The sequence below is a fragment of the Bradyrhizobium elkanii WSM2783 genome, assembly GCF_000472865.1.
GTDB lineage: Bacteria > Pseudomonadota > Alphaproteobacteria > Rhizobiales > Xanthobacteraceae > Bradyrhizobium > Bradyrhizobium elkanii_A.
Map to the genome: position 1 here is coordinate 54,553 of NZ_AXAP01000011.1, position 111,008 is coordinate 165,560.

General features: G+C 63.8%; 109 protein-coding genes and 2 pseudogenes (2 of these 111 only partly in view). 47 read left to right on the forward strand and 64 right to left on the reverse strand.

Annotation, left to right across the window (positions count from 1 at the left end; genetic code table 11):
• The 6 genes from YY7_RS51465 to YY7_RS0112575 form a co-directional block, all read right to left on the reverse strand.
• Positions 1 to 82, reverse strand: partial view of a YbfB/YjiJ family MFS transporter gene (locus YY7_RS51465; RefSeq protein ID WP_155255149.1) — the beginning only. The gene continues 1,154 nt to the left of window position 1, outside the view; the window shows 82 of its 1,236 coding nt (coding positions 1-82); the start codon lies at positions 80 to 82; its stop codon lies off the left edge, out of view.
• A gap of 220 nt (positions 83 to 302) precedes the next feature.
• The gene (locus YY7_RS0112550) at positions 303 to 611 is read right to left on the reverse strand and encodes a hypothetical protein (RefSeq protein ID WP_028163551.1); all 309 of its coding nucleotides are present in this window, start codon (positions 609 to 611) and stop codon (positions 303 to 305) included.
• Positions 612 to 823: 212 nt separating this feature from the next.
• The gene (locus YY7_RS0112555; protein WP_028163552.1) at positions 824 to 1,060 is read right to left on the reverse strand and encodes a hypothetical protein; all 237 of its coding nucleotides are present in this window, start codon (positions 1,058 to 1,060) and stop codon (positions 824 to 826) included.
• Positions 1,061 to 1,329: 269 nt separating this feature from the next.
• Positions 1,330 to 5,109: a tetratricopeptide repeat protein gene (locus tag YY7_RS0112560; protein WP_028163553.1), complete on the reverse strand. Its 3,780-nt coding sequence runs from the start codon at positions 5,107 to 5,109 to the stop codon at positions 1,330 to 1,332.
• A gap of 458 nt (positions 5,110 to 5,567) precedes the next feature.
• Positions 5,568 to 5,861 carry an addiction module antidote protein gene (locus YY7_RS0112570; RefSeq protein ID WP_028163554.1) on the reverse strand — a complete coding sequence of 98 codons (294 nt, stop codon included), beginning with the start codon at positions 5,859 to 5,861 and terminating at the stop codon, positions 5,568 to 5,570.
• A 1-nt stretch (position 5,862) separates the two neighbouring features.
• The gene (locus YY7_RS0112575; protein WP_028163555.1) at positions 5,863 to 6,150 is read right to left on the reverse strand and encodes a type II toxin-antitoxin system RelE/ParE family toxin; all 288 of its coding nucleotides are present in this window, start codon (positions 6,148 to 6,150) and stop codon (positions 5,863 to 5,865) included.
• Positions 6,151 to 6,265: 115 nt separating this feature from the next.
• Between YY7_RS0112575 and YY7_RS0112580 the strand changes: the two genes are divergently transcribed.
• Together YY7_RS0112580 and YY7_RS0112585 are read left to right on the forward strand one after the other, a co-directional pair.
• Positions 6,266 to 6,520 carry a DUF3551 domain-containing protein gene (locus YY7_RS0112580; RefSeq protein ID WP_028163556.1) on the forward strand — a complete coding sequence of 85 codons (255 nt, stop codon included), beginning with the start codon at positions 6,266 to 6,268 and terminating at the stop codon, positions 6,518 to 6,520.
• Between the two features lie 174 nt (positions 6,521 to 6,694).
• Complete coding sequence (locus YY7_RS0112585) at positions 6,695 to 7,225, forward strand: DUF1269 domain-containing protein (protein ID WP_028163557.1); 531 nt, start codon at positions 6,695 to 6,697, stop codon at positions 7,223 to 7,225.
• Positions 7,226 to 7,256: 31 nt separating this feature from the next.
• Here the strand turns inward: YY7_RS0112585 and YY7_RS0112590 are convergent, their stop codons facing one another.
• From YY7_RS0112590 to fliL, 4 genes are read right to left on the reverse strand one after another with little or no spacing between them, the layout of a single operon-like run.
• Positions 7,257 to 8,033, reverse strand: a complete 777-nt coding sequence (locus tag YY7_RS0112590; protein ID WP_028163558.1) for a MotE family protein — start codon at positions 8,031 to 8,033, stop codon at positions 7,257 to 7,259.
• The gene (locus YY7_RS0112595) at positions 8,030 to 8,491 is read right to left on the reverse strand and encodes a DUF6468 domain-containing protein (RefSeq protein WP_028163559.1); all 462 of its coding nucleotides are present in this window, start codon (positions 8,489 to 8,491) and stop codon (positions 8,030 to 8,032) included. Before YY7_RS0112595 ends, YY7_RS0112590 begins: the two co-directional genes overlap by 4 nt.
• Position 8,492: 1 nt before the next feature.
• Positions 8,493 to 9,689, reverse strand: coding sequence for a flagellar motor switch protein FliM (fliM, locus tag YY7_RS0112600; RefSeq protein ID WP_028163560.1), 1,197 nt, complete (start codon positions 9,687 to 9,689; stop codon positions 8,493 to 8,495).
• Between the two features lie 2 nt (positions 9,690 to 9,691).
• Positions 9,692 to 10,183, reverse strand: a complete 492-nt coding sequence (gene fliL / locus YY7_RS0112605) for a flagellar basal body-associated protein FliL (RefSeq protein ID WP_028163561.1) — start codon at positions 10,181 to 10,183, stop codon at positions 9,692 to 9,694.
• 383 nt (positions 10,184 to 10,566) lie between these two features.
• Between fliL and flgF the strand changes: the two genes are divergently transcribed.
• The 7 genes from flgF (at position 10,567) to YY7_RS0112640 (ending at position 16,822) form a co-directional block, all read left to right on the forward strand.
• On the forward strand, positions 10,567 to 11,331 hold the full coding sequence (gene flgF, locus YY7_RS0112610) for a flagellar basal-body rod protein FlgF (protein ID WP_028163562.1): 765 nt from the start codon (positions 10,567 to 10,569) through the stop codon (positions 11,329 to 11,331).
• Positions 11,332 to 11,344: 13 nt separating this feature from the next.
• On the forward strand, positions 11,345 to 12,133 hold the full coding sequence (gene flgG, locus YY7_RS0112615) for a flagellar basal-body rod protein FlgG (RefSeq protein WP_028163563.1): 789 nt from the start codon (positions 11,345 to 11,347) through the stop codon (positions 12,131 to 12,133).
• Positions 12,134 to 12,147: 14 nt separating this feature from the next.
• Positions 12,148 to 13,236: a flagellar basal body P-ring formation chaperone FlgA gene (flgA, locus tag YY7_RS0112620; RefSeq protein ID WP_028163564.1), complete on the forward strand. Its 1,089-nt coding sequence runs from the start codon at positions 12,148 to 12,150 to the stop codon at positions 13,234 to 13,236.
• A 5-nt stretch (positions 13,237 to 13,241) separates the two neighbouring features.
• Positions 13,242 to 13,994, forward strand: a complete 753-nt coding sequence (gene flgH / locus YY7_RS0112625; protein WP_028163565.1) for a flagellar basal body L-ring protein FlgH — start codon at positions 13,242 to 13,244, stop codon at positions 13,992 to 13,994.
• A gap of 249 nt (positions 13,995 to 14,243) precedes the next feature.
• Positions 14,244 to 15,815, forward strand: a complete 1,572-nt coding sequence (locus tag YY7_RS0112630) for a hypothetical protein (protein ID WP_210164694.1) — start codon at positions 14,244 to 14,246, stop codon at positions 15,813 to 15,815.
• 177 nt (positions 15,816 to 15,992) lie between these two features.
• Positions 15,993 to 16,208 carry a hypothetical protein gene (locus tag YY7_RS0112635; protein ID WP_028163567.1) on the forward strand — a complete coding sequence of 72 codons (216 nt, stop codon included), beginning with the start codon at positions 15,993 to 15,995 and terminating at the stop codon, positions 16,206 to 16,208.
• A 191-nt stretch (positions 16,209 to 16,399) separates the two neighbouring features.
• On the forward strand, positions 16,400 to 16,822 hold the full coding sequence (locus YY7_RS0112640; protein ID WP_028163568.1) for a hypothetical protein: 423 nt from the start codon (positions 16,400 to 16,402) through the stop codon (positions 16,820 to 16,822).
• 162 nt (positions 16,823 to 16,984) lie between these two features.
• Here YY7_RS0112640 and YY7_RS0112645 read toward each other — a convergent pair whose 3' ends face one another.
• Positions 16,985 to 17,248: a hypothetical protein gene (locus YY7_RS0112645; protein ID WP_028163569.1), complete on the reverse strand. Its 264-nt coding sequence runs from the start codon at positions 17,246 to 17,248 to the stop codon at positions 16,985 to 16,987.
• A 296-nt stretch (positions 17,249 to 17,544) separates the two neighbouring features.
• Between YY7_RS0112645 and YY7_RS56490 the strand changes: the two genes are divergently transcribed.
• Positions 17,545 to 17,892, forward strand: coding sequence for a hypothetical protein (locus tag YY7_RS56490; RefSeq protein ID WP_155255141.1), 348 nt, complete (start codon positions 17,545 to 17,547; stop codon positions 17,890 to 17,892).
• Between the two features lie 456 nt (positions 17,893 to 18,348).
• Here the strand turns inward: YY7_RS56490 and YY7_RS0112655 are convergent, their stop codons facing one another.
• Both YY7_RS0112655 and YY7_RS0112660 read right to left on the reverse strand, forming a co-directional pair.
• The gene (locus YY7_RS0112655; RefSeq protein WP_028163570.1) at positions 18,349 to 19,134 is read right to left on the reverse strand and encodes a 2-keto-4-pentenoate hydratase; all 786 of its coding nucleotides are present in this window, start codon (positions 19,132 to 19,134) and stop codon (positions 18,349 to 18,351) included.
• Positions 19,135 to 19,212: 78 nt separating this feature from the next.
• Positions 19,213 to 20,241: an SDR family oxidoreductase gene (locus tag YY7_RS0112660; RefSeq protein ID WP_028163571.1), complete on the reverse strand. Its 1,029-nt coding sequence runs from the start codon at positions 20,239 to 20,241 to the stop codon at positions 19,213 to 19,215.
• Between the two features lie 101 nt (positions 20,242 to 20,342).
• Between YY7_RS0112660 and YY7_RS0112665 the strand changes: the two genes are divergently transcribed.
• Positions 20,343 to 20,771 (forward strand): winged helix-turn-helix transcriptional regulator, encoded by a 429-nt coding sequence (locus tag YY7_RS0112665; RefSeq protein ID WP_028163572.1) that lies wholly within the window; start codon positions 20,343 to 20,345, stop codon positions 20,769 to 20,771.
• Positions 20,772 to 20,792: 21 nt separating this feature from the next.
• Here the strand turns inward: YY7_RS0112665 and YY7_RS0112670 are convergent, their stop codons facing one another.
• The 3 genes from YY7_RS0112670 to YY7_RS0112680 form a co-directional block, all read right to left on the reverse strand.
• Positions 20,793 to 21,602 carry a phytanoyl-CoA dioxygenase family protein gene (locus tag YY7_RS0112670; RefSeq protein WP_028163573.1) on the reverse strand — a complete coding sequence of 270 codons (810 nt, stop codon included), beginning with the start codon at positions 21,600 to 21,602 and terminating at the stop codon, positions 20,793 to 20,795.
• Between the two features lie 215 nt (positions 21,603 to 21,817).
• A complete protein-coding gene (dksA, locus tag YY7_RS0112675) occupies positions 21,818 to 22,183 on the reverse strand; it encodes an RNA polymerase-binding protein DksA (protein WP_196237262.1) in 366 nt (121 codons plus the stop codon).
• A gap of 326 nt (positions 22,184 to 22,509) precedes the next feature.
• The gene (locus YY7_RS0112680; RefSeq protein ID WP_028163574.1) at positions 22,510 to 22,923 is read right to left on the reverse strand and encodes a flagellar assembly protein FliX; all 414 of its coding nucleotides are present in this window, start codon (positions 22,921 to 22,923) and stop codon (positions 22,510 to 22,512) included.
• Positions 22,924 to 23,190: 267 nt separating this feature from the next.
• Between YY7_RS0112680 and YY7_RS0112685 the strand changes: the two genes are divergently transcribed.
• The 4 genes from YY7_RS0112685 (at position 23,191) to YY7_RS0112700 (ending at position 25,693) form a co-directional block, all read left to right on the forward strand.
• Positions 23,191 to 24,315 carry a flagellar basal body P-ring protein FlgI gene (locus YY7_RS0112685; RefSeq protein WP_028163575.1) on the forward strand — a complete coding sequence of 375 codons (1,125 nt, stop codon included), beginning with the start codon at positions 23,191 to 23,193 and terminating at the stop codon, positions 24,313 to 24,315.
• Positions 24,315 to 24,671 (forward strand): flagellar assembly peptidoglycan hydrolase FlgJ, encoded by a 357-nt coding sequence (flgJ, locus tag YY7_RS0112690; RefSeq protein ID WP_028163576.1) that lies wholly within the window; start codon positions 24,315 to 24,317, stop codon positions 24,669 to 24,671. Before YY7_RS0112685 ends, flgJ begins: the two co-directional genes overlap by 1 nt.
• Before the next feature lie 15 nt (positions 24,672 to 24,686).
• On the forward strand, positions 24,687 to 25,181 hold the full coding sequence (locus YY7_RS0112695) for a hypothetical protein (protein WP_028163577.1): 495 nt from the start codon (positions 24,687 to 24,689) through the stop codon (positions 25,179 to 25,181).
• Between the two features lie 146 nt (positions 25,182 to 25,327).
• A complete protein-coding gene (locus YY7_RS0112700) occupies positions 25,328 to 25,693 on the forward strand; it encodes a flagellar protein FlaG (protein WP_028163578.1) in 366 nt (121 codons plus the stop codon).
• A 95-nt stretch (positions 25,694 to 25,788) separates the two neighbouring features.
• Here YY7_RS0112700 and YY7_RS0112705 read toward each other — a convergent pair whose 3' ends face one another.
• The 3 genes from YY7_RS0112705 to YY7_RS0112715 form a co-directional block, all read right to left on the reverse strand.
• Positions 25,789 to 26,154, reverse strand: a complete 366-nt coding sequence (locus YY7_RS0112705; protein WP_028163579.1) for a hypothetical protein — start codon at positions 26,152 to 26,154, stop codon at positions 25,789 to 25,791.
• A 19-nt stretch (positions 26,155 to 26,173) separates the two neighbouring features.
• Positions 26,174 to 26,539, reverse strand: coding sequence for a flagellar biosynthesis regulator FlaF (flaF, locus tag YY7_RS0112710; RefSeq protein WP_028163580.1), 366 nt, complete (start codon positions 26,537 to 26,539; stop codon positions 26,174 to 26,176).
• Between the two features lie 206 nt (positions 26,540 to 26,745).
• A complete protein-coding gene (locus YY7_RS0112715) occupies positions 26,746 to 29,208 on the reverse strand; it encodes a flagellin (RefSeq protein ID WP_028163581.1) in 2,463 nt (820 codons plus the stop codon).
• A 364-nt stretch (positions 29,209 to 29,572) separates the two neighbouring features.
• Between YY7_RS0112715 and flbT the strand changes: the two genes are divergently transcribed.
• On the forward strand, positions 29,573 to 30,004 hold the full coding sequence (gene flbT / locus YY7_RS0112720) for a flagellar biosynthesis repressor FlbT (RefSeq protein ID WP_028163582.1): 432 nt from the start codon (positions 29,573 to 29,575) through the stop codon (positions 30,002 to 30,004).
• Positions 30,005 to 30,086: 82 nt separating this feature from the next.
• On the opposite strand, the gene msrB is transcribed toward flbT, so the two are convergent.
• Positions 30,087 to 30,587, reverse strand: coding sequence for a peptide-methionine (R)-S-oxide reductase MsrB (gene msrB / locus YY7_RS0112725; protein WP_028163583.1), 501 nt, complete (start codon positions 30,585 to 30,587; stop codon positions 30,087 to 30,089).
• 73 nt (positions 30,588 to 30,660) lie between these two features.
• Positions 30,661 to 32,136, reverse strand: coding sequence for an NAD(P)/FAD-dependent oxidoreductase (locus YY7_RS0112730; RefSeq protein ID WP_028163584.1), 1,476 nt, complete (start codon positions 32,134 to 32,136; stop codon positions 30,661 to 30,663).
• A gap of 94 nt (positions 32,137 to 32,230) precedes the next feature.
• On the opposite strand from YY7_RS0112730, the gene YY7_RS0112735 reads away from it, so the two are divergent.
• Positions 32,231 to 32,773 (forward strand): SixA phosphatase family protein, encoded by a 543-nt coding sequence (locus YY7_RS0112735; protein WP_028163585.1) that lies wholly within the window; start codon positions 32,231 to 32,233, stop codon positions 32,771 to 32,773.
• A gap of 118 nt (positions 32,774 to 32,891) precedes the next feature.
• A complete protein-coding gene (locus YY7_RS0112740) occupies positions 32,892 to 33,317 on the forward strand; it encodes a universal stress protein (protein WP_028163586.1) in 426 nt (141 codons plus the stop codon).
• An 8-nt stretch (positions 33,318 to 33,325) separates the two neighbouring features.
• On the opposite strand, the gene YY7_RS0112745 is transcribed toward YY7_RS0112740, so the two are convergent.
• The gene (locus tag YY7_RS0112745; protein ID WP_245287265.1) at positions 33,326 to 33,655 is read right to left on the reverse strand and encodes a DUF1127 domain-containing protein; all 330 of its coding nucleotides are present in this window, start codon (positions 33,653 to 33,655) and stop codon (positions 33,326 to 33,328) included.
• Between the two features lie 84 nt (positions 33,656 to 33,739).
• Here YY7_RS0112745 and YY7_RS0112750 point away from each other — a divergent pair, with 84 nt between their 5' ends.
• Complete coding sequence (locus tag YY7_RS0112750) at positions 33,740 to 35,083, forward strand: PLP-dependent aminotransferase family protein (RefSeq protein WP_028163588.1); 1,344 nt, start codon at positions 33,740 to 33,742, stop codon at positions 35,081 to 35,083.
• 6 nt (positions 35,084 to 35,089) lie between these two features.
• Here the strand turns inward: YY7_RS0112750 and YY7_RS0112755 are convergent, their stop codons facing one another.
• Positions 35,090 to 35,695 (reverse strand): hypothetical protein, encoded by a 606-nt coding sequence (locus YY7_RS0112755; RefSeq protein ID WP_035690002.1) that lies wholly within the window; start codon positions 35,693 to 35,695, stop codon positions 35,090 to 35,092.
• A 71-nt stretch (positions 35,696 to 35,766) separates the two neighbouring features.
• On the opposite strand from YY7_RS0112755, the gene YY7_RS0112760 reads away from it, so the two are divergent.
• Entirely contained in the window at positions 35,767 to 36,201 is a 435-nt protein-coding gene (locus tag YY7_RS0112760) for a hypothetical protein (RefSeq protein WP_028163590.1), read from the forward strand.
• On the opposite strand, the gene YY7_RS0112765 is transcribed toward YY7_RS0112760, so the two are convergent.
• The 3 genes from YY7_RS0112765 to YY7_RS0112775 all read right to left on the reverse strand — a co-directional run bounded on the left by YY7_RS0112765 (position 36,198) and on the right by YY7_RS0112775 (position 40,955).
• Complete coding sequence (locus YY7_RS0112765) at positions 36,198 to 38,603, reverse strand: bifunctional diguanylate cyclase/phosphodiesterase (protein ID WP_028163591.1); 2,406 nt, start codon at positions 38,601 to 38,603, stop codon at positions 36,198 to 36,200. The genes YY7_RS0112760 and YY7_RS0112765 overlap by 4 nt on opposite strands.
• Positions 38,604 to 38,750: 147 nt before the next feature.
• Complete coding sequence (locus YY7_RS0112770; protein ID WP_080663682.1) at positions 38,751 to 40,181, reverse strand: MFS transporter; 1,431 nt, start codon at positions 40,179 to 40,181, stop codon at positions 38,751 to 38,753.
• Between the two features lie 267 nt (positions 40,182 to 40,448).
• Positions 40,449 to 40,955: a ferritin-like domain-containing protein gene (locus tag YY7_RS0112775; RefSeq protein WP_028163593.1), complete on the reverse strand. Its 507-nt coding sequence runs from the start codon at positions 40,953 to 40,955 to the stop codon at positions 40,449 to 40,451.
• 393 nt (positions 40,956 to 41,348) lie between these two features.
• Here YY7_RS0112775 and YY7_RS0112780 point away from each other — a divergent pair, with 393 nt between their 5' ends.
• Positions 41,349 to 42,434, forward strand: coding sequence for a lysylphosphatidylglycerol synthase transmembrane domain-containing protein (locus tag YY7_RS0112780; RefSeq protein ID WP_028163594.1), 1,086 nt, complete (start codon positions 41,349 to 41,351; stop codon positions 42,432 to 42,434).
• 209 nt (positions 42,435 to 42,643) lie between these two features.
• Positions 42,644 to 44,584, forward strand: coding sequence for a hypothetical protein (locus YY7_RS0112785; RefSeq protein ID WP_028163595.1), 1,941 nt, complete (start codon positions 42,644 to 42,646; stop codon positions 44,582 to 44,584).
• A 159-nt stretch (positions 44,585 to 44,743) separates the two neighbouring features.
• Here the strand turns inward: YY7_RS0112785 and YY7_RS0112790 are convergent, their stop codons facing one another.
• Together YY7_RS0112790 and YY7_RS0112795 are read right to left on the reverse strand one after the other, a co-directional pair.
• A complete protein-coding gene (locus tag YY7_RS0112790) occupies positions 44,744 to 45,331 on the reverse strand; it encodes a DUF2147 domain-containing protein (RefSeq protein ID WP_028163596.1) in 588 nt (195 codons plus the stop codon).
• Between the two features lie 163 nt (positions 45,332 to 45,494).
• Positions 45,495 to 46,523, reverse strand: coding sequence for an NAD(P)/FAD-dependent oxidoreductase (locus YY7_RS0112795; protein ID WP_028163597.1), 1,029 nt, complete (start codon positions 46,521 to 46,523; stop codon positions 45,495 to 45,497).
• Positions 46,524 to 46,685: 162 nt separating this feature from the next.
• Between YY7_RS0112795 and YY7_RS0112800 the strand changes: the two genes are divergently transcribed.
• Positions 46,686 to 47,141, forward strand: coding sequence for an acyl-CoA thioesterase (locus YY7_RS0112800; protein WP_028163598.1), 456 nt, complete (start codon positions 46,686 to 46,688; stop codon positions 47,139 to 47,141).
• 167 nt (positions 47,142 to 47,308) lie between these two features.
• On the opposite strand, the gene YY7_RS0112805 is transcribed toward YY7_RS0112800, so the two are convergent.
• Both YY7_RS0112805 and YY7_RS0112810 read right to left on the reverse strand, forming a co-directional pair.
• Complete coding sequence (locus tag YY7_RS0112805; protein WP_028163599.1) at positions 47,309 to 47,629, reverse strand: 2Fe-2S iron-sulfur cluster-binding protein; 321 nt, start codon at positions 47,627 to 47,629, stop codon at positions 47,309 to 47,311.
• A gap of 127 nt (positions 47,630 to 47,756) precedes the next feature.
• Positions 47,757 to 48,146: an Hpt domain-containing protein gene (locus YY7_RS0112810; protein WP_028163600.1), complete on the reverse strand. Its 390-nt coding sequence runs from the start codon at positions 48,144 to 48,146 to the stop codon at positions 47,757 to 47,759.
• 393 nt (positions 48,147 to 48,539) lie between these two features.
• Here YY7_RS0112810 and YY7_RS0112820 point away from each other — a divergent pair, with 393 nt between their 5' ends.
• The 3 genes and pseudogenes from YY7_RS0112820 (at position 48,540) to YY7_RS51475 (ending at position 55,254) form a co-directional block, all read left to right on the forward strand.
• The gene (locus tag YY7_RS0112820; RefSeq protein WP_028163601.1) at positions 48,540 to 54,410 is read left to right on the forward strand and encodes a negative regulator of septation ring formation; all 5,871 of its coding nucleotides are present in this window, start codon (positions 48,540 to 48,542) and stop codon (positions 54,408 to 54,410) included.
• A gap of 129 nt (positions 54,411 to 54,539) precedes the next feature.
• Positions 54,540 to 54,842 carry a hypothetical protein gene (locus tag YY7_RS0112825; protein ID WP_028163602.1) on the forward strand — a complete coding sequence of 101 codons (303 nt, stop codon included), beginning with the start codon at positions 54,540 to 54,542 and terminating at the stop codon, positions 54,840 to 54,842.
• Positions 54,839 to 55,254 (forward strand): annotated as a pseudogene (locus YY7_RS51475) (PIN domain-containing protein). Before YY7_RS0112825 ends, YY7_RS51475 begins: the two are co-directional and overlap by 4 nt.
• A gap of 6 nt (positions 55,255 to 55,260) precedes the next feature.
• Here YY7_RS51475 and YY7_RS0112835 read toward each other — a convergent pair.
• The 3 genes from YY7_RS0112835 to YY7_RS0112845 all read right to left on the reverse strand — a co-directional run bounded on the left by YY7_RS0112835 (position 55,261) and on the right by YY7_RS0112845 (position 58,172).
• Positions 55,261 to 56,145: an MlaD family protein gene (locus YY7_RS0112835; RefSeq protein ID WP_028163603.1), complete on the reverse strand. Its 885-nt coding sequence runs from the start codon at positions 56,143 to 56,145 to the stop codon at positions 55,261 to 55,263.
• 117 nt (positions 56,146 to 56,262) lie between these two features.
• The gene (locus YY7_RS0112840) at positions 56,263 to 57,036 is read right to left on the reverse strand and encodes an ABC transporter ATP-binding protein (protein WP_028163604.1); all 774 of its coding nucleotides are present in this window, start codon (positions 57,034 to 57,036) and stop codon (positions 56,263 to 56,265) included.
• A 2-nt stretch (positions 57,037 to 57,038) separates the two neighbouring features.
• Complete coding sequence (locus YY7_RS0112845) at positions 57,039 to 58,172, reverse strand: ABC transporter permease (RefSeq protein WP_028163605.1); 1,134 nt, start codon at positions 58,170 to 58,172, stop codon at positions 57,039 to 57,041.
• Between the two features lie 137 nt (positions 58,173 to 58,309).
• Between YY7_RS0112845 and dgcA the strand changes: the two genes are divergently transcribed.
• Positions 58,310 to 59,317, forward strand: coding sequence for an N-acetyl-D-Glu racemase DgcA (dgcA, locus tag YY7_RS0112850; protein ID WP_028163606.1), 1,008 nt, complete (start codon positions 58,310 to 58,312; stop codon positions 59,315 to 59,317).
• Here the strand turns inward: dgcA and YY7_RS0112855 are convergent.
• Complete coding sequence (locus tag YY7_RS0112855) at positions 59,287 to 60,483, reverse strand: MFS transporter (RefSeq protein WP_028163607.1); 1,197 nt, start codon at positions 60,481 to 60,483, stop codon at positions 59,287 to 59,289. The genes dgcA and YY7_RS0112855 overlap by 31 nt on opposite strands.
• A gap of 75 nt (positions 60,484 to 60,558) precedes the next feature.
• Here YY7_RS0112855 and YY7_RS0112860 point away from each other — a divergent pair, with 75 nt between their 5' ends.
• Positions 60,559 to 61,761: a hypothetical protein gene (locus tag YY7_RS0112860; RefSeq protein ID WP_028163608.1), complete on the forward strand. Its 1,203-nt coding sequence runs from the start codon at positions 60,559 to 60,561 to the stop codon at positions 61,759 to 61,761.
• Positions 61,762 to 61,907: 146 nt separating this feature from the next.
• Entirely contained in the window at positions 61,908 to 63,677 is a 1,770-nt protein-coding gene (locus tag YY7_RS0112865) for a metallophosphoesterase family protein (protein ID WP_051396685.1), read from the forward strand.
• Here the strand turns inward: YY7_RS0112865 and YY7_RS0112870 are convergent.
• The 5 genes from YY7_RS0112870 to thiD all read right to left on the reverse strand — a co-directional run bounded on the left by YY7_RS0112870 (position 63,674) and on the right by thiD (position 68,953).
• Entirely contained in the window at positions 63,674 to 64,714 is a 1,041-nt protein-coding gene (locus YY7_RS0112870; RefSeq protein WP_028163610.1) for an AI-2E family transporter, read from the reverse strand. The genes YY7_RS0112865 and YY7_RS0112870 overlap by 4 nt on opposite strands.
• A gap of 243 nt (positions 64,715 to 64,957) precedes the next feature.
• Entirely contained in the window at positions 64,958 to 65,947 is a 990-nt protein-coding gene (locus tag YY7_RS0112875) for a threonine/serine dehydratase (protein ID WP_028163611.1), read from the reverse strand.
• 159 nt (positions 65,948 to 66,106) lie between these two features.
• Entirely contained in the window at positions 66,107 to 67,171 is a 1,065-nt protein-coding gene (locus tag YY7_RS0112880; RefSeq protein ID WP_028163612.1) for a glycosyltransferase family 4 protein, read from the reverse strand.
• Positions 67,168 to 67,980, reverse strand: a complete 813-nt coding sequence (locus YY7_RS0112885) for a UDP-2,3-diacylglucosamine diphosphatase (protein ID WP_028163613.1) — start codon at positions 67,978 to 67,980, stop codon at positions 67,168 to 67,170. Before YY7_RS0112885 ends, YY7_RS0112880 begins: the two co-directional genes overlap by 4 nt.
• A 172-nt stretch (positions 67,981 to 68,152) precedes the next feature.
• Positions 68,153 to 68,953, reverse strand: coding sequence for a bifunctional hydroxymethylpyrimidine kinase/phosphomethylpyrimidine kinase (gene thiD / locus YY7_RS0112890; protein ID WP_028163614.1), 801 nt, complete (start codon positions 68,951 to 68,953; stop codon positions 68,153 to 68,155).
• 138 nt (positions 68,954 to 69,091) lie between these two features.
• Between thiD and YY7_RS0112895 the strand changes: the two genes are divergently transcribed.
• On the forward strand, positions 69,092 to 69,337 hold the full coding sequence (locus YY7_RS0112895; protein ID WP_027579940.1) for an Lrp/AsnC ligand binding domain-containing protein: 246 nt from the start codon (positions 69,092 to 69,094) through the stop codon (positions 69,335 to 69,337).
• Here YY7_RS0112895 and YY7_RS0112900 read toward each other — a convergent pair.
• Entirely contained in the window at positions 69,334 to 70,266 is a 933-nt protein-coding gene (locus YY7_RS0112900; RefSeq protein ID WP_028163615.1) for a c-type cytochrome, read from the reverse strand. The genes YY7_RS0112895 and YY7_RS0112900 overlap by 4 nt on opposite strands.
• Positions 70,267 to 70,550: 284 nt before the next feature.
• On the opposite strand from YY7_RS0112900, the gene YY7_RS0112905 reads away from it, so the two are divergent.
• On the forward strand, positions 70,551 to 70,973 hold the full coding sequence (locus tag YY7_RS0112905) for a CHRD domain-containing protein (protein ID WP_028163616.1): 423 nt from the start codon (positions 70,551 to 70,553) through the stop codon (positions 70,971 to 70,973).
• Positions 70,974 to 71,211: 238 nt separating this feature from the next.
• On the opposite strand, the gene YY7_RS0112915 is transcribed toward YY7_RS0112905, so the two are convergent.
• From YY7_RS0112915 to YY7_RS0112945, 6 genes are all read right to left on the reverse strand, one after another.
• Positions 71,212 to 71,661, reverse strand: coding sequence for a c-type cytochrome (locus tag YY7_RS0112915; RefSeq protein ID WP_028163618.1), 450 nt, complete (start codon positions 71,659 to 71,661; stop codon positions 71,212 to 71,214).
• Positions 71,662 to 71,850: 189 nt separating this feature from the next.
• Positions 71,851 to 74,160, reverse strand: a complete 2,310-nt coding sequence (locus tag YY7_RS0112920; protein ID WP_028163619.1) for a xanthine dehydrogenase family protein molybdopterin-binding subunit — start codon at positions 74,158 to 74,160, stop codon at positions 71,851 to 71,853.
• Between the two features lie 133 nt (positions 74,161 to 74,293).
• The gene (gene murJ, locus YY7_RS0112925; protein ID WP_028163620.1) at positions 74,294 to 75,823 is read right to left on the reverse strand and encodes a murein biosynthesis integral membrane protein MurJ; all 1,530 of its coding nucleotides are present in this window, start codon (positions 75,821 to 75,823) and stop codon (positions 74,294 to 74,296) included.
• A gap of 43 nt (positions 75,824 to 75,866) precedes the next feature.
• A complete protein-coding gene (locus YY7_RS0112930; RefSeq protein WP_028163621.1) occupies positions 75,867 to 77,018 on the reverse strand; it encodes a DegT/DnrJ/EryC1/StrS family aminotransferase in 1,152 nt (383 codons plus the stop codon).
• Positions 77,019 to 77,048: 30 nt separating this feature from the next.
• Positions 77,049 to 78,065 (reverse strand): Gfo/Idh/MocA family protein, encoded by a 1,017-nt coding sequence (locus YY7_RS0112935; protein ID WP_028163622.1) that lies wholly within the window; start codon positions 78,063 to 78,065, stop codon positions 77,049 to 77,051.
• Positions 78,066 to 78,325: 260 nt separating this feature from the next.
• A complete protein-coding gene (locus YY7_RS0112945; RefSeq protein ID WP_028163623.1) occupies positions 78,326 to 79,735 on the reverse strand; it encodes a mannose-1-phosphate guanylyltransferase/mannose-6-phosphate isomerase in 1,410 nt (469 codons plus the stop codon).
• Between the two features lie 436 nt (positions 79,736 to 80,171).
• Between YY7_RS0112945 and YY7_RS0112950 the strand changes: the two genes are divergently transcribed.
• The 4 genes from YY7_RS0112950 to YY7_RS64370 all read left to right on the forward strand — a co-directional run bounded on the left by YY7_RS0112950 (position 80,172) and on the right by YY7_RS64370 (position 83,874).
• Positions 80,172 to 81,152, forward strand: coding sequence for a lysylphosphatidylglycerol synthase transmembrane domain-containing protein (locus tag YY7_RS0112950; RefSeq protein ID WP_028163624.1), 981 nt, complete (start codon positions 80,172 to 80,174; stop codon positions 81,150 to 81,152).
• Complete coding sequence (locus tag YY7_RS0112955) at positions 81,149 to 82,165, forward strand: MraY family glycosyltransferase (RefSeq protein ID WP_028163625.1); 1,017 nt, start codon at positions 81,149 to 81,151, stop codon at positions 82,163 to 82,165. Before YY7_RS0112950 ends, YY7_RS0112955 begins: the two co-directional genes overlap by 4 nt.
• Positions 82,166 to 82,369: 204 nt before the next feature.
• On the forward strand, positions 82,370 to 82,777 hold the full coding sequence (locus YY7_RS64365; protein WP_080663683.1) for an AMP-binding protein: 408 nt from the start codon (positions 82,370 to 82,372) through the stop codon (positions 82,775 to 82,777).
• Complete coding sequence (locus YY7_RS64370) at positions 82,729 to 83,874, forward strand: class I adenylate-forming enzyme family protein (RefSeq protein WP_283807000.1); 1,146 nt, start codon at positions 82,729 to 82,731, stop codon at positions 83,872 to 83,874. The genes YY7_RS64365 and YY7_RS64370 overlap by 49 nt, the downstream gene beginning before the upstream one ends.
• Before the next feature lie 65 nt (positions 83,875 to 83,939).
• Here YY7_RS64370 and YY7_RS51485 read toward each other — a convergent pair whose 3' ends face one another.
• From YY7_RS51485 to rfaD, 7 genes are all read right to left on the reverse strand, one after another.
• On the reverse strand, positions 83,940 to 85,280 hold the full coding sequence (locus YY7_RS51485; RefSeq protein ID WP_210164695.1) for an MFS transporter: 1,341 nt from the start codon (positions 85,278 to 85,280) through the stop codon (positions 83,940 to 83,942).
• A 369-nt stretch (positions 85,281 to 85,649) separates the two neighbouring features.
• Positions 85,650 to 86,600, reverse strand: a complete 951-nt coding sequence (locus tag YY7_RS0112970) for an NAD-dependent epimerase/dehydratase family protein (protein ID WP_028163627.1) — start codon at positions 86,598 to 86,600, stop codon at positions 85,650 to 85,652.
• Positions 86,597 to 87,817: a glycosyltransferase family 4 protein gene (locus YY7_RS0112975; protein WP_028163628.1), complete on the reverse strand. Its 1,221-nt coding sequence runs from the start codon at positions 87,815 to 87,817 to the stop codon at positions 86,597 to 86,599. The genes YY7_RS0112970 and YY7_RS0112975 overlap by 4 nt, the downstream gene beginning before the upstream one ends.
• A 26-nt stretch (positions 87,818 to 87,843) precedes the next feature.
• Positions 87,844 to 89,757 (reverse strand): polysaccharide biosynthesis protein, encoded by a 1,914-nt coding sequence (locus tag YY7_RS0112980; protein ID WP_028163629.1) that lies wholly within the window; start codon positions 89,755 to 89,757, stop codon positions 87,844 to 87,846.
• An 82-nt stretch (positions 89,758 to 89,839) separates the two neighbouring features.
• A complete protein-coding gene (locus YY7_RS51490; protein WP_051396686.1) occupies positions 89,840 to 91,144 on the reverse strand; it encodes an O-antigen ligase family protein in 1,305 nt (434 codons plus the stop codon).
• Positions 91,141 to 92,613 (reverse strand): D-glycero-beta-D-manno-heptose-7-phosphate kinase, encoded by a 1,473-nt coding sequence (gene rfaE1 / locus YY7_RS0112990; RefSeq protein ID WP_028163630.1) that lies wholly within the window; start codon positions 92,611 to 92,613, stop codon positions 91,141 to 91,143. Before rfaE1 ends, YY7_RS51490 begins: the two co-directional genes overlap by 4 nt.
• A gap of 16 nt (positions 92,614 to 92,629) precedes the next feature.
• Positions 92,630 to 93,610 (reverse strand): ADP-glyceromanno-heptose 6-epimerase, encoded by a 981-nt coding sequence (rfaD, locus tag YY7_RS0112995; protein ID WP_028163631.1) that lies wholly within the window; start codon positions 93,608 to 93,610, stop codon positions 92,630 to 92,632.
• A gap of 154 nt (positions 93,611 to 93,764) precedes the next feature.
• Here rfaD and waaF point away from each other — a divergent pair, with 154 nt between their 5' ends.
• Complete coding sequence (waaF, locus tag YY7_RS0113000) at positions 93,765 to 94,826, forward strand: lipopolysaccharide heptosyltransferase II (RefSeq protein WP_028163632.1); 1,062 nt, start codon at positions 93,765 to 93,767, stop codon at positions 94,824 to 94,826.
• Here waaF and YY7_RS0113005 read toward each other — a convergent pair.
• Entirely contained in the window at positions 94,808 to 95,854 is a 1,047-nt protein-coding gene (locus YY7_RS0113005) for a glycosyltransferase family 4 protein (protein WP_433994498.1), read from the reverse strand. The genes waaF and YY7_RS0113005 overlap by 19 nt on opposite strands.
• Positions 95,855 to 95,982: 128 nt before the next feature.
• On the opposite strand from YY7_RS0113005, the gene galE reads away from it, so the two are divergent.
• From galE to YY7_RS0113020, 3 genes are all read left to right on the forward strand, one after another.
• On the forward strand, positions 95,983 to 96,996 hold the full coding sequence (galE, locus tag YY7_RS0113010; protein ID WP_028163634.1) for a UDP-glucose 4-epimerase GalE: 1,014 nt from the start codon (positions 95,983 to 95,985) through the stop codon (positions 96,994 to 96,996).
• Positions 96,997 to 97,117: 121 nt separating this feature from the next.
• Positions 97,118 to 98,926: an ABC transporter ATP-binding protein gene (locus YY7_RS0113015; protein ID WP_028163635.1), complete on the forward strand. Its 1,809-nt coding sequence runs from the start codon at positions 97,118 to 97,120 to the stop codon at positions 98,924 to 98,926.
• Positions 98,927 to 98,956: 30 nt separating this feature from the next.
• Positions 98,957 to 99,658: a fumarylacetoacetate hydrolase family protein gene (locus YY7_RS0113020; protein WP_028163636.1), complete on the forward strand. Its 702-nt coding sequence runs from the start codon at positions 98,957 to 98,959 to the stop codon at positions 99,656 to 99,658.
• A gap of 285 nt (positions 99,659 to 99,943) precedes the next feature.
• On the opposite strand, the gene YY7_RS51495 is transcribed toward YY7_RS0113020, so the two are convergent.
• A complete protein-coding gene (locus YY7_RS51495; RefSeq protein ID WP_051396687.1) occupies positions 99,944 to 100,330 on the reverse strand; it encodes an SPW repeat protein in 387 nt (128 codons plus the stop codon).
• Between the two features lie 22 nt (positions 100,331 to 100,352).
• Complete coding sequence (locus tag YY7_RS0113030; protein WP_028163637.1) at positions 100,353 to 101,693, reverse strand: MFS transporter; 1,341 nt, start codon at positions 101,691 to 101,693, stop codon at positions 100,353 to 100,355.
• 346 nt (positions 101,694 to 102,039) lie between these two features.
• Between YY7_RS0113030 and YY7_RS63040 the strand changes: the two are divergent.
• A pseudogene (locus tag YY7_RS63040) lies at positions 102,040 to 102,306 on the forward strand (Arm DNA-binding domain-containing protein); the annotation flags it as partial.
• 191 nt (positions 102,307 to 102,497) lie between these two features.
• Positions 102,498 to 103,283 carry a tyrosine-type recombinase/integrase gene (locus YY7_RS0113035; RefSeq protein WP_028163638.1) on the forward strand — a complete coding sequence of 262 codons (786 nt, stop codon included), beginning with the start codon at positions 102,498 to 102,500 and terminating at the stop codon, positions 103,281 to 103,283.
• Between the two features lie 91 nt (positions 103,284 to 103,374).
• Here the strand turns inward: YY7_RS0113035 and YY7_RS0113040 are convergent, their stop codons facing one another.
• On the reverse strand, positions 103,375 to 103,722 hold the full coding sequence (locus YY7_RS0113040; RefSeq protein ID WP_155255142.1) for a hypothetical protein: 348 nt from the start codon (positions 103,720 to 103,722) through the stop codon (positions 103,375 to 103,377).
• A gap of 458 nt (positions 103,723 to 104,180) precedes the next feature.
• Between YY7_RS0113040 and YY7_RS0113050 the strand changes: the two genes are divergently transcribed.
• Entirely contained in the window at positions 104,181 to 104,363 is a 183-nt protein-coding gene (locus YY7_RS0113050) for a hypothetical protein (RefSeq protein ID WP_028163640.1), read from the forward strand.
• Positions 104,360 to 104,587: a hypothetical protein gene (locus tag YY7_RS0113055; protein ID WP_028163641.1), complete on the forward strand. Its 228-nt coding sequence runs from the start codon at positions 104,360 to 104,362 to the stop codon at positions 104,585 to 104,587. Before YY7_RS0113050 ends, YY7_RS0113055 begins: the two co-directional genes overlap by 4 nt.
• A 309-nt stretch (positions 104,588 to 104,896) precedes the next feature.
• Here the strand turns inward: YY7_RS0113055 and YY7_RS0113065 are convergent, their stop codons facing one another.
• From YY7_RS0113065 to YY7_RS58005, 3 genes are all read right to left on the reverse strand, one after another.
• A complete protein-coding gene (locus YY7_RS0113065) occupies positions 104,897 to 105,397 on the reverse strand; it encodes a hypothetical protein (protein WP_155255143.1) in 501 nt (166 codons plus the stop codon).
• 655 nt (positions 105,398 to 106,052) lie between these two features.
• Positions 106,053 to 106,262 (reverse strand): hypothetical protein, encoded by a 210-nt coding sequence (locus YY7_RS0113070; protein WP_028163644.1) that lies wholly within the window; start codon positions 106,260 to 106,262, stop codon positions 106,053 to 106,055.
• Positions 106,263 to 106,933: 671 nt separating this feature from the next.
• Positions 106,934 to 107,185, reverse strand: coding sequence for a DUF3551 domain-containing protein (locus YY7_RS58005; protein WP_028163645.1), 252 nt, complete (start codon positions 107,183 to 107,185; stop codon positions 106,934 to 106,936).
• 684 nt (positions 107,186 to 107,869) lie between these two features.
• Here YY7_RS58005 and YY7_RS60260 point away from each other — a divergent pair.
• Positions 107,870 to 108,064 carry a hypothetical protein gene (locus tag YY7_RS60260; RefSeq protein WP_155255144.1) on the forward strand — a complete coding sequence of 65 codons (195 nt, stop codon included), beginning with the start codon at positions 107,870 to 107,872 and terminating at the stop codon, positions 108,062 to 108,064.
• A 31-nt stretch (positions 108,065 to 108,095) separates the two neighbouring features.
• On the opposite strand, the gene YY7_RS0113090 is transcribed toward YY7_RS60260, so the two are convergent.
• The 4 genes from YY7_RS0113090 to YY7_RS60265 all read right to left on the reverse strand — a co-directional run bounded on the left by YY7_RS0113090 (position 108,096) and on the right by YY7_RS60265 (position 109,505).
• Positions 108,096 to 108,398: a hypothetical protein gene (locus YY7_RS0113090; RefSeq protein ID WP_035689993.1), complete on the reverse strand. Its 303-nt coding sequence runs from the start codon at positions 108,396 to 108,398 to the stop codon at positions 108,096 to 108,098.
• Complete coding sequence (locus YY7_RS61850) at positions 108,382 to 108,597, reverse strand: hypothetical protein (protein ID WP_196237263.1); 216 nt, start codon at positions 108,595 to 108,597, stop codon at positions 108,382 to 108,384. Before YY7_RS61850 ends, YY7_RS0113090 begins: the two co-directional genes overlap by 17 nt.
• Before the next feature lie 189 nt (positions 108,598 to 108,786).
• The gene (locus tag YY7_RS51500; RefSeq protein WP_155255145.1) at positions 108,787 to 109,251 is read right to left on the reverse strand and encodes a hypothetical protein; all 465 of its coding nucleotides are present in this window, start codon (positions 109,249 to 109,251) and stop codon (positions 108,787 to 108,789) included.
• An 86-nt stretch (positions 109,252 to 109,337) separates the two neighbouring features.
• Complete coding sequence (locus YY7_RS60265; protein WP_155255146.1) at positions 109,338 to 109,505, reverse strand: hypothetical protein; 168 nt, start codon at positions 109,503 to 109,505, stop codon at positions 109,338 to 109,340.
• A 242-nt stretch (positions 109,506 to 109,747) separates the two neighbouring features.
• Between YY7_RS60265 and YY7_RS0113110 the strand changes: the two genes are divergently transcribed.
• The 3 genes in view from YY7_RS0113110 to YY7_RS0113120 are tightly spaced (at most 21 nt apart) and all read left to right on the forward strand, a layout consistent with a single transcriptional unit that may run on beyond the window.
• Positions 109,748 to 110,161: a hypothetical protein gene (locus YY7_RS0113110; protein WP_028163648.1), complete on the forward strand. Its 414-nt coding sequence runs from the start codon at positions 109,748 to 109,750 to the stop codon at positions 110,159 to 110,161.
• Position 110,162: 1 nt separating this feature from the next.
• Complete coding sequence (locus YY7_RS0113115; protein ID WP_028163649.1) at positions 110,163 to 110,684, forward strand: hypothetical protein; 522 nt, start codon at positions 110,163 to 110,165, stop codon at positions 110,682 to 110,684.
• Positions 110,685 to 110,705: 21 nt separating this feature from the next.
• Positions 110,706 to 111,008 carry the beginning of an SOS response-associated peptidase gene (locus tag YY7_RS0113120; RefSeq protein ID WP_028163650.1) on the forward strand. It continues 360 nt past the right edge of the window, so 303 of the gene's 663 nt are visible here — the first part of the coding sequence; the start codon lies at positions 110,706 to 110,708; the stop codon falls past the right edge of the window.

Below are 111,008 nucleotides of genomic sequence, written 5' to 3' on the forward strand. Positions count from 1 at the left end.
CCGACAGCCAGACCGGCCCGCCTTCATGATGATGATTGGCCGCGGCTGAATGCGGATGACGGTGAGCGTGGGTGCTTGACATCGACATCGGTTAAGCCGCCTCGCCGACGGAAAAGGAAATGGTTAGTTCTGATTCCTGCCATCGCCGACGGAGATGGCTGGATCGCGCTCGAATTAGCGACCGGCGCTCTGGCCACCATCGACGTGCAGAATCTCGCCGGTGAGGAAGGATAAAATCTCTTAAATACATGTTGGCGAGCGGCGGCTCGAAGGGAGCCGCACGCTGCCAATGCTTGACGTCATCACCAGCCGTAAGTGTAGCCGGGATAGGAGTAGTAATAGCTCGGATAGCTCCAATATGAATTATAGGTCGGGTAGGCCCAATACGAATTATAGGTGGGATAGCCCCAGTACGAGTTATAGGTGGGATAGCCCCAGTACGAAGGATAATCCCGACGCACCAGATAGCGCACGTCCATCGTCACGGCTGGTACCGCCGCCTTGATCGACATGCCATTGATCGGCGCAGCAGACGATTTGGCCGTGGCGGCCGCTGCGAGAGGGACAGCAATTGCGACTGCAATCGCGAGCCTGCGGACTTGAATCTTCATGGAAGCTCCTTTCGTGTTAGAAGTGACCATCCACCAGCGACGATGATGGCGCAGGACGCCTACAGAAAGATTTCGGAAATCCGGAATTGCGTTACGTGGGTAACTGGTGGTGGCACGAAGCCAACTCCCACAACCGCCACCGATCTGCGGCGGGGGATTACGACTACACGCCGTAGCGAGCCGGCGCTCGTCACGGATAACAGCGCAGCCGGTCAGTTCTTGAAGTCATATTGCTTGCTGAGGTGATCGCCGACCTGGACCAGCATCGCCACGCATTCGGGATAACCCGGCTTAGCCACCGTCGCGGCGTCGGCGGCCGCACGAAATTCCCAACTGTCGCCGTCACGGATCACGGAGATCACGATGCCATCAGGGCAATCGGCATGGACCTTCAGCTCGGCTCTTGCCATCTCGATGAGTTCGGCTTCGGTCTTGGTCGGCTTGCTCATGGTGACGACATCCTCCGGCGATTTGCGTGGCCGCCGCAAATTGCCGCCTAAACGCGGCGCTGTCGAGAGGACGATCGTCGTCACACAACCGCGAGATTCACGTTAGTGTTTGCGAGCGTGCTTCACCTCCCCTTGAAAAGGGGAGGTCGGTTTTGCGCGTGCAACGCGCAAAACCGGGTGGGGATCCGGTCTCTCCACGAACGCCGTCGCCCGTGGCTAACCCCCACCCCTCCCTCCCCCTTTCAGGGGGAAGGAGAAGGAGCAGGGTACTACCTTGCCGCGCTGGTGCGCTTGGTGCCGACGATCGCAGGCAGCGCTTCGGGATCGGCTTTCGTGCCGGGCACCGTGCCGGTCGCGATCGGATCGGGCAGCGGCGCGCGGGCGGTGGCGTCGGGGAAGCGGAGCTTCATGTCGCGGATGAAGCCGTCGAGCGTATCGACTCTGGCGGCCATCCTTGCGATCTCTGAGAATTCGGCGCTGTTGGCGGCAGCCGGCCTGGCTGCAATGTCGAACGCCGTTCGGTCGGCCTCGCCCGACATCAGCGGCGCATATTTCTCGCGGAAGCGGGCGAGCCCGATCGCGTCCTCGGCGAGCGCATAGCCGACCACGGCACGGATGACGTCGCCCTTCTCGGCCGCGTTCAGCGGCGTGAAGTCGCGCCAGCGGTCGCCATAATAGAGCTCGATCTGCTCGGAGGCCTCGCGCCAGTGCCGCTGCGCCCAATAGATGTCGGAACGCAGCCGGATCGCCTCGCGGCCGGGAATGTTGGAGATGATGTCGAGCGCGAGGTCATGCCGGCCGACGTCGCTCTGCGCGCGCGCCTCGAGCAGCAGTCGCTGCTGGCGCAATTCGCCCGAGAGATCCGAGATGCGGGTCAGGCGCAGCGCCGCGATCGCGCGCTCCGGCTTGCGATTGGTGAGATAGACCATGGCAAGGCGTGCGGCGACCTGCGCGCGCGCTGCGCCCTCGAGCCGCTTGTCGACCTGGTACTGCAGCAGTTCGGCGGCCTGATCCAAGAGGTCGACGCCGACGAGACGGTCGGCCAGGCGGCGGATCATCTCGTCGCCGCGGCGACCGATCGGCGTCAACTCGCGGTATTCATAGAACATCGTCAGCGCATCGATCGGCGGGATGCTGTCGCCGGCGGGCCCGAGGAAAAGCTGCGAGAACAGCGCCGACGCCGCATCCTGTGCCTGCCGCGATTCCGGCGAGTTCGGCTGCAGTTTCGTCGCGGCGCGGGTAGCCGCTAACGCCTCCGCATAGCGGCCGGTGTCGGAATAGATCTTCGCCAGGATCTGCAGCGTGCGCAGCTCGATGCTGTCGCCGCGCCACATCACCGCGAGCAGTTCGAGCTCGCGCAGGATTTCTCCTTGCGTGATCTCACCCCGCTTCTGCTTCAGTATGACCTCGAGCAATTTGCCTTCTGCCGCGGCCTGCCGATCGGGCGAGTTCGCGGCAAAGCGGTAGGCGTCGAGCGCGTCCTTCTCATAGCCGAGCGCTTCGGCGAGCCGGCCGCGCAGCACCGCGGCGGCGGGCTTCAATTCCTTCGGCAGTCCGATCACCTCAAGCTCGCTGCGGCGGCGCGCGGCACCGGCAAAATCCTTGACCTCGAGCGCGGCCCTCATCGATTCCAGCATGACGACGCGCTGCAGATCGGGCGGCAGCGTCGCGACCGAGAACTCCGCGTTCTTGAATTTCTCCCGCGCATCCGCCCATTTGCCCTGGCGCGCAAGGGCGAGCCCCTTCCACAATTGGGAATCATAGCCGTTGCCGATCAAGGGACTGGCGAGATCCTTGAGCGCGCGCTCGGGCCGGCCCATCATGATGCTGCTGGCGGCATGGATCATCAGCACGGCCGGATCCTCGGCGCCGCGCTTGCTCTCCGACAGCATCAGGTTGGCGACGCCGTGGGCTTCCTCATACATGGCGCGTGCGACGTAGAACTTGGCAAGGTTGAGCCGCGACTGCGCGAGCTGCTCGGGCGACGTGGTCGCCTCGGCGCTGGCCGTGGTCAGCCCATCGAGCCGCTTGATGAAGTTCTCCGATTGGTTGTTCTTCCATTCCTCGGCATCGAACAGCGGCTTGACCGCGGCGGTGGCGCGTTCGGCGGCAACGTCGGCCGATGACAGCGTCAGCCCGCCAGGACGTCCCAGCACCACCTTGTCGGCGCCGAGTTCGGCCGTCACGTCGTCGGAGTTCGGATGCACCACGAGGCCGTGTACGGATTCAAGCAGCGACAGCTCGACGAAATCCTGCCGACGGATGAAGCCGCGCGACGGCGGCGGCGCGGTCACGACCCACAGCATGTCGCCGGCATCGGGATCGACCAGCCGGTGCAATTGCCCGGGATTGGCCAGGGGCACGCTGACATTGGCGAGTGCGGGATCGCTGACGTTGCGCACCACCATCAAGGGCTGCGGCGGCTTCTGCACCCGGTCGGCGAAGGTCACCGTCCAGCCGGTGCCGGAGGAACGCTCGTCGGCCTCGAGCGAAGGCATCTGCGGGCGGTTGAGGCGGAAGCGGATCGCCTGCCCCTGGTCCAGCGGCAAGCGGCTGACGTCGGAGATGATGGCGCCGGCCTTGTCGCGGATCGGCGCGACATCGATCGGTTCTGAAGAATCGAACACCAGCCACACCGCATCGGCGCGACGGAACAACGCCGACGGCGTCGCTTTCTGAAAGGTGAACGTCACGCGCAAGCCGTCGCTGTCGCGCTGCGCGTCGACCGTAACAGGCTTCTCAGCGGAGGAAGTCTGTGGCGTTGCTGCAGCGGCCTGTTTCGGCGCGACATTCGCAGATGGCGGTGAAGCTTCCTTCGCGGACGCTCCTGCAGGCTGCGGCGGCTCGGCAGGCGCCGCTTGCAGTGGAGGCGGAGCCGGCGGCACCTCCTGCGCGACCTTCTCGGACGCCGGCGCGGGCGTTTCGGCGGCGGGGGGCTGCGGCTTCGCGACCGCAGGCGCCGTGCTCTCAGCCGCCACCGCGGGCTCCGCCTGCGGCGCATTTGTGCCCTGCTCGGGCTTGATGGCGATCTTGGCCTCCGCCGCGAAACTCTCTGAGGTCACCGGAGCGACCGGGGCCGGTTGCTGCAACGGCGTGGTCTCCCTGATCGCCCTGCCCTGCCCGGCCGCCACGGCGACCAGCGGCTTTGCCGGCGCGGGTGGAACGTTGGCGGCGTGCCCATCCGCTGCCGGCTTCTCCGGCTGCTGGAAGGCGACGTCGACGACGTAGTTTTTGTCCTCGCGGAAGGAACGCACATCGACTTCGCCGATCAGGTTGATGTCGACAGCTGATGTGTCGGTGTCGGAGCGCTGGTTGATCGAGGCGACGTTCGGCGGCGCCGCTACCTTGGCATCCGCGAGGTCGAAGCTGAGCACGCTGTTGAACAACAGTGTCAGCTTCTGCTCGTTCAGCACCGAGGACGCGCTGACGCCATCGGGAATTTCGAACACGAAGCGCACGAAGGTCGGCTGCACCGAAGCGCGCACGCGCACCGGCGGCTTTTTCCTGGCTGCGTCCGCCGCCCGCTGCGCGCGCAACGCACGCTCGGCCGCGCGGGCGCGCTCGGCCAGTTCGCGGATCACGTCCGTCGGCAAAGGCGGCGGCGGCCCGGCCCACTCATCGGGCAGGAAGTCGATGAAGATCCGCTCCGCCGCGGTCATCGTGTTGATCGTCACCCGCCGCGACAGCGACAGGCGGATCGCCGTTCCGTCCGGATCGCGCCGCGCCATCCCGACATAATCGGGCACAGCATCGGCCAATCTCTCCACGGGGATATCGACCGGCCGCTTGAAGCGGATCACGACGATCGAGCCGGCCGTCGACACCTCGGTTTCGACATCCTCGGTGAGCTTGAACACCAGCCGCGCAAAACCGTTCGCCGCCGAGAACGTCGCCACGCCCTTGACCGGATCGTCGGCGCGGGCGGCCGGGGCAAGTGTCAGGGAAATCAGGAGCACGGCAAGCGGCAGCAGCCGGCCCAGGCAAAGATACGCCGTCCGCGGCAAAACGCGGCCATGCGACCTTAGTCCAGCGGCAGCCCGTCGCGCCATGCCAGTTACGTCTTTCAGCCCTCAAGCCTCGAAGCAGCCACCAATGCGCCACCCCGCATCCGAATCTTGAATTGGCTCGCTTAAGGAGTTGCTAACGACGACCACTTCGAAACTTCGGGGAACGGTCCCCGAAATCGAGGAAATAGAGCAGTGCTCCGGCGGGGACATTGATGGCTATCGGGACCAGCGCGAGTACGCCCAAAGGTCATCGATGCGTTCACTGAAGACATCCGAGCCGCCTACACCGCTGAACTTCGGAAGCGGACATGCACATCGTTTCAAGCTCGGCCTTGAGTGGCTCCACCTGGTTGCCCATCCGGGCAACCATCGAGTCAGGCTCGGCAGCTCGGAACGCCCCGCTTGCACGGCTGCATGCTCATCGCCAGATCGATGACGCGCAGTTCGCCGCTGGCCGCGTCTATCAGTGCGATCGGTAAGCCGCGGAGCGCGGCGCGTCGTTAAGCTGCGTTTCGTGCAGTAAGTGTCAGTCGCATTCCAAGGGGTTTCAGCGCTTTGTCTAGCGTTTCAAGGGTTGGATTGCCTCCCTTTTTGAACGCCTTGTAGATCGCCTCTCGGCTTAGGCCAGTCTCGCGAGAGAATTCGCTCACACCGCGGGCTTTGGCAACATCGCCAATAGCTGCCGCGATGAATGACGGATCATCGATCTCCAGGGCCGCTTCAAGGTAAGCGACTTGCTCCTCTGGAGTCTTGAGGTGATCAAGGATGTTGAAGGGGGTTGTCTTGATGGCCATATCAGACCTCCTTTGCCATTCGCTTCGCGGTTTCGATGTCTCGCTTCTGTGATTTCTTGTCGCCACCGCAGAGCAAGATCACAACGGTCTTGCCGCGCTTCGTGAAGTAAACCCGATATCCCGGGCCGTGGTCGATCCGCATTTCACTCACACTGTCGCCAACCGATTTGGCATCGCCGGGGTTGCCCAACTCCATGCGGCGGATGCGGGCAACGATGCGGGCTTTGGCCTGAATGTCGCCAAGCTTAGCGAACCACGTCGAGTAAGCTTCGGTCTGGATGATCTGCATCGCGTGTACTAGGATACACACCCTGTGACTGTCAACTATAATACACAAGGAAAATCTCCAAAGTAGAAGGAAGTAGAAAGAAAACGGGAAGTGACTTCCCTTTAAGGAGATTCCGATGCGCCCCGTGGCTCGGGCGATCCTGGTTGGCGTCGCAATCCTGGCGGCCTTGCCCGCCCAGGCGCAGACCTACGATCCGCGTTACCCGATCTGCATGCAGGTCTTCAGCATTGACGGCCCTGCCATCGGCTGCGGATATACATCGATGGCTCAGTGCAAGGCGTCGGCGTCAGGCCGCGCAGCCGAATGTTTTGCCAACCCGTATTTCGCGGGCGCAGGCGCGAAAGCGCCAGCCGGGGCCCGTCGGCGGTAGCCGGGTTCCCCGCTTCATTTGTGACAAAGGCCGCAAAGCCACAGATTGAACAACGTGCTACGCTCTCCTCGCCGGGGGTTGATGTAAATCAATCGCATTCGCGTGCCATTTGCTTTGCATTCGGATGGTCATGGAGACGCAATAGAGTCGGGCGGCCATAGAGGAGAACTGCAAATGAGTGATCTTGTCGTGATCGCATTCCCAACCGAGGCGAAGGCGGAAGAAGTTCGTCAGAAATTGCTGGCCATGCAGAAGGAGTACCTCATCGAACTCGGCGATGCCGTGATCGCGGTGAAGGATCCCGAAGGCCGGGTGAAGCTGAACCAGCTCATCAACACCACCGCGGCCGGCGCGGTCGGCGGCGCTTTCTGGGGCACCCTGATCGGCCTGATCTTCCTGATGCCGCTGGCAGGAGCGGCGCTTGGCGCCGCCGGCGGCACGCTCGGCGGATATCTGACCGATGTCGGTATCGACGACAAATGGATGAAGCAGACCGCTGAAGCCATTCAGCCCGGAACTGCGGCCCTCTTCGTGCTGGCACGCAGGGTGACCGGGGACAAAGTGCTCGAAGGCCTCAGGGGCGAAGGCGGGACCGTGCTGAAGACGTCTCTCGACCACACCAAGGAAGACGCGTTGCGGGCGGCGCTGGCCGGCGCGCAAGCGGTTGTTCCTACTCCACCTGCGCCGGCTGCACCGGCTGCTTGATAGTACTGCTGCAAGCGATGCGCTGAAGTCGTCAATTCAGCTTCGGCGCGAGCATCTTGCCCTCGATCTTCGGCAGGTCGGCGGCAGGTTGCAGCTTGTCGGGACTGGCGCGGCGGGCGAGCTCGACGGTGAGCCGCTCGGCCGCTTCGGGTTGCATCAGGCCGAGGATATCAGCCATCTTGCGCGGCGCGATCTGGGACGCGATCTCGTAGAGCACGCCCATTTCCAGCCGGTCGAACACCTTCGCGGCATCCTTCGGCTTCATGCCCTCATACATCGTGACGATGCCCTTGAAGCGCGCGGCGTCGGCTTCGGCCTTCTGCGCCGCGCTGGCGCTGGTCCTGGCGTCGCTCGCCTTGGCCTCCTCCACCTTCGCCTCGATGCGCTTCTCGGCGGCCTTCAACAGGCTTTCGCGGATCTCGATCTCGCGCGCGCGGGCATCGAGTTCCTGCCGGCGCGCCTGCAGCCGTTCCAGGATCGCGCGCTCGGAGGCCGAGATCTGCGGGGGCAGGTTCGGATTGATCACGACGCCATCCGGCTGCGGCGGCGGATCGGTCGCCGCGGGCGGCTCTTCCTTCTTTTTCTCCGCCGGAGCATGCACGGAGCCGGTGACGTCGTTCGGATCTCCCTTGTTCTTTCCTCCCGGGAAATTCAGCATCTCCTGCGCCCATGACGGCTTGGTCGACTGCGGATTGTAGTCGAACACATAGCCGCCATCGAGCACGAGGCCCGCGACCTTCAGCACCACGAGGCCGAAGATCGCGACCAGCACGACCGGGATGACGCGGATGTCGCGAAACGCGCTCATGCGGCCAGACCGCCTGCCTTTCTGCGTTCGGTGAAGGCTTCAGCAGCCGCCGCCACCGCCTTGGCCGGCGACATCTTCGGCGCTGCCGGCGCGGGTGCAGCGGCTGCCGCGGGCGCAGCCTCCGTCACCGGCCGTCCCGCCTGCACGATCCTCGATAGCCGCCGGATCATGGCGTCGGCCTCGGAGAGCTGGCCCTTCAGATGCGCCGACATCTGCGTCGCCGCGGTGAGCTGGCTGCCGAGATTCTCGTTGACGTCGCGCACGGTGTGCTTCAGCCCACCGATCGCGCGCTCGGCGATCTCGGTTGCCGTGATCAGTTCGGCGATGGTGGCCTTCAGCGAGTGCTCGTCGGCCTTCAGCCGCTGCAGGCGCTTGTTGAGCAGCATGCAGTAGCCGATCGTCAGCATCAACAGCACGGCGACCAGGCTTTCAATCGCAATTCCGAGGGAATGATTCAAACTATGCCTCCATCATCTTGGTCTGCTCGTCGGCCTTCTCGAACATCGCAAAGGTGGTATTGGGCTTGCGCAAATTCTTGCTGACGCGGATCGCGACACGGTCGCCGACGCGGCCCATGCGGCCCTCGGTCAGGGTGACGTGGCCGCAGCGCACCGACACCAGCGAGTCCGCGCGGATGTCGAGCGGCAGCGTGTCGCCGACCTTCAGCTTCATCAACTGCTTGAGCGGAATGTCGGCTTCATAGAGCACGGCCTCGACCGAGATCTCGGCCTGCGCCACCTCAGTCGCGAAATGTCCTTCCCAGATCGGATCGCGGCCGAACTTTTCGCCCATGAACATCTGCAACAGCACGTTGCGGATCGGTTCGATGGTCGCATAGGGCAGCAGCAATTCGATATTGCCGCCGCGGTCCTCCATGTCGATGCGCAGCCGCACCAGGATTGCGGCGTTGGCCGGACGGCTGATCGCGGCAAAGCGCGGATTCGTCTCGAGGCGGTCGATGGTGAATTTCACCGGCGACAGCGGCCGGAACGCCTGCTCGGCATCTGACAGCACGACCTCGATCAGGCGCTTCACCAGGTTGGTCTCGATCGTGGTGTAGGGGCGGCCCTCGATGCGCAGCGAGGTTTGGCCCCTGCGGCCGCCGAGCAGCACGTCGATCATCGAATAGATCAGGCTGGAATCGACGGTGGCGAGCCCGAAATTCTCCCACTCCTCCGCCTTGAACACGCTGAGCACCGCCGGCAGCGGGATCGAGTTCATGTAATCGCCGAAGCGCACCGAGGTGATGCGGTCGAGCGAGACTTCGACGTTGTCGGAGGTGAAATTGCGCAAGGATGTCGTCATCAACCGCACCAGGCGGTCGAACACGATTTCCAGCATCGGCAGGCGTTCATACGACACCATCGCCGAGTCGATGATGGCGCGGATGCCGGAATTGTCGTCGAGATTGACGTCGCCGACTGTGAAGCCGAGCAGATTGTCGATCTCTTCCTGCGAGAGGACCCGCTCGCCGCCGTTCTTGGTGCCGAAGTCGCGGCTACCGTCCTCGACCATGGCCGCCCATTGCAGCGACATGCTCTCCGACAGTTCGTTCTTCGCAGCCTCTTCCGCAGCGGCTGCGGGATCCTCGGAGTCGAGCGACGCCTCCCACTGGGCGGCGATCGCATCCTGGTCCATCTGGTCGTTGCCGGCCATCGCTACTGAACCACGACTTCCTTGAACAGCACCGCGTTCACTTGGTTGGGCGACACCGCCGCGTTGACACGCTTGGTGAGTTCTTCCTTGAGGCGGAACAGGCCGGCCGAGCCGTTGAGGTCGCTGGCGCGCAGTTCGCGCAAATAGGTCTGGAACAGGTCGGTGACGCGCGGCAGCGACGGCTTGATCGCCTCGACCTGCTTCTCCTCCTTCACCTCCAGCACCAGCTTGACCTTCAGATACTGGATGCGCTCGCCGGGCGCGCCGACGAGGTTGACGAGCATATCGGGCACTTCGACGAAGGCCGGCGGCTTCGGCGGCGGCGCTTCGGCATGCACCTCCTCACCGTGGCCGCGCATGAAGAAGAACCAGCCGGCGCCACCGCCAAGGATGGCGAGGAAGCCGACGGCGGCAATGATCAGCTTGAGCTTGCCCTTCTTCGAAGCTGCGGCCTCGCCCTCGGCGCCGCCCTCCGCCTTGTCCTCGTCCGCCATCGCCCGCCCGCTAAAAGATCGGAGACGAACGCGATTTGCCCCAGCCAAGCCCTTTAAGACGCAATACCAATGCCGCCAGCGCACGCGCGCTCTGTACGGTGCAACGCTAGGGTAAGAATGGTTAATGGTTTCTTTCGATTGCGCCGCAACTAGGAAAAAACTGCCGGGCAAACATGGTCAACAAGACCTTTCTGCCGCCCTCTCCGCCCCGGGCTGAACACCTAACCTCCTCACAAATCATCACTTTCCGACTTGGCACGGCTTTCGCTGAAGACCATGCGAGCCGGCGGGTTTGGGAGAGCCCAAAGGTTCACGAGGTCCGGGGGCTTGGGGTTTGGGAGAACCTCTTTTTCGCGGACCGTCCACGAAGGGGAGAACCGCCGATGCAGAATACGCTTCTGGTCGGACTATCGCGGCAGGTTGTGCTGGAGCGGCAGATGGATGTCGTCGCCAACAACATCGCGAACATCACGACGAACGGCTACAAGGCCGACCGCTCGCTGTTCCAGGAATTCCTGAGGTCCGGCGCGCATGAGGATAATTTTGCTCCCTCCGACCGCCGCGTGTCCTTTGTCAACGACCGCGCCACCTTCCACGACTTCTCGCAAGGACCGTCGCAGGAGACCAAGAACCCGCTCGACGTCGCGATCGACGGCTCGGGCTTCCTCGTGGTGCAGACGCCCCAAGGCGAGCGCTACACCCGCGACGGCAATCTGACCGTCAACAACCAGGGCCAGCTCGTCACCCAGTCCGGCTATCCCGTGCTCGGCAATGCCGGCCCGATCGTGTTCCAGCAGACCGACAAGGACATCAGCATCGCCGCCGACGGCTATGTCACCGTGCTCGAAGGCACCGGCCGCATCGATTCGATCCGCGGCAAGCTGCGCGTGGTCAATTTCGCCCAGCCGCAGCAGCTCGTGAAGGAAGGCAACAACCTCTATTCCGCCGGCGAAGGCAACCCGGCCGCGGTGGATACCACCTCGCGGCTGCGCCAGGGCTTCGTCGAGAAGTCCAACGTCAATTCCGTCACCGAGATGAGCCGCATGATCGAGATCACGCGGACCTACACCCAGATCTCGTCACTGCTGCAGCAGCAGAGCGATCTGCACAAATCGGCGATCGACAAGCTCGCCGACGTTCCGGCGTAAAGGAGAATAGTCAATGCGCGCTCTCTACACTGCAGCGACCGGCATGGCGGCACAGGAACTCAACGTTCAGGTGATCTCCAACAACATCGCGAACCTGCGCACCACCGGCTACAAGAAGCAGCGCGCCGCGTTCCAGGACCTGATCTACGACCATGTGCGCCGCGTCGGCTCGCAGGCCTCCGACCAGGGCACGATCCTGCCGGTCGGCATCGATCTCGGCGGCGGCGTCAAGACCGTCGGCACGCCACGCCTGATGAGCCAGGGCACGCTCTCGCCGACCGGCAACGATCTCGACATCGCAATCCGCGGCGAAGGCTTCTTCAAGATCCAGATGCCCGACGGCACCTACACCTACACCCGCGACGGCTCGTTCATGATGGACCAGCAGGGGCGCGTTGTTAACGCGCAGGGCAACCCGGTGCAGCCGACCATCACCATCCCGCAGAACTCCTCGCAGATCACGATCAATGCGCAGGGCCAGCTCACCGTGATGCTGCCGGGCTCGACCACGCCGACTTTGGTCGGCCAGATCGGGCTGACGCGCTTCATCAACAAGGCCGGCCTGCAGCCGATCGGCGACAACCTGTTCGTCGACACGCCGGCCTCCGGCACGCCGCAGGACGGCATCGCCAACACCGACGGGTTCGGCGACATGCAGCAGTCGAACCTCGAACAGGCCAATGTCGAGGTGGTGTCGGAAATCTCCGACCTGATCGCGGCCCAGCGTGCCTACGAGATGAACGCCAAGGTGATCAGCGCTGCCGACCAGATGCTGCAATCCACCTCCAACCTGTTCCGCTGAGGGGGAGAGTGACCATGTTCGCCCGCCCGCTTCTCCTCGCCGCGCTGCTCCTTGCCGCGTCGGTCTCCAATGCGATCGCGCAGAGCCGCAGCGACGCCGTCGCGCGGGACCGCAACGACGTCATCACGCCGCCGACGCTGCGCGCCAATGTCACCATCACAAGCGACATCGTCCGCATCGGCGATCTCGTCGACAACGCCGGCAGCTTCGGCACGACGCCGATCTATCGCGCGCCCGATCTCGGCACCACAGGCACGCTGCCGGTCGCGCAGGTGCTCGCCACGCTGCGGACCCATCAGGTGATCGGCGTCGACACCCGCGACCTCAAGGAAATTACGGTGACACGCGCCGCGCGCGCGATAGATCGGCAGGAGGTCGAGCAAGCGGTCGCCCGCACGCTGGAGCGCCGCAACGGCCTTGGCGAAGCCGCCAATCTCACCATCAATTTCGATCGCGACGTCGGCGACATCAGGCTGGAAGCCACCAATTCCGGTAATCTGCAGCCGATCGCTCTCCGCTACGATCCGCGCAACAGCCGCTTCGACATCACCTTCGAGATCGCGAACGAGACCGGCGCCGCGCCGACCAGGCTGCGCTTCACCGGCACCGCGATCGAAACCGTCGAAGCCGCCGTGCTGGCACGCGCTGTCGAGCGCGGCGAAATGTTGAAGCATTCGGACGTGCTGGTCGAGCGCCGCCCGAAAGCCGAGGTCGGCAACGACCTCGCGCTCCGTGACAATGCTGTCGGCATGCAGGCCCGTCGCCAGCTCCGCGCCGGACAGGCGCTGAAGAGCGCCGATCTCGCCAGGCCCGATCTCGTGACCCGCGATCAGAACGTGACGCTGATCTATCAGGCGGCCGGGCTCTACCTCACGATCCGCGGCAAGGCGCTCGACGGCGGCACTGAGGGCGATGTCGTCAGCGTGATGAACCTGCAGTCCAAGCGCACCGTCTCCGGCACCGTCACCGGCCGCGGCCAGGTCACGATCACCCCGCCGCGCGCCGCAACTGTCCTTGAACCCACCGCCTCGCTCGCGCCCGCCGAGCAGGCGAGCCCCGTCGCCGTCGCCAACGTCAGTTCAGTCGCCCCGAAAGCCGAGTAACCGTGATGTCCGCTCCCCGTATCAACCGCCTCGTCCTCACCGGCGCCCTCTTCACGCTAGGCATCCTCGCCAGCGGCTGCTCCTCGATCGACCGCCTCTCGCAGATCGGCGAACAGCCGAAGCTGACCGCGATCGAAAATCCGACCACGCAGCCGGGCTACAAGCCGGTGCAGATGCCGATGCCGAAACCGGAAGTGGCCTCCTACAGCCCGAACTCGCTGTGGCGCAACGGCTCGAGGGCCTTCTTCAAGGACCAGCGCGCCGCACGCGTCGGCGACCTGCTAACGGTCACCGTCAATTTCACCGACAGGGCCAACATCGCCAACGAGACCCAGCGCAGCCGTACCGCCAAGGAAGATTCTGGTATTACCGACTTCCTCGGCTCCCAAACGGTTACGCAGCCACTGAAGGTCCTGCCGGGCAAGATCCTCACCACGGACTCGACCTCTTCCAGCGACGGCAAGGGCTCGGTGAACCGGCAGGAAGCGTTGCAGACCAACGTCGCGGCCGTCGTCACGCAAGTGCTGCCGAACGGCAATCTCGTGGTCGAAGGCAAGCAGGAGATCCGCGTCAATTTCGAGATCCGCGAACTGATCGTCGCGGGCGTCGTGCGGCCCGAGGATATCCAGAGCGACAACACCATCGATTCAAGCAAGATCGCCCAGGCCCGCATCGCCTATGGCGGCCGCGGCCAGATCACCGACGTCCAGCAGCCCCGCTACGGACAGCAGGTGATGGACGTGCTGCTGCCGTTCTGACCTACTTCAAACCAGCTCCCACACTTTGTTGCGAACCTAGGCGCAACGAGGTGTTCCAACGCGGCCCTCGCTAGCTCCCCTGGCGGGGGTCGCGGCTTTTTGACGGTGGCTGAGGACTCTCTCGCCGTGAATGGTCCCATCGCGGAGACACCCTCCCCCCAGCCCTCTCCCGCACGCGGGAGAGGGAGTAGAGCGTCCATTGCGGATGCAAACCGAGCTTATCTCAGCGCTTTCGTGTAGCATTGCAGCATGCCGAACGGAACGAGCGTTCAGCCTTGCCCGATGCGCGTGTTGATCGGTCTTGCGCTCGCCATCCTGTGCGCCCCGCCTGCGTCGGCGACCGATCCGAGCATCGCGCTCGCGCCGGCGGCCATGGCGCGCATCGGCTCGGTCGACGAGCGCTTTCAATCCTACAATGTCGAGATGGTCGAGGTGACCGGCGGGCACTTCTGGCGTCCTTACGCCGATCGGCGCAAACCTTCTTCAAAAGGGGATGTCATCCCCGCGGGCAGGGATCCCGCAATGTACGCCTACCGCAAGCCGATCGATCTCGCCAATCCGCGGCTGCGCAAGCTCACCGCGGCGCTGGGGCCGGCCTATCTGCGCGTGAGCGGCACCTGGGCCAACACCACCTATTTCGACGACGCCGACGAGGGCGCGCGGTCCCCGCCTCCCGGCTTCAACGGCGTGCTGACCCGCCGTCAATGGAGAGGTGTCATCGACTTCGCGCGCGCGGCGGACGCTAGGCTCGTCACCTCCTTTGCGACAGGCCTGGGCACGCGCGATGCCAGCGGCGTCTGGACGCCGGCGCAGGCCGAGAAGCTGATCACGGCGACGCAGGCCCTCGGCGGCAACATCGCCGCCGCCGAGTTCATGAACGAGCCTGACCTCGCCGCCATCGGCGGCACGCCTTCCGGCTATGATGCCGCGAGCTTCGGCCGCGACATCGCCGTGTTCGCGCCGTTCCTCAAGCATGCATCATCGGAAACGATCCTGCTTGGCCCTGATACCGTGAGCACCGGCGGATCAGGCGATGCGCTCGGCAGTGAGAAGCTGTTGGCGGCCGCAGGCCCCGTGTTCGACGCGATCTCGTTCCACTATTACGGCGCGCTCTCGCCACGTTGCAGCAGGACGGTGCCGTCGGCTGCGGCGCGCGACAACAACGCGTTGTCGCAGGACTGGTTGTCCGGCATCGACCGTGCAGCGTCCTTCTACGCAAAATTGCGCGACCGGTTCGCACCCGGCCGGCCGCTGTGGATCACGGAAACGGCGGATGCCGCCTGCGGCGGCAATCCCTGGAGCTCGACTTTCCTCGATAGCTTCCGTTATCTCGATACGCTCGGGCGCATGGCCAAACGGCAGGTGCAAGTCCTCATGCACAACACGCTTGCAGCCAGTGACTACGGCCTGCTGGAAGAGAAGGATTTCACGCCGCGCCCGAACTATTGGGCGGCACTGCTTTGGCGAAAACTGATGGGCACGGTCGTGCTCGACGCCGGATCGGCGGCGGTGCCGGGACTATATCTCTACGCGCATTGCTTGCGGGACAAGTCAGGCGGCGTGGCGCTGCTTGCCATCAACACCGATCGGATGGCGCGGCGGTCGCTTGAGTTCTCCGGAACGGCGCGACGCTACACCCTGACCGCAGCCAGTCTCACTGGCTCGCGCGTGCGCCTGAATGGCCGCGAATTGAAGCTCGCTGCAGATGATGAATTGCCTGTGCTGGAAGGCGAGCCGCTCGCGACATCGCGTACCGAGCTGGCCCCGACCAGCATCACTTTTTTCTCGGTCGCGGATCCGGCTAATCCCACCTGCAAGTAGCGGAACGCCGGGCACCTCTGCATCGGAAGCATACCCCGGGAAACTACGTACAGCAGGTCAGATGCAGGCGAGCGCAGATCACATTTCGAAGAGATGTGATCACGCAAGTCCAACCACTGGCACGAAGCCTGCATAAACCAATCCAACCGGGTATTCCCCAATCAGCCGATGGTCAAAATGCTTGTCACGCTTGTCGCTATTCTCTGCAACGGCCCGCTTTGTCTTGAAAAAGTCGTCACCAACAGTGAGCAATCCGGCATCACCATGGCAGCCTGCAGTGTGAACGCGCAAATCGGCATCGCCGACTGGCTCTCCAAGGGGCCGTATCACGAGTGGAAGCTGAAGAGCTACAAATGCGTCATGGGCAAATATACGCCCAAGAACGAGGCTTAGAACGTGAGGCGTGCCGGTCCATCGATGAGGATCAGGTTGGCGATCTGATACACGTGCGGGTCAGGCATGATGGTGATTTTACGCGCGGCCTTTCACGCCCCATTAACCCTCGCGCCCTCACTCGCTGGAAGTTGGCGGCGTCGCGCTCTAGGTAGTGCACGACGCAAATTTTCTCGTTATGGGTGTGTTCGATGATCAGGGATGGCGAATATGCCGTTTGGTTTCGGACGCCGCACGGCGAAGGCACCGGGATCATCTATCTTGCAAATGGCAGGATCTCGGGCGGCGACTGCATGTTCACCTATAGCGGCACTTACGAGCTCGACGAAGACCGGTTCACCGCAACGCTGACGACCAAGCGCTACGCCGAAGGCCCGACCACCGTGTTCGGTGTCGACGAGGTCGAGGCAAAGCTGACCGGGGTGTTCAAGGGCCAGACCGCGGTGTGCTCAGGCACCGCGGAGCAAGCGCCGGGCGTACGTTTCGAGGCCAACCTGTTTCCCCGTCCGGAGCCGCCGTCAGAGCGCGGCATCAAGCGCGCTGCCGGCGTGACACGGCTGCCGCAGAGCCAGGCCGACCGCCACCGCCCCGCCAAGCCGTTTGCGGTTGGATGATCGGCATAGTTTCGTAGGGTCGGTTAGCCGCCCCCCAGTCTCGGCGGCCTCAACGCACGAAGCTGTAAGGCGTAACCCGCCGCCCTGCTCGCGACGATTGCGCTTGCGCCGTCGCGCGCTGAAGCGAAGCTCGGGACGTTAATCCACCTACCGCTTGGCGCTCTAGCCTACCCTGCCATTCATCTCGTGATGGCTGAGATGACGCTGGTGGCGCGCATGCCGTTCAATGAACGCGTGTCGCGCAGGCGGCCAATCGTTGCGCCAGTTGCCGTCGGTATAGGGATTGCCCGGCCCGATATTCTGGCAATTGGCATCGGGATAGAACTGCGCGCAGTAGCCGGGATCTTCGATCACCGCCTGAGCCGATGCCGGGCTTGCGAAAGCCGCCGCGATGACGCCAGCGGCGCCGATCAGTGCGTATTTCATTCTGGTCTCCTGGACGATGCAGAATCACACTCAGTCGAGATGGTGAGCCGCAGCGCCGGCGCCAATCATGGATCGCGCCGCCTTTCCTGACCGTGATAGTCCGCGACTTGCAACGATCACCGAAGTGACATCGAATAATGTGGCTCATTCACAAGAGCGGGAAAACTTCGCCGGGCAGATCTTGCCCATCCGCCGTCGAAACGTCCTGACGATCGCGCCTATCCCCTTGAAATAGCTCGCGCACATAATGGCACAGGCTTTGCGTGCCGCTTCTGCAGTCACCAATGAGGTGCGACGTGCAGATATCGCCAACAATCTCCTCCTATAGCTTTGTGACCGCGAGCACGAAGAACACTGCCGCGAAGGACGTCTCAAGCGCCGACGATCAAACCTCCACCCAACCCGCGCGAGAAACCTCCCTCGGCAACGATATCGAGCAGGAGTTCCTCAAATACGCGCACATGAACCCGATCGACCGGATGCGCGCGAACATCCTGAAGAGCATGAACCTGACCGAGCAGGACCTGCAAAGCATGACGCCGCAACAGCGCCAGGCGATTGAGCAGAAGATCAAGGACCTCATCGAGCAGCAACTCCACAAGAATGCGGACAAGAAGGGTCAGCTCGTCGACGTGTCGGCGTAAGGGGCCACAACTTCATCCGTCATCCGGGCGTGCGCAGCGCGAGCCCGGAATCCATCATGCCGCCGGCGCAGGCGGATGAGAGGGTGGAAAGTGACGCAAAGCTCGGGCGGAACGCGCCGCGAGAACGTGAATTCGCATCTTCTCACCAACTCCACCGTCATGCCCGCGAAGGCGGGCATCCAGTATCCGGCAGCCTCTCGGCTCAAGCACTGCCGTCGCTGGAATACTGGATCGTCCGGTCAAGCCGGACGATGACAGCGGAGAGCTGTTTGAAATTTGAATCCGATCTCTCCCCCGTCGTCCCGGGCTTGACCCCGGACCCATAACCACAGGACTTTGTCGTGTGCTCCGCTGCAACCGCTTGCTTGCGCCACAGCAACTCCCTGTGGTTATGGGTCCCCGCTTTTCGCGGCGACGACAGCGAGAGAGCAGCGCGCTCGAACCCACCCTACCCCATCACGCGAACGTGGCCTTCACCTTGCCCAGTCCGGCGAGCTCCATCACGACGCTGTCGCCGGCATTGAGCCATATCGTCCTCACCAGGCTGCCCGTCAGCACCACCTGTCCCGCATGCAAGCCCTTGCCTTCGGCGGCAAGATGGTTGGCAAGCCAGGCGAGTGCGTTATGGGGATGACCGAGCACGTCGGCGCCGGTGCCGCTCGCCACCTCCTCGCCATTGATGAGGGCGCGGCCCTTGACGTCGTGCAGATCGGGCGCGGTGATGCGCGGCACCGCTGTGCCCAGCACGCAACCGGCGGCGAAGAAGTCGTCTGCGATCAGCGTCGGCGCGCCCATCGCCTCCCATTTCGCATAGCGGTCGTCGACGATCTCGATCGCGGGACGATACTCCGCGACCGCCTCCGCCACCCATTCGGCGGTGAACGGCGCCTCGCCCGGCGCCAGATCGCGCGCCAGCTTCACCGCGATCTCGCATTCGACGCCGACGCGGACATAGTCGGCCATCTTGAGCTCGGCGCCGCTCTCATGCACGCCCTTCTCGAACACGCCGCCGCCGCAAGGATGGTCGATGCCGAGATAGTCCTGCATCACGGCACTGGTGCAGCCGATCTTGTAGCCGACGAGCGCGCCGACCTTCGGCAGCAACAGGTCATGCACCGCACGCTGGACCTGATAGCCCTCCTCCTCATCGGCCGGCACCAGATCCACCGGCAGCGCCGCCAGCGGCGCGCGGTTACGGCGAGCGGTGGCGATGGCCTTTGCGGCCGCTGCGGTCCTGTCCATGGCCACCTCCCGGATTGCGTTGTCGAGATGGCAATTCAGCACCACGGCGCGCGCTTGACAAGCGCGTCACATACGCGCTCACGCCTTGACAAGGCCGAGCCTGATCAGGCTTTCGGCGGTCGCAAGGATCGTCTCGTCGTCGCGGCGCGGCGTCCAACCGAGCTTTTCGCGGGCCTTCGCGCTGGTGGAGCGGCGGACCTTGCCGAGCATCGGCACGGCATAGCGCAGCACCGGAACGCCCATTGCGGCCAACCGCACCACCCAGTCCGGCGCCTGGAAGCGCGGCACCCGCCGGGCGGCGGAACCGAGCTCGCGCCGCAGGAGGTTTGCGATGTCGAGCATCGACATCGGATCTCCGGCAACCGCGATGAAGCGTTCGCCGCGCGCCGCCGGCGAGGTCATCGCGCGCAGATGCAGCTCCGCCACGTCGCGCACGTCGACCACGGCGAAATGGATTCGCGGCACCGCCGGCATCGCGCCATTGAGCAGCATCTTGATGATGTCGATCGAGCCGGAGAAATCCGGTCCCAGGACCGGACCGAACACGCCGACGGGATTGATGACGGAAAGCTCCAGTCCGCCGCCCTCTTTCGCAATGAAATCCCAGACCGCGCGCTCAGCGAGCGTCTTCGATTTGACATAGGCGAACACGTCGTCGCCATCGAGATTGGTCCAGCTCGTCTCGTCGAACGGCTGCGGCTGCGGCGGGTGGCCGTAGCCGATCGCCCCCATCGACGACGTGACCACGACACGCTTGACGCCGGCATCGCGCGCAGCGCGGAGCACCCGCAGCGTTCCATCGCGTGCGGGAATGATCATCTCGTTCTCGTCCCTGGGCACACTGCTGCTGAGCGGAGAGGCGACATGCAGCACGTAGTCGCAGCCGGCCATCGCCTCGCGCCAGCCGGCCTCCTGCGTGAGATCGGCAGTGAAGAACGATACGCTCTCGGGCGATGGCGCATTGCCCTGGTGCAGCATCGCCAGCACATCCTTGCTGCGCTCCGGCCGGCGTACCGTGGTGCGCACCTGATGCCCCGCGACCAGCAACTGCAGGATGGTGTGAACCCCGATGAAACCCGATCCACCCGTAACCAAAACGGTGCTCATCCGACAAAGCCTTTCCTGAATCCTCGGCCTCGGCGCGGAAATTCGTTTCGCCGGCCTGCAACATCCGCATCTGGGCCACTATCTGCAGCGGGACAAGTAGGATGAAATTCGAGACCGGTATGGAAAACAATACCACCTCGCCCTGCGATTCCGCCGAATGCGCAGGTTGCGCGCCCGACCCGGCACTGCTCGGCGATTTCAAGCACGCCATTCACGCACTCGGCGGCAAATGGAAACTCGAGATTCTTTTTTCGCTGATGAACGGGGCGATCCGCTTCGGCGCCCTGCGCCGCTCGCTTGACGGCATCACCCAGCACATGCTGACCGCGCAACTGCGCGAGCTCGAACGCGACGGCCTGGTTCTTCGCACCGTGCTTGCCGAAAAGCCGCTGCGGGTGGAATACGAATTGACCGACGCCGCTTATGGACTCTTGCCAGCATTCCGCGAATTGCTCACGTGGTCAAAGACCTATGGCGCACGCGGCCATGCAGCCGCGCGCGAAGCGACACTCGACGCCGAACTCACCTGAATGTCGCTTCGCAGCTTTACGCTATTTCGCCATTCCGAGCGCCCGCCGGATCGCGATCTCGACCGGCGAATAGGCGCCGTCGGGACGCGCGAGCTGGTAGGGCTCCCTTAATGGCAGCGCGGGCTGTGCCATGAAGCGCGGCGCGCTGCCCTGGTGCCGTTGAGCGGCGTGAATCAGGAAGGGATGGCAGAGATAGACCGTGCCGGCCGCGCCGGTCGCGAGCGCAATCGGACAGTCGGCGCCGATCTCGTCCAGCACCATGCGGGCACGGCCGGCCTCGCCTGCGGGTGCGAGATAGCGAGCCATCGGCTGGTGCGAGCCGACCCTGATGCGTGTCGGCGCATCCTGTTCGCCGACATCGGAGAACAGGAACAGCATCAGCAATGCACGCCCGCGCGAGGTGACATTGACGCGCCAGGCCGAGAAATCCTGCCGCTCATTCGGATCGCAATCCTCACCGGGAAAGCTGAGGTCGACGTGCCATCCGGCGTCGCCGGGATCGTCCGGATGCGGAAAGCGTACCGGAAAGGTGCCGATGTCCTGTCGCGGCCACCAACGGCCTCTCCCGACGATCTGGTCGATCGCCCTATGCAGGACCGGCGTGTTGATCGCCTGCCGGAACGGTGGCTGGCCATAGAAGCCCAGTCGGACCACCGGGCGCGTCCATGTTGCGGGCGCGTGCTCGCTGCATGGCAAGTCACGCCACAGGATGGCGCGCGCTTCCGCGGCAAGCTCGCCCGGAAAAGCGTCGTCGATCCTGACAAAGCCGTGCTCGATGAATTGGGCAATTTGCGCGTCGGTGAGCGAACGCGCGCGTTCGTGGTCGGTCATGATGATGATCTCTCAAGCTGGCGCCAGACATTGTTGCGCTGCGTCATGCAGCGGCGGTCCGGCTCAATCGGTCCAATGGGATGCCGCAGGCAGCGGCGGCTGGGTCAGCGACCCAGCAAGAAGACCGACGCGAAGTTGAGAATGGATGTCATCATGGCGGCGCGAAACTACCTCCGCCGGATGGCGGTTTCAATGGCACCGCCGCGAGCCCAACCCTATTCGTCGCGATAGACTTTTTCGCGCTTCTCGTGACGTTCCTGGGCCTCGACCGAGAGCGTTGCGATCGGACGAGCCTCGAGCCGCTTGAGGGAGATCGGCTCGCCGGTCTCCTCGCAATAGCCGTAGGTGTTGTCCTCGATGCGCTGCAGTGCGGCATCGATCTTGGAGATCAGCTTGCGCTGGCGGTCGCGAGCGCGCAGCTCGATCGCACGGTCGGTCTCGGAGGAAGCACGGTCGGCAAGGTCGGGGTGATTGACGTTCTCTTCCTGCAAGGTCTGCAGCGTGAGCTTCGATTCGCGGAGGATCTCATCCTTCCAGGCCAGCAGCTTGGCGCGGAAATAGTCGCGCTGACGCTCGTTCATGAAAGGCTCTTTTTCAGAAGGCCGGTAGTTCTTCAGCTTTTCCAAAGGCAGTCCATGTCCCTGTCAGGCGGACGAAAATGGGTCATCCGCGCGGCGCCTTATATAGCTACCTCATGTGACAGACAATATCGGTGCAACTGCTACGAATGGCCATTTCCACCCCCTTACACAGGCAAGTTGGCCCCGTTCCGCCGGGACCAGTCAGTGCGCTCGTCCGGCACCAGCATCCCCGCGCATGAAGGGGCCGGATCAGTCCTTTTTGCCCGGCCTGGGGAATTAAATCCGCGCTGACCGGACCGAACGAATTGCTATCAAGGCAACCGCCCTTAGGCCTGCCCGGCCTTGGCGAGCTCGACTTCGACGCGAAGCTCGATCTCGGACAGGACCGCATCGAGGCCGGGATGGCCGGAGGAGGATTTCAGGCTGGCGGCGGCATCGCGCAGGCGCGCCACGGTGGTCGCTTGCAGATTGCCGGCCAGAAGGCCGATCTTGAGCTCATCGAGCACATCGAGCGCGCCGCGGCCCCGCGCGACCGAGCGTTTGCGGCGTTCTATGGGGTCCTCGACGCCCTGAAGCGCAAGCAGCGCATCGATATTGCCGGCAGCCTTCGGCGCGGCGCCGGAGCGAACCTCGCCCGCCTCCGTCGAGGGTTCCGGCAGCGCGAAGCTGCTCGAACTGTTCCGCCGCGTGCTGCTCGCGGGCGTTCCAAGCGTGGTGCCGTTCGGTCCTGAGATGCGCATCGTCGATGATCCCGCGGGCGTGCTGGGCGGAACTTTCGCCCCCTTATGGTTAAGGGACCGTAAACGACCCGGCAAAATCTGCCGCCGGCCGGCAGTTTCGACTCCGCCGGAAAACGGAGCGCGAATGGCGATCGCGCAATTTCACTAAAGATATCAGTTATTTGATGCATCACCCCGCCATGGCACAGCCCTCGCATAGTGAAGGGCGGATCGCCGCTATGGGAGTGGCGTGCCGGTCCGATGGAAGACCTCGAGGGGAGCAAAGGGATGCCCGGCATCCGTTCGGCACACTATTTCGCAGCCGCCTGCGCCGCGTGGCTCGCGCTCGCGCTGACCGCTTTGCCGGCCGGAGCGACGTCGCGGATCAAGGACCTCGCCAATATCGAAGGCGTGCGGCAGAACCAGTTGATCGGCTACGGCCTCGTGGTCGGCCTCAACGGCACCGGCGATACGCTCAACAACATCCCCTTCACCAAGCAATCGCTGCAGGCGATGCTGGAACGGATGGGTGTCAACATCCGCGGCGCCACCATCCGCACCGGCAACGTCGCCGCCGTAATGGTCACCGGCAATCTGCCGGCCTTCGGCACGCAGGGCACGCGGATGGACGTCACGGTCTCCGCGCTCGGCGACGCCAAGGACCTGCGTGGCGGCACCCTGCTCGTCACCCCCCTGCTCGGCGCCGACGGCAATGTCTATGCGGTCGCGCAGGGCACGCTCGCGATCTCCGGCTTCCAGGCCGAAGGCGAAGCCGCCAAGGTCGTGCGCGGCGTCCCGACCGTCGGCCGCATCGCCAACGGCGCGATCATCGAGCGCGAGATCGAGTTCACGCTCAATCGCCTGCCCAATGTCCGCCTCGCGCTGCGCAATGCCGACTTCACCACCGCCAAGCGCATTGCGGCGGCGGTGAATGATTTCCTCGGGGTCAAGACCGCCGAGCCGATCGATCCCTCAACCGTGCAGCTCAACATCCCGGCAGAGTTCAAGGGCAACGTCGTCGCCTTCCTGACCGAGATCGAGCAGTTGCAGGTCGATCCGGATCTTGCGGCGAAGATCGTGATCGATGAGCGCTCCGGCATCATCGTGATGGGCCGCGACGTTCGCGTCGCCACCGTGGCGGTCGCGCAAGGCAATCTCACGGTGTCGATCTCCGAGAGCCCGCAAGTGAGCCAGCCCAATCCGCTGTCGCGGGGACGCACGGTGGTGACGCCGCGCTCGAATGTACAGGTTACCGAAGACGGCAAGAAATTCGCCGTGGTGAAAGACGGCGTCTCGCTGCAGCAACTCGTCGATGGACTGAACGGGCTCGGGATCGGCCCGCGCGATCTCATCAGCATCCTGCAGGCGATCAAGGCGGCCGGCGCGATCCAGGCCGACATCGAGGTGATGTGATGCAGAGCGGATTTGCCGACGTCCTCACCAATCCCTACCGCGCGCCGCGCGGCAATGGCCGCAACGACCCGCAACTTGCGGAAGCGCTGACCAAGGTCTCACCGGAAATGCAGGCCAAGGCCCGCGCGAAGGCGCAGGATTTCGAGGCGCTGTTTCTCAATTCGATGTTTTCGCAGATGACCAGCGGCATCAAGGGCGAAGGCCCGTTTGGCGATACGCCCGGCACCGGCGTGTGGCGCTCGATGCTGACGGAAGAATATTCGAAATCGTTCGCGAAATCCGGCGGCGTCGGCATTTCCAACGAAGTGTTCCGCACGCTGATCCTGCAGCAGGCAGGCGGCGCCAGCCAAGCTTAAGGAGATCAGGACAAGATGAACCAGCGTCTTCAATCGCGGCCGGCGCCGGCGCAAGCCGCGTCTGCAGCGTCGACACCTGCCGAAATCCGCAAGATCGCGGAAGAACTGATGGACGTGATGAGCGCGCTGCTCGGCATCACCGAGCGCGAGACGGAACTGGTACGTGCCGGCAAGGTACGCGAGGCGATGCTGCTGGAAGCGCAGAAATCGGAATTGTCGCGGCGCTACATGGTCGCGGTCGAGAACGTGAAGGCTGCGCAGAAGCAGCTAGCACAGGCAGCGCCCGATCTCTTGAACACGCTGCGCCGCCATCACGACACCTTCCGCGCGATGCTTCAGGTGAATCTGACTGTTCTCGCCACCGCGCATGCGGTGTCGGAGGGTATCGTGCGCGGCGTCAACAGCGAGATCCAGCGCCGCAACGTGCCGAATACCTACACCGCCGCCGGCCGGCGCGCCGCGCCTGGTCCGCGCCACATGACGCCGCTCGCGGTCAGCCGGTCGCTCTAATTCATTAAAATTGTCGCGCTGATGTAAGCGCGGCATTCAGCGCATTCCCTAACAACCTGTTGAGAGGTGTGGCCTATAGTTGCGGTTCATGGAGGGTTGGGATTTGACTCGAAGCATTAGCTAGTGCGCAGGCACTAGGAGGCGTGATGAGTACAGATTTCAGCATCAAGCCGGTCGGGGTACCGGTTGCGGCACCGATCACCGCTCCCGTTAGCGAAGCGGCGCGGAATGCCGTCCCAACCGAACTGCCGCCGAGCCGGAGCGTGACTGCGACGGATGCTGGCGCGCGCGCCAGCATCAATTCCAACGTCGTCAACGCGTCCGTTTCCAATCAAGTCATTATCGATCGCGACGCCGCTTCCGTTGTCTTTCAGGTCGTCGACAACCGCACGAGCCAGGTGGTGAGGCAGTTTCCCGAAGAGGCGGTGCTGCGCCGCCGCGCCTATTTCCGCACGCTCGACCTGACCAAGGAAGCGCCGACGCGTCTCGGCGCCACCGACCGCAGGGCCTGACGCTTCAGAGCGTTTTCGAGCGAAGTGGATACCGGTTCGCGTGAAGAAAACGCGTCAAACAAAAAATCTAAAGCTTCGGTTCTCGAAACGAAGCTCTAGCCCTGGCGCTTCGCGTAGGCCTGGTCGAGATACGTTCCCCCGGTCGCAGGATCGTTGACGACATTCTTGATCAGCGCCGTGCCGATCGCGGTCAGCGTAAACTTGGTATCGCCGATCCGGAACGACTGATCCTTAATCAGAACATCCTGGTACTTGCTGGTGCCCTCGCTCTCGTAGTGCACCTTGGCGCGGAAGCCCGTGACGTTCGAGACCTGAATCTTGAACGACTTGTTGTTGGCGTATTTGCCGGTCCAACTGCCCTCGTAGAGCTGAGGATCAACAGCTACATAGGGCGTCTTGGAGGGAACGTTCAGCCCGACGGCCTTGTAGTTGGCCGCCAGGATGCCCATCATGTCGGCCATTGCAGCCGCCCCACTCTGCCTAGGCGCGGCCGGCGAGGCCGGCGGCGAGGTTGCAGTTGATGTCGATCAGCGACTTCAGCTTCGCCGGATCCGGATTGATCTGCATCTCGACGGTCTGCTTCATCACGAATACGCCGATATTGGTGATGTTCTGGCGCACTTCGAGCGGCTGCGGATTGTCATTGGCCTGCGCAGCGCTCATGAAGATCGACCACAGGCGGCGATTGAACAGCAGCGCGTTCTGCATCGCCTTGTCGGGCCCATTCCAGTTCGTCTGAACTTCCTGAAGCTGTCGTGCAGCCTTTAGCAGCGCCTGCGCTTCGATTTCACGGGGGGACGCCGTCGTAGTTGACGTGCGTGCGTAGGCCTGAGCTGCGTTTGACATTCACGAACCTCGGTGGGAGCGGTTTGACCGCGGGGTCTCAAAAAGTGCCCAACTTTCATACAGACGGTGCCTTTAAATATGGTTAGCAAGGATTACCAAATGTGTCCGTTTTCCGGCGGAAGCCGCCACGCCACGCCTTAACCAAAACGAAGACGGCGGAGTTTCCTCCGCCGTCTCGCGCCATTCTTGATCTGGTGAAGCTGCGCTTAGCGGAGCAACTGCAGCACGCTCTGCTGGCTCTGGTTGGCAAGCGCGAGCGCGGAGACCGCGATCGACTGTCGGGTCGACAGCGCCTGGCTGTTGGCCGCTTCCTCGTTGGTGTCGGCCAGCGTCAGGTTGGAGGAGCCGGTCTGCAGCACGTTGATCAGGTTCTTCGAGAAGTCCTGACGGATCTGCACGATCGACAGGTTCGAACCGAAGGCCGACGCCTGGGCGCGCAGCGTGCTGCTGGCGTTGTTGAGCCCGCTCACCACCTTCTGCACGGAGTCGTTGTCCTTGAAGTCACCGGCCGACAGCGCCGCAAGGCCAAGGCCCGCGGAGTTGAAGTTGACGCCGGAGATCCCCAGCGTCGACTTGCCGGTTTCGTTGAAGGTCAGCCGCAACGTGTCGCCGGTGAGCAGGTTGACGCCGTTGAAGGAAGCATCCTGCGCCGTGGTCGTGATCTGGTTCAGGATGTTGTTGTACTGGGTGACCAGCGCGTCACGAGCGGCGCTGGCGTTCGGATCGACCACCGGATCGCTCGGGGTCTTGCCGAAGAACAACTGGCCCGAAAGAGCCGCAGTGCCGCTGATCAAGCCGATCGTGGCGGAGGCCGCGTCGTTCGAGGTGGTGATCGTCAGCGTGCCGTCCTGCGCCAGTGTGGCCTGTAGATTGTTCGACGACAGCGCCGCGTTGAGGTCGTTCAGCGAGTTGACGTGGCCCGGGCCGGTACCGCCGAAGGTGATGCTGGTTGCGACGCCGCCGCCGGTGGAGGCGATCGACAGCGTCTGGCCGTTGAGCGGAGACGGACCGGTGCCGCGGGCCTGGCTGACGCCGGTGCCGAGGCCGAGCGCTGCGAGCGCATCGGCGTTCGAACTCGTGATCGTCAGGTCGCTGCTAGCGCCGGTATGGAGCACGATGTGACCGCCGGCGACGGTCGACGGCGTGGAGCCGGTGCCGGTATTGCCTGACAACGTATCGATCTTGCTCAACAGGGTGGTGATGTTGTCGGTGATGTTGATGTGGTTATCATCGGCTGCACCCGTGGTCACGAAGCTCAGGAGCTTACCGTTGACTGTGATGGTGTCACCCGAGGAGAAGGCCGACTTCAACGCATCGCTGGTCGCAGTCGAAGCACCGGAAAGCAGAGTAGCGCCGGTGATCTCAGGTGTAGCAATGGGCGCGCGGGTCACGCTCGTGACACCGCTCAGGCCAAGCTTGCTCAACGTACCGGCAAGCGAGCCCGATAGGCTGAGGTCGTTGGTGGTGCCGGTATCGATATTGATCTGGCCAGTGCCATCGACCGTGGCGGTAACGCCGGGCGCGGCCTGATTGATCGCACTCAGGATGCTTCCGATCGTCCCGTCGGCGAGGCCGATCGAGTAGTTGTTGGCGGCGATCGAACCGGTAACGCCGGTGCCGGCGTGGAACTGGATCGTCTTGCCGTTGATCTGCAGGTAGTCCGACGTGGTGAGAGCAGAGCTCAACGCGTCGGAGCCCGGAGTCGCCGGCACGCCAATCAGCGTCGTTGCGGTGGCCGTTGCCGCAACGATCGAGCCGCCGCCGCGGTTGGTGGTGGAGATGCCGAGCGCGGTCGCCGCAGCGCCACCGGTGATGGTGACATCGTTCGTCGTGCCGGTTGCAATCAGGATGTGGCCAGTCCCGTCAACGGTGGCGGTCACACCGGCGCCCGCCGCGGTCCCGATCGCGGTAAGGATGTCACCGAACGTCGAGGTGGTGCCGGTGTTGAGGCCGATCGTGGTGTTGTTGCCGGTCGTCGTGGTCGCCGTCGCCGTCGCGCTGAAGGTGATGGTGTTGTTGTTGATGGTCAGCGTCTGGCCGGAGAGCGAGGCCAGAACGGCGGAATCAAGGTGGTTAGCGCCGCCAGAGTTGAGCGAGGTGAGGTTATTGACTGCCACCGCTGGCGGTCCTGCGTTGTCCTGCAGCGCAACCGTGCCGGTGGAGGTGTTGCTAGTGTAGGCGTTCTGGTGAGACGCGCCGATCGCGGTGCCGTTGGCGGTCGAAGCGGTATAGGTGACCGTCTGGTTGTTGACCTGGTTGGTGCCGGTGAACGCCGCGTCGATCGACGCGCCGGTGCCGAGCAGGTTCGAGGCCGTGGCGCCATTGATCTTGACGCTCACGCTCGACTTGGCGGAATAGCCGACGGTCGACTGCAGGGCCTGGGTCGCGACCGACTTGGCGCCGTCGACCAGCTTCTGCAGTGAGGTGATGCCGGTGTTGGCCGCCTGCAGCACCTGCACGCCGTTGCCGATGCCATCGAGCAGGTTGTTGATGTCGCTGGCGCGATTGTCGAGCGCGGCGGCGGTGAAGAAGTTGGTGGGGTTATCGAGGGCCGAGTTGACCTTCTTGCCGGTGGAAAGACGGCTCTGGGTGGTGGCGAGCAGATCGGCTGTCGACTGCAGCGAGAGGAGGTTCTGGCGTACCGATGCCGAAAGAACAATGCCGGACATTTTCATACCTTTCTGGTGTGAAACAGGAACAAGTCGCTTCCAATCTTTTTTGATCGGACGACGGCTCACCTTGGAACCAAGCCTCCTAAGAAAAAATGAATCTTCCTGGTCGGATTTCCGGCCAGCGAACAGCGCGAAAATGCTACGCAGCAGCACAGTTACTCCGGAGTACTACTGAATTTGCTGCGCCTTCGGACCGAAGGGCGAACACAGCAGGAATGGCGTTTACCAACTGTTAACCATGATCGGAAAGGATTGCGGCGCGATCGGCCGCCATCGGTCTTAACGGCGGACGCGCGCCAGACATGATTCGATTTCGTCGCAACGACGCATCGCGCGGGAATGGCGGCAGAGGAGAACGGGAATGGCATTGAAGGTCGAGCTGAAGCCGAACGAGCGGATCATCATCGGCTCCTGCGTGGTCACCAACACCGATCAGCGGGCTCGCCTCCTGATCGACGGCGACAGGATTCCGATCCTGCGCGAGAAGGACATTCTGACGCCGGAGACAGCCGACACGCCGGCCAAGCTGGTCTACCTCGCGGTGCAGCTCATGTATCTCTCGCCCGACCCGATGGCGCACCATCCGACCTATTTCAGCCTGGTGCGCGACATCATCACGGCGATGCCAAGCGGCTGGCCATTCATCGAAAACATCAACAACCACATCCTCAACGGTGACCTCTATCACGCGCTGAAGGAGTCCAAGAAGCTGATCGCACACGAAGAGGCCCTGCTGCAAAGCGCAAGGAAGCTCGACGCCCCCGCGCAGGAGGACCAGCGCAAGTCGGCGTGAGACGATCACACGATCAAGGAAAAAAGGCCTCCGAAAGGGAGGCCTTTTTTGTGCTCGTTCCATCTCGCGTGATCACGAGAACTCAGGTGGCCGAGGGGGCCGCCGGGTGGAAGACCAGCGCAAAACCATCCATGCAGTAGCGCAGGCCTGTCGGCTTCGGACCGTCGTCGAAGACGTGGCCGAGATGGCCGCCGCAGCGCCGGCAATGCACCTCCGTACGCGCCATGCCGAAGGTGCGGTCTTCCGTCGTGCCGACGGCGTTTTCGAGCGGCCGATAGAAACTCGGCCAGCCGGTCCCGCTTTCAAACTTGGTGTCGGAGGAGAATAGCGGCAGGTCGCAGCCTGCGCAGGCGAAGATGCCCTTGCGGTGCTCCTTCAACAGCGGGCTGGACCAGGGCCGCTCCGTGCCCTGCTTGCGCAGGATCTCATATTGCTGCGGCGTGAGCTGCGCGCGCCACTCGGCGTCGGTCTTCTCGATCTCGAATTTCTCGGCGGCCTGCGCCGGCGAACCACGCAGCCAGCGGAAAGCGGCGAGGCTGAACAGGCCGGCAACGGAAGCAAGCAGGAAACGGCGGTCAATCATGATGGTCTCCGTGGAGGCGGATGACGATTGTTCGCTGTCAGATACGGCACACCGGATTGCGACGTTACACCGGTCAGTCCCTGATCTCCTCACTTTTCTGCGAGCTTGAGCCATACGGCTCCTGCGGCACAGACGGTTGCGGGTGCGCAGTCCGCTGGCCACCAGGCGCCGGGCGGCGGCGCGGCGGCCGCGGCAGGGTGCCGTACTGGCGATTGGCCTCGGCGAGACGTGCGTTGCGGACGCGCTCCTTGGCGCGCACGCCCTCCCGATAGCGCGCCAGTGCGTTGGTGGCGGCGGAGGCGCCCCGCCCGAAAAGGCTGATCAGATGCGCCGCGATGCGGCCGGTCGTCCCGCCCGCCCAGACCAGTTCGAACGGCGAGAACAGCCGCCAGCGTTCGTCGCCCCACAGGATGCTGCGTGCGATCAACAGCCCGGCCATTGCCGAGGTGTTCATGCCCTGCCGGCCAAAGCCACTTGCGACCCAGAGGCCTTTGCGCAGCTCGCCGATCTGCGGCATGCCATGCACGGTCACGCCAACGGCGCCGCCGAAGACATCGTCGATTGCGACCTTGCCGAGTTGCGGAAAGACGGTCGCGATGCGGCGCTGGATGGCGGGCGCGAAACGCTGCGGCTTCGCGTTCCATGTCGTCTCCGGGCTCGCCCACATCAGCCGGTCGCCATCGACGATTCGGAAATGATCGATGCCGTCGCTGTCGCTGACCGAGCCGTGAAAGGCGAGCGCCTCCGCGAGCCGTTCGCCAAGCGGCTCGCTCACCGCCGCATAGCGCCAGACAGGCAGCAGCGTGTCCGACAGGCGCTGGAGCGGCGCGCCGAGATGAACATTGCCGGCGAGCACGATATGGGACGCTCGCAAGCGCGCCGAAGGCGTAACGATGCGCTTGCGGATGCCGGAGAAGTCGATGCTGACCACCGGCGTGTCCTCGAAAATGCGCGCCCCTGCCCGCTGCGCAAGCGCCGCCAAGCCATGCACATATTTGCGGCCGTCAACCTGAAACGCTTTGGGATAGTAGATGCCATGGAAATAGCGCTTTGTCCTGATGGTGGTGCGCACACGGTCGACCTGCCAGCCCTCGACCTCGGTCTCGAAATCCTCTGCCAGCGTCTGCAGCCGGCTGATCAGGGTCTCGCCGACATCGACGGTGGAAACCTGCAACGCACCCTCGCTGAACGCGATGCCCGGGATCAGTTCCTCGGTCGCGGTCGCGCGAACGTAATCGGCGCCGGCCTTCGACAGCGCCAAGAGTTCGCGGGCGTCTTCCAGGCCGACGCGTTCGATCAGCTCGGACAGCGGAAGATTGAATCCCGGCATCACCGTGCCGAGCTGGTTACCTGAGGCGTTCCAGCCGACCTGGCGGCCTTCGAGCACCGCAACACTGGCGCCAAGCCGCGCCGCCTCCCGCGCCACCGTCAGTCCGGCAAGCCCCGCCCCGACCACGCAGATATCGACGTCCAGCTCGACCGAAAGGCGCGAGGGGAACGGCATCGCAGCATCGCGATGGTCGGTCGCACTTGTGGAAGTCTCGCTCATGTCGTTTTCTTACGGACCGCGACACGGCTTGTCACCTTGTCGCGGGCATGAGCATGTAAGATTAATCCAGAACACGCCGAATTGAGATTGCGCCATGCGCCGTTTGATGCTGTTGCGTCACGCCAAGACCGAAACCGAATCGCCCACGGGCCAGGATCACGACCGGCGGCTCGACGAGCGCGGCCACCGTGATGCCGCGGAGATCGGCGCCTGGATCGGCCGGCATCCGCCATTTCCTGACCGCGTGCTGGTCTCGCCCGCGGTCCGGGCACATCAGACCTGGGAAGTCGCCTGGCAAGCGATGAAAGGGCTCGTATCGCCGCCAGACGTCGAGTTCCTACCGGAACTCTACGGCGCCGATCCGACCGACCTACTGCACACGATTCGGATGGCTTCGGCCAGCGACCCCAAGCGGCTGATGCTGGTCGGCCACAATCCCGGCATGCATGAGCTTGCCCTCACCCTCATCGGCAGCGGCGACGCATCTGCGAAGAAAGCGCTCGATCACAACCTGCCAACCTCCGGTCTTGCGATCTTCGACTTCCCGACGCACGACTGGACCGACGTGGCGTTCCGTCGCGGCAAGCTCGTACAGTTTGTCAGCCCGAAACTATTGAAGCAGACTTCGGACGACTAGCGCGTTTTCCAGCGAAGTGGATTCCGGTTCGCGTGAAGAAAACGCGTCAAAACTAGAGTCAAGGCAGGCGCGGGAATCGCCGCTTGCCGTGTCAATGTTGAGCGGACAGGAGGCGTGGATGTTCAAGTCCATTCTGGTGCCGATCGATTTGGCCGACACCGATCTGGCGAAGCCCGCGATCGCGACAGCGGCAACGCTCGCGGAAAACTGGAGGGGTACGGTACGCCTGCTCAACGTGCTGCCGATGACGCCGGTGATGCTGGCCGAATATGTGCCGGCCGATTTCGATACCCAACAGCGGCAGACCTCCGAGGAAGCGCTGGCGATCGTGGCCCGGGAAAGCGGCATCGAGCCATCGCGCATTTCCAGCGTGGTGCGACAGGGCGGCATCTATCACGAGATCCTAGAGGAAGCGGCGGCAATGCACGCCGACCTTATCGTGATGACCTCGCACCGCCCAGCGATGCGCACCTATTTCCTAGGCTCCAATGCCGGCCACGTGGTCCGCTACGCCAAGTGTTCGGTGCTGGTGGTGCGGCACTAACCCACGACCTATCTGAGCTTTCCCATCGCGGGATTGAGCGCCCCGCCAACGGCGGCCTCGATCTGGCAGCGTGAGATGCCGATGTCGCGCAGCGCGCGGTCATCCAGTCCGCGAAGTGTTTTGATGGCGGCGCGTCGCTCCAGATAGGTGAGCAGCGCATGCGCGCCCGCTTCGATCCGGCGAACCAGTCCGCCCAATGCGCCCGGCTGCGCGGGCTGGTCTGCGGCCGAGGATAGCGTCGACATCGTCTTCTCTCCGGCTTTCTCCCGCGCGGCAAAGCGATGCCGTCGGCGCAAATGCTGTCGCAGCGCCGTATTGACCTCGGATTGCTTGCGCATCCTCAGTACAATCGTAGGATTGATGCCCTCTACATGATCCGGTAATTATCTCGGTTCAAGCGAAACATTGTCCTCGGTGCAATAATGTCGAAGTTCGAATATTTGCGGCTTGCCGACGCCATCGCCGCCGAGATCGCCTGCGGCGCGCTGAAACCTGGCGACCGCCTGCCGCCACAACGCAGTTTCGCCTATGAGCGCAAGATCGCGGTGTCGACCGCGAGCCGGGTCTACACCGAGCTGTTGCGGCGCGGTCTCGTCGTCGGCGAAGTCGGCCGCGGCACCTTCATTTCCGGCGACGCGCGAGGCAGCATCGCGCCGTCGCCCGAGGCGCATGGCGCGCGCATCGACATGGAATTCAACTATCCGCTGCTGCCGCAACAGGCGGCGATGATCGCGAAAAGCCTGCAAGGGCTGGAGCGGACAGAGGCGCTCGAGGCCGCATTGCGGCCGTCGACCAGCACGGGCACGCAAACCGTGCGACAGGTCTCGGCGGCGTTCCTTGCCCGCAAGAACTGGTCTCCCGGCGCCGAGCAGATCGTCTTTACCGCCAACGGCAGGCAGTGCATCGCGGCCGCGCTCGCCGCGCTGGTGCCGCCGGGCGGGCGCTGCGGCGTCGAGGCGCTGACCTATCCCTTCATCAAGGGCATCGCAGTGCGGCTTGGCGTGACGCTGGTGCCGCTGGCGATGGACGAGCACGGCGTGCGGCCCGACGCGGTGCTGAAAGCGCACCGCGAGGCACATCTCACGGCGCTCTATCTGCAACCGACAATTCAAAACCCGCTGGGCATCACGATGCCGGCCGCGCGGCGCACCGATCTGCTACGCGTGGTCGAGAAGCTCGACCTCACCATCATCGAGGACACGGTCTACGGATTTCTCGACGATGAGCCGCCGCTCGCTGCGCTGTCTCCCGACCGCTGCATCGTGCTCGACAGCCTCTCGAAGAAAGTCGCACCCGGGCTTGCGCTCGGCTTCATCGTGTCTCCGCTACGGCTGCGCGAGATCATCATGGCATCCGTCCGCTCCGGCGGATGGACGGCGTCAGGCTATGCGTTTGCTGCCGGGCAGCGGCTGATGGGTGACGGCACCGTGTCCGAGCTCACGCGGCTGAAGCGGATCGACGCGGCGCGCCGCCAGCAGATGGCCGCAAAATTGCTCGCCGGGTTCGAAATCCAGGCCAATACCAAGGCCTATCATCTCTGGCTGACATTGCCGCCGCATTGGCGCTCGCAGACTTTCGTAGCCGCAGCCGCCCGTCGCGACATCGCGTTGACGCCGTCGACGACCTTCGCGGTCGCCCCGGGACATGCACCCAACGCGGTCCGTCTGGCTCTGGGCGCGCCGACGCTGGAGCAGCTCGAAACCGGACTCCGGGCGCTGTCGGGCATCTTGATCGCGAAGGAAGAAGATTTTGACGCGACCGAGTGAAGCGAGCTACGGCAGCAACGTATCCGGCAGATGATCGAAGCCGTAGCTGCGCGGCCGGTTGCGGCCGACGAAGCCGCCGATCTGCCAGGTGAACAGGACGGCGAAGCCAATCAGAAACAGCACCGCGATGAATTCGCCGGTGAACAACGCGCGCAGCAAAAGCCCGATCATCGCGACCGCCAGCACCGCCAACACCGCGAGCGCCGCCGCATAGGTCACAGGCCCGAGCCCGCCTGTCAGCACCGCCTTGCTGCCGGCCGCCTTCATCCGTCGGTGCAATTCCTCGATGAAGGCACGGTAGCCGTGGTCCTGCGGCGCCATCAGTGTCGCGGTCTGCCAGGTGGTCGAGAGGATGGCGAGGCGTCCGCCATTGGCATTCGCAATATCGGCACGGAAACGGCGCGACTGCATCGACACCGGACGGTATGAGAGGCGGACCGCCGAGATATCGCGATAAGACCAGACGCCGGAACGACCGGCGATGCGCCACGACAATCCGGCATCGGTCAATTCGAATTGATGCGCCGATCCGATCAATGATGCCTTGTAGGCATAGCGCGTCGGCGTGTCCTCGCCTCGCTCGGCGCTATTGTTGGCTGATGATTTCGGCAAATTCCACAACCCGGAGTATCGGCTGACCGCGCCGCTTGCGCAGCGCGCCGGCTTCATCCTACAAGCAGACCATGGACGAGACGACCTCTTTTCCACGCCACCTGATTCTCGGCGGCGCCATGCTTTCCGGCGTGCTGCTGGCGCTCGCCGTGCACATGCTGGGCATGCGCTACGGCCTTGATCTTGGCGGGCTGTGGCGCTCCGACACCCACGAGACCATGCCGGCGGGCGCGGCGATCGCCTGGTGGCTGATCGCGACGGTGGCGTTCTGCGGCGGCTACTTCACCGCAAACCTGATGCACAGCGCCGTCGCCGGCGAGATCCCGCCGCGGATGCGGCAGTTCCTGATCGCAGTCGGCGTCCTGATTCTTGCCGGCGCTGGCCAGGTGGCGTCGGCACCGAGTTCGATCTCGACCATCTCGATCGTGGAGGCCGGCCTCGCCGCGCTATGCCTCGGCGGTGCGATGGCGTTTTGCGGCGCGCATTTTGCGCTGCGCAGGAGTTAAGCGCTCAGGCGCTGCGGCGACCTTTCCGCCAGGATTTTCATCACCTCGGCGACGGGTCGCGGCGCGCTGAACAGATAGCCCTGCGCCTGCGTGCATCCCTCGCGACGCAGCAGTTCGAACTGCGCATCGGTCTCGACCCCCTCCGCCGTGGTGACGATGCCGAGACTCTTGCCGAGCCCGGTCACGGCGCGGACGATCGCCATGGAATCTTCCCGCGTCGCGAGGTCGCTGACGAACGAGCGATCGATCTTGATCTTGTCAAACGGGAAACTGCGAAGATAGCTCAACGACGAATAGCCGGTGCCGAAATCGTCCAGCGAGATGCGGATGCCGAGCGCGCGCAGTTCGTGCAGCACCGCAAGCGTCGCCTCGCTGTTCTGCAGCAGCACCGTCTCCGTGATCTCGAGCTCGAGCCGATGCGCGGCAAGGCGGGTGTCCTCAAGCGCCGCCTTCACAGATGACACCAGGTTCGGATTTTTGAACTGGATCGGCGACAGATTGACCGCGACCGCGACGTCCTGCGGCCAGCTGGCCGCATCCGCGCAGGCCTGGCGCAGCACGAATTCCCCGATCGGAACGATCAGTCCGGTTTCTTCCGCAAGCCCGATGAAATTGCCCGGCGGGATCAGCCCGCGCAGCGAATGTTTCCAGCGCAGCAAGGCCTCGCAGGCGACGATCCGGTCGTGGGCGACGTCGCGGATCGGCTGATAGTGAACTTCGAATTCATCACGCTGCAGCGCCTTGCGCAGGTCGAGCTCGAGCATGCGCCGCGCTTGCGCGCGTGCATCCATCCCGGTCTCGAAGAAGCGATAGGTGGCGCGGCCGTCCGCCTTGGCACGGTAGAGCGCGAGATCGGCCTTCTTCAACAATTCGTCCGGATTCTTGCCGTCCTCGGGCGCCAGCGAGATGCCGATGCTGACGCCGATCACGAGTTGATGGCCGCCGATGTCGTAAGGAGCCGCGATTTTCTCCACGATGAGGCTCGCGAGCGCGGCCACCACCGATGGGTCGCAATCCCCGCAGAACTGCACGATCGCGAATTCGTCGCCGCCGAGCCTGGCCACGGTATCGTTCTCGGTGACGCATTCACCGAGCCGCTGCGCGACCGCCTTGAGCAGCGCGTCTCCGACGGGATGGCCGAGCGAATCGTTGATGATCTTGAAATGATCGAGATCGAGGCAGAGCACCGCGAGCTGGTCGCTGCGCCGGGCGAGCCGCAATCCCTTTTCGAGCTGTTCGCGGAACAGCGTCCGGTTGGGCAGATTGGTCAGCGCATCATGGCGCGCCATGTGCGAAATCCGCTCCTGCGCCTGCTGCCACTCGGTGATATCCTCGAAGGTCGCGACCCAGCCGCCGCCTTTCATCGGCTGATCGACAACGCGGATCGAGCGGTCGCCCCTGGTCACCACCTTGGTCACGGTGTGGCCGGCGCTGGCTTCCGCCATCACATCGGCGACGAACTGATCGGGATCGCCGTCCCATTCGCCGTTCAGCTTCTGGTCCTGCAGGACGTCGCGCAGCAGGCGGCCCCGCAGCGGAATGCTGGACCGGCCCATCATCGCGCCGTAACGGTCGTTGGCCAGGAGGATGCGGCCATTCGCATCGAACATGCACAGGCCCTGCGACATGTTGCCGAGCGCGGTGTCGAGCAGAACCTTCTGCTGGCGCATTTCGCCCTTGGCACGACGGTCGAGCATGGCCGCAACCAGCGTGATCCCGAGAAACGCGAAGGTCACGACCGCCGTCAGGGAGGAAAGAGCGACCGGCGAAATCGACATCTGGTCAACGGCGACGCTGGGATCGGGAATGACGGTCATTGCGCCCATTCCAGTGAAATGGAGCGAGAGGACGGCCAGCGTCAGCAGTGCGGTCGCGCCGATGCCGTGGTTGCGATCATCGCTGCGCGTCGCAACCACGAGCGCCAGCCCCGCGAACAGGCTGCCGATCAGCACCGAACCGAGCACGATGCCGGGCGACCATTCGACGCGCGCCGGAAATGCAACGGCCATCATGCCAACGTAGTGCAGGGCGGCAATGCCAAGGCCAACGATCGCGCCGCCAGCTGCTGCCGTCGAGACGCGGTTGTTCAGCAATGCAATCGTCAAGCCTACCGTCGCGATCGACACCCCAAGGGCCAGTGACAGCAGGGTGAGCGGAATGTCGTATCCGACGCCCATGCCGGGCTGATAGGCCAGCATCGCAATGAAATGCGTCGCCCAGATCCCGCGGCCGCCGGCCACCGCATCCAGCCCGATCCAGACCACCCGCGGAAGCCCTTGCGACGCCCTGGCCCGGTGAAACAGGCTGATCGCGACCGCACCGGCGAGCCAGCAGGTCGTCAGGGCAAGGATGACGAACCGCCAATCGTGCTGCGTCGTCAGGCAAATCAGGACTTGGTACATTGCAGTTCCCCTATCGCGCCGTACCAGCCCTCCAGTTGGTGGATTTGGGGTAACCGCAGCGGAACTCGTTCCGCTGATGGTGAACGAAGTTTTGAGCCCGCGACAAAAATCGGCTCAATCCGCAACCGGCGCGCGTGATGATGCAGGTCACGTCATCGCCCGGTCCCGCCACAGGGCGCCGAGCATGATCGCGGCAGCGGCCGCAAGCAGCAGGCCGGCCGAGATCAGCAGCGAGGCGTGCAGGCCGGCGATGAACGCTGCGGACCGGCCGACCAGCGAGCCGAACAGCGCGACGCCGAGCACGCTGCCGGTCTGCCGGGTGGCATTGAGCACGCCGGCTGCAATTCCCGAGCGCGACTTCTCGACGCTGCCGAGCAGCGTCGACGTCAGCGGCGGGACCAAAAGACCAAGTCCGCTGCTCATCGCGATCAATTGCGCACAGATCGCCCAATAGGCAGTGTCAGGCCCCAAGCCGAGCAAGGCCAAACATCCCGCTGCCGACAGCAGTGCACCGCAGCCGATGGTCGCGGGCGCGCCGATGCGCTCGCTGATGCGCGGCGCGATCAGATTGACGGGCAGCACCGCGCCCATCATCGGCACGAAGGCCAGCCCGGTCTGAAATGCCGACAGGCCGTTGATCTCCTGGAAATACAGGCTCAGCACGAAGATCAGCCCGTACAGGGCCACGTTGACGAGGAGACCGACGAGCGACGTCGCCGCGAACATTCGCTGTCTGAAGAGCGACAGCGGCAGCATCGGTTGCGACGCATGGGCTTCGCGCCAGACGAACAGCGCGCTCAGCACCGCGGACGCAGCAAAGCCTGTGAGCACGAACGGATCCTGCCAGCCGCGCGCGCCGCCCTCGATGAGGGCGCCGGCGAGCGCGCCAAGCGCCGTGATCGCCGCGATTCGACCAGGCAAATCGATCTCGCGCGAAAGCGAGCGCGTGGTCTCATCGGCATAGCGGAAGGTCAGCCAGAGGCCGGCAAGGCCGATCGGCAGGTTGACCAGGAAGATCGCGCGCCAGCCGATGAGTGCAATCAATGCGCCGCCGAGGAAGGGCCCTGCCGTCAGCGCCACGCTGGCGCCGGCCGCCCAGACCGCAACGGCGCGGCCGCGCGCCTTCTCATCCGGATAGGCATGGTTGAGCAGCGCCAGTGAATTCGGCACCAGGATCGCGGCCGCCAGTCCCTGGATGCAGCGGGCCGCGATCAGCACCGGTGCGTCCGGCGCCAACGCACAGGCAAGCGAGGCGGCGGTGAACAGCGCAAAGCCGGTCATGAAGACCCGTTTGGCGCCGATGCGATCGCCGAGCGCACCGGCCGTCAGAATGAAGGCGGCAAAGGCGATGGTGTAGGCGCTCACCACCCATTGCAGGTCGGACACGCCACCGCCAAGCGCACCGCCGATCGCATGCAGCGCGGTGTTGACGATGGTGACGTCGAGCTGCACCACCCCGTAGCCAAGGCTCATCGCGGCAAGCGTCAGCGAGCCGGCGAGCTTCGAAGGCACGGGTTTTTCGGCCGGACGGGACGGCACGTCCGCATATTGTCGGATCTTGAGCGGCAGGTCTTGCATGGATCACCTCGGCGGAGAGCCAACACCAGACATAGCCCGTCGTTTCGCGAATACAGTTCGGTACCGATCGAAGAGTGACAGCGGACAGCAGCGACCGATACAAAAAGCCGCACCGGATTATTCCGGCGCGGCTTTTTGCCTCAATCTCCGAAATGCCGGGGGCGGTCCGGACCCACCGGAACCGGATTTCGCCCGGTGAGCCAGACGTTAGCCCGAAAATCACACTCTGATGAGCTGCAGCCCAGTCAAACGTGGCCGGATCGTGATCTAGCTCGCCGCCCTGAGATTGACCTTGCCTTCGGCGATCGAGGTCAGCTTCTTGTCGGTGGTTTTTTCCTCATCCAGCGTCTTCTGCAGGATGGAAGCGCAGTCGTTGCGGCCGAGCTGCCGTGCCCAGGCGATCAGACTGCCGTAGCGGGCGATCTCATAATGCTCGGCGGCCTGTGCGGCGTTGATCAGCGCGGCGTCGAGCACGTTCTTGTCATCCACCTCGCCGGCCACGTCGTCGGCTTCCTCGATGATGCCGTCGATCGCCGGGCAATCGACCGCCTTCACTTGGGCGCCATGCATCTGGAATACCTGCTCCAGTCTCTGCACATGCGTTTTGGTTTCATCCAGGTGGGTCAGAAATCCCTGTTTGAGCTGCGGATCGGAGGCCTTTTTGGCCATCTTCGGCAGCGCTTTCACAAGTTGTTGCTCGGCGTAATAGATGTCCTGCAATTGGTGCACGAACAAGTCATTCATGCTCTTGATGTCTTTACTGAAGAGTCCCATTGCGCGTATCCCTTGGTTCTGGGAACATGGCGCGCGTCCACCTTGTCGTCCCCCGCAAAACGCCATGTTCTGGTTGCTGATACCTGCGCTAACAGGCTGGATGGACAGACGTTCCGGCGAAACGGCAAGAACCGGGGACGGAACAGCGGAACGCTGCGACGAAATTGAACCGACGGGACCGCCAGCGGCGACTCACATTTTCCAATACCCAGACATATGTACCGCGTATGACAGAAATCACGAACGAAGGCGGACGCGTGGCTTGTCAAGGGCTGCACAAATCTGCCGTTTTGCCTTATGGGTGCTGGGGCACGGTGCGTTTGACCGTCACCCGTTATCCCATGTGACCATGTAACGGGCCTTCTTTAGAATGCCGCCCCGCCGGGAGGACGAATGCATCGGCTGCTGACCGCGCTTGGGCGTGGCTTCAAGGAAAAGATCGGCTGGAAACGGCTGGGGATCGCCGCGAGCGTCATCATTATCGTCTTGGCGGTGACTCATCTGGTGCGGACCTTGAAGGGCGTCGATACCGCCCTGGTCCTGACGGCGTTGACCGAGATCGCCCCGCACCGCATTGCGCTTGCCGCGCTGTGCGTGGTCGGTGCCTTCTGCACGTTAACCTTTTACGACTTCTTCGCGCTGCGAACCATTGGCAAGACCCACATCCCCTACCGCATCGCGGCGCTGTCCAGCTTCACCAGCTACACCATTGGTCACAATATCGGCGCGACCGTCTTCACCGGCGGCGCGATCCGCTTTCGCATTTATTCGGACTACGGCCTGACCGCGATCGATGTCGCCAAGATCTGCTTCCTCTCCGGCCTGACCTTCTGGCTCGGCAATCTGTTCGTGCTCGGGATCGGCATGGTCTGGCACCCCGGAGCGGCGTCCTCGATGGACCTGTTGCCGGAAGCCATGAACCGGCTGATCGGAGTGGGCTGCCTTGCCGGCATCGGCGCCTATCTGGTCTGGCTCGTGACCGGCACCGGCCGCCGCGAGCTCGGCCAGAACGGCTGGAAGGTGGTATTACCGTCCGCGAAGCTGACGCTGGTGCAAATCCTGATCGGGGTCGTCGACCTCGGTTTCTGCGCGCTCGCGATGTATCTGTTGATGCCGACCGAGCCCTATATCGATTTCGTCTCGCTGGCCGTGGTGTTCATCCTGGCCACCCTGCTCGGCTTCGCGAGCCACGCGCCGGGATCGATCGGCGTGTTCGACGCCGCGATGCTGGTGGCGCTGCCGGACTTCTCCAAGGAGCAGTTGCTGGCCACGCTGGTCGTGTTCCGCATCCTGTACTTCCTGATCCCCTTCGGCATCTCGATCTCGATCATGGGGATGCGCGAGCTGTGGCTTAACGTGGTGCAGCCGTGGCTCAGGCGGCGCAAGCTCAATGATCCGCCTTTTAGAGCGGAGACCGCCGAGGTTACCGTGCGGCAATCGGTCGAGAGCCGGCCACGGATCAAGCACCTGAAACGGTAACAGCGACGTTATCTGGAGCATGATCCGGAAAGGTGGGAACCGGTTTTCCCTCGCGACAAACGCGGTTTGCGCCGAGATCATGCTCAAACAAAGAGATGAGATCACAATCCGATTCCGTCCGATCGGATCATGATCTCGGCGCGTTATTCTTTCTGGCTAATTCGGCGCGGCTCTCTTATTTCTGCCCCACCGATGCCGTCAAACGCGCCATGGTCAAAATTCTGTTCCGTTCGATCGTTTCCGCCGCGCTGCTGGCGGTCGCGCTGCTGAGCCAATCGGCCGAAGCGCAGACCGCGGCCCAACAGCCGCTGCAGATCTCATGGGAAGTCCGCAACCGCTTTCGCCTGTTCCGCGAGGAGCGCGACTTCCTGCTGCAGACCGAAGCCGGACGCGGCCGCAGCGTGCTCGCCGCCGAGCAGGCGCTGGAATTGCAGAGCGACGGCCGCGGCTGGGCGCGCAACACCGTCAACCGGCTCTGCATCGACCTCGCCGGCCGCGTCAACGAGCCCTGTACCCGCGACAACGTCAAGGAAAGCTACCTGACGCCAACAGATCACCCGATCACGGTGCGATTGGTCGGGCTGATTCCGGTCGGCGCCACCTGCGCCTGGTCGTTCGACGATGGCGACGGGCCGCAGACCTCCGCCTTCGACTGCGCCGAACCGGTGAACCTGCGCGTCCGCTACGGCCGCACGACCATGGCGACCGTCGACGTCTCCGCGGGTTCGGATCCGGCCCAGCGCGTTTCCACCGAGATCGCCGTGCGCGACATCTTCATCGCAGGGCTCGGCGACAGCATCGCCTCCGGCGAGGGCAATCCGGACCGTCCGATTGCGCTGGCGGAAGAAGGCTTCTGCTTCCGCTCCTATCTCGGCACCGCGGGCGAGCAATATTACCGGCCGAGCCGGGCCGGCTACAAAGGCGGACGCGCCTGCGAAGCACCGGACTTCCTCTCGGTATGGCAGAAGCACAGCGCGCTGTGGTTCAACGCGGCCTGCCACCGCTCGCTCTACAGCTACCAGACCCGCACCGCGCTCGCGCTCGCGGTGAACTACCCGCACATCGCCGTGACCTACCTGCCGCTCGCCTGCACGGGCGCAACCATTAATGACGGGCTGTTCGGCTCACAGCAGGCCCGCGAGTGCCTGCCGAGCAAATCGGGCAACACCTGCTCGGGCAGCGTCAACGGCCAGCTCGCCGAATTGCGCGATGCGCTCGCGGCAGCCAAGCGCCGCCAGCCGGATCGACAGCTCGACCTGCTCCTGCTCTCGATCGGTGCCAACGATATCTACTTCTCCGGCCTCGTCGCCAATGTGATCGTCGATGCCGGGACAGAGCGCGCGCTGTTCCGGCGCGGTGGCGTCATGGCGTCTGTCGACGATTCCCGCGATGCCCTGCGACGCACATTGCCGCAATCCTTTGCCAAGCTGCGCGAGGCGCTAAGGCCGCTCGTCGGCGGCGATCTTTCGCGCGTGATCTATACGGCCTATGCCAATCCGGGGCTGTCGGAGGGCGGTGTCCCCTGCCCCGGCGGCCGCGCCGGCTTCGACATCCATCCCTCCTTCAATGCCGCGCCGCAGCGGCTTGGTCCGGTGGTCGGCTATGTGCAGGACGAATTCCTTCCGGCCTTGAAGGCTCTGGCGCTTTGCCAGTCAGGCGTCCTCTGTCGTAATCCGCGTGCCGACCGCATGACCTTCGTCGACGCCCATCAGGACGCGTTCGCGATGCATGGCTTCTGCGCGCGCGCCGCCACCGATCCGGAGTTCGACCGGCAATGCTTTGCGGCCAATGGCGAGAGCTTCGATCCTGACATCGTCACCGCCGCCAGCCAGCCGATGCTATGCGGCCGCAGCGCCTCGGAATATCGCGCCTACCTGCCGCGCGCCCGCTGGATTCGCGACGCCAATGACAGCTACTTCACCGCGATGACCTATCCGCAGGCGCTGCCATCCTCGATGCAGCCTTCGGACATCCATGATGCGACCTGGGGCCTGCTGTCGGCCGTCTACGGCGGCGCGGTGCATCCGACCGCCGAAGGCCATGCCGCGATGGCGGACGCCGCCGTTCCCACGGCGGCCGGAGTGCTGCGACTCGACGTCGGCGTGGGCGAGGTGATCTCCGAACCGGTGCAGCCGATCGGCGGGCGCTAGTACGCGATGCTGAGTGGATACTGCGCTCCCTCTCCCGCTTGCGGGAGAGGGCTGGGGTGAGAGTGCCTCCGCGATCAAGACTCTACGTGTGGAGAGAGCCCTCACCCGGCGCTGTGCGCCGACCTCTCCCGCAAGCGGGAGAGGTGAAGTCAGTGTTGACTAACGCGAAGGCGTGCCGGCGGGACCGACGTTCTTCTTCGTTGCCGCGGGTGGCGGCGGCTTCATCGCCGCCGCCTGAGCCGGCAGATATTTCGCGACGATGGCGGGATCGAGTTGCGCGATCGCCGTATCAGGCAGGCGGTACCAGACCTCGTCCTTGCCGAACAGCGAGATGCCGATGTAGCCGCGCATCGTCAATTCCTTGCCGTCGGGACTGACGCTCATCTTGGCCTTGTAGATACTGCCGTCGCGCGGATCGAGCACGTTGCCTTCCTCGTACTTCAATCCGTTGCGCTTCATGTTGCGGATGAAGGGAATGCCCAGCAATGGCGCGTTCTTGCGGTCGTCGGTGCATTTCGTACAGGCTTCGGTGACCGGCTCGCCGGGCTTCGGGAACGTCTTCGCCATGATGCCTTCGAAGACGCCGTTATGGTCGACGAACAGCACCCAGATCACGGGCTTGCCGTCCTCGACCTTCTGCCACAAGCCCGCCGCCGACGGTTGCTGCGCCTGCGCCGGCAAGGCGGCCGCCAGGAGGGCCATGATAACAGGCACCATCAGCCGAAATCGAAATCGCCAATTCCGCATTGTCGTCACCCGACTAATCCATCAAACGAATGAGCGAAGACTACGGCCATTTCGCGGAAGGTTCCAGTGGCAGCGCGGAACGATGCAAATAGCCGCAGCGGCCGCTCCGCGGCCTGACCGACGATATTTTGACTGAAATCGACCAATCATGTGTTGATTGGAATCAACCGACTCCGAGTTTCTTCTGCAGGCTCGACGACGACGTCGTGTACTGGAACACAAGCCGCTTGTCGGGATAGACATAGCGGTGCGCCTTCTGCGCCATCAGCGCGCCCTCGTGGAAGCCGGACAGGATCAGCTTCAGCTTGCCGGGATAGGTGTTGATATCCCCGATCGCGAAAATGCCTGATACGTTGGTCTCGAAGGCGGCGGTGTCGACAGGCACCAGATTGTTCTCCAGTGCCACGCCCCAGTTCGCGACCGGACCGAGCTTCATCGTGAGCCCGAAGAACGGCAGCATGGTATCGCACTCGACCCTCGTGAGGGCGTTGTCGTTGCCCTTCACCGTCGCCGCCGCAAGCCTGCCCGCCTCGCCTTCGAGGCCGGTGACCTGGCCGAGCTTCAGGTCCATCTTGCCATCGGCAACGAGCGCACGCATCTGCTCGACGCTGTGGGGCGCAGCGCGGAACTCGTCGCGTCGATGCAATAGCGTGATGCGCTTGGCGATTGGGTGCAGGTTGAGGGTCCAGTCGAGCGCGGAATCGCCGCCGCCGACAATCAGGATGTTCCGGTCGCGGAACTGCTCCATTTTCCGCACTGCGTAGAACACCGAGCTGCCTTCATAGGCCTCGATGCCCGGCACCGGCGGCCGCTTCGGCTGGAACGATCCGCCGCCGGCGGCGATCACCACCACCTTGCATTCGAACACCTTGCCCGCGTCGGTCTTCACGCGGAAGGCGGGATCGCCGACCTTCTCGATCGTTTCAACCATCTCGTTCAGATGGAAGGTCGGGTGGAACGGCTTGATCTGCTCCAACAGCGACTCCGTCAGCCCCTGGCCGGTGACGAGCGGGATGCCGGGAATGTCGTAGATCGGCTTCTCCGGATAGAGCTCGGCGCACTGGCCGCCGATCTTGTCGAGGATGTCGACCACATGGGTCTTCATGTCGAGGAGGCCCAGTTCGAACACGGCAAACAGTCCGCAGGGACCTGCGCCGATAATCAACACGTCGGTTTTGATCGCTTCGCTCATATCCGCTTCTTTGTCAGTTGAGTACGAAATGGGAAGGCTGCCGACCGAGCCAAGACGACCTGATCGGGAACGCCATAATAGGGGCGGCAAGCGCCGCGGCAACCCCTTGCCGCAACTCGACAACTAGGCTGTAACGTGGCGAACGACCTGGAGATTGTGCAAGTGAATGCCCCGATCCGTTCCGACGCCACGCCGCGCCTGGAAGACTATCCCTATCGGCTGTCAGACAATGTGCGCTTTGCCGACCTCGATCCCAATGGGCACGTCAACAATGCGGTCTATGCGAGCTATTTCGAGACCGGCCGCGTCACGCTGATGAAGGATCCCAGCAAGGGATTGGTGCCGGATGGGCTCGCCTGGATCATGGTGCGCCTCGACACCCATTTCCGCGCTGAGCTGCATTGGCCCGGCACGATCGAACTCGGGCTCGGCGTCGTGAAGTTCGGACGAACCTCGGTGACGTTCGATCAGGTGGTGTTTTCGCAAGGTCGATGCGTGGCCTCCGCGCAGGCGGTGACGGTGCTGATCGACGAAACCACGCGCAAGCCGGTTCCGCTGACTGATGAAGTGAAGGCTAACCTAAAGCCCTGGATCCGCCGCGGCCTTGATCTAGCCTAGTACTGGGTACACTCTCGAACCGAACGCCGCTTTATCTCCTCATCCCGAGGAGCGCGAAGCGCGTCTCGAGGGACGAGGCCACCGGCGGGGCCTCATGGTTCTCAAGGCGATGCGAAGCATCGTCCGGGAGAGGCGCCTCCGGCGCTCCTCACCATGAGGGTCATGCTTCAAGCCTGCCGTTCCGGCGTCGTCACCACGAGCCCGTCAAGGTCGTCGGTGACCTTGATCTGGCAGGACAGACGCGAATTCGGCCGCACGTCGAAACCGAAATCCAGCATGTCCTCTTCCATCGGCGTGGGCGCGCCGACCTTCTCGCGCCAGGCTTCGTCGACATAGACATGGCAGGTCGCACAAGCGCAGGCGCCGCCGCATTCCGCCTCGATGCCCGGAACGCCGTTGCGGATAGCGCCTTCCATCACGGTCGCGCCGTTCTCCACCTCGATGGTGCGTCTTTCCCCGGAATGGTCGACATAAGTTATCTTGGCCATGATCGCTCGTGCTACCGGAATACGGATCTGGATGAGGTCCCCGGCAGTCCCTATAACGGGTCGATCCCGGGAGCGCCAGCGGCCGGGTGCCCTCACGCAAAACCTTTTGACGCGAATTTGTCGCCGGTCAATTCGGGCTTGAAGGGTCGCCGAGGATGGCCTCGATCGCGTTCCGCGCCCGCGCGACCGCGTCAGTGAGCACCGCCAGCGGCTCCGCCGGTTCGATGCCACTCGTCAGGACATGTTCCAGCCCGGCGGCGGCATCCGCGACAGCGAAAGCGCCGATCGCGCGTGCCGATCCCTTCAGCTTGTGCGCCAGTTCGCGCGCATCCTGTGGAAGGGTGGCCAGGGCCGCGATCAGCTTGGCCGACTGCGCCACGAACAGCGAAAGCACCTCGCGCTCAAGAGCGGCGTCGCCGAGCGACATGCGCGCAAGATGTGCAAGATCGATCGGGCCGTCACCGGGGGAGAGCGGCGGCGAAGCTATCCATTGGGTCCGTTCGAGGTGACGCGGCATGGGCCTGATCCTAAGGACCGGCCACCACCTCCTTTTCGGTAGGGCCGTTTGGGCGTCACCCAATCACGAAAATAGTTAACGGATCGTTGGCCAAATTTGCCTCAACTTTGCCCTTTTTCAGACAAAGTAGGACCTCAATGAGCGTCAGCTCGCAGGATTTATGTGGAAGCATAAGGCCTTATGGCACAAACCTGTTAACGATGATTAAGAATGTCTTAATCGCGGCCATTTCATTCGCATCGCTCAACCAATAGGATGTTTCCGGATGTAGCGGACAAGCGGCCGACGGGCGTGCTTGCGTACCGCTTTACGGGGACGGGACGGCTCGAGCTTGCGGGGGACAATATTCGCAAGATCGCCGACGCGTATTAGTTGAGAGGGCTCAGACTTAACATGGCGAACAATCCCAAGAAGGTGAAAGATCCCACCGAAGTCGCACTGTCTGCCATTCAGGAAGCTCTGAACATCGGTGAGAACAGTGCCGAGCCCAACCGCGATGTGATCAGTACCAGTAGCGGCGAAGCCGCGCCGCCCGCGACCCCTGCTGCGACCACGCCCTTCCCCGAAACCCCGTTCGAGACGCGTCCAATCGAAACACGTCCCGGCAACGAGCGATCGGTGTTCGAGCCGATCGAGGAGCAGCGCGGCCCCCGGCGCGCCGCCAATGACGATCGCGAGGCGATCGGACAGCTCCTGCAGGCGCTGCAGAAGGGCAGCCCTGCCCGCAACGTCTACACCTTTGCGTCGATCTTCACCGGCGTCTGGCTGGTCGGCTGCGGCCTGCTCACGGTGAGCTTCCTGTCCTCGCTGCAGGCCGCGATCGGCCAGAGCGGCGGCGTCCTGGTGCTGGCAGGCCTCGCCTGCCTGTTCCTCGCGCCCGTGCTGCTATTCTACTTCCTCGCGAGTCTTGCCTGGCGCGGGCAGGAGATGCGAATGATCGCGCAATCGATGGCGCAGGTCGCGATCCGCTTTTCGGAGCCCGAAGGGGCGGCGAGCGATTCCATGGTCACGGTCGGACAGGCGATCCGCCGCGAGGTCGCGGCGATGGGTGACGGCATCGAGCGCGCGATCGCGCGCGCCGGCGAGCTCGAGACGCTGGTCGCCAACGAGGTCGCGGCGCTGGAGCGCGCCTATTCCGACAACGAGGTGCGCATCCGCGCGCTGTTGCAGGACATCGCCCACCAGCGCGACAATCTGGTCGGACAGGCCGAGCAGGTGCGCAGCGCCATTTCCGGCGTGCAGATCGATCTGCGCCACGACATCGCGCTGATCTCGGATGCGATCGCCTCGCGCGTCGACGAAGTCGCAAAGAGCATCACCGGCGCTCTGGAAGAGCGCGGCCAGCACATCACCCAGGCGTTGAGCCACGCCGGCGACAACATGATCCTCGCGCTCGGCGAGCGCGGCGGCGACCTGCTCGACCGGCTCGAGGAAGCCAGCTCCGAGACCACGCGCGCGGTGCTCGATGCCTCCGAGCGGCTGACGAGCAGCCTCAACTTCAAGACCGGCCACGTCCACGACGAATTCGTCGACCTCGCCGACCGCGTCCATGAGATGCTGAACGAGCGCATCGACCGCATCACCGGCGAATTCGAGCAGCGCGCCGTGAGCGTTGTCGAGGGCATCTCCGAGCGCACCGAACTGGCGCACGATTCCCTGAAGAATTCCTCCGACTCGCTCCTGCTCGAGCTCGAGCTGCGCAGTGGAGACCTCGTCACCAAGATCGACGAGGCCGGCAATCGGCTGGCCAGCCACATCATCACCTCCGGCGACAAGGCGAGCGAAGTGCTCGACGTCACCGTCAATTCGCTGGTTGCCAGGGTGGTGAGCCAGACCGAGACCGCACACGACTCGCTCTCGCTGCAGATGAGCGCCTTCGACGAACTGGTGAAAAACCAGGGCTCGGAACTGGCGGAGAAGTTCGCCCGCGACTCCGGCACGCTCGGCGCGCTGATCACCCGCCACATCGCGGAATTCGACCGCACCGTGAAGACGTTCGGCGGCGAGATCGTCGAGCGCATGGGCCAGCGCACCGAGGACATCGCCAACACCCTGAAAACCTATGTCGACAATTTCGACACCCGCCTCACCTCCAACAGCGGCGAGATCACGGCGACCCTCGACCAGCGCCTCCTGCAGTTCGAGACCACGCTCGGCGACCGTGTCAGCAGCCTCGACTCGTCGATCGACAGCAAGCTCGCCATGTTCGACAGCGCGCTGAGCGGCCGCGTCAACACGCTCGACAGCTCGCTGGAAAACCGGCTCGGCACGCTCAACGCCTCGCTCGAGACCCGGCTTGGCTTCCTCGACAATTCGCTCGAGGGCCGCCTCAAATGGCTCGACGAGTCGATCGAGGGCCGCCTGAAGTCGCTGGAACAGACTTTCGACACTCGCACCAGCTCGGTCACCCAGACGATCGATGGCCGGCTCGGCATGCTCTCGACCTCGCTCACCGAAGGTGCGGCGCAGGCGATCCAGTCGATCGACTCCCGCCTCGGCCTGCTCACCTCCTCGCTCACCGACGGCGCCGCGCAGGCGATCGAGGCGCTCGATCGCCGCATCGCCAGCGTCACCGAAACCGTGGACGGCCGCAGCGCGCATCTGACCGACACCATCTCGGCCCGGTTCCTGGAAATCCACCAGGGCATCGAGACCCGCGTTGGCGCCATCGCCGGCGACATCGACGCCCGCGTGGCGCAGTTCGAGGACCTCCTGGGCTCGCGCGTCGAGGCGGTCGCGGGCCGCATCGAAAGCAGCGGACGCCAGGCCAGCGACGAGCTGATGGCGCGCGCTGAACTACTCTCCTCCGGCATCAAGTCGCATGTCGAGGACGCCGAGCGCTCGCTCACCAATCTGGTGGTCAACACCAGCGAGACCATCCAGACCGGCGCGCGCACCGCGCAGCAGTCGCTGCTGACGGTCTCCTCCGACGTCGGCGCCCAGCTCAAGCTCACCGCCGGCGAAGTGGAGGCTGCGCTGACCGCGGTCGGCTCCGGTGCCGCAAGCTCGATCCTGTCCAGCGCCCGCGATGCCCAGGCCTCGCTGATGGCGGCCACCGGCGAGGTCGCCTCCCAGGTCAAGGCGCTCTCGACCGATGTCGAGCGCACCCTGCAGACCGTCGGCAGCGCGACCGCCGCCTCGATCCTGTCGGGAGCACGCGAGGCACAGACCGCGCTGGTCAGCGCCTCCACCGACGCGGCAAGCCAGGTCAAGTTGCTGGCCGTCGACGTCGAGCGCTCGCTGACGCTCGCCGGCACCGCCACAGCCGAAGCCGTCACGGCCGGTGCGCGCGAAGCACAGAACACGCTGATCGCGGCATCGACCGACATCACGAACCAGATCAAGTCGCTGGCGGGCGATGTCGAACGCTCGCTCACGCTTGCGGGTAGCTCGACGGCGGAAGCAGTCGTTGGCAGCGCACGCGAGGCCCAGAGCGCGCTGACAACAGCCTCGACCGACATCACCAGCCAGGTGAAGGCACTCTCGGTCGATGTGGAGCGCTCGCTGTCTGCCGCCGGCACATCGACGGCCGAGGCAGTCCTGAGCAGCGCCCGCGAGGCGCAGAACAGGCTCACGTCGGCCTCGACCGAGGCGGCAAACCTGGTACGAACGCTAACCGCTGACGTGCAGAGCTCGCTGGTCGCGGCTTCAACCGACGCTGCAAACGCGGTCACGACGCTGACTGCCGACATGCAGCGCTCGCTATCCATGGCCGGCACGGCGACCGCGGAGTCGATCACCTCGGGCGCACGCGAGGCGCAGAACACGCTGGTTTCCGCGTCAACCGAGGCCGCGAACACTGTCAAGGCGCTGGTCGCTGACGTGCAGCGCTCGCTGTCCATGGCCGGCGCTGCTACCGCGGAATCAGTTACCGCGGGCGCACGCGAGGCCCAGAACACGCTGGTTGCCGCATCAACCGAAGCTGCAAACAGCGTCACGACGCTGGTCGCAGACATGCAGCGCTCGCTGTCGATGGCGGGCGCGGCCACCGCGGAGTCGATCACTTCGGCTGCCCGCGACGTTCAGACCACGCTGGTCACCGGATCGTCGGAGGCAGCCAACCACGTCAAGTCGCTGGCGATCGATATCGAACGGACGCTGACTGCAGTCGGCGCCGACACTGCCGCGGCCATCCTGAGCAGTGCACGCGAGGCGCAGACCTCGTTCGTGTCGACCTCGGCCGACGCGGCTGGTCAGATCCAGGCCATCTCGGTCCAGATCGAGCGCTCGCTCGCTGCCGTCACGGCGAACACCACCGAGACGATTCAGACCTCGGCGCAGAACGCGCACAGTTCGCTGGTCGCCGCCGCCAACGAGGTCTCCTCGAAGGTCAAGACGACGTCCGCCGACATCGAGCGTTCGGTGCTCGCCGCCTCCAGCCAGTTCGGCTCGACCATGACCGGCAAGACCGACGAGATCGTCACCTATGTGCAGCAGCAGGCCGAGCGGCTGGCGCAGATGGTCGACACCAGGCGCGGCACGCTGGTGGAAGCGCTCACCAACAAGAGCGCGCAGCTCGCCACCGATATCGACCGCGCCACCGCGGACGCGCTGAAGTCGATCGAGATGCGCGGCCATACCTTCGCGCAGACGATGTCGAGCCACGGCGCCGAAGTCGCGCGCAACATCACCTCCGCCGGCGATCTTGCGACCGGCGCGGTGGCAAAGTCGCTGAAGGACCTCGAGCACTCCTCGCGCGCGGCGATCGACCAGTCGCGCCAGGTCTCAATTGCCGCCGTCACCGAGATGCAGGAGACCAGCAAGATCCTGCGCACGGATACGGTGGCGCTGTTCGAGCGGCTGCGCGAGGGCAACATCCTCTTGCAGGAGGTGCTCACCGGCGCCCACGACAACCTCAACTCGCTCGAGCGCGCGCTCGTGACCCGCGTCGCCGACTTTGTCTCGGCGATGAACGACGTCACCTCGCGCAACGGCATTGCGACCCAGACGCTGGAAGACCAGCTCACCGTTTTCAACAGCAAGACCCAGAAGGCGCTGGAGGACCTCGGCGAGCTGTCGACCCAGTTCGACACCCACGGCCGCGCGTTGGTCGAAGCCGCCGCATTGGTGGAGCAGAGCAACCGCAACACCACGGGCTCGATCGCCGAACGCAAGGCGACGCTGGAATCGCTGGTCACCACTATCGACCTGCGCACCACTGATCTCGACCAGCGGCTGTCGCGCTTCACCGGCCTGCTCGATGAATCGCTCGCCGCGGCCGAGGAGCGCGCCCGCGACATCGCCCGCGTGGTGGCGGAGACCGCCGGCGCCGGCTCTGCGGCGATCAGCCGCCAGTTCGAGGCCGTGCGCACCGCGGCCGAGAACGAGCGGCAACAGACGCTCGACGCTATGAACGACCTGTACCAGCAGAGCACCCAGGAAACGGATGCGATGTTCAAGGAATCGACGGAGAAGTTCTCCGCGATGGTGCAGTCGATGAAGCAGATGGCGGCCGAGATGCACAACGAGCTCGAGGCCACCCGCACCGAGCTGCGCCGCGGCGTGCTCGAGATGCCGCAGGAGGCCGCGGAGAACACCGCGCAGATGCGCAAGGTGATCGTCGACCAGATCGAGGCGCTGGCCGAGCTCAACCGCATCGTGGCCCAGCACGGCCGCGGGCTCGACGTCGCGACCAACAGCCGGGTCAGCGTGCAGCGCCAGGACGAGACCGTGATGGTCGCTGCCGCTGGCGGTCGCACAAGCGATGTCCGCATGCGCGGCGGCGACTATGGCAGCGCATCGACGCTGCCGCCGCCGGACCTCGGCGTGCCGGCGCCGGCCTCGCGCCGCACCGAAGCGCCGCCGGTCAGCCCGACGACCCCGGACAACGGCCGGGACGGCTGGCTGTCGGACCTGCTCAACCGCAGCGATGCCCCTGCCCCCGCGCCCCGCGAAGCGCCGCGTCCCCGTCCGCAGGCTGCCGCCGCCAATCCGCTGGAATCGCTGTCGCTCGACATCGGCCGGCTGATGGACCGCAACCTTGCGGCTGAGATGTGGGATCGCTACCAGCGCGGCGAGAACAAGGCGTTCAGCAAGCGGCTCTACACGCCGGCCGGCCAGAAGGCCTTCGACGAGGTCGCCCGCAAGTACCGCTCCGACCGCGGCTTCAAGCAGACGGTCGACCGCTACATCGCCGAGTTCGAGCGGCTGCTCGACGAAGTCGCCCGCGACGACCGCGGCCCGCAGTCGCTGCGCAACCACCTCACCTCGGAGACGGGCCTGGTGTACACGCTGCTCGCCCATGCGGCAGGCCGCCTGGGGTGAGACGCGAACAGTAAAGTGGCGAATAGAGAAACGGGGGCCGAAGGGCCTCCGTTTTGTTTTGGTCTTATTCAGTTGACCCGAGTCAACCTATGACGACCTTGCAGCTCGGCAGGAGGGACGAAGGCGAACATGGGAAACACTGCGCAGAAGAGAGCGCTGCGGAACTACCGGTCCCGGCTGGTCAAGCGCGGCATGGCGCGATTTGAGGTTCTTGGTCTCGATACCGATCGCGACCTGATCCGCTCCCTGGCAAGACGCCTGGCCGCAGGCGATGCCGATTCTGCGCAAATCCGGGCGACGCTCAGCCAGGCGATTGCCGACGAGCCGCGGAAGAAAGGTGGAATCCTCGCCGCCTTGCGACGCTCGCCGCTGGTCGACGCCGACCTTGACCTGACGCGCCCGCGCGAAACGGGGCGCAAGGTCGACGTATGACGCGCTATCTCCTCGACGTCACGAGGCGCGATCCATCCGCAGCCCTTATAGCGTGGATGGCAGAACAAATCGACGAGGACCTGTTCATTTCAGCCCTGACCGTCGGAGAAATTCGGCGGGGGTTGCTGGAGAAGCCGAAAGGGAAGAAGCGCGCGCGCTGCTTGAGACCTGGTTCACCGGCCCAGAAGGACCCCAAGCGCTTTCCGCAGGCCGCGTGCTGCCCTTTGACGAAAGGGCAAGCCTCGTCTGGGCGCGCCTCATCGCGGACGGCACTGCCGTCGGTCGGCCAAGAAGCGCGCTCGACATGATCATCGCCGCGATCGCAGAGACCAACGATTGCATCACCGACAACGAGAAAGATTTCGCCGGCTTGAAAGTCGTCAACCCGCTTCGTACCGCGGGCGCCGGCTAGTCTAGATCACTGTCGCCTGCGTAGCGGCCCTACGGACCTCGGCGGAGGCGGCGGTTCGGATGCGTTGCTGTTGCTGCTACTGCTGCTGCTGGCGCCGAACAACAGGCGCGTCGGGTTGCGGTCGAGGTTGTTCACGGCGCGGCTGATATCGCCGAGCGTCCTGCGGCCGTCGGCCATCAGTGCGCCCGAGCGCTTGTCGAAATCTTCGGCGAGCTCGCGGATCGATTTCACCATCGCGGCCAGTTCGCCACCGCGATCGCCGCCGGCGATGCTGTTGAGGCCGAGCATGAGGTTGTCGGCCTTGCCCATCACGCCGTCGACCCTCAGCATCACATTGTCGATCTTCTCGGAATTGCGCGCGAGCGCCGCGGTGAAGGTCTCGAGATTACGCAGCGAGTTCTTCACCGATTCTTGATTGTCCGCGACGATGCGGTTGACGTTCTGAAGCGTCGCGCGGATCGCTTCGGTGACATCCTGCAGGGCCCTGGGATCGGCGGTCAGCACGGGGATACCGTCCTCGTCGAGCGGCACCGGAGGCGCCGTCTCCTCGCCGCCCTTCAGCGAGATCGCGGCAACGCCCGTCAATCCCTGGAATTCGAGGCCGACCAGCGTGTCCTTGCGGATCGGCGCGTTGTTCTCGACCATCGCGAATGCAACCACGCGACGCGGATTGTCGAGCTTCACCGAAATGACTTCCCCTATCCTGATACCATTAAAATTGACATTACCACCGTTCCGCAGACCCGAGGCCGGACCTTCGAAAATCACCCGCAAAGGGCTGCGCTGCTTGGTGGTATGCAGGCTCTGGAACCAGAGCACGAAGCCGAACGCAGCCGCAATCACCGCCAGCGTGAAGGCGCCGATCAGGACATAGTTCGCCCGGGTTTCCATCGATTGCTCCAGCTACTCGTCCAAGCTCGGGGTCCTCCGCAGCGGAACCGTCACTGATCCTCTTCTTTCGCGCATGATCTTGTCCGAAAACCGGTTTCCACCTGTCGGGATCACGCGCTAGCCGATGACGGCGCGGGCGCGTTTGCCATGGAAGTATTGCCGCAGCCATGGATGCTGTGAGGCCTGCATGTCAGCGATCGATCCTGCGGCAATGATCTTACCGTTCCCTAAAACGGCGATGCGGTCGCACGCGGTATATAGGCTGTCGAGGTCGTGGGTTACCATGAAAACGGTCAGCCCCAAAGTGCGCTGCAGGGTGCGCACCAGCTCGTCGAACTCGCCGGCGCCGATCGGGTCCAGGCCCGAGGTCGGCTCATCCAGGAACACGAGCTCGGGATCGAGCGCGAGCGCACGCGCCAGCGCCACGCGCTTGATCATGCCGCCGGAGAGCTCGGAAGGATAGCGGTCGGCGACCTCGGGCTTCAGCCCGACCATCACGAGCTTCGCCACCATGATCTCGTCCAGGAGCCGCTGCGAGACCCTCAGATATTCGCGCACCGGAAACTGGATGTTCTGCCGCACGGTGAGCGACGAAAACAGCGCGCCCTGCTGGAACAGGACGCCCCAGCGCCGTTCGACCCGGCGCCGTTCGCTGGAGCTGGCGGCATCGAGGTCGATGCCGAACACCTCGATGCGTCCCGACACCTTCGGCACCAGCCCGATGATCGTGCGCGTCAGCACCGACTTGCCGGCGCCGGAGGGCCCGACAAAGCCCAGGATCTCGCCGCGTTTCACATCGAGATCGAGACCGTCGAGCACGCGAGTCCTGCCGAACTGCACCGTGATGTCGCGAACGCGGATGATGGCGTCGGAAATGGGCTGTACGAGCATGGTCACATCCCGATCGACGCGAAGAAGATCGCGAACACGCCGTCCATCACGATGACGAAGAAGATGCCCTTCACCACCGATGACGTCGTGTGCTGGCCGAGCGATTCCGCGCTACCCTGCACCGCCAGCCCCTCGACACAGGCGACGATGCCGATCACCGCCGCCATCACCGGCGCCTTGACCATGCCGACGATGAAATGATTGATCGAGATAGCATCGCGCAGCCGCAGCAGGAACGCTTCCGGATCGACGCCGCCATAGAGCCAGGCGACGAGGCCGCCGCCATAGAGCGCGGCCATCGCGCCGAGAAAGGCGAGGATCGGCAGCGCCAGCACCAGCGCCAGCATGCGGGGCAGGACCAGCACCTCGATCGGATCGAACCCCATGGTACGCAGCGCGTCGATTTCCTCGCGCATCTTCATCGAGCCGAGCTCGGCGGTGTAGGCACTGCCCGAGCGTCCGGCGACCATGATGGCAACGAGCAACACGCCGATCTCGCGCAGCACCAGCACGCCGAGCATGTCGACCACGAAGATGTCGGCGCCGAACCTGCGGAAATGAAAGATGCCTTGCTGCGCGATGATGCAGCCGATCAGGAACGTGATCAGCACCACGATCGGCACCGCGCGCCAGCACACCTGCTCCAGATGGTGGATGGTCGAGGTCAGACGGAACGAGCGCGGGCGGATCAAGACATGCCCGCTCGCGACGAGCACGGCGCCGAGCATGTCGATCAATCCGATGATCGTGCCGCCGATGCCGACCACCACCCGGCCGATCTGGTCCAGCATGGCCGTGATCGAGACCGGGCCGGTCTCGGCCTCCGGCGTTTCCTTCACCCGCCTGACTTCGTCGACCAGGCTCGAATAGTTTTCCGAGAGCCCGGCGATGGTCGCCTCGCCGCCACCGTGGCTCAGGCTGCGCCTGAGCCGCTCGATCAACCAGGCGCCGAAGGTGTCGAGCTTGGAGACCTGGGAGACGTCGATGAAGATATCGGGACGGGTGCCGCGGAGTTTTTCCGCGTCGGCCACCATCCGCTCCAGCACGGGCGCAAAACGGGCCGTCCACGGCCCCGCGGCGCACAGGGCAAGGCCGCCGCCCTGTGTTATCCGTTCCAGTGTCGGGTCGCCGTTCAAAATGCCCACCCCAGGCTGTTTGTCTCGTTCGAAAGATAGGAATTCGAACGCCGCATTGCCTTGTAGAATCTGGCGCTAACCAGCCATAGTTGGCAGCGCCCCGCAAGCGCACGGTTCAGAAATTGCGAGATTTTGAAATGACTTCCAGCCGATCCGCGCGCCTAACGCAAGAGCTTGCCGCCTTTATCGAACGCTGGCCGATCGCGGGTGCCTTCACCATCAGCCGGGGCGCCAAGACCGAGGCCGTTACCGTCGTGGCCGAGGTCAGCCTGGACGGGTTGACCGGGCGCGGCGAATGCGTGCCCTACCCGCGCTATGGCGAGACGCCGGAGGCGGCGCTTGCGGCGATCCAGGCGATGCAGGGGCCCCTTGCGGCCGGCATGGACCGGAAGGCCCTGCAGGCGCAAATGCCGCCGGGCGCGGCCCGGAACGCGCTGGATTGCGCCCTGTGGGACCTCGAGGCCAAGCGCAGCGGCAATCGGATATGGAACCTGCTCGGGCGCGGCACGCCGGTCCCCTGCACCACGGCCTACACGATCTCGCTGGGAACGCCGGAGGCGATGGCGGGAGCGACCGCCAGGGCCGCGCACCGGCCGCTGCTCAAGATCAAGCTCGGCGGCGACGGCGATGGAGAGCGCATCAAGGCGGTACGAAGAGCGGGGCCGAATGCGGAACTGATCGTCGACGCCAATGAGGCCTGGACGGCGGACAACCTCGCCGACAACCTCGCCGCCTGCGCGGATGCCGGCGTCACGCTGGTGGAGCAGCCGCTGCCGGCCGGCAACGATGCGGCGCTGGCTGAGATCAAGCGGCCGCTTGCCGTCTGCGCCGACGAGAGCGTGCATGCGCGCGCCTCGCTGGAGGGGCTCCGCGACCGCTACGACGCAGTCAATATCAAGCTCGACAAGACCGGCGGCCTGACCGAGGCGTTGGCGATGGCGGATGCCGCCCAGGCGCTCGGCTTCGACATCATGGTCGGCTGCATGGTCGCGACCTCGCTTGCCATGGCGCCCGCGATGCTGCTCACCCCGCAGGCGCGCTTCGTCGATCTCGACGGCCCCTTGTTGCTCGCGCGCGACCGCGACCACGGGCTGCGCTACGACGGCAGCCTCGTCTATCCGCCGGAGGCCGCGCTCTGGGGATGATGGAGGTTGCGCCGCGCCAGCCACATCACGAGCGCACCTGACGCCGCCATCGCGGCCATCAGGTAGTAGACGCCCTGGCCGTAGCGGGCATAGACGACGCCGCACAGGATCGCGGTGCTGCTCGAGACGATGCCGCTGCAGGCGGCAAGATAGCCCTGCCCGCGCGCCATGATGTGTCCGGGCACCTGGTGCACCAAAAGTCCCATGATGCCGACCTGCGTCAGGCCGAAGGTCAGCCCATGCGTGAGCTGCACGACGGCCAGGACCGGAAGCGGCGGGTCCTGCGCGGTGATCACCCAGCGCGCAACCCCGGCCAGTGCGCCGATCACGACCAGCATCGCCGGGGGCAGCGTGAGGCGCGGCGATACCGCAAACAGCACGATCTCCGCGAGCACGCCGAGCGACCACAGCGCTGCGATGGTGAGCCCGCCCAGGCCGGCCTGCTTCCAGACGATGGAGGCAAAGATGTAATAGGCGACATGGCTGCCCTGGATCAGCGCAGAAGCCGCGATGATCGCAAGGAAGCCGCGATCGCGGAGCAGCGCGACGCCGCCGCGCTGTGCGGTCTCGGCCCTCTTTGCGACCTCCAGCGGCCGCAGGCCCAGGCTGGTGAGCGCACTGACCCCCGCTACGGCAGCAATGATCCAGATCAGGTGCTCCGCCGCGACTTCATCGACCAGCAGCCCGCACAAGAGCGCGCCGACCACGAAGGCCGCCGAACCCCACAGCCGCAGCGGACCATAGTTCAGTCTGTAATGCGTCACGCCGCGGAGCGCATAGGCATCCGTGAGCGGCCCCGTCGGCGTCCACAGGCAGCAGGTGACGACGAAGACCAGGAATACCGGCAGCGCCTGGCGCTGGGTGCCGATGAGGGCAAATCCGAACGCGGTCGCGGCCGCCGTGATCATGATGGCGCCGCGCAGCATCCGCCGCCGCTCGGCAAGGGACGTGATCAGCGGCAGCACGGTGAAGCGGGTCACCGCGGGCACCGCCGTGATGATGCCGATCCAGGACGCCTCGATCCCCACCGCCTTCAGCCAGAGCGGGAAGAACGGCAGATAGGTGCCGAGCATCCCGAACATGGTGCCGTAAAAGGCTCCGAGGCGAGCCGCGAATCGCTTAGCATCCACTTGCGGCGCTGCAGGAATTTGTGATTCGGAAGCCATCAATCCAATTGCGATTCGCCTGATATCGTGGTGTTCGTTATCGCAGCGCGCCGCAATTTGCGCGACGAGATTTGCATGGCCAACGAAGCATTCGCCCTTTCGCCGATCACAGCCCGCCCGGTGCAGCCGGGCGAGGACGATTACCACGCGATCAGCGAAGCCTTCATGGAGACTTCGCGCGGCCGCTGGTTCCTCTCCGAATACGCCAAGCGCAACCGCAACGCCGATACCCGCCTGGTGCTGGATGCGGTGGCCCGGCTCGAGGAAAGCCTTGCCGCGCAGAAGCAGGCGGTCGAACCCGATCCGGGGCCGGCGGTCGCCGAGGCCATCGCCGCGATCCGCGACGCGGTGGAGGCCGCGCAGGCATCTGCGGCCGAAGCACTCGACAGTCTGGCGCTGGAGCAGAAGCTTGCCCCGGTGCGCAAGGGCGCGCGGGTGATCCGCGAGATCGCGTGGCGGCTGCGCGAGATCGGCAATGACGGACGCATCTGCGACCTCATCGATTCCCAGGTCGTCGCGATCGAGAGCGGCGCCGCGCAGATTTCATCAGAGGACGCGAAGGCCGCGCTGGATGCCGCCTTCGCGCCGATCGTGCAGCGCCTTGCCCAGTTCTCCGAAGCCGATGAGACGCCCGCGCCGAGCGCCGAAGCGCCGATGGCTCTGTCACCCGCACCTGCACCGGAGAGCCACGCGGAGCAGCGCGCCCTTCACACGGTGGAGGTCGAGCACACGACAGAAGTCGAAGCCCCATCGGAGGCGCCGGCCGCCGTGGAGACCGTCGCCGCACCTCCCGAGCCGGAAGCTGCGGAAGAGACCATCACCGTTGCGGACGCGGAAGCCGCGCTCGCTGTCGCCGAAGCGGCGCTGGCGGAGGCTGAAGCGATCGAGCTTGCTCGCGCCACCGAGGAAGCCGCGGCCGACGCTCATGACGAGGCCGTGCTCGACATGATCGCGATGGAGATGGGCGCGCCCGACCCGTTCGACGTTGAGGACGCCACGGCGACGATCGCCGAAGAACCACTTGTTGAACTGCAAGCACCGCCCGCGCCGGAAATCGTGCCGCAGGCGCCTGAGCTTGCCGTCGCGCTGCCGGAACCGCAGTTCGAGCTTCCGCCGCAGCCCACCTTCGTCTCGCCGCCCGAGCCTCCGGTCGAAATCTCGCTCGGCTCCACCATCATTGCCAACGGCATCATCAAGAAGCCCAGTCCCACGGCCAGCGATCCGCTCGCGCCGATCCGCCGCATGAGCCAGGCCGAGAAGATCGCGTTCTTTTCGTAAGCGCGAGGCTTGCCGCTCCGCGAGGAGACTCGCGCAGTGGCCGATGTCTCGTTACAAGAGCTGTGATAAAGTACGCAGCACGGACACGTGCTGCTGGCGTCCGCGAAGTCCATCCTGGCGACAGCTGCAAGCGACGGACTCATGTCATGAGGCAGTCGACATCGGCGGACGAACGTTCGAGCATTCAGCGCCGTGTGCTGCTTGATCCGCGCGACGGGGACGTCGAGGACGATGCGGCCAGCCCCGGTCAGCGTTCGCTGCTTGCTATTGCCGGTAGCCTGCTTGTCGAGATCAGCCTGCCGAAGCTCTTGTTCGCGTGGACCGCGTTGCTCCTGCTACCGGCCGTGCTGCTCGGCCTCGCGCCGCTCTTGGCCTCCGCCTGGCTTTCGATCTTGTCCGAAAAAATCCTCGTCCTGACGGAAATCGGCGCAGCATTGATGCTGATCGCGATCGTCGCGCTCGGATGGTTCGCCTGGCGGCCGCTGCTGCGGATCGTCGAGACCAGTTTCTGGTCGCTCAACGCGCTCGCGGTGCAGCCAAGCTACGCGTTCTGCCGTGAGGCACTGCGCCACCTGACGGAACGGATCTGGCAAAACAGCCTGACTCCGAATTTGCGCATGCGAGTGCGACGCGCGTGTTCGCTCGGTGCCGGCATCCTGCTCAGCGCAGGCGCGGCATTGATCGCAATCCTGGTTTGGCCGACCTCGCAATGGACCGCCGGCCTGATCGATCTCGCCATAGGTCATCATCTCGTGTTGACGACGCTGGCCAACGCCGTTGTGCTCGTGTCCTGCTATCTCGCAGCGGCGTCATTGGCCTGGGGTTTTGCCGATGCCAGCATGGATCAGCCGGCCGATCTTGTCGCCTTCGATATCCCCAGGTCCGATGCCCGCATCTGGCGCGTTGCGCATCTGTCCGATGTCCACGTCGTCGGCGAGCGATATGGTTTTCGCATCGAATGCGGGCGCGCCGGGCCGCGCGGCAATGAACGCTTTGCCGCCGCGCTTGCTCGTCTCGCCGCCATTCATGCCGCCGATCCGCTCGATCACGTGCTGATCAGTGGCGATATGACGGATGCGGGGCGCGCCAGCGAATGGGCCGAGTTCTTTGAGGCATTGTCAGAGCACCCTGATCTTGCCGCGCGGACGCTTCTGCTGCCGGGCAATCATGACGTGAACATCGTCGATCGCGCCAACCCGGCCCGGCTCGACTTGCCGTTCAGCCCCGGCAAGCGGCTGCGGCAAATGCGAACCGTGTCGGCGATATCGGCCATTCAGGGCGATCGGGTGCGCCTTGTCGACACGTCAGGCAAAGTCGCGGCCACGCTGGACGAGCTCCTCACGCCGCATCGCGAACAGATTGTTGCGTTCGCCGAGCGCGGCGGCGTGCGTCGGGGCGCCGAGCTTCGCCGATTGTTCGAGGACCAATTCCCGATGATCCTGCCGCCCGACCAACCGGAAGGCCTCGGAATAGCCATCCTCGACTCCAATGCCGAAACCCACTTCTCCTTCACCAACGCGCTCGGGCTGGTCTCGCTCGAACAGGTGCAGCGGCTGGAGGCCGCCATGAACTATTTTCCGAAAGCACGGTGGATCGTGGCGCTGCACCATCACCTCACGGAATATCCCATGCCGACGACGAAGTTCTCCGAGCGCATTGGAACGGCATTAATCAATGGGAGCTGGTTCGTCCGTAGACTGCAAGCCTTTGCCGACCGCGTCGTGGTGATGCACGGTCACCGCCACATCGACTGGATCGGTGCATGCGGCGCATTGAAGATTATCTCCGCGCCCTCGCCGGTGATGAACGCTGCCGATGATGCGCCAAGCTATTTCTACATCCACCGGCTGGTAAGCGGCCTCGATGGAACGCTTTGCCTTGCCGAGCCGGAGAAGGTGGAGATTGCGGGCAGCTAAGTCCTTGCCGGTTTGCCGTCAGCCGATCCTCCGAGCAGATCGGCGAGCCAGCACGTCGACGGGTGCTCGGCAGAGAAGGTGAGAAGCGCAAGCGTGATTGGCACACCGATGAAGGTGCCGAACAGGCCCCACAGGAAGGTCCACAAGAAGATCGCAAACAGCACGATGAACGGCGATATCGATAGCGTGTTGCCGGCGACGCGTGGCTCGACATAGCTGCCGACCACGAACTGGATGATGTTGAGGCAGGCAAAGACACCGAACACCGCCGGCCAGCTCTCGAATTGCGTCATGGCAAGCAGCGTCGGAAACAGCGTGGCGATGAACGGCCCGATGAACGGGATGTAGTTCAGCACGAAGGCGATCACGCCCCATTCGAACGCGAATGGCAATCCGGTAACGCCGGCGAAAAGGCCGACCAGAAGGCCGGTGACTGCGCTCATCTGCGTGCGCACCAGCAGATATTTCCGAAATTTGGCCGCAGTCGCGGCGCTGCCATTGAGCAACACGCGCGCCGCCGTAGCGTTCTCCAATCTGTCTATCCTTCGCCTGGCATCCTCGACCTCGAGCAGCCCCAGCACGACATAGACCAGCGCAATCAGCCAGAAGCTCAGCGTGGTGTTGAGGCGGCCGGTGACGTATTGCGTGGCGCGCAGCAGCCAGCCGACATTGAAGTGCTCGGCCCAGAGGCTGGCAACCTCGATGCCATGGCCATCGAGCCATATCACGGCCCGTTCATAGAACGTCTGATACCGCCCAGCATCGGCGACGAGGAAATGGCCGACGCGGCCAAAGCCCCACGCTGCCAGCGAAGCGAAGGCAAGGCAGATCGCCACCGTGACCAGCATGGTGATCGCGAGCGCTGCGAGCTTCGGCATCCATGACTGCAGCCATTTCTGCGCCGGCCAGACGATCGCGATGATGAACAGCGCCGCAGCGAGCGGCGCCAGCACACTCCTCGCCTGGGATGCGGCCGCGCCGACGAGCACTACAGCGATGATGACGGTTGCAACCCTTTGCCCGGAGCCGTCCCCCATCCTGGATACCTCCGACCTTGCGCCAATCAAAGATTGTCAGGTGCTGCAATCCGCCGCAAGGGTGGTCAGCCAATCGATCGGTCAGGGCCAGGGATTTAGCGTCGTAGCCCGGGTGGAGCGTAGCGTAACCCGAGAGTTCTGCATCGATGTCTACAGGAGGCCCCGGGTTGCGCGGAGCCTGTCATCGGGCGCGCGTTCGCGCGACCCGTTGGCTTCACCCGGGCTGCAGAATCTCGGCCTTGTTCAGGCCACCAGCTTGGCGAACAGGTCGGCGTCGACATTGCCGCCGGAGAGAACGATGACGACGTTCTTATCCTTGGCGTCGATGCGGCCGGCGAGCAACGCGGCAAGACCGACGGCGCCGCCGGGCTCGACCACCAGCTTCAATTCGCGATAGGCGAACGCAACCGCAGCGGCGACTTCCTCATCCGAAGCCGACACGCCGCGCGCCAACAGCTTGCTGTTGATCGCAAATGTGAGCTCGCCCGGCATCGCCGCCATCAACGCGTCGCAGATGGTGCGGGCGGCGGCTGGATGCGGCTCGCGATGTCCTACCTGCAGCGACAGCGCGTGGTCGTCATAGCCCTTCGGCTCGGCGACGATCACCTGGGCTTGCGGGAATTTGGCCTTCACGGCGGTCGCGACGCCCGCGATCAGCCCGCCGCCGGACGCCGGTGCCACCACGATGTCAGGCGTAAGCCCAAGCGTGGCCATGTCCTCGGCGATTTCGCGGCCCGCGGTGCCCTGCCCTGCGATCACGAAGGGATCGTCATAGGGACGCACCAAAGTCGCGCCGCGCTTCTCCGCGATGCCATTGGCGATCGCCTCGCGGTCCTCACGGTCGCGGTCATAGAGCACGACCTCGGCGCCATAGGACTTGGTGCGCTCGCGCTTGGTGATGGGCGAGTCCGCCGGCATCACGATGGTCGCCTGCATGTTGAGGATCTTCGCCGCTGCGGCCACACCTTGGGCGTGGTTACCAGAGGAGAATGCGACGACCCCGCCACCACGCTGGGCCTGCGGGATCGACGACAGTTTGTTGAAGGCGCCGCGGAACTTGAACGAGCCTGTCCGCTGCAGCATTTCCGGCTTCAGGAACACCGTGGTCCCGGCGCGCTCGTTGAGGACGGGAAAGGACAGCAGCGGCGTGCGCACCGCGAACGGCGCGACCACCTTTGCGGCGGCTTCGATATCAGCCGCGCCGATGGGTTGATTTGCGATGATTTCGGTCATCCGCGATTTGTAACGCGGCCGCGGACAAGCCGGCAAGACGCTTCTGTGTGATCCCGGCCGTAGCCCGGGCGGAGCGGAACGCGTAACCCGGGACCGCTGGTCAAGACAGATACAGAAATCCCGGGTTGCGCTGCGCTTCACCCGGGCTACGGTGTCAGGCTAGGCCGCGAAATGCGGGTCCTCAGCCACGAATTCCGCCGGTTCGTTCTCAGGCTCGGGCTCGACCGGCCGGAGATTGAGGGCGTGGTCGATAAAAACGCGCGCCGAGGCTTGCCAGGTGTGGCGCGCAGCAAAGTCGACACAGGTTTGCGCGGGGATCCGGAGCGCCTCCAGGCAGGCCTCGCGGAGGTCTTCTTTCAGCACGCCGACCGGCGCTGTGCCGATCACGTCACGCGGACCGACCACCGGGAAAGCGGCGACCGGCAGGCCGCTCGCAAGCGCCTCCAGCAGCACCAGGCCGAAGGTGTCGGTCCTGCTCGGGAACACGAACACATCGGCAGCGGCATAAATGCGCGCCAATTCCTCGCCGTGCCGTGCGCCCAGGAACACGGCGTCGCGGCATTTCTGCTCCAGTGCCGGCCGTGCCGGTCCGTCGCCGACAACGACCTTGGTGCCCGGCAGATCGAGGTCGAGGAAGGCTTCCAGGTTCTTCTCGACCGCCACCCGGCCGACGCTCAGGAAAACCGGTGCCGGAAGACAGAGGTCGACATGGCGCGGATGGAACAGCGCGGTATCGACGCCGCGCGACCACAGCACCACGTTGCGAAAGCCGCGCGAGCGCAGTTCGGCGGCGAGCGCCGGGGTTGCCGCCATCACCGCCTGGCTCGGCCGATGGAACCAGCGCAACAGCCGCCAGACCCAGTTTTCCGGGATTGGCGAGCGCGCCGAGACATAGTCGGGAAAGCGGGTGTGAAAGCTCGTGGTGAACGGCAGACCGCGCTTGCGGCAGTAGCGGCGCACCAACAGCCCGATCGGACCTTCGGTGGCGATGTGGATGCTGTCGGGCTTGTCCTGCTCGATCAGCGCGGCAATCGCAGCCGGATGCGGCAAGGCCAGCCGGAGGTCGCGATAGCTCGGCATCGCGAAGGTGCGGAACGATTGCGGTGTGAGAAATGCGATCTCAACGCCGAGGCCCTTTGCCGCCTCGGCCATCATGGTCAGCGTCCGGACCACCCCGTTGACCTGGGGATGCCATGCGTCGGTCGCGACCAGGATTTTTGTCATGCAGCGCGCGCCGTGACCCGCGGCACTGGGGCGATGCGCCGGACCGGGTCCGTCCAGGTGATGATCTCGAAGCGGCCATCCTCGTGCTCGGCCAGCGCCGTGCAGCTCTCGACCCAGTCGCCGCAATTCATGTAGCGGATGCCGTGCTCGTCGCGGATCGTTGCATAATGGATGTGGCCGCAGATCACGCCGTCGCAGCCGTGGCGACGTGCTTCGCTCGCAAGCGTGGTTTCGAACGCGCCGATGTAATTGACTGCCTTCTTGACCTTCAGCTTCGCCCATTGCGACAGCGACCAATAGGGCACGCCGAACATGCGGCGGAAGAAGTTGACGAAGCGATTCATCTGGATCGCGAAGTCGTACGCCTTGTCGCCGAGATGGGCGAGCCAGCGCGCATTCTGCACCACGAGGTCGAAGATATCGCCGTGGATCACGAGGTAGCGCTTGCCGTCGACGCCGGTGTGGATGGTGTTCTCCATCACGTCGATGCCGCCGAAATGCGTGCCGTAGTACTTGCGCAGGAACTCGTCGTGATTGCCGGGGATATAGATGACCTTGGCGCCCTTGCGTGCCTTGCGCAGCATCTTCTGCACGAAATCGTTGTGGGTCTGGGGCCAGTGCCAGCTCGACTTCAGCGCCCAACCGTCAACGATGTCGCCAACCAGGTAGATCGTGTCGGCATCGTGAGAGCGCAGGAAATCCAGCAATCGGTCGGCTTGCGACCCGCGGGCTCCGAGATGGACATCGGAGATAAACAACGTGCGAAAGCGCCGCTCGGGGCTCTCTTCACTGAAAGAGTCGCTTCCCATACCTGTGCACCTAACAAATCCCTGTGACAGGGCGATGACGATTCGTCGCAGCCAACAGTCCCACCAGAATCAGCTACGCGCCCCTTTGAAATGCGGATAACAGCGCCATGCGACAATCTGGCGACACCAGAGGCCATAGATATGCGGGACAGGGTCGAGGCAGCTCGGTCGTCTAATAAAATCTGTGAAAATGATGCACCGGCCCGTGGCCGTGGCCGACGGTGAAACGGTCGGCGGCTTCGATGGCGGCGCTGATCCAGCGCTTGGCATTGCGCACGGCTGACGTCACGTCTTCGCCCTTGGCAAGCTCGGCTGCGATCGCAGACGACAAAGAGCAGCCGGTGCCATGGGTGTTTGCGGTGCTGATGCGCGGCGCCGCGAGCACGATCGCGCTGTCTACATCGACGAGATAGTCGATGCTCTCGCTGCCCTGCCCGTGCCCGCCCTTAATCAGGACCGCCTGACAGCCGAGGGCAAGCAGCCGCCTGCCCTGGCTCTCGATCGCGGCCTCATCCGAGGCCATCGGTTCGTCGAGCAGTGCTGCGGCCTCCGGCAGGTTCGGGGTGATCAACGACGCAAGCGGGATCAATCTCGTGCGGAGCGCATCGACCTCCTCCGCGGCAAGCAGGCGATCGCCCGAGGTTGCAACCATCACCGGATCGAACACGACATGCTTCGGCGACCAGCGCTCGAGCCCGGCCGCGATCGCATCGATGATCGAAAGCTCCGCCACCATGCCGATCTTGACCGCGCCGACCGCAAGATCGGAGAACACCGCATCGATCTGCGCCGTCACGAACCCGGCCGGCACCTGGTGGATGCCGCGCACGCCCATCGTATTCTGCGCGGTGAGCGCGGTGATGACGGATGCGCCGTAGACGCCGAGCGCGGCAAAGGTCTTCAAATCCGCCTGGACGCCGGCGCCGCCAGAGGAATCCGAACCGGCAATGGTGAGTGCGATCGGCGTCGTCATCGGAAAGCTGCCGCGCAGTGGGATAGGCATAATACCATGGTCCCTCCTAGCGCGGCGAACCAAGGCCGGCAAGCTGGCTTGCCATTGCACGGCGAATTTGGCTCTATGGGCCGGCTACCTGCCCCGGAGATAACAGCGATGGTTCCCTTCTTCATCCAGATCAAGTGCAAGCTCGGCCAGTCCTATGCCGTCGCCAATGCGCTGGCGGAGGCCGAGATCGCCTCCGAGATCTACTCCACCGCGGGCGATTACGATCTCCTAGTGAAGTTCTACGTCGACAAGGACACCGACATCGGCCATTTCGTCAACGAGAAGGTCCAGGTCATCCCGGGTATCCAGGACACCCACACCATCATCACCTTCAAGGCGTTCGGGACCACCTAGCTCTTATTCCCGGTCCGCTTCGGCGGTGGCGTGGGTCCCTCGACGGGTGGCAGCGATTTGAGATAATCCGCCATTGCCGCGCGGTCATCGTCGGACAATTGCGAGGTGTTCTTGATCACGCGCGCCATCAATCCGCTGGCGCTGTCGCCCTCCGGCAGTTCGCCGGTCTTCAGGAAATAAGCGAAGTCCTTCGCGCTCCAGTCTCCGAGTTTCTTTTGCGTGATGTTGGGCACCCAGCCCTCGCCCTCCGGATTCGGTCCGCCGCCAAAACGCTGCGCGCGGATGATGCCGCCCAGGAAATTGCGCGGGCTGTGGCACTCCGCGCAATGGCCGAAACTGTTCACGAGATAGGCCCCGCGATTCCATTGCGCGGAGCGCGCCGGATCCGGCGTAAAGGGCTTGTCATCCATGAACAGGAATTTCCACACACCGATGTTGCGGCGGATGTTGAAGGGGAACGGCACGTCGTGATCGCGCACCTTACCGGCGACCGGCGGCAGCGTCTTGATGAACGCGAAGAGGTCGCGGACGTCCTCGATCTTCGCATGCCGGTAGGACGTGTAGGGAAAGGCAGGGAAAAAATGGGCGCCCTCCGGCGAGGTGCCCTTCATGACCGCTGTGACGAAATCAGCCTCGCTCCATCGGCCGATCCCGTCATTGGGATCGGGCGAGATGTTCGGCGCATAGAAGGTGCCGAATGGCGATGGAATCGCGAGCCCGCCGCCGAGCCGGGTGCGATCGGGCTGGTCGGGCACGGCGTGGCAGGACGAACATCCGCCCGCGTTGAAGATGGTCGAGCCATTGCCAATGTCAGGCTCATAGGCCGGCAATACGCTGGCCGCGAACGTCGCTGGTATGGTCAGCCACCAGTAGACGCCGACGGCGACAATGCCGGCGAGGATGGCCGCGGGGTAAATTCGTCGCAACATAATCCGACCTGTCATTGGAGCGTCTTCGAGCAAAGCGTACCCTCGGACTTGATCCGAGGGTGAGCACCGGTTCGTGTGAACGCGTCAAAAACAAAAATCTGGCGCTTCGGTTCAATCAGAACCGAATATGCTCCAGTTCGTCGATCGAACGGCTAATATGGCGAGAGTTTCGGCCATGCGCTTGCTCGAAATTTTCCGCGCTCGCGGGCGATTTTGGGAATAAAGCAGAAAGGCCATTGTTTTTGAGGTCGACACTCAGGCCGACGCCAACAGGGAGAAAAACCATGCCGAACAAGACCATGCTTGCCACGCTCGCGCTCGGAGCCGCCGTCGTGTTTGCCGGTCCTGCTCTCGCCGACAAGTACAAGGTGCCGTTGGACGGCAAATCGGAAGTGCCGCCGAACAGCAGCACCGGAACCGGCACCGCCGATATCGACTACGATCCCGCGACCAAGAAGCTGAGCTGGAAGGTGACCTATTCCGGCCTCACCGGTCCCGCCACCGCAGCGCATTTCCATGGTCCCGCCGAAGCCGGCAAGAACGGCGGCGTCGCGGTCCCGATCCCGAATATCGCCTCGAGCCCCGCCGAAGGCAGCGCCACGCTGACGGACGCGCAGGCCGCCGATTTCCTCGCCGGCAAGTACTACGTGAACGTCCACACCGCGGCCAATCCAGGCGGCGAAATCCGCGGCCAGGTCGTGAAATAGGCGAGCCACTAACGCTCATCCTTGAAGGCGGATGCTCCAGCATCCGCCTTTTTCATTTCGTGCCTATAGTGAAGCAAACCAGTACTGGCCGCGACGAAGCTGCGCTCCCTCTCCCGCTTGCGGGAGAGGGTCGGGGTGAGGGTGTCTCCGCATTGGGACTCCCCGAGTGAGAGAGCCCTCACCCGCTGCGCTGAAGCGCAGCGACCTCTCCCGCGCGCGGGAGAGGTGAAGCGCCGCATTACTTCAATTTGACGCGATAGGTGTCGTGGCACGCGCCGCAGCGATCGTTGATCGTGGTGTAGGCCACCTTCAACTGATCGAGATTCTTGACCTTGCCCTTGAAGTCGCCGATCGCCTTCGTAACGGGCGGGATCTTGGAATCGAAATCGGCCTTGTTCTGCCAGATCTTGGGCGACGACGTGTAATGGGCGTCCTTCACGTCTTCCTTGGGGTTGGTGGCAAAGACGGTCGCGATCTTGGCAACGTTCGTTTCGAGATCGGCGAGCGCCGTATCGACCGCCTTCTGGTCGTAGGGGATATCGCCCTTCACCATTTTCCCGATCACATTGTACATGCTCTTGGCCTGCGCCCGCATCAGGTTGTCCTGCTGAACGGCGATCTCCTGCTGAGCCATGACAGCGCTTGCACCGAGCAGCACGCCACCTGCCACCAAAACCATCCGCTTCATCGGCGAATTCTCCTTTTCGTGAAGCTTGCCGGACGCCGCCGCGCGCGGTTTGCGCTCGCGGCCTCACGCTGGATCATGATCCAGCGCCTCCTTTGAGCATGATCTTTTCGGAAAACCGGTTTCCCACTTTTCCGGATCATGCTTTAGAACCCGTGCGCGGGCGTTTATTCCCGCGCTACGATGTCGTCATCAGAGATTATGGCGTCGCTGCGCCTCGCGGATCGCGATCCAGACCCGCTCGGGGGTAGCGGGCATATCGATGTGGTCGATCTTGTATTCGCGCCACAGGCCCTCGACGATCGCGTTGACAATCGCCGGACACGAGCCGATCGCGCCCGCTTCGCCCGCGCCCTTGACGCCAAGCGGATTGGTCGCACAGGGCACGTTGTGGGTCTCGAACACGAAGGACGGGCCGTCGGAGGCGCGCGGCACCGCATAGTCCATGAAGGTGCCCGTGACGAGTTGGCCGTCGGTTGCGCTATAGACCGCCTGCTCCATCAGCGCCTGCCCGATGCCCTGCATCGCGCCGCCGTGAACCTGGCCCGCGAGCAGCAGCGGGTTCAGTGTCACGCCGAAGTCATCGACAATGACATAGTTCACGATCTTGATGATGCCGGTCGCCGGATCGATCTCGACTTCGGCGAGATGCGTGCCGTTCGGATAGGTGCCGTCGGCACTGGCGAAAGTCGCGCTGGCGTTCAGCTTCGACGGATCGACACCAGGGCGCTTCGCGAGATCGGCAAAGCTGATCGAGCGGTCGGTGCCGGCGATGCGGATCACGCCGTCCGATATCTCGAGGTCGCCGGCGCTCGCTTCCAGCGCCTGCGCCGCAATCTCCTTCAGCCTGTCGCCGAGCGCGGCGGTGGCGCGCTGCACGCTGACGCCGCCCGACGGGATCGAGGCCGAGCCGCCGGTGCCAAGACCCGTTGCGATCTTGTCGGTGTCGCCCTGCAGGATATGGACGCGCTCGGGCGGCACGCCGAACTGTTCAGCAACGATCTGTGCATAAGCAGTCTGGTGGCCCTGCCCGCTCGATTGCGTGCCGATCAGGATCGAGACGTCACCATTGGGGTCGAGCGCGACATTCGCAGTCTCCTCGCCCATGGTGCCGCAGATCTCCACATAGGTCGCAAGCCCGATGCCGCGCACCAGGCCATCCTTCTTCGCCGCCTTGGCGCGCTTGGGAAATTCTTTCCACTCGGCGATCTCCATCGCGCGCTTCATATGCGCGGCGAAATCGCCGGAGTCATAGACCTTCCCGGTCGCGGTCTTGTAGGGCAGCGCCTTCGGCGGGATGAAGTTCTTGCGGCGGATCGCATCTGGCGTCATGTCGAGTTTTCGCGCGGCGGCATCGACCAGACGTTCGACAACGTAAGCCGCCTCGGGCCGCCCGGCGCCGCGATAGGCATCGACCGGCACGGTGTTGGTGAACACGGTGCGGACGCGGCAATGGAAGGCCTGGATGTCATAGAGGCCCGGCAGCATGCCGGCGCCGCCATGCGGAATATAGGGGCCGAAGGTCGAGAGATAGCCGCCCATATCGCCCATCAGATCGACGTCCATGCCCAGGAACTTGCCGTCCTCGGCGAGCGCCATCTTCGCGGTCGTGACGTTGTCGCGCCCCTGCGAGTCGCCCATGAAGTGGTCGGCACGGTCAGCCGTCCATTTGACCGTCTTCTTCAACTGCCGCGCAGCGACCGCGACCAGAGCATATTCGCGGTAGGGAAACAGCTTGGTGCCGAAGCCGCCGCCGACATCGGGGCAGATCACCCGCATGTTCTCGACCGGGATCTTCAGGATGTTCTGGCAGAGGATATCGCGCAGGCGATGGCTGCCCTGGCTGCCGATCGTCAGCGTCAGATGGTCCTTCTTGGCGTCATATTCGGCGACCGCCGCACGCGTCTCCATGAAGTTGGTGACGATGCGCGGGTTGACGATCGAGATTTCCGCGACCGCATGCGCCTTGGCAAAAGCTTCTTCAGTCGCCTTCTTGTCGCCGATCGAGACGTCGAACAGCACGTTGCCCGGCTTGTCGGGCCACACCTGCGGCGCGCCCGGCTTCACGGCATTGACGACGCCGATCACGGCCGGCAGCGGCGTCCACTGCACGTCGATCGCCTCGATCGCATCACGCGCCTGGTCGATCGTCTCGGCGACGACGAAGGCAACGGCGTCGCCGACATGGCGGACTTCGTCCTTGGCCAGGATCGGATAGGGCGGACCGGTGAACGGGTCGGTCTCCAGATTGAACAGGCATGGCAGGTCGCCGAGATCGGCGACCTCGGCCGCAGTCAGGATCAGGCTGACGCCCGGCAGGCCGCGCGCCTTGGTGACATCGATGGTGAATTTCGCATGCGCATGCGGCGAGCGCAGCACCAGCGAATGCAGCGCCGGCTGCGGCGCAACGTCGTCGGTGTAGCGGCCCTTGCCGCGAATGAGGGCATCGTCTTCCTTGCGGCGTACGCTCTGGCCGACGCCGAATTTGATGGGGGCTGCCATCGTCACTCCAATTGTTGTTGTCCACGCCATCTTGGCGTGTTTCCCGCCATATTGGCGCGGTTGGGAAAGAAGCGCAAACCGCGAATTGCGGAGCTTGGAAGCACCGCAACAAAAAGCTGATTTGACTTGAAAACTATCCGCGCCGCAGGCCGAAGAGCCATCCGCGCCCGAACAGCACCAGAATGGAAAATCCATAGACGAAGGCGCCGACTGCAATCAGGAGCGCTAGGATGGTTTCATCACGCAGCACATGCATCTGCGCGAAATAGACGGATGCGAATCGCTCGGTCCACCAAAGTGCCCCCGCAAGCACGAGGCCGGAGACGGCGAATTTCGCAAAGGTCAACATCATCAGGCGATCGAGCTCGAGATAACCGGCGCGCACCGCAAAGCCGAACACCAAGAGCAGGTTGATCCAGGCGCCTACAGCGGTGGCGAGCGCAAGTCCGATCTGGGCGAGCGGGGCCATCAGGCCGATCTTCAGCAGCAGATTGGCCGCCAGCCCGGTCAGCGACGCCTTCACGGGCGTTGCCGTATCCTTGCGTGCATAGAACGTCGCAACCGCGCTGCGGATCATCACGAACGGGATCAGGCCGATCGAATAGGCCGCCAGGGTCGCGGCGGCCGCCGCGGCGTCGGCCTTGGTAAAGGCGCCGCGCGCAAACGCCGCGCGCACGATGATGTCAGGCACGGTGAGGAAGGCCGCGACAAAGGGCACGGTGGCAAGCAGGGTGAAATCAAACGCGCGGCGCTGCGCAGCCGCAGCCCCCACCACATCCTGTGCGGTGATCCGCCGCGACATTTCCGGCAGCAGCACCGTGCCGACGGCAATCCCGATCACGCCGATCGGCAGCTGATAGAGCCGCTCGGCGTAATAGAGCGCCGACAGCGCACCGGCCGCCAGGAAGGTCGCGATGATGGTGTCGGCGAACACGGCGACCTGCGTGCCCATCGAGCCCAGCGTCGCCGGTCCGATCGCGCGGAAAAAGGCGCGGACGTCCTCATCCAGCCGCGGCATGGCAAAGCGCGGCAGCGTGCCGTGCCTCGCCAGATCGCCCGCAAGCAGGAAATATTGCAGGAAACCGGAGATCAGGACGCCCCAGGCCGCAGCGTGACCTGCACTCGGGAAGAAGGCCGCCAGCGCCAGCGTTGCCATCATCGACAGATTGAGGAGGATGGACGCCCCGGCCGCGCTGGCAAAGCGCTGCATCACGTTGAGCATGCCGCCATAGAGCGTCACCATGGTGATCAGCAGCAGATACGGAAAGGTGATCCGCGTCAGCTCGATCGCAAGCTGGCGCTGCTCGGCGTCATCGGTGAAGCCGGGCGCCAGGACGCGCAATGCCTGCGGCATGAAGGCCCAGGCCAGCGCCAGCAGAATGAGCTGAGACAAGAACAGCAGCGTAAAGATGCGGTCGGCGAACAGGCGCGCGGACGTATCGCCGCCCTTGCCGTGGACATGGGCGTAAGCCGGGACGAACGCGGTGTTGAACGCGCCCTCGGCGAAGATCGCACGAAAATTGTTCGGCAGGCGCCAGGCGACCAGGAAGGCGTCGGCAATAGGTCCCGCGCCGAGGATCGCTGCGAGCATGATGTCGCGCGCGAGCCCCGTCAGCCGCGAAAGCAGGGTGTAGCCGCCGACCGTGAAGATGCGTCCAAGCATGCGCCGGTTCTAGCCCAAGCACCGGCGCCGCAAAACGGCGAAATCAGGACGAAAGCGCGCCGCGCACAGCCTCGATGATTCGCCCCTGCGTCGCCTCGTCGAGATAGGCGTGAATCGGCAGGCTGATGACGTCGTTCGAAAGCCGTTCGCTGACCGGCAGGCCGCCCTCCGCCACCGGGAAGTCGCGGTAGGCGGTCTGCTGATGCATCGATTTCGTATAGTAGATCGCGGTCGGAACGCCCTGCGCCTTCAGCGCCGCGGCAAAGCCGTCACGGTCGGTGCCCTCGGGCAGGCGGATGGTATAGCACGCCCAGATCGAGCTGCAGCCGGCGGCAAGGCGCGGCACGGTCACGACGTTGCCGAGCCCGCGCGCATAGCGCTCCGCGACCTCATTGCGCGCCGCGATCTCTTCTTCGAAAATCTTGAGCTTCTCGAGCAGTACTGCCGCCTGCATGGTGTCGAGCCGCCCGGTCATGCCCAGGCGCACGTTGTCGTACTTGTCGGAGCCCTGGCCGTGCACGCGGATGCTGCGCAGCGTCTGCGCAAGCTCGTCGTCGTCGGTGAAGATCGCACCGCCGTCGCCGAAGCAACCGAGCGGCTTTGCCGGGAAGAAGCTGGTCGCCGTCGCCAGGCCAAAAGTGCCGATCCGCCGCCCCTTGTAGGTAGCGCCAAAGCCCTGTGCGGCGTCATCGAGCACGAACAGACCTTCGGCCTTGGCGACCGCAGCGATCGCGTCGTGATCGGCGCTCTGCCCGAACAGGTCGACTGGAATGACGCCGACTGGCTTGAGGCCGCGCGCCTTGGCGGTCGCGATGCCGCGCTTCAGCGAGGCGGCATCCATGTTGAACGTCGTCTCATCGACGTCCACAAAAACCGGCGTAGCGCCGGTCAGCGCCACCGATTCGCCCGTCGCGCAGAACGTGAAGGACGGGCACAGCACCGCATCGCCCGGGCCGACCTTCTTGGCCATCAGCACCATCAGAAGCGCATCGGTGCCGCTGGCGCAGGCCACCACATGTTTTGCGCCCGAGAACTTTGCAAGTTCCGCCTCCAGCGCCGAGACTTCCGGCCCATTGATGAACTGGCAATGGGAGAGCACGCGGGAGACCGCTTCATCGACGGAGGTGCCGAGCCGGCGGCGCTGCGCGGCAAGGTCGATGAAGGGAATGGGTTCGGGGCGCAGATGCTGGTTCATGGGACCTTGCGGGAGGCGTGAGGGAAGCTATCAACCGGCGACGCGGCGCGGTGCCTTGCGGGCGACGGTCGCGGCGGGCGTGGCCGGCGTTTCCAGACATTTGATCGCGATCTCGAGGCTCGCGACGCCCTCGTTGCCTGATACCGCCGGCTCCTTCCCGCCCCTCACCGCGTCGAGGAACGCAATCAATTCGGCGCGCAACGGTTCGTCGTGGCCGACAGGCAAATGCCGCATCGAATAGCTGCCGTCGGGCTTGAAGCCGAAACACTCCGTGACCTGACGGGTCAGGAGATCGCCCATCACATATTTGCCGCGCGTCGCGACCGTGACGCTGCGCGCCTTGAACGGCGTCAGCCAGTTGGTGTTGATATGCGCAAGCACGCCCGAGGCGGTACGGAATTGCAACAGCGCGATGTCCTCACGCTCGGCCACGGCGCTCGAAAGCTGCGGCTGCACGTCGACGATTTCAGACTCGGTGAACCAGCGGATCAGATCGATGTCGTGCACGGCCAGATCGATGACGACGCCGACATTGGACATGCGCGGCGGAAACGGACCGACGCGGGTAATGCCGATCGAGAGGATGTCTTCGCCCGATATCGCCTGCTTGATCGCGACCACCGCCGGGTTGAAGCGCTCGACGTGTCCGACCATCAGCGTCACGCCAGCCTGCCGCGCGGTGTTGACGATGTCGTTGCCCTCCTCGACCGTGGAGGCGACGGGCTTCTCGACCAGGATATGGACGTTCTGCGCGATACAGGTGAGCGCGATCTCGTGATGCAGATGGGTCGGCGCCGCGATCGTCACGGCATCGACGCCTTCGGCGAGCAACTCATCGAGCGTGGCAAAGGCCCGGCACCCGACCAGCGCAATGGCGCGCGCGCGATGTTCAGCCAGAGGATCGACGATCCCGACCAGCGTGACCTCGGGCAATCCCGCCAGCACGCGGGCATGGTTGCTGCCCATCACCCCCGCGCCGATAACCCCGACGCGCAAGGCACGCCCGATCCCGGCTTTTGCGGCCAACCCCGACCCTTTGGAACTCATGTGGTTACCCCAACAGACTTTTGGTGGCGCCCATCGGTTGCGCGTTCTTCCCCGGACCAGCCTGATTCCACCGAATCAGGCCGCAGCCCTATCCCCTTGTCCTGACGTGCTTTCTTTCCCCGAAGCATCGTCACGCACACGCTATAGCATGCTGTCACAAATGTGGCGAATGCCAACGCGCAAATCCGGACACGTTTTGATTCAAAAGATTACACCGTCTCGCCGGCGATCGGGGACGAAATCGATGCACAGCGCAATCATCAGGTGCGCTGATAGTCGTCCTCGATGCGGATGATGTCGTCCTCGCCGAGATAGCTGCCGGTCTGCACCTCGATCAATTCCAGCAGGATCTTGCCGGGGTTCTCCAGCCGGTGCACCGCGCCGATCGGGATGTAGATCGACTCGTTCTCGTGCACGGTCTTCACCGTTTCGTTGACGGTGACGCGCGCAGCACCACGGACCACGATCCAGTGTTCGGAACGGTGATGGTGCTTCTGCAGCGACAGCCGCTCGCCCGGCTTGACGATGATGCGCTTGACCTGGTGGCGGTCGCCATTGTCGACCGACTGGTACGAGCCCCAGGGCCGATGCACCTTGATGTGGTTCTCGGTGACCTCGGGCGCCACCGTCTTCAGTTTCGCCACCAGGCGCTTCAGGCCGTTGGCGTCCTTCTGCCGCGATACCAGGATGGCGTCCTGCGTCGCCACCACCACGAGGTCGTCGACGCCCTCGAGCGCGACCAGCGCGCGGTCGGTCACGACGTTGCAGTTGCGCGAATCTTCGAACACCGCAGCACCGCGCGCGGCATTGCCCTGCCCGTCTTTATCAGACAATTCCCACACCGCGTGCCAGGAGCCGACATCCGACCAGCCGCAGGACACCGGCACCACCGCCGCGTGCGCGGTCTTCTCCATCACCGCGTAATCGATCGAGATCGCCTTCGCCGCTCCGAACGCATCTACATCGAGCTTGACGAAGCCGAGATCGCGCTCGGTCTTCGTCACCGCTTCGATCACAGCCTGCACGCTCGCGGTATCGAAATTGCGGTACTCATCAAGCAGCACAGTGGCGCGGAACATGAAGTTGCCGCTGTTCCAGAGATAGCCCGACTTGATGTAGTCGGCCGCGGTTGCGGCGTCGGGCTTCTCGACGAATTTTGCGACCGCGCGCACCTGTCCCGAAATGGTATCGCCGGGGCTGATATAGCCGTATTCGGTGGCCGGGCGCTCGGGATTGACGCCGAAGGTGACGATGCGGCCTGCTTTCGCGGCAGCCAGCCCCTCGCGACAGGCGGCGACGAAGGCCTCGGTGTCGCCGACCACGTGATCGGCGGCGAGCGCCAGCACGGTCGCGTCCCTGTCGCGCGCTTGTGCAAAGGCGGCGCCGGCCGCGATCGCCGGCCCCGAGTCGCGCCGCGCCGGCTCCAGCAGCACGTCCGCCTCGCGCCCGATGCCGGCCAGTTGCTCCAGCACCATGAAACGATAGGCGTTGTTGGTGATCACGATCGGCCGCTCGAACAGCGCCGGATCCGACACCCTCAGCAGCGTCTCCTGAAAGGTCGAGCGGGTCCCGAACAACGGCAGGAACTGCTTCGGATGGACCTCGCGCGACGCCGGCCACAGCCTCGTGCCCGCCCCGCCGCACATGATCAGTGGAATAATTCGGTCCATCCTAACCTCGAATTCTGTAATGATCGGGCTGCCTGACATAGTTAACGCCCTCATCGTCCCTCCGGAACCGATGTCCCTATCCCCTTCACATTGTCGACATCGGCGAAATGCCCGGGGTCACGGACGCGACCAGCAGGAGATGACAGCCCTTGGCGGGCGGGTTTTCCACCCGCAAGCGCTACCACACCGGTTAGTCCCTTCAGATGAGTTTTTGTGGGCAGCGTAAACCTTTATGAGCATGCAAGCCAAATATCCGGGCAACCCGGCAGTCCCCGTTCAGGCCCTCTTTAGCCGCCGGTTGGAGGCTGCCGCAAGAGCGATCGAACGGCTATTGCAAGATCGGTCCTAAACCCATACCAAGGCCACCAAATTCGGCGCATGGCGCCGATTTGCGCCGTTTTTGACGTCTTTCTCGAACCTGGCAAGCGCTGACGAGATGCGCCGGATACTGCTTTCGACCATCAAGATATTGATCTCGGCTGCGTTGCTTTACCTCTCGCTCCGCAAGGTCAACCTGTATGATCTCGCTGCGCGCATCCGCGTCGAAAGTCTGGGCTGGATCGCTCTCGCGATCGCGGTGACCTTCCTGCAGATCTTCCTCGGCGTATTGCGATGGCGCGAGATCAGCGCCGAATGCGGCGCGCCGCTCGAAACCCGGCAGGCGATGCGCTTCAACGTGATCGGGACCTTCTTCAATCAGACCTTGCCATCGTCGATCGGCGGCGATGCGGTGCGGCTGTGGCTGGTCGCGCGCGCGGGCGCCGGCTGGCGCGCGGCGACCTATTCGATCTTCGTCGACCGCGCCATCGGCCTGATCGCGCTCGCCGTGCTCATCGTAGCGAGCCTGCCGTGGAGCTATCGGTTGATCAACGATCCGCAGGGACGGTCGGCGCTGCTCCTGATCGATTTCGCGGCGCTTGCGGCCGGCGGCGGCTTTCTGCTGCTCGGCGCATTGAAGTGGCCGTGGCTGAAGCGCTGGTGGGGAACGCACCACATCCACGCCTGCGCTGTCATCGCAAACAAGGTGCTGTTCAGTTGGGATCGTGGGCCGAAGGTCGCGGTGCTCTCCCTGCTCGTTCACGTCCTGACCGTGGTCATCGCCTGGTGCGTGGTGCAGTCCATTTCCGCGCCGCTGCTGTTCAGCCAGATCTTTCAACTGGTGCCGCCGGTGATGTTGATCACCATGCTGCCGATCTCGATTGCCGGCTGGGGCGTGCGCGAGGCGAGCATGGGTCTCGCCTTCGGCTACGCCGGGCTGGCGGCCAACGAGGGCGTCAACGTTTCGTTGTTGTTCGGCGCCGTGTCCTTCATCGTCGGCGCATTTGGCGGACTGGTGTGGATTCTTAGCGCGGAAAAGAAAGCACAAGGGGACAAGCCGATCGATGTCCCCGCACAATCGCTCTCGCCAATCGAATGACCAACGCTGATATCGCGCTTTCGCTCGTCGCCGCGGCGCTTGCTGCGTTATTGTCGGCGCTCCTCGTTTGGCTGCTGCGGCCGATGCTGTTGCGCGTGGCGCTCGCCAAGCCGAATGCGCGCTCATCCCATCGAATCCCGACGCCGCAGGGCGCGGGGATCGCCGTGATCGTGGCGACGCTGGTCGCGGCAGGCACGCTCGTCGCATTGAGCGGCAACGGCACGCTGCAAGTCCCCCTTGCGGTCTTCGCTGCGACGTTGTTCATCGCCGCTGTCGGCTTTGCCGATGACATCAAGCCCGTGCCCGTGCTGCCGCGCCTGTTGCTGCAGGGATTGGCGGTGGCTGTGATCGTATTCGCCGCGCCCTCCGATCTCAGGATCGTACCGACCGTCCCGTTCTGGATCGAGCGCGGCTTGCTGCTGATCGCGGGCCTATGGTTCGTGAACCTCGTCAACTTCATGGACGGGCTCGACCTGATGACGGTGGCCGAAGCGGTGCCGATCACGGTGGCAGTCGCACTGCTTGGCTTTTGGGCGCAGGTTCCGCCTTCGACAGCGCTGGTGGCGGCGGCGCTCTGCGGCGCGCTGCTCGGCTTCTCTCCCTTCAATCGCCCTGTGGCAAAGATCTTCCTCGGCGACGTCGGCAGCCTGCCAATCGGGCTTCTGCTCGGCTGGTGCCTGCTCCAGCTCGCCTATCACCAGCAAGTCGCCGCGGCGTTGCTGCTGCCGCTCTATTACCTGGCTGATGCCACGATCACGCTGCTGCGCCGGCTGATCAACGGAGAGCCATTCTGGGCGGCTCACCGCTCGCACTTTTACCAGCGCGCGACGGACAATGGATTTTCCGTGTCGCGCATCGTCAGCGAAGTCTTCGCGCTCAATGTCGCGCTCGCGCTGCTCGCGATGTTGTCGATCCAATTGGATTCGGCCGCGGCGAGCCTCGTTCTGCTGCTCGTTGGCGCGAGTGCGGTGGCGTGGCAGCTCTATAGATTTTCGCACAGACGGGGACGATAGAGCGTCTTCGATCGAAGCGGACACCGGTTCGCGTGAAGAAAACGCGTCAATCAACGATCTTTCGAAGTCGCCAAGCGCGTTTCTTACGGACGCAACCATTTCTCTCAATGTGAAATCACGGAGTAACGCTGTCCAGCCAGCATAAAATACAGCCTACTCATCTCGTAGACGGTTTCCACGTCGCTCACGCCGACCGAAGCGTTGATGCATCAGGCGCGTGTGCGCCCCGAGAGCACGGCCTTTGTTTTTAACGAAGACGTATGGACCTACAGCCGACTGGAGGCCGAAGCCGAGTCTGTCGCACAAGGTCTCGCCGCGAACGGCGTCAAACCAGGCGACCGCGTCGCGCTTCACATGATGAATTGCCCCGAAATTCTGGTCGGCTACTACGCGTGTTACAGACTCGGCGCGATTGCGGCGCCACTACGAACCGCCTTCAAATTTGCCGAGCTCGCCCGCTACTGCAGCGATTGCAGCCTGCGCTCTATATCGGTCAAGCCGCGCTCTATCAGAATGTTGCCCCGATCGACGATGCGATCCTTCCGCGGACGAGCCGTATTCTGGTGGATGGAGACGCCAATGCGCTCGGCCTGCGGCCATGGAATGACCTGAAACAGGCAGCGCATGTGCATTTCCCGAAGCCCCCTTCCGACGAGCCTGCTGTACTGATCAATACATCCGGCACCACCAGTGGCTATCCCAAATTCGTCGCACATACGCCGGGCACGCTGGCGGCAGCGACGGATCTCGTTTGCAAGCATGGTAGCTTACTGGCGGAGGATGTCGTCATATTGTCGATGATCATGACGCATGCCAGCGGCGTCTTTCGCTCACTGGCTCTTGTCCGACTCGGCACCCCCTTCATCATGCTGGAGAGCTTTGATGCTGATGTCGTGCTCGACAATGTCGAACGCTATCGCGGCACCTGTCTGCTCGGCTTTCCTGCCCAATACGCGGCGCTGATCGAGGCCCAGCTCGCCAGGCCGCGAGACCTGTCTTCGCTGCGGTTCTGCACCACTGGTGCAGACGCCTGTCCAATCGAGATTCAGGAAAAGGCTGCATCGGTTCTTGGAGCGCCTCTCTACAACCTTTGGAATGCGACGGAAGCGGTCGGAACCTTCACCTTCGGACTGGCATCAGGACCCATTGTCCGGATCGTCGAGGGGGCGGAGATTCGGCTGGTCGACAATGATGGGGCGGATGTCCTGCACGGCGAGATTGGTGAGCTCCTGATCCGCGGTCCTAACGTCTTCACGAAGTATTGGGACGATCCGATCGCAACCGCGCAAAGCCTCAAGGACGGTTGGTATCACAGTGGCGACTTGATGCGGCGCGGCGAAGGCAATGAGCTTTGGTTCGTGTCGCGAAAAAAGGACATCATCATCCGCGGCGGAACCAACATTTCGCCGATCGAAATTGAGGAAGCCCTGATTGCCTGTCATCCCGCGGTCGTAGCAGCGGTTGTAGTCGGCAAGCCCGATACGGTGCTGGGTCAGCGCATATTTGGCTTCGTGAAACTGGTGGCCGGCACGAGCGAAACCGTCGTTGCGGAGATCCTGCAAAACGTCGCGACGCGGCTTGCGCCCTACAAGGTTCCGGAAGCCTTAAGGGTACTCGAAACATTTCCACGCAACGCCCTGAGCAAGGTCGACCGCACAAGGTTGCAGGCGATGGCTTTCGAAGACAATAGCGGCCAATCAGCAAGTTAATCTATGGGAGAACCGCAGCCGCTCGTTGCCGGGAGATCCCGATTCCTTACCGATTGCCGTCGCTTTCATCGCGGCAAAGCTTCCAGTTGCACTGATGGTTTTTGTTTTTGGCCGCGGACCATTCGCGCTGAACCTATGAGGAAGGCGGCGGCGTAGGCAAGAAGAACGGCATGCGCGTGCGCCAACGGATCGACGCGGAGCGCCAACGCAATGAGCGGCGGCGTGACTCCGCCGAATACAGCATAGGGGACATTGTATGAGAGCGCGACACCGGTATATCGCACGGCGGGAGGGAAGCTTTCCACGAGCATCGGCGGGATGCCTGCGAGAACGCCGGCGGACGTGCCGGCCAGCGCATAGAGCGGGAACAGCCTTTCGGGATGTCCCGGCAGCAACGCAAAGAACAGACAGACCGAGGCTGCCAAAACGGGTGTGCACACGACCAGAAAAAGGCTGGCGCCCAACATGTCGGCCAGCATGCCGCAGCAGATGCAGCTCACTGCGAGGCAGGCGGTCGCGAGGCTGACGGCTTCGTACGCCCGATCGGCATCGATGCCGTAGCTGGTTTGGATCAGCGTCGGCACCATGACAAACATGACGACGATCGTCACTGCGATGAGTGAAGCCAGCGCGGAGGAGGCAAGGACGCCGCGACCATAGCTTCCAAGCACGATCTTCAACGGCAGTTCGGCGGCAAGTTCACCCTTGTTTTGCAGGGCGCGAAAGATCGGAGTTTCCGTCAACGAGCGACGCACATAGACTGCCAGCAGCGCAATGATGCCGCCAGCCACGAATGGAAGTCGCCAGCCGAAGGCCAGGACCTCTGCCGGTTTGTACAGCCGGTTCACGATGACGCCAGCCAACGCTCCCAGTAGATTGCCGATCGCAAGCGCACTGCTCAACATGCTGCAGGCGAAGCCGGTGCGAGGCGCAGCCACTTGTTCGGCCACGAAGGTCCAGGCTCCCGGCAGTTCGCCGCCCAATGCAGCGCCCTGCAATATCCTCAGCATCAACAGCACGACCGGCGCCGCGCTGCCGATGTTCGCGTAAGTCGGCGCAAAGGCAATTCCAAAGGTGGCAACGGCCATCAGCGATATGCTGAAAACAAAGGTCCGCTTCCTGCCGAGCAGGTCGCCATAGTGTGCCAGAATGACCGCTCCGAGCGGACGTGCCAAATTGCCGGCGGCAAAAATGCCGAAGGTCTGCGCGACTATATCCATTCGGGCATCTCGGGCGGAAAGAAAAGCTGCCCCAGGACCCTTGCGAAAAGGGCAAAGACGATGAAGTCGTAATTCTCCAGAACACCGCCAAGTGCGGCAAGCAGCAATGCACGATATTTGCCTTGTTCGGATTCCAGCGGCTCTGACGTATCCAGCAAGGCCATCCTCCTGTATCCGATCGAACATCGTTCTGACGTCCTACGCGACCCCCGATCGGATTGCGTGCGATGCCGGCTGTTGATCCTCGGTGAAGAGCAGTACGGTCACATCAGTTACCGCCGTATGTCGACTGACGGGAATCACGTTACGGCTGTAGTTGCGCAGCAGGCCACTCTTGATAATTTGGCTAGCCTTTTTTGAGCAACCCATGGGCGATGGCCAACAGCGAACATCATGGAGGTAGGCGGAGCGCCGCCCGTTCAATATTCGTCCGTCAGCAGCAAGCGAACGGTTGCCAAAGAGCTATAGGAGCGCACGCGCCTTGCGTACGCGCCTGTGAGCTTTTCCGGGCCCGTGAAATATCGCCATCGGGGCGAGAAGGTGCTCAACGGTCGGTTAATCGATAAGGTGGTCGAAACCCCGCAAGGCGCGCTTCAAGCCCTCGTTGAGGCCGATGAGCGGCTGCCAGCCGGTAGACGCGACCTTGGACAGGTCGAGTTCGAGCGAGCCGAACAGGCTCTCATTGGCCTCGTTGCGGCCGGTGATGCTGAACAACGAACGCAAAACTAGCCGCGGCATGGAAAACAGGCGCGCCGGTTTGCCTGCTGCGGCCGCGAGGAGCTCGATGAATTCGGGCGTCGACACCTGCTCGTCATCCGCGACAAGGAAAATGTTGAACTGGCCGTCCGGATGAGAAAGCCGATGCAGCACGAATGATGTCAGATTCTCCACCGAGACGAACGCACGACGGTTGCGCACGTTCGCAAACGGGAGCGGGACGCCGAGACCGATCGCCTTTTCGAGCAACGCGAGATTACCTTTGGCGCCGAACCCGTAGATCAATGGTGGCCGAATGATCGTGACCTTCATCTGGCTCCCCTGCGCCAAATGCCTCAATCCTGCTTCGGCCGCCGCTTTCGACATTCCATAGAGGCCGCGCGGGGTCAGGACGTCGTTCTCGCTGAATGGCGCGCGGCCGTCAGTGCTTCGGCCGTGCACCAGCACGGTGCTGACGAAGATGAAGTGGCGGACACCGGCGTCGGCCGCGCAACGGGCCAGATGCAACGTGCCTTCAAGATTGACGATGCGATAAAGCTCGACGGTGTGTTCCTCCCGCCTGTGATGCACGCGCGCCGCCAGATGCACGACCGCATCGACGCCCTCGAGCGCGGCCCGCCAGTCAGTGACGGGGCCGATCGTATCGATCGGCACCTCGTCGGCGCCGCCTGTCGGCTTGCGGACGGCACGTCGCACCACCCAACCGTTGCGCGCCAGCACCGGCGACATATGCCGGCCGACGAACCCGCTCGCTCCCGTCACCAACACCACGGGCTGGTCTTTAGTCACGACCGTAACTCCCGACACCGCTCTTCCGATCCAATCAGTCTCTGAATGAGGGCTGCGTATCCTGTCAAGGCACGCTCGGGACTATAGCTCCTCGCCACCGCGACGGCCCGCTCCGGCAGCGTCGGATCGGGAGTTCGCGATGCTGCACGAATCGCCTCGGCCAGTTGCGCCGGCATGCCCGGCGTCACAACCTGCCCGAGATCGTGCTCCGTTACCGTCAGCGCGGCTTCGGCATCCGGCTCGGATATGAGGATGACGGGCCGCCCCACCGCAAGCAGATTGTAGAACCGGCTCGGCACCGAGACACCGGCAACGTCCTTTCGATAAGGAATGAGCCAGAGGTCCGCCGCCGACAGGAAATCCTGCAGATCTTCATCCGCAACGCGGTCCACCAGCGTGATATTGGCGAGCTTCGCCTCGGACTGCATCGATCTCAGTTTGTCGAAACCCACCCCCCAGCCCGAGAGCAGGAAATGAATGCCGGGATCATCCTTCAGCCGGCGCGCCGCCTCGAACACGATCACAGGATCGTGGGTGAAGCCGAGATTACCGGAAAGGCCGACGACAAAACGGCCACCAAGCCCGCGACGGAAGGCATTGTCGGCCGCAACCGGACGAACCGCGGGGTCGATGGTGGTCCAGTTCGGAATGAATTCGATCTTGTCCCGCGTCATGCCGCGATAGCTGAGCAGCAATTTCTCACTGTCGCGGCCGATGATGACGACGGTGGTCAACGCGCGGAACATCAGCCCGTTCATGGCGCGCATCGCTCTGGTGACGATCGAGCCCGGCTTCAACAGGCCGCTCAGGACGAGCACCTCCGGAAACAGATCGTGCATGATCAGGATCGACCGGGCGCGCTTCAATCTGGCCGCGGCGGCGACGGCGTAAGGCAGCGCGAAAGGAGCCGTCACCGTCAGCGCGACGTCGCCGCGCTCAAGCCGCCTGAGAACGGCGAAGAAGGTACGCGCGGTGAACAGCAGCTCGGCGGCGGCGCGCTTGAGGAGCGCGGCCTTGCCAGGCATCCAGTTCTTGATCTCCTCGACCACCGGCCGATCGGCTGCCAATTTCGACGCCGAGCCCGGCCATCCCGACAGCACCAGGACGTCCACCTCCTTCGCAAGGCGGTTCGCTATCGCAGCCATGATCGCGGCGGTCGTGCTCCGGTCCGGCGGATAGTGCTGACTGACGACGACGACTTTTCCGGGCTTCTGCATCGGGGGTCTCGCGGATCAGGAGCGGATCACGCGGCGTTCGATCCGAATTCAGGCACGGCATCCTTCAGCACGCCGCGGATCGTGGTACGATCGTCTCTGGCGATCGCCTCTTCCAGCGCGGCGAGCCATTTGCGCAAGGTCGCCATCGGCGGCTCGTTCGGCCTGGCTGCCATGATTCCGGCAATCCCGATCTCGACTGTCGGCTCCTCACTCGCGAACAGGATCTCGTTCAGCCTCTCCCCCGGCCGCATCCCACTGAAGACGATATCGACGTCAATGCCGGGCTGCAGGCCGGACAGACGTATCATCCGCTCGGCAAGCTCGACGATCTTGACCGGCTGGCCCATTTCGAGAACGTAGACGGAGACGTCGGGTCGCGCCAGCGTCAGCGCATGCGTGGCCGCAGTCAGCACGAGATCGCAGGCTTCGCGGATGGTCATGAAATAACGCACCATGTCGGGATGCGTGACCGTGACCGGGCCCCCCGCCTCGATCTGTGCCTTGAATTTGGGCACCACCGAGCCGTTCGACGCCAGCACATTGCCGAACCGGACCGAGATCAGGCGCATATGCGGCTTGTCGCCGAACTGCGCGGCAAGATCGTGATCGAGCGCCTGGCAATACATTTCGGCAAAGCGCTTGGTCAGGCCCAGCATCGAGACCGGCTCGATTGCCTTGTCGGTGGAGATCATCACCATCGCCTTGGCGCCGGCTTCGCGTGCGGCGTCCGCAACGTTCACCGATCCGAAGATGTTGGTCTTGACGCCCTCGCTCCAGTCGCGCTCGAGAATCGGCACGTGTTTCAGCGCCGCGGCATGGAACACGATGTCGGGCTTGAATTCACGCATCAGCCGCAGGATGCGCTCGCGATCGCGAATGTCGGCGATGCGGCCTTCCACCGCCGCCTGGGTGCCGCGGGCCGCGAGCGCCTCGGTGACCGCATAGAGCGCCGGCTCCGAATGCTCGATCACCAGCAGGCGCGCGGCACCGAACGTCGCGACGCGATCGCAGATTTCGGCGCCGATCGAGCCGCCGCCGCCGGTGACGATGACGCTCTTGCCTTTCACCAACCCTTCCAGGCGGGCATAGTCGATCGTCGCCGTCGGACGCAGCAGCAGGTCTTCGACCGCGACATTGGTCAGCCGCGGCGCATCGCCGCCCTCGAGCGACGGCAGGCGGCTGACCATCAGGCCCAGCCGCTTTGCCCGCATCAGCACCGATTCCGGATGCGCGTCGGGCTCGAACGCCGACGACGTCATCACCAGCCGCTTGATCGGCTTCTCGCGGCTTTGGAACTCGCGGATCACGGTTTCGACATCGTCGACGCTGCCAAGCACCGGGATGTTACGGATCTGCTGGCCGAGATCGGAATTCGACGGCGACAGTACGCCGACCGGCCAGATCCGCTTGATGGCGCCGTTCTCGATCCCACGCAGCACGATCTCGGCATCCGCTGCACGCCCGACCAGAAGCGTCGGCGCAGCGTCCTCGGTGCGGGCATGGTGGCGCGTGCGCGAGTAGCGGAAATAGCGGTAGCCGAAGCGGAGCGCGCCCAGCGAGAATACCTGGAGGAAGAAATAGAGGACGATGGTGATGCGGCCGAAAAACACGGGTCCGTGGAAGCTCGGCGCGATGAAGAAGAAGACGTAGTCGAGAACGACCAGTGCCAGCGTCAGGACTGCCGAGGCCCGCAGGATGTTGAGGGCGTCCGGCAGCGAGATGAAACGCCATTTCGAGGTCGTTAGATTGAAGACGTAACAGATGATCACGCTGAAGACGACAAACCAGGGCAGGATGCGCAGCAGCAACGGCAGGCGATCGGTGAGCAGATCGCCCTCGAAGCGCAGATAGAATGCGGCCAGGAGCGCGAATGCGGTCGCGATCGCGTCATGCGTCACGATCAGGAAGTTGCGTGCCGTGAGTTGAGAGAAGCGCGTCATGTGACGGATGGGCCAAGGACCAACAGGTTTGCAACAGCGTTCTGGGCTGCTGATAGCCCATATGCAGCGCGCAGGCCAGAGATCATGGCGTGACCGAGCTCGGCGGTTTTGCGGCCGCGCCGTCCGATTTCGCCTTCAGCACCATGCCGCCGGCGACGCCGACGCCGAGTACGTACATCCAGCCTTCGTGAAAATCGAAGATGTGCGAGTTGAACAACGAGGTAAAGATATTCTGCACGACCACCAGGAGCCCGATCCAGTTCACCAGCCCCTCGCCCCGAAACAGTCTGAGATGCCAGAACCAGATCGCATAGAGGATGACGACGCCGACAATGCCCCATTGCACGGCGACATTCAATGTCTGGTTGTGCGGATTGCCGACTACATCGCTGGTCGCCTTGAGCTCCTCGGCGGTTCCCCCGGTCGAGACCTGCGCGAACAGCCCACGGGTGGAGCCGGTGCCGTGGCCGATCAAGGGTGCATCGGCGATGAAGCCCAGCGATTTGCGCCAGTATTCGAGCCGAAGCCCGATCGAGGTCGCCCGGTTCTGCTCCTTGTATTCCCGATAGTCCTTGCTGAAGCTCGCCGCTGTCCCGCGCAGTTGCGGCGAGGCCTGCCAGGCGACCGCCGCCAATACTGCCACCGCTCCAACTATCATCAGGATGTTGCGCCATCTTAGATGCAGGAACGCGAACACTGCAAACATCACGGGCACCGTGACCAGCGCCGTCCGCGAGACGATTACAAAGGCCATGTTGATGAAAAAGCTCAAGGCAATCGCGATCAAAAGGCCGGCCAGCGCGAATTTTTTCGCGCGTAGCAGGGTGACGATGGGATAGGCCAGCGCCACCGCGCAGAGCGTGAACTCCTGGCTCTGGTCGATATAGTTCTTCACGAAGATGCCGCGCTCGGCATCGATTGGCGGTTTCAACGACAGGCTGGGCTGCAGGACCACCAGCCAGGACATCACCACCAGGAGCGTGCAGGAGATCAGGAAGGCGGTAAACACCCACATGCCGCGGGTCGAGCGCTCGAAATGGTAGAGCAGGAACGGCAGCACCAAGAGCTTGGCCGTCGGGCTCACTGCATAAGTGCGCGCACCCCAGGGCGCGTCCGACCACAGCATGCCGACCGCCGCGAGCACGAACAGTGCGATCGGCAGCGCGACGATCGGCTGCTTCAGCGATTGCAGGAACGACTTCAGATCCAGCGTCGGTGCGACCACGACCACGAACACTGCGCCGAAGATGCCGACCAGGGAGGTCGACCAGGGCAGCGACAGCGCGAGCAGCACGGCGACGATGTCGGCCGCTTTGGTCCAGGCGGCCGGGTTGCGCCAGGCCGGCAGCGCCGCGCTTGCGGGAGAAAAGCCCGCCGCCGTGCTCACGCCTTGCCTCCGCGGGCACGGGCGACCAGCGAGGTCGTGCTGAAGCCGGGCAGGATGTCGACCAGCAGCACCTCGCCGCCATTGGCTTCGACGATCTCATGGCCGACCACCTGCGCGCGGGTATAGTCGCCGCCCTTGACCAGCACGCTCGGCTTGATCGCCGTGATCAGGTTGATCGGCGTGTCTTCCTCGAAAATGGCGACGAGATCGACCGCCTCCAGCGCCGCCAGCACTTCGGCACGTGCGCGCTCGTCCTGCACCGGGCGCCCCTGCCCTTTCAGCCGCCGGACGGAGGCGTCGCTGTTGAGGCCGACGATCAGTCGATCGCAAGCGCCGCGCGCCGCCGTCAACACCTTGACGTGGCCAGGATGCAGGATGTCGAAACAGCCGTTGGTGAAACCGACGCGCAGGCCCTGCCGGCGCCATTCGCTGAGCTGGGCGCCGAGATCACCGCCAGCCGCGACGATCTTCTCTTCCGCCGCAAGCGAGGCATGCGGCAGGATCTTGCGCCTGAGCTCGGCCGGCGTGGCCGTCGCGGTTCCGGTCTTGCCGACGGCGACCGCGGCCGCCGCACTTGCCACCCGCAACGCGGTCTCCCAATCGGCGTCGGCGGCGAGCGACAGCGCGAGTGCAGCCGCAACCGTGTCGCCGGCGCCGGAGACGTCGCGAACCTTCACCGGCAGCGCCGGCACGTGGACGGTTTCGCCGTCACGCACCACCAGAGTCATGCCGCGCTCGCCCTGCGTCACCAGCATCGCCTCGCAATCGGCGAGCCGCATCGCGTCCTCCGCCGCTTCGGCGATCGCACCGGGCGTATCGGCGCGGCTCCGCGTCGCCTCAGCGAATTCCTTGCGGTTGGGGGTGAGCAGCGTCGCGCCGCGATAGATCGCGAGATTGAGGCTCTTAGGATCGACGATCACGCGCTTGCCAAGCTTGCGCGCGGCATCGATGGTGTTGCGGATCACGCGCGCGGTCAGCACGCCCTTGGCATAATCAGACAGCAGCACGATGTCGGCGCGGGCGAGCTCGGGGAGGATCGTATCGATCAGTTGCTGCTCGATCTCGCCTGTCGCCGGCTGCGCCTGCTCCCAGTCGGCGCGCAGCATGTGGGTGGAAAAATGCTCGGAGACGAAGCGCACCTTCCGCGTCGTCGGGCGCGCGCTGTCGCACACCAGCCGGCTTTCGATCCCGCTCTCGGCCGCCAGTGCCGTCTTCAGTCTCGCGCCCGTCTCATCCTCACCGATGAGGCCGACAAAAATGCAGCGGCCGCCGAGCGACGCGATGTTGCGCGCGACATTGCCGGCGCCGCCGACATTGCTCTCGCTGCGCTGGACCGCGATCACCGGCGCCGGCGCCTCGGGCGAAATCCGCGACACCTCGCCATAGACGAACTCGTCCAGCATGAGGTCGCCGATGCAGAGCACGGTCTGCCGGGAAAGCGCCTGCGACAGGGTTTCGAAATCGAACATCTGTTTCCTTGTCCCGTCAGCGGTAGCGGTCGGGACGATCGAGGAAGCCGTTCACGTAAGCATCGACGGCGTCCTCGAGCCGCGTGAAACCGCCGTTATAGCCCGCACGCTGCAAGCGATCGACATCGGCTTGCGTGAAATATTGATAGCTGCCCCTGATCCGTTCGGGCATGTCAACATACTCGATGTTCGGCTTTAGCCCGAGCGCGGCATAAGCCGACAGCATCAGGTCACGGAAACTGCGCGCAGTGCCGGTTCCGACATTGAACAATCCGCTGACCGAAGGCGTGGCGAGCAGCCACATCATCACCCGCACGGCATCGTCGACATAGATGAAGTCGCGCCGCTGGTCGCCGTCGGCGATACCATCGCGATGCGACTTGAACAATTGCACCGTGCGGCCCGCCTTGATGTCGTCGAAGCGCCGCGCCAGCACGCTCATCATGGTGCCTTTGTGATATTCGTTCGGCCCGAACACGTTGAAGAATTTCAGGCCCGCCCATTGCGGGGGCAATTTCTCGCCGCGCGCGGCGCGCTCGGCCACGGCGAGATCGAACAGATGCTTGCTCCAGCCGTAGAGATTCATCGGCCGCAGTTTCTTCAGCGCCTCGACCGTCTGCTCGTCGCGAAATCCCGCTTCACCGTCGCCATAGGTTGCGGCCGAGGACGCATAGATCAGCGGCGTCGCATTCGCCGTGCACCAGTCGAGCAGCCGCAGCGACAGGCGGAAATTGGTCTCGATCACGAGATCGCCATCGGTTGCCGTGGTCTCGGAGATCGCGCCGAGATGGATCACCGCATCGAGCCGCCGGCCGGACAGCCACGCCGAAAGCTCCGAGGGCGGCAGAAAATCAGCAAGCTGGCGTTTTGCCAAATTGCGCCACTTGCCGTCATGGCCAAGCGCGTCGCACACGACGACGTCCGTGCGGCCGGCGTCATTCAACGCGGCCACGACATTCGACCCGATAAAACCGGCCCCGCCGGTCACCAGCAACATGCCGATCCCTGCCCTGATTTGTGCGGCGCCAGCTTTGCCCCAGTCCGGCGGCGCAGGCAACTTGCGCGGTGGATGAAATGCGGCTGACTTTACCTCCGGATGGAGAGCGGCTACCGACGGGGCCGCAAAAGCGCCGGGTTCCCGTACAGAAGATATGAATATTGATTCAATAGAAGGCATTGAGGTCGAGGACGCCGGCGATACCCGCCCGATCCTGATCATCCCCTATATGTGGATCGGCGATTTCGTCCGCGGCCATACCGTCGTGCGGGTGCTGAAACAGCGCTGGCCGAATCGTCCGGTCGACATGCTCACAACCTCGCTCTGCGCGCCTCTGGTCGACTACATGCCGGGTGTCCGCGGCAAGGTGGTCTGGGATTTGCCGCGCGGCCGCTTGGCCGTGGCAAAGCAGTTCGGCCTGGCAAGGGAACTTCGCGCCCGCGGCTATCACACCGCCCTGGTCATGCTCCGCACCTGGAAATCGGCGATCGCGCCGACGCTGGCCGGCATCCCGGAGCGGGTCGGCTTTTGCGGCGAAGCGAGGTTCGGCCTCATCAACCGGATGCGCTGGGGCGAGAAGAAGCTGGATCGCATGGTCGACCAGATGTCGGCGCTCGCTTTGCCCGTGGGCGCGAAATTCCCGCCCGAATGGCCGGTGCCGCAATTGCGGGTTCCCACGGAGGAAACCGAGCGCTGGCGGCAAGCCAACGGGTTGAGCCGCGGCCCCGCGATCGCGCTCGCGCCCGGCTCGGTCGGCTCGGGCAAACGCTGGACCTATTACGGCGAGGCTGCACGGCTGCTGGCCGCGCGCGGTTTCGACGTCTGGGTGGTCGGAGGCCCCGGCGAGAAGGCGCTGGCCACGGAGATCGTCGCCGCCGGCGGCGCCGGTGTCCGCGACCTCACCGGCACGGACTTGCGCAACGGTATCCTGGCGATGGCCGCGGCGAGCGTCGCGATTTCGAACGATTCCGGCCTGATGCATGTCGCAGCCGCGCTCGGCACCCCGACCATGGGCATTTTCGGCCCCACCAGCCCCTACCACTGGGCTCCGCTCAACGGTCTGGCGGCCACCGTGGTGACCAAGACACACGTGCCGTGTCAGCCCTGCCATCGCCCGGTCTGCACCATGAACGACCACCGCTGCATGCGCGATATTCCAGCCTCCGATGTGGCCGATATCGCCGAGCGCGTGCTGGCTCAGGCGAGCACGCGATAGACCGCGGCGATCCCGCTCGCCTCGGCGTCGAGACTGAATTTCTCCACCACGCGGGCCCGCGCCCGCTCTCCCATCGCAGCCGCAGCCGCCGGATCGCGCATCAACGGCTCGAGCGCGGCGCAGAGCGCATCGACATCCCCCGGCGGCACCAGCACGCCGGTGATGCCATCCTCGACCACGAATTCGGCCGCGCCCGCGCGCGCCGCCACCAGGGCCGCGCCTGACGACATCGCCTCGATCAGCGTCAATCCAAAGCCCTCGTTGCGCGAAGTGAAGGCGTAGATGGTCAATCGCTGGTACCAGCGTTCGACCTCCTCGATCGGCACCTCTCCGGTGATCCTGATCCGCGACGTCAGCCCCGCCGCCTCGATCCGCTGCTTCAGCCCGCTCGCAAACCCCTGCTGCTCCGGCACGACGGCACCGACCAGCACGGCGGAAAAATCCGGATAGCGCGGCAGCAGCCGGCACATCGCCGCGACAAAGACGTCGCTGCCCTTCTGCGCGCGCACGCGGCCGAAGCAGCCGATCGCGTAAGCCCCGGGCAGGCCGCTCTCGGCGAACGCCGCCGCGCGGTTCGCCGGCGGCGCGTAGCGCGCGGTGTCGACGCCATGCATCACCACCGTCGCCTCGCGCTTGAGGAAGGACGCAGACAACGCGCTCGTCGCGATCACCGCATCCATCTGCCGGATCAGCCAGCGCGTCAGCCAGGTGTGGTGGCGTTGCGCGGCGGACGTGAACACGAGTTTCAACGGCCAGCCGAGCGCGCGCAGCAGCACGCCCGCAATCATCTCGTCATTGCGCCGCGCGTGCCAGATCAGCGGCGCAGGACGACGCCATAATTTCAGAAGGTCAGCGAAGCCCATGCGCGCGATGCCCTCGGGCGCATGCGAGCCGAGCCATGCGGCGCGGAACATCTTCGCAAGCTTCGGTGCGACCATCCGGTTGGTCGCAGTCACGCCCGAATAGCGCCTGTGCAGATTCGGCACGATCAATTGCAGATCAGCGGCCGGATTGTTCTCGATCGGCACGTAAGTCCCCCTTTGCAGGAGTTCGTATACGCAACATTAAGCATAGGGGCCAGTTCTGAGGCCACGAAACCCCCTCTTCATCGCGCCCCCGCTAACATCTCGGGAAAATAGCGGGGAGAGGTGAAGTCATGACCGTGCTCGTCACCGGCGGCGCCGGCTATATCGGAAGTCACATGGTGCGCGCGCTGGTCGATGCCGGCGAAAGCGTCGTGGTGGTCGACAACCTCTCGACCGGCTTCTCCGCCCTGTTGCCCGAAGGCGTGCCGCTGTTCATCGGCGATGCCGGCGACGAAAATCTCGTCGAGGGCGTGATCGCCCAGCATGGCGTCGAGAGCATCATCCATTTCGCCGGCTCGGTGGTGGTTCCGGAATCGATGCGCGATCCGCTCGGCTACTACCGCAACAACACGATGACCACACAGAGCCTGTTGAACGCGGCGGTCAAGTCGGGCGTCAGCCGCTTCATCTTCTCGTCCACCGCTGCCGTCTACGGCAATCCTGAAGAGGTGCCGGTGCCGGAGACCGCGCCGACGCGGCCGCTGTCGCCCTACGGCATGTCGAAGCTGATGACGGAGATCATGCTGCATGATGCGGCCACCGCCTATGGCATGAGCTACGTCGTGCTGCGCTATTTCAACGTCGCCGGCGCCGACCCGCTGGGCCGCATCGGGCTTTCCACCATCGGCGCGACGCACCTGCTCAAGATCGCGGTCGAGGCCGCCACCGGCCAGCGCGCCAAGGTCGACGTGTTCGGCAGCGACTATCCGACGCCGGACGGTACTTGCATCCGCGACTTCATCCATGTCACCGATCTCGTCGAGGCGCATCGTTCCGCGCTGTCCTATTTGCGTGCCGGCGGAGGTTCGGTCACGCTGAATTGCGGCTATGGCCGCGGCTATTCGGTGCTGGAGACGATCGAGGCGGTGCGCTGCGTCTCCATGCGCAATTTCGCCGTGTCGGTTGCGCCGCGCCGTCCCGGCGACATCATGACCATGGTCGCCGACACCAGCCGCATCCGCACGCTCCTGGACTGGACGCCGAAATACGACGATCTCGAGACCATCGCGGCGCATGCGCTGGCCTGGGAGCAAAAGCTGTTCCTGGAGCGCGGCGGCCCGCTCCAGCAGGCGGAATCGGCCTGAAAATCAAGCCGTTATTTGGCCTGAATATGGCTTGAAAAACATCTGTTTCGCAGGCAAGGAGTCGTTCGCCTGACGCTGACGCGCGCCCGCTTCCGAACAACGCGGCGTCAAGGGAACGCGGATGACCGAGCCTCCAAGAAAGATAACCGACGACCCCTATGGGGCGGCGATCCTGATTCGCCGTCTAATCGCCGAGCAGGGGCTCACCTATTGGCGGCGCTATCTGCAAGCGTTCGTCCTGATGGCAATATCGGCCGGCGCCACCGCCGGCGCCGCCTATATCCTGGGTCAGGTGATCAACCAGGCCTATATCGACAGGGACATTGCCGGCATCGCGCGTCTCTCCGGCGTGACCGTCATTCTGCTCTTCATCAAGGGCGTGGCGACCTACGGCCACTCCATGATCCTGGCGAAAATCAGCAACGCCATCCTGGCCAACAATCAGCGCCAGTTATTCGCCAAGCTGATGAGCGAAAGCATCGGCTTCTTCTCCGAACGGCATTCGTCGGAATTCCTGGCCCGGCTGACCGCCGGCGCCAAATCCATCACCGACGTCCTCAACATGCTGATCAACACCATCGGGCGCGATCTGTTGACGTTGATCGCCATGATCGGCGTGATGGTGTTCCAGGATCCGGTGCTGTCGTTCATTGGCCTTGTGGTGGTGCCGCCGGCGATGCTGATCCTGCGCAAGCTGGTGAAGCGCATCAAGGGCCTCGCCTACAACCAGTTCACCGGCACCGCCGACATCCTCGAGACCATGCAGGAATCGCTGCAGGGCATCCGCACCGTGAAGGCGTTCACGCTGGAAGAGACGATGAAGCAGCGCATCGACGCGAACATCACGGCCGTCGAGCGCAACGCCAACAAGATGGCGCGGGTCGCCAACCGCTCGAACCCGCTGATGGAGATGCTCGGCGGCTTCGCAGTGGCCGGCTGCCTGCTCTATGGCGGCTACAGCGTGGTCGCGCTCAACGCGACCCCCGGCGCGTTCTTCTCCTTCATGACCGCCTTCCTGATGGCAACCGAGCCGGCAAAACGGCTGTCGCGGCTCAACATCGATCTCAACAGCCAGTTGGTCGGCGCGCGGATGCTGCTCGAAGTCGTCGATAGCCCCGCGAGCGAACGCTCCGACGACGACAAGCCGGCCTTGAGGCTGACCGAAGCGCGGATTGAGCTGCGCGATGTCGGCTTTGCCTATCGCGCCGACGCGCCGGTGCTGAACCACATGTGCTTCGTCGCCGAGCCCGGCAAGGTCACCGCGCTGGTCGGCCCCTCCGGCGGCGGCAAGTCCACAGTGCTGGCGCTGCTGCTTCGCTTCTATGAAGCGAGTGAGGGCGACATCCTGATCGACGGCCAATCGATCGCTTCGGTGTCGCGGCGCTCGCTGCGCCAGCAGACCGCCTATGTCGGCCAGGACGTCTATCTGTTCCGCGACACCATCCGCAACAACATCGCCTTCGGCAAGCCCGGCGCCACCGAAGATCAGATCGTGGACGCGGCCAAGGCGGCCTGTGCGCACGACTTCATCACCAGCTTCCCGCTCGGCTACGACACCCCGGTCGGCGAGCTCGGCACGCAGTTGTCCGGCGGGCAGCGCCAGCGCATCGCGGTGGCGCGCGCGCTGATCAAGAACGCGCCGATCATCCTGCTTGATGAAGCGACCGCCGCGCTTGATTCCGAATCCGAAAAGCAAGTGCAGGAGGCGATCGAGCATCTCTGCCAGAACCGCACCACGATCGTGATCGCGCATCGGCTGCACACCATCATGCATGCGGACGCGATCCTGGTGGTCGAGGGCGGCCAGATCGTCGAGCGCGGTCGCCATGACGAACTGCTCCGCCGCGGCGGCCGCTACGCCTCGTTCTTCCGCCTGCAGCACTACGACACCCACCCGCTCACGCTGGCCCCGATCAGCGCCACCGGCTAAACCATCCCACATCGAGAACGAGAGCGCTTCATGACCGCCACAGACTACGTCATCCCCGTCCCGCCGCAGCCTTCGCTCCCCGTCGTCGGCGAGACGAAATCCTTCCCCGTCCGCCGCATCTGGTGCGTCGGCCGCAACTACCTCGAACACATCCGCGAGATGGGCAATGACGAGCGCGCGCCGCCCTTCTTCTTCGCCAAGCACGCCGACATGCTGGTGCCTGACGGTGCTGCCATCCCCTACCCGCCGCTGACCAAGGACCTGCACCACGAGGTCGAACTGGTGGTCGCAATGAAGAGCGGCGGCCTCAACATTCCCGCCGACAAGGCGCTGGACCATGTCTATGGCTACGCCGTCGGCATCGATCTCACCCGCCGCGATCTGCAGATCGCCTCGCGCAAGAAGGAGCGTCCCTGGGAGATCGGAAAATCCTTCGACTATTCGGCGCCCTGCTCTGCGCTGCAGCCCGCCTCCAAGATCGGCCATCCGTCAAAGGGCAGGATCTGGCTCACCGTCAACGGCAAGGAAACCCAGAAGGGCGACCTCACCGAACTGATCTGGAACGTGCCCGAGATCATCTGGCAGCTCTCGCAGCAGGTGAAGCTCGCCGCCGGCGACCTCATCATGACGGGAACACCAGCCGGCGTCTCCCAGCTCCAGCCCGGCGATCAAATCGAGTGCGGCGTCGACGGCGTCGGCACGCTGAAGGTCTCGATCGGCCAGCCGGAGTAATACTCCGCCCTAACCGCAGTCACCGCCGTCATTCCGGGGCGATGCGCAGCATCGAACCCGGAATCCATTAGGCGGCAGGTGACGGCGGAGAAGTGGATTCCGGGCTCGCGCTGCGCGCGTCCCGGAAGACAGTCCCGTTCTTGCTAAGCTTCGTAGCCCGGGTGGAGCGTAGCGTAACCCGGGGCCGCACTCGACGTTAACTCAGAGGTCCCGGGTTCCGCTGGGCTCCACCCGGGCTACGGCACTGTTGCGCGAAGATGGCGGATTACGCTTCGCTAATCCGCCCTACGACTCCACCTGCCTCTCGGACTCCTCCGACGCGCCCGGGCCGAGATGCGTCTTCTCGTATTCCAGCCACAGCTCAAGCAGCGACATGAACATCACCACGGCGCCGGCGACGATGCTGAAATGCATTGCGCGGGTGTGCGCGAAGCCGAGCAGCCAGGGTGACACGATCAGCCAGCCCCCGACGAGCAGGTTGACCCATTCTTCCCAAGCGGAAAATGCAATGATCGCCGCCAGCGACAGGATCGCGATCGCCGCGCCGCTTGCCCGCAGATCGATTGCCGCCGTCGGGTTGACACGGACAAACATCCAGGGTGCCGCAAGCAGGAAGATCGCTGCCGCCAGATTGTAGAGATCGAGCGCCGATTCATTCCGCCATTTCAACATGCCCTTTCCTCCATTTGCTGCCTTATGGCCGCCGGTCGTGTGCGTCGGCCGCGTTGATGTCCTTTCCGGTGTAGTCGGTCATCAGCGCAGTCGCGACCAGGGTGATGACGGCGCAGATCGCGATGTAGATCGCGATTGCGGTCGCCGACTGGTACATGCCGAACAGCCAGGCCGCGATCAGCGGCGCCGGACCGCCGGCGATCACCGACGCGAGCTGATAGCCGAGCGATGAGCCGCTGTAGCGCAGGCGTCCGGTAAAGCTCTCGGCGATCAGCGCGGCCTGCGGCCCGTACATCATGTCGTGCGGGATCAGCGACAGGACGATCGCGAGGAAGATGATCGTCAGAGATCCAGTGTTGAGCATCGCGAAGTAGATGAAACCGAATATACCGGTCACGACGGCACCGATCATATACATGTTCTTGCGGCCGATCCGGTCAGACAGATGTCCGAACAGCGGGATCGAGACGAACGACAGCACCGAAGCCGTGAGCACTGCAGTGAGCAGGAAGTCGCGCGAGACGTGCAGCGTCGCAATGCCGTAGGAAAAGACGAAGGCGGTGAAGATGTAGAACGGCGCCTGCTCGGCCATCCGCGCGAAGGCGGACAGCAGGATTTCCTTCGGATACTCCTTGATCACCGTCAGCATCGGCGTGCGGTCGAGCTTTTGCTCGGCCTGCAGTTTGCTGAACACCGGCGTTTCCAGAATGCCGAGCCGAATGTAGAGGCCGACGACGACTAGGATTAAGCTGAGCGCAAACGGAATCCGCCAGCCCCAGGCGAGGAACTGGTCCCCAGCCATCTGGCTGAACGCCAGCACCGCGAGATTGGCGAGGAACAGGCCGCAGGGCACGCCGAATTGCGGCCATGACGCGATGAACCCGCGGGAGTGGTTGTCGCGCGCCCATTCCATCGACATCAGCACCGAGCCGCCCCATTCGCCGCCGACACCGACGCCCTGGATGAAGCGCAGCACCGTCAGGATCACCGCACCCCAGATGCCGATGCGCTCATAGGTCGGCACCACGGCCACTGCCGCGGTCGCCAGTCCCATCAGGAGCAGCGTCGCGATCAGCGTCGCTTTACGGCCGATGCGGTCGCCATAATGCCCGAAGATCGCAGCGCCTATCGGCCGCGCAACGAAGCCGACAGCGTAAATGGCGAAGGCCTCCAGCGTGCCGACCCAAGGGTCGGAGTTCGGGAAGAACAGTTTTGCGAAAACCAGACCGGTGACGGTGCTGTAAAGGAAGAAATCATACCATTCGATCGCGGTCCCAATCGTGGAGGCGATGACGGCGCGCCGAAGCTGGCGCTGATGCTCGGATGGAGTCAGTTGGGTGGCGTCGAGACCGAGCGTTGCCATGGGAGCATCTCCCTCGGACAAGCCCCCGCGAATTTGAACTGCTTGGGTCGTTCGATCACAAACGACATGACGCGCCGAAGGTTCCAACCGACCCGGAAATCAAGGCTAGAACTTTAGGCGACGGGCATGAGGATCGTGGGGCGGATTAGCGAAGCTAAATATTTTTCAGTCTCGCGATGAGATCACGCGAGACTGCTTGAAACAAGATGAAACAGGTAAGTGCCTGACGGTACGGGCTAACTTCCATTTCGTGCCTCGTTTCTGCCGTCTCTCTTGGTCTCACTGCGAAGCACAGTATTTCGCACTTTTGTTAGCAGAGCTAACAGCAACCCGAGAGACGACATCCATGAGAACGAAGCTCACCGACGCGGCCATCCGGTCGTTCGCGCCGCGCGAGGCCCCTTACCCGGTCGGCGATCCCACCTGTCCCGGCCTCTGCATCAGGATCACGCCGAAGGGGGTAAAGACCTTCGCCTTCGCGTACCGCAACAAAACCACCCGCAAGGTCGAGTGGCTGACCCTCGGCCGCTACCCGGACCTGTCCCTGACGCGGGCGCGCGAACAGGCCAACGACGCGCGCAAGGTCGTCGCCAATGGCGGTTCGCCCCAGGCGGCCAAGGTCGAGCGCCTCGATGCTAAAAAAAAACTAAGACCTATGCCGAGGTCGTCGCGCTCTATCACGACGCCAAGCTGGTCCTGCTCCGTTCCGGGAAAAAGACGCTCAATACGCTCAATCGCATCGGGCGCGTCTACGACTGGAACGACCGCCCGCTGTCCTCGATCACCGACGACGATGCCGCCGAAATGCTCCAGGACATCGCCGACGAGCGCGGCAAGAAAGCAGCGGCAAACCAGACCCGATTTATCCTTGGCGCGATGTTCAAGTGGGCGAAACAGCCCGGCCGCAAGTTCACGGCTATCAACCCTTTTGCGGACCTTCCCGCGCCCGGTGGGGCCTCCGTTCCGCGCGACCGCTTCCTGAGTACCGTCGAAATCAAACAGGTCTGGCGGGCTCTGGAGGAGCCGGAACGGTTCAAGGTGTCGCGCGATGCCGCAACCGCGCTGCGGCTGATCCTCGTGACGGCGGCACGGCCGGGGATGGTAGCGGGCATAGTTGGCAGCGAGCTTCGCGACCTCAGTGGGCCGAGCGAGCACGGTCCCCACTGGTCACTGCCCGCAGAGCGCATGAAGGCCGGTAGCCCGTTCATCACGCCGCTCACCGGCCTGGCGCTCGAACTGCTACGGCCGCACCTCAAGAGCGATCCGGATGTGCGGCTGTTCAAGCTAGCCGGGCGGCAGCAGTTGTACGAAGCGGCCCAGCGCATCGTCGAAGGCCTCGGGATGCAGCCGTGGCGGCCGCACGATCTTCGCCGATCCGCCGCGACGATCCTCGACAAGTCGGGCTACTCGCTCGAACAGATCGGCGCGATCCTCGCGCATACCCGCAAGGGCGTGACGGCGGTCTATGCTCGCTGGGACAAGTTCGACCTGCGGCGCGAGATGGCGACGGTCATCGAACGGTCATTGCGCGAAACGTTGACCGAGACGCCCCAAGTTGCACAACTCAACCGGGACCTGCTCGCGGCGTGAGATATAAAAGCGACGCCAGCGCCGGTCTGCACCCGGTCAGCACATCGCTGGCCGGGTTTTTCTCATTCCGGCCAGCGCGAGAGGGCCCGCGTCAATCGGTCAGGTTGAGCGTCTTATCGGCGCAGACGTTGATGCCGGACGCATCCATCGACTCGCCGTCGTTGAACATCCCGCGCAGATCGAAGCGGCAATCGCTGGCCTGCGGCAGCTTAGCCGACGCTTGCTTGCCGGATTTCACCGGGCCGACCAATTTCTTCCAGTCTGAAGAGCCGGACTCGGCCGCCTCCAGTTGGACTAGATCGGCTTTGCGCGAGTTCGTCACCGTCACTGTGACGGTGACTGCCGGCTTCGCCTTGTGCTTGGGCGTCGGCGCGGCCTGCGCGGTAAGGCCGAACAGAGTCGCTCCCGCGAGCGCCGCAGCAAGTGTCCGAGTGATCATCAGGTTCACTCCCTGGCTCAGATTCACCCCCTAGCATCACCACGACGCGCGACCCTTACGCCCACTGCGTTAAGCATCTGTTAAAACGAATCGGGTCCGGCTTGACGATTTCGCGGTCTTCTCGCGGCATCGGGTTGGTGTCGGGAGCGGATTTTGTGCTGATCGATCAACGCACCGCGCGCGAAAGCCGCTGATGCGCCTTTGCCTTGCCGGTGTCTGGGTAGCGGCGGCTCCGGAATAACGCATGGGGGCGGGGCTGGCTGGCGGGCCCTGGGAAGCAGGACTATCCTATCTTTCGCCGCGACTTCCTGCGCCAGTGATGTCCCCGCGTGCTACGTTCGCGGGATGACGAACCAAGCGACCAAGATCCTGCTCGCCCTGCTGACCGTTCGCGATGATGACCGGCACAGCCTCGGCGCACTCTCGCACAATAGCGCAGGTTCTTACGAGGTGATTGAATGAGCCAACGCGAAGTCTGGGTCTTCTGCGATTGCCCGGGATGCCCGCACGAAGCCGACATTTCGGACGTTGACGGCATGAACCTCTGCGCAGAGTGCTTCATCGAACATTCGGACGGCAAGCTAATCGACAAGATCAAGTACGACGAAGATGGCGAGCCGTATATGGAGGATGAGTTGTGAGTGCCAAGATGGCCATAGCCGCACTGCTCGCCGTTCTGGCGACCGCAGCCTCGGCGCAACAGCGCGCATTCTACGACTCGTCCGGCAAAGTCGTCGGCCGTTCAACGACGGACAGTCAGGGAACGACGACGTTTTACGACGGTCGCGGCCGGGTCACCGCGACGGAATTCAAAAGCGGGACTCTATACGACGAGCGCGGTCGGGTTTTGGGCAGGCGACAATGACGACCTACTCCGCTCGATTTCACATTGCCTGACTTATGCCGCCGATCACCTATAGCAAAGAGCCGAGAGCGGTGATCGCCACTCCGCACCGAATCATTTTGGTACTCCTTGCGAGCTGAGCTTCACGTCGCTGGTTTTGAGCCATCATCGCGCCGAGAGCACCTCCTTGGATATCGGTGCCGCCTTCATCACCCCCTGGGTTGTCACACACGATAATGCTATCGAACGCCGCCCCGGCAAGAAGAGCGGCAAGGGGTAAGACGGCAAACAATGCCACTTTACCTACCTGCACCGTGAGCCTTTGGAAAGCTAAAGCTCGAAATCGATACGCTCTAACACCGTTTCTATGAAATCGAAGATGTAGACAGAAGCTTCCCAAAATTTCTTGTTCTGGGTACCCTTCAATTCTACTTCTCCGTCGCAATACCAACGTCTGCTAACTAACTCGTCGCCACTAAATCGGACGGCATCGTCATAAACCGCTCGAATTTCTTGAGCATGAATAATCTTGTTGCACGCTTCACGCAGATTGAAATCTGCGACACTGCCGTCAACCCTCAGGAACCCAATCTCGTTCTGACCGCTAGTCTGGTTAGCGTGCTCCCTATACTCATCGGCCTTCGCGGAGGTCGAAGCGATGTCGTCAAACGTCCGCACCAAAACAGCGAGTCGAAGCAGTTTTTCGCACAACTCTCGTTCAGCTAATTCATGATGAAGCTGAAAGATTCGCGATTCGGAAGGCACTCCCTCATCTGGCTCGATATCCGCGCTGTCTCCAGCCAGCTCTCCGCTCGCTGCAACGATGTTCACTACGTCGAAGCAGAGACCTCGGATTTGATCAATGCTAATGGGATGTGTCTGGCCTTGACTGGACCAATATGGGTTCTTCATTCTTGTGCCAATACAACTCTAGAACAAAAACTGCAAACCGGACCGCAGACTGAGAGCAAACGGTTAGAAGGTCCTCAAATGAGAACTTTGTAAGGGATACGGCGGCGCATCCGGAAACCAAGCAGGGCGGTGCCCCCGGGGCCGGTAAGGGCAAAGGCAAATTACAAGCCCGCCAGAATGGCGAGCTTCTATTCAGCAAAGATCTGTTTGGCCGCTGATGCGTCGGCACGCTGCGCGGTGTCTGGAGCGCCGACATCGAACGGGCGGAGCCCTTGAGGCGCGGTGTTCCCTGTGCCCCGCGCTCCCGGCGCGCTGTACGGCCGTCCTACGGTCTCGCTGCCCGTTGCTTGCTGCTCCCGATGTGCGGTGCCGTCCGTCATCGAGCGCTGGCAACGTGGCCGAGGTTCGAGGTGTGGTGCGATGCCCGAGGTCGAGGTCAGGGTGGGGTCAGCGCCGCTTGTGCTGCTTCGCGAAGATCGCGGCGGCGTAGTCCGATGCGACAGAACCGCGAGCGCGCACTCCGGTTCGAGATCGGAAATCTGTTCCTTCACTCAGGGGGTACGTGCGACTTGGCTTACTTCCTGTAGCGTTTGAGCAAGCCGTTCCAAGCCTTATTGGCGCCTCTGATATCGTCCCGCAGCTTCGCCTTCTCAAGCGTAACGAGATCACCGCAGCCCTCGCAGGCAAATTGCGGTTCGTCGTTAAGCCATGGCATCGCATTCTTATATTCATGGCCGGAACCAGGACGCGGAGGATTGACGTTAGCATCGTAGCAGATTGCCATGATCAAACTCTAGAGATTGCTGGACCGCATGCCTGAGGGAAGCGGACGGCTACCGCCAGTAACGATTTGGTACGCATGTGGGCCATCTCCTCTCTGAGGCGGACCACCTATTGGTAAATGGAGCAAACAAACTCGGAAATTCCGCTCCATGCCTTAGTGGCAAGCCCCTAAGTAGAGTCCCGGAGATGCCGCCGAAATGTCGTACTTTGGTGTGGATAGCGGTAACGGGGTTCGGCCCCGATGCGACGCCAGCCACTGCCCCGACGCCTGCCCGTCGCTTGCCGCTCGGCTCTTGCACTGCGACCCGGTCGGTCGCCGCCGCGCGGGCGATGGTCTCCGGTGGGATTATCCACCACGGTGTTGGATTTGGGTTCACCGGCAACGTTGGGGCGAGGCAGGGAACTATTTTGGCAACAGCCGATTGAATCAGGTGCCAACGCGCACAAGGAGGTGCTGCCATGCGCCTTCAGACATATCGGGACGAAAATCACTCCAGACACGTCGATTTCGTCGGCCACCACTGGTCAATTGACCTAGTCACCATAGCGGCTTCTGGCATCCTAGTGGTGGGCTTCGCCTGTGCCGTCGTAGCCCTCTGGGTCCACTAGCCGAGCCGGGCAAACATCGTGGGGCCGCCGCTGTCATTGAGCTTGTCTGCTCCAAAATAAGCTTTAGTCGTCGCGGCGATGCCGCCGATAATCTGCGGGCACTTGCGCGCTCGCAAAATATGGATTGATGACGCACACTGCTGCGCGGCCCGATGCCGACGCCTTGCACTGAGGCAACGACGTGTAGCGACATTCGTAATAGTGGCCGTGCGCACGCAGGCAAACCGGATAAGCCGGATCGTACGTCTGAGCCTGAGCCGGTGCCGTTGTCAAAACCGTCGTGATCGTCAAAATCGCCAAGGCCAGAATGCGCATCAGAACCTCCTTGGGGACTATTTGCGCCCTCGCCCGAGGGGAGCATCCAACCGGAGTCGAAGGGGAGGACGCAAGAGCGCGGGTGGGATGGCGAGCGCCATAATCCTTCGTATCGGCCCGTGATGCCTTACGTTCAATTGAGCCGCTGATCGCGATCATCTTAGATAGCGTATGCGGTAGCGAACCCCCCAGCATCACTTCGCTATCGCTGCCCGCCTTGAGCGTCCCCGAGGCGGTGGGCCGCCTGTGGCAACGCAGGCGGCCTTTCTTTTTGTGTGCACCCCCATCGGTTTCTCGGGTCCTTTGGGGAGCGTGAGAACTGCGGGGGCCGCGCGACGGCCCGGTACGAATATATTTGCAATTCATCATATCGCGGTAAATTATATCCTCTCCACTGCCCGCACCGGGAGATGATCGGGTGTCCGTCGTCCCGACCACATCACGCCGACATATTTGACGCTGCACCGGATGACGATGCCACGCCGTTCGAGCCAATCCGTTCTGACCTTCCTGCCGCGCACGAGGGCTTTGGCGAAGCGATGTACCAGTTGACCTCGTCGCCGCGCTTGAATGGACCGTTATCGTTGACCTGTCTCATTCCTTGCCGTCTCGATCCGTTCGCGGACTGCATCGCAGTCCTCAAATTACAGTGGCGAACTTTGCTATCTAAGATGATCGCGATCGGTGGCTCAATTGAACGCAGGGAAGCGCCGGGCACCTGAAGGGGGCACGGGACCGATACGAAGGTTAATGGCGTTGCGCGTGGCGCATGTGAACCTGCAAGCGCCGATTTTCGTCGCATTGATGGCGAATTTCGTCGATCAATTGCCGGATCTCGTTGCCGACAAAACCGTGATGCCGCGCTTGGACGATTCGTAAAGCGGGTCCAGCTCTTCGGAGGTCATGAAGGTCATTGGAGTGGCCGCGCGTTGTTGTATTCGAGGTCGCTGATTGCGTCGGCGATGTTGCCCGAGATTACCGCTCGTAAGATCCGGGTGTGGCAATCGTCGAAGGAGGGCTCGGTGCCGTCCGGCAACCTCGCGGTTTCGACCATCTGCAGGGCAGTAGTGTCGTGAAGCGCCATCAGCACTATGATTGTCAACCGCAGCGCCTGCTCGTCGTCGTCCAACATCCGGGTGACCGAGGTAATCGCTTCGTTCGCGCGGTCCGCCGCGAGCAAACACAGCTTCTCATGCTCACGGGATGAAAGCATGGTTATTCCCCTTTCGTTTCTTTTTAGTGGGTCGGCTTTTGTTGTCTGAGTTGTGTGCACTGCAGCGCCGCCGCGCCAGTTCGGCTCGCGGCATCGTGTTCGCGGCCGAACCATTGTAGGGATCTGGTCCATGCAATCGATTGCGGCCACCAAACTTGGCGCGGTTCATCCACGTCTCCACGATCTTCTCGTCGTCCATCGCCGCCCGCGGCATCCGGAACAGCCCGCACATCTCCATGCGGGGATGATGTCGAGCGTGCCGTCCTTACCGGCGCTGCGACCGCGTTGTCCTGTCCCAAGACTAGGACACCAGCTCAATCGGAGGGTCCGAAGCACATGTCCGATCGTCCAAAGGCTTAGCCCCGGCACAGTGCGGGACGCACGCCGTTTACTTGCCCTGCTGCTTCAGCGCCCACAGCCGGTAGGCTTCCTCGATGTACGGGTCCGGTGCTGTCGGTGGCGGGATCAGCTTCGCGCCCTCGTTGCGGAAGTGATCGAGGCCACGCCCGAGCTTGCGGCCTTCCAGCGTGTGCTGGTCGAGAGCGAAGTCCGGTATCTCGGGGACGTGGCCCTCAAGCATCGACCGCAACCCGATTGCCGCTGCGAAGTGACAGCCCGCACGCGACTTCGGCGATCGGCACATGATGCGGATCGCATTGCCCACCATCAACCGGGCTTCGCCGATGCTCTTGCTGTACCGCTCCCTCGACGCTGCGAGCGAGGCGGCGACGAACGGGAAGACGTGCGGCGCTGCCAGGGTGTCGAGGTCTTCATGGCAAATGACTTCGAGCCTGTTGCAGACCATGGTGTGGAAGGCTTTAGAGGTGTGCATGAGTTCGATGGCGAACTCCATGGCTTCACGCTCCACGCCGCGCCTGATCGCCTTCTGTAGGGCAGAGACGCAGGCCATTGCGGGAAGGCCGTTGCGGGTATCGGGGATCACTGGCTTGCTCCGTCTAGCGAGACGGGGCCGACAACGATGGTCTCGCCCGGTACCTTTGCCGCGACGAGCGCGCGGGCCTGTTCGAGCGAATAGGCGTAGACGGTGAAAAGCGGCTGCGGGTTCTGGGCGGGCCGGAGGATGGCGAAGTGCTTCGGGGTCTGCACTGGCTTGCTCCTGTCGGTTGGTGGTCTAACCGTTCAGCCACCAGTGGCGCGTGCAGTAAAACATTGTTTTTGCTGGTAAATTCATTATCCCGCATGATTACGGCCGTCCTTGTGCTTGCGCTTTGCAGGTGCGTCAGATGACGCACTGTCTTGCGGGCGCGTCGCCTTGTGCCCGGCGCGCTATCCACCGCAATTCCTAGTGGCTTGCCCGCCGTGCGCCGCCCGGCGCACCTTCCGCCTGCATGGGCACCAAATCGCGAGAGCGCGTCCATGGCGCGTCGGTCAGGGCGGCGGCCGAGGAAGCGGCCGAGGCGCGCAAGCAGGCCGACCGGCTCGCCTGTGAGGCTTGGAACAAGCGCATGCTGGCGTTTCAGGGTCCGGCGCAGCCATCGCCGACGCTGGGCGATGCCCTCAACGCCGGATACTGCTACCTCGAAGTGAAGTGTCTCGGCTGCGAAACGCATCAGACTGTCGCGCTCGACATCGTGCGGCGACCGAAGTCAACGCCGATCCAAGAGCTGGAGCGCTACATGCGCTGCAAGCTGTGCTCGGAGCAGCGCAGCTATGCCTACAAGCGGAGCCATCTCGTGGCGCTGCGGACCACCAAGATTTCAGCCAGCGATCCACCATCTACGTGGTGGCCGGGGGAGCGATAGTATGCCCACGAAAGAGCAATGGAAGAACGCGTATGCGACAATTGGCGAAATGGTTTTGCTTTACACCGCGCTCGATCACCAACTAAATCATATCATCATTGAGGTGATGTACCTCTCCACGTCGCCGATGCTGGAAACCATAGTCGCGACCCTCGACCCTCGGCAAAAGATTGAAATCCTAAAGAGCCGTGCGGCTCACCTCAGACAACCGAATTGGAAGAAAGCCGTCAAAGCGCATGCGGACCAACTAGAGCGCGTAGCAAAGATCAGAAACGCTGTCTGCCATACACCGTTGGTCCCCAACAAGAAGGGTGACGGTTTCGAGTTTGCTCCACAGGCCGCCACCAAACTGCTAAAGAGCATGACGGTCAGGAGCAAGGACGACTATTCGATTACACGTTTAACGTTGGATGATGTTCAGGAAGCCAAAACTTTGGCGATAAAGGCATTGGGTAGTGGCGAAGATATTCTGGCGAACTTCGCAATGCTTCGCTCTGCGTTGGAAGAGAAAGCTGGGGCATAAATCGCGGGCTTTTGCTGGATCGTGTGCAACCTCTACAGCATCACCACCAACCAAGCCGCGATCATCGCGCTGTTCCGCGTGATCAACCGCTACGTCGGCAACCTCGCGCCGATGCCGGGCGTGTTTCCGGACTACCCGGCACCAGTGGTGCGCAACTCGGGCGGCGAACTCGAAATGACGATGATGCGCTGGGGCATGCCGCCGCCACCACGAGCCGGTGGATACCCGGTAACTAACATCCGCAATACGTCATCGCCACACTGGCGGGCGTGGCTCAGCGCTGAGAACCGCTGCCTTGTCCCGGCCAACAGCTTCGCCGAGTAC

What these genes read in the sequence shown, in the direction of transcription:
- YY7_RS0112870 (WP_028163610.1), bottom strand. Translation starts at nt 64,714, where the DNA reads ATGGGGGACGGCTCCGGGCAAAGGGTTGCAACCGTCATCATCGCTGTA.
- YY7_RS0112790 (WP_028163596.1), bottom strand. Translation starts at nt 45,331, where the DNA reads ATGCGGAATTGGCGATTTCGATTTCGGCTGATGGTGCCTGTTATCATG.
- galE (WP_028163634.1), top strand. Translation starts at nt 95,983, where the DNA reads ATGACCGTGCTCGTCACCGGCGGCGCCGGCTATATCGGAAGTCACATG.
- YY7_RS0112700 (WP_028163578.1), top strand. Translation starts at nt 25,328, where the DNA reads ATGAGTACAGATTTCAGCATCAAGCCGGTCGGGGTACCGGTTGCGGCA.
- dgcA (WP_028163606.1), top strand. Translation starts at nt 58,310, where the DNA reads ATGACTTCCAGCCGATCCGCGCGCCTAACGCAAGAGCTTGCCGCCTTT.
- YY7_RS0112550 (WP_028163551.1), bottom strand. Translation starts at nt 611, where the DNA reads ATGAAGATTCAAGTCCGCAGGCTCGCGATTGCAGTCGCAATTGCTGTC.
- YY7_RS0112775 (WP_028163593.1), bottom strand. Translation starts at nt 40,955, where the DNA reads ATGGGACTCTTCAGTAAAGACATCAAGAGCATGAATGACTTGTTCGTG.
- YY7_RS51485 (WP_210164695.1), bottom strand. Translation starts at nt 85,280, where the DNA reads ATGTTCGATCGGATACAGGAGGATGGCCTTGCTGGATACGTCAGAGCC.
- YY7_RS0112955 (WP_028163625.1), top strand. Translation starts at nt 81,149, where the DNA reads ATGACCAACGCTGATATCGCGCTTTCGCTCGTCGCCGCGGCGCTTGCT.
- YY7_RS0112665 (WP_028163572.1), top strand. Translation starts at nt 20,343, where the DNA reads ATGAAATTCGAGACCGGTATGGAAAACAATACCACCTCGCCCTGCGAT.
- YY7_RS0112885 (WP_028163613.1), bottom strand. Translation starts at nt 67,980, where the DNA reads ATGGGAAGCGACTCTTTCAGTGAAGAGAGCCCCGAGCGGCGCTTTCGC.
- flgH (WP_028163565.1), top strand. Translation starts at nt 13,242, where the DNA reads ATGTCCGCTCCCCGTATCAACCGCCTCGTCCTCACCGGCGCCCTCTTC.
- YY7_RS0112655 (WP_028163570.1), bottom strand. Translation starts at nt 19,134, where the DNA reads ATGGACAGGACCGCAGCGGCCGCAAAGGCCATCGCCACCGCTCGCCGT.
- YY7_RS0112585 (WP_028163557.1), top strand. Translation starts at nt 6,695, where the DNA reads ATGAGTGATCTTGTCGTGATCGCATTCCCAACCGAGGCGAAGGCGGAA.
- YY7_RS0112820 (WP_028163601.1), top strand. Translation starts at nt 48,540, where the DNA reads ATGGCGAACAATCCCAAGAAGGTGAAAGATCCCACCGAAGTCGCACTG.
- YY7_RS0112645 (WP_028163569.1), bottom strand. Translation starts at nt 17,248, where the DNA reads ATGAAATACGCACTGATCGGCGCCGCTGGCGTCATCGCGGCGGCTTTC.
- YY7_RS0113030 (WP_028163637.1), bottom strand. Translation starts at nt 101,693, where the DNA reads ATGGCAACGCTCGGTCTCGACGCCACCCAACTGACTCCATCCGAGCAT.
- rfaD (WP_028163631.1), bottom strand. Translation starts at nt 93,610, where the DNA reads ATGTTGCTGGTGACCGGCGGGGCCGGTTTTATCGGGTCGAATGTCGTG.
- YY7_RS0112825 (WP_028163602.1), top strand. Translation starts at nt 54,540, where the DNA reads ATGGGAAACACTGCGCAGAAGAGAGCGCTGCGGAACTACCGGTCCCGG.
- YY7_RS0112670 (WP_028163573.1), bottom strand. Translation starts at nt 21,602, where the DNA reads ATGACCGACCACGAACGCGCGCGTTCGCTCACCGACGCGCAAATTGCC.
- YY7_RS0112950 (WP_028163624.1), top strand. Translation starts at nt 80,172, where the DNA reads ATGCGCCGGATACTGCTTTCGACCATCAAGATATTGATCTCGGCTGCG.
- waaF (WP_028163632.1), top strand. Translation starts at nt 93,765, where the DNA reads ATGAATATTGATTCAATAGAAGGCATTGAGGTCGAGGACGCCGGCGAT.
- YY7_RS0112895 (WP_027579940.1), top strand. Translation starts at nt 69,092, where the DNA reads ATGGTTCCCTTCTTCATCCAGATCAAGTGCAAGCTCGGCCAGTCCTAT.
- fliL (WP_028163561.1), bottom strand. Translation starts at nt 10,183, where the DNA reads ATGGCGGACGAGGACAAGGCGGAGGGCGGCGCCGAGGGCGAGGCCGCA.
- YY7_RS0112640 (WP_028163568.1), top strand. Translation starts at nt 16,400, where the DNA reads ATGATCAGGGATGGCGAATATGCCGTTTGGTTTCGGACGCCGCACGGC.
- flgJ (WP_028163576.1), top strand. Translation starts at nt 24,315, where the DNA reads ATGCAGAGCGGATTTGCCGACGTCCTCACCAATCCCTACCGCGCGCCG.
- YY7_RS0112900 (WP_028163615.1), bottom strand. Translation starts at nt 70,266, where the DNA reads ATGTTGCGACGAATTTACCCCGCGGCCATCCTCGCCGGCATTGTCGCC.
- YY7_RS0113040 (WP_155255142.1), bottom strand. Translation starts at nt 103,722, where the DNA reads ATGATCACTCGGACACTTGCTGCGGCGCTCGCGGGAGCGACTCTGTTC.
- flgF (WP_028163562.1), top strand. Translation starts at nt 10,567, where the DNA reads ATGCAGAATACGCTTCTGGTCGGACTATCGCGGCAGGTTGTGCTGGAG.
- YY7_RS0112980 (WP_028163629.1), bottom strand. Translation starts at nt 89,757, where the DNA reads ATGACGCGCTTCTCTCAACTCACGGCACGCAACTTCCTGATCGTGACG.
- flaF (WP_028163580.1), bottom strand. Translation starts at nt 26,539, where the DNA reads ATGTCAAACGCAGCTCAGGCCTACGCACGCACGTCAACTACGACGGCG.
- YY7_RS0113110 (WP_028163648.1), top strand. Translation starts at nt 109,748, where the DNA reads ATGGGCACCAAATCGCGAGAGCGCGTCCATGGCGCGTCGGTCAGGGCG.
- msrB (WP_028163583.1), bottom strand. Translation starts at nt 30,587, where the DNA reads ATGATTGACCGCCGTTTCCTGCTTGCTTCCGTTGCCGGCCTGTTCAGC.
- YY7_RS0112630 (WP_210164694.1), top strand. Translation starts at nt 14,244, where the DNA reads ATGCCGAACGGAACGAGCGTTCAGCCTTGCCCGATGCGCGTGTTGATC.
- YY7_RS0113020 (WP_028163636.1), top strand. Translation starts at nt 98,957, where the DNA reads ATGACCGCCACAGACTACGTCATCCCCGTCCCGCCGCAGCCTTCGCTC.
- murJ (WP_028163620.1), bottom strand. Translation starts at nt 75,823, where the DNA reads ATGCTTGGACGCATCTTCACGGTCGGCGGCTACACCCTGCTTTCGCGG.
- YY7_RS0112730 (WP_028163584.1), bottom strand. Translation starts at nt 32,136, where the DNA reads ATGAGCGAGACTTCCACAAGTGCGACCGACCATCGCGATGCTGCGATG.
- YY7_RS0112935 (WP_028163622.1), bottom strand. Translation starts at nt 78,065, where the DNA reads ATGAGTTCCAAAGGGTCGGGGTTGGCCGCAAAAGCCGGGATCGGGCGT.
- YY7_RS0112740 (WP_028163586.1), top strand. Translation starts at nt 32,892, where the DNA reads ATGTTCAAGTCCATTCTGGTGCCGATCGATTTGGCCGACACCGATCTG.
- YY7_RS0112575 (WP_028163555.1), bottom strand. Translation starts at nt 6,150, where the DNA reads ATGCAGATCATCCAGACCGAAGCTTACTCGACGTGGTTCGCTAAGCTT.
- thiD (WP_028163614.1), bottom strand. Translation starts at nt 68,953, where the DNA reads ATGACGACGCCGATCGCACTCACCATTGCCGGTTCGGATTCCTCTGGC.
- fliM (WP_028163560.1), bottom strand. Translation starts at nt 9,689, where the DNA reads ATGGCCGGCAACGACCAGATGGACCAGGATGCGATCGCCGCCCAGTGG.
- YY7_RS0112785 (WP_028163595.1), top strand. Translation starts at nt 42,644, where the DNA reads ATGGTCAAAATTCTGTTCCGTTCGATCGTTTCCGCCGCGCTGCTGGCG.
- YY7_RS0112660 (WP_028163571.1), bottom strand. Translation starts at nt 20,241, where the DNA reads ATGAGCACCGTTTTGGTTACGGGTGGATCGGGTTTCATCGGGGTTCAC.
- YY7_RS0112685 (WP_028163575.1), top strand. Translation starts at nt 23,191, where the DNA reads ATGCCCGGCATCCGTTCGGCACACTATTTCGCAGCCGCCTGCGCCGCG.
- YY7_RS0112920 (WP_028163619.1), bottom strand. Translation starts at nt 74,160, where the DNA reads ATGGCAGCCCCCATCAAATTCGGCGTCGGCCAGAGCGTACGCCGCAAG.
- YY7_RS0112765 (WP_028163591.1), bottom strand. Translation starts at nt 38,603, where the DNA reads ATGTACCAAGTCCTGATTTGCCTGACGACGCAGCACGATTGGCGGTTC.
- YY7_RS0113035 (WP_028163638.1), top strand. Translation starts at nt 102,498, where the DNA reads ATGCTCCAGGACATCGCCGACGAGCGCGGCAAGAAAGCAGCGGCAAAC.
- YY7_RS0112780 (WP_028163594.1), top strand. Translation starts at nt 41,349, where the DNA reads ATGCATCGGCTGCTGACCGCGCTTGGGCGTGGCTTCAAGGAAAAGATC.
- YY7_RS0112760 (WP_028163590.1), top strand. Translation starts at nt 35,767, where the DNA reads ATGGACGAGACGACCTCTTTTCCACGCCACCTGATTCTCGGCGGCGCC.
- YY7_RS64365 (WP_080663683.1), top strand. Translation starts at nt 82,370, where the DNA reads ATGCATCAGGCGCGTGTGCGCCCCGAGAGCACGGCCTTTGTTTTTAAC.
- YY7_RS0112835 (WP_028163603.1), bottom strand. Translation starts at nt 56,145, where the DNA reads ATGGAAACCCGGGCGAACTATGTCCTGATCGGCGCCTTCACGCTGGCG.
- YY7_RS0113115 (WP_028163649.1), top strand. Translation starts at nt 110,163, where the DNA reads ATGCCCACGAAAGAGCAATGGAAGAACGCGTATGCGACAATTGGCGAA.
- YY7_RS0112945 (WP_028163623.1), bottom strand. Translation starts at nt 79,735, where the DNA reads ATGGACCGAATTATTCCACTGATCATGTGCGGCGGGGCGGGCACGAGG.
- flgG (WP_028163563.1), top strand. Translation starts at nt 11,345, where the DNA reads ATGCGCGCTCTCTACACTGCAGCGACCGGCATGGCGGCACAGGAACTC.
- YY7_RS0112695 (WP_028163577.1), top strand. Translation starts at nt 24,687, where the DNA reads ATGAACCAGCGTCTTCAATCGCGGCCGGCGCCGGCGCAAGCCGCGTCT.
- YY7_RS0112875 (WP_028163611.1), bottom strand. Translation starts at nt 65,947, where the DNA reads ATGACCGAAATCATCGCAAATCAACCCATCGGCGCGGCTGATATCGAA.
- YY7_RS0112560 (WP_028163553.1), bottom strand. Translation starts at nt 5,109, where the DNA reads ATGGCGCGACGGGCTGCCGCTGGACTAAGGTCGCATGGCCGCGTTTTG.
- YY7_RS51500 (WP_155255145.1), bottom strand. Translation starts at nt 109,251, where the DNA reads ATGGAGTTCGCCATCGAACTCATGCACACCTCTAAAGCCTTCCACACC.
- YY7_RS0112680 (WP_028163574.1), bottom strand. Translation starts at nt 22,923, where the DNA reads ATGCGCATCTCAGGACCGAACGGCACCACGCTTGGAACGCCCGCGAGC.
- YY7_RS0112555 (WP_028163552.1), bottom strand. Translation starts at nt 1,060, where the DNA reads ATGAGCAAGCCGACCAAGACCGAAGCCGAACTCATCGAGATGGCAAGA.
- YY7_RS0112860 (WP_028163608.1), top strand. Translation starts at nt 60,559, where the DNA reads ATGGCCAACGAAGCATTCGCCCTTTCGCCGATCACAGCCCGCCCGGTG.
- YY7_RS61850 (WP_196237263.1), bottom strand. Translation starts at nt 108,597, where the DNA reads ATGGACGACGAGAAGATCGTGGAGACGTGGATGAACCGCGCCAAGTTT.
- YY7_RS0112750 (WP_028163588.1), top strand. Translation starts at nt 33,740, where the DNA reads ATGTCGAAGTTCGAATATTTGCGGCTTGCCGACGCCATCGCCGCCGAG.
- dksA (WP_196237262.1), bottom strand. Translation starts at nt 22,183, where the DNA reads ATGAACGAGCGTCAGCGCGACTATTTCCGCGCCAAGCTGCTGGCCTGG.
- YY7_RS0113050 (WP_028163640.1), top strand. Translation starts at nt 104,181, where the DNA reads ATGAGCCAACGCGAAGTCTGGGTCTTCTGCGATTGCCCGGGATGCCCG.
- YY7_RS0112770 (WP_080663682.1), bottom strand. Translation starts at nt 40,181, where the DNA reads ATGCAAGACCTGCCGCTCAAGATCCGACAATATGCGGACGTGCCGTCC.
- YY7_RS0112975 (WP_028163628.1), bottom strand. Translation starts at nt 87,817, where the DNA reads ATGCAGAAGCCCGGAAAAGTCGTCGTCGTCAGTCAGCACTATCCGCCG.
- YY7_RS0112915 (WP_028163618.1), bottom strand. Translation starts at nt 71,661, where the DNA reads ATGAAGCGGATGGTTTTGGTGGCAGGTGGCGTGCTGCTCGGTGCAAGC.
- YY7_RS0112705 (WP_028163579.1), bottom strand. Translation starts at nt 26,154, where the DNA reads ATGGCCGACATGATGGGCATCCTGGCGGCCAACTACAAGGCCGTCGGG.
- rfaE1 (WP_028163630.1), bottom strand. Translation starts at nt 92,613, where the DNA reads ATGTTCGATTTCGAAACCCTGTCGCAGGCGCTTTCCCGGCAGACCGTG.
- YY7_RS51495 (WP_051396687.1), bottom strand. Translation starts at nt 100,330, where the DNA reads ATGTTGAAATGGCGGAATGAATCGGCGCTCGATCTCTACAATCTGGCG.
- YY7_RS0112715 (WP_028163581.1), bottom strand. Translation starts at nt 29,208, where the DNA reads ATGTCCGGCATTGTTCTTTCGGCATCGGTACGCCAGAACCTCCTCTCG.
- YY7_RS0113090 (WP_035689993.1), bottom strand. Translation starts at nt 108,398, where the DNA reads ATGCTTTCATCCCGTGAGCATGAGAAGCTGTGTTTGCTCGCGGCGGAC.
- YY7_RS0112590 (WP_028163558.1), bottom strand. Translation starts at nt 8,033, where the DNA reads ATGAGCGCGTTTCGCGACATCCGCGTCATCCCGGTCGTGCTGGTCGCG.
- YY7_RS0112855 (WP_028163607.1), bottom strand. Translation starts at nt 60,483, where the DNA reads ATGGCTTCCGAATCACAAATTCCTGCAGCGCCGCAAGTGGATGCTAAG.
- YY7_RS0112635 (WP_028163567.1), top strand. Translation starts at nt 15,993, where the DNA reads ATGCTTGTCACGCTTGTCGCTATTCTCTGCAACGGCCCGCTTTGTCTT.
- YY7_RS0113015 (WP_028163635.1), top strand. Translation starts at nt 97,118, where the DNA reads ATGACCGAGCCTCCAAGAAAGATAACCGACGACCCCTATGGGGCGGCG.
- YY7_RS0112795 (WP_028163597.1), bottom strand. Translation starts at nt 46,523, where the DNA reads ATGAGCGAAGCGATCAAAACCGACGTGTTGATTATCGGCGCAGGTCCC.
- YY7_RS0112880 (WP_028163612.1), bottom strand. Translation starts at nt 67,171, where the DNA reads ATGACAAAAATCCTGGTCGCGACCGACGCATGGCATCCCCAGGTCAAC.
- flbT (WP_028163582.1), top strand. Translation starts at nt 29,573, where the DNA reads ATGGCATTGAAGGTCGAGCTGAAGCCGAACGAGCGGATCATCATCGGC.
- YY7_RS0112865 (WP_051396685.1), top strand. Translation starts at nt 61,908, where the DNA reads ATGAGGCAGTCGACATCGGCGGACGAACGTTCGAGCATTCAGCGCCGT.
- YY7_RS0112930 (WP_028163621.1), bottom strand. Translation starts at nt 77,018, where the DNA reads ATGAACCAGCATCTGCGCCCCGAACCCATTCCCTTCATCGACCTTGCC.
- YY7_RS58005 (WP_028163645.1), bottom strand. Translation starts at nt 107,185, where the DNA reads ATGCGCATTCTGGCCTTGGCGATTTTGACGATCACGACGGTTTTGACA.
- YY7_RS0112580 (WP_028163556.1), top strand. Translation starts at nt 6,266, where the DNA reads ATGCGCCCCGTGGCTCGGGCGATCCTGGTTGGCGTCGCAATCCTGGCG.
- YY7_RS0112745 (WP_245287265.1), bottom strand. Translation starts at nt 33,655, where the DNA reads ATGCGCAAGCAATCCGAGGTCAATACGGCGCTGCGACAGCATTTGCGC.
- YY7_RS0112805 (WP_028163599.1), bottom strand. Translation starts at nt 47,629, where the DNA reads ATGGCCAAGATAACTTATGTCGACCATTCCGGGGAAAGACGCACCATC.
- YY7_RS0112735 (WP_028163585.1), top strand. Translation starts at nt 32,231, where the DNA reads ATGCGCCGTTTGATGCTGTTGCGTCACGCCAAGACCGAAACCGAATCG.
- flgA (WP_028163564.1), top strand. Translation starts at nt 12,148, where the DNA reads ATGTTCGCCCGCCCGCTTCTCCTCGCCGCGCTGCTCCTTGCCGCGTCG.
- YY7_RS0113070 (WP_028163644.1), bottom strand. Translation starts at nt 106,262, where the DNA reads ATGGCAATCTGCTACGATGCTAACGTCAATCCTCCGCGTCCTGGTTCC.
- YY7_RS0112810 (WP_028163600.1), bottom strand. Translation starts at nt 48,146, where the DNA reads ATGCCGCGTCACCTCGAACGGACCCAATGGATAGCTTCGCCGCCGCTC.
- YY7_RS0112905 (WP_028163616.1), top strand. Translation starts at nt 70,551, where the DNA reads ATGCCGAACAAGACCATGCTTGCCACGCTCGCGCTCGGAGCCGCCGTC.
- YY7_RS0112570 (WP_028163554.1), bottom strand. Translation starts at nt 5,861, where the DNA reads ATGGCCATCAAGACAACCCCCTTCAACATCCTTGATCACCTCAAGACT.
- YY7_RS0112840 (WP_028163604.1), bottom strand. Translation starts at nt 57,036, where the DNA reads ATGCTCGTACAGCCCATTTCCGACGCCATCATCCGCGTTCGCGACATC.